This is a genomic window from Sediminicoccus sp. BL-A-41-H5 (assembly GCF_050632405.1).
GTDB lineage: Bacteria > Pseudomonadota > Alphaproteobacteria > Acetobacterales > Acetobacteraceae > Roseococcus.
The window spans coordinates 2,503,002-2,611,290 of record NZ_CP192601.1 but is presented as its reverse complement, the minus strand read 5'-3'; the positions used below and the strand labels follow the sequence as shown (position 1 = coordinate 2,611,290).

At 71.0% G+C, this 108,289-nt stretch carries 114 protein-coding genes and 1 tRNA gene (2 of these 115 only partly in view); 51 read left to right on the top strand and 64 right to left on the bottom strand.

Annotated features, from left to right (window positions below; genetic code table 11):
- Positions 1-830, top strand: the final stretch of a protein-coding gene (locus tag ACQ860_RS12850; RefSeq protein WP_431303745.1) for a Calx-beta domain-containing protein. The gene continues 3,598 nt to the left of window position 1, outside the view; only the last 830 of its 4,428 coding nucleotides appear in the window; its start codon lies beyond the left edge, outside the window; the stop codon is at positions 828-830.
- A 3-nt stretch (positions 831-833) separates the two neighbouring features.
- Here ACQ860_RS12850 and nusB read toward each other — a convergent pair whose 3' ends face one another.
- From nusB to glcF, 13 genes are all read right to left on the bottom strand, one after another.
- The gene (gene nusB / locus ACQ860_RS12845) at positions 834-1,316 is read right to left on the bottom strand and encodes a transcription antitermination factor NusB (protein ID WP_431303744.1); all 483 of its coding nucleotides are present in this window, start codon (positions 1,314-1,316) and stop codon (positions 834-836) included.
- On the bottom strand, positions 1,313-1,804 hold the full coding sequence (gene ribH / locus ACQ860_RS12840; RefSeq protein ID WP_431303743.1) for a 6,7-dimethyl-8-ribityllumazine synthase: 492 nt from the start codon (positions 1,802-1,804) through the stop codon (positions 1,313-1,315). Before ribH ends, nusB begins: the two co-directional genes overlap by 4 nt.
- Positions 1,804-2,925, bottom strand: a complete 1,122-nt coding sequence (ribB, locus tag ACQ860_RS12835; RefSeq protein ID WP_431303742.1) for a 3,4-dihydroxy-2-butanone-4-phosphate synthase — start codon at positions 2,923-2,925, stop codon at positions 1,804-1,806. Before ribB ends, ribH begins: the two co-directional genes overlap by 1 nt.
- Positions 2,922-3,524, bottom strand: a complete 603-nt coding sequence (locus tag ACQ860_RS12830; protein ID WP_431303741.1) for a riboflavin synthase — start codon at positions 3,522-3,524, stop codon at positions 2,922-2,924. Before ACQ860_RS12830 ends, ribB begins: the two co-directional genes overlap by 4 nt.
- Positions 3,525-3,528: 4 nt before the next feature.
- The gene (ribD, locus tag ACQ860_RS12825; RefSeq protein WP_431303740.1) at positions 3,529-4,626 is read right to left on the bottom strand and encodes a bifunctional diaminohydroxyphosphoribosylaminopyrimidine deaminase/5-amino-6-(5-phosphoribosylamino)uracil reductase RibD; all 1,098 of its coding nucleotides are present in this window, start codon (positions 4,624-4,626) and stop codon (positions 3,529-3,531) included.
- A complete protein-coding gene (gene nrdR, locus ACQ860_RS12820; RefSeq protein WP_431303739.1) occupies positions 4,626-5,078 on the bottom strand; it encodes a transcriptional regulator NrdR in 453 nt (150 codons plus the stop codon). The genes ribD and nrdR overlap by 1 nt, the downstream gene beginning before the upstream one ends.
- A gap of 149 nt (positions 5,079-5,227) precedes the next feature.
- Complete coding sequence (gene glyA, locus ACQ860_RS12815; protein ID WP_431303738.1) at positions 5,228-6,526, bottom strand: serine hydroxymethyltransferase; 1,299 nt, start codon at positions 6,524-6,526, stop codon at positions 5,228-5,230.
- 67 nt (positions 6,527-6,593) lie between these two features.
- A complete protein-coding gene (rpiB, locus tag ACQ860_RS12810; protein ID WP_431303737.1) occupies positions 6,594-7,031 on the bottom strand; it encodes a ribose 5-phosphate isomerase B in 438 nt (145 codons plus the stop codon).
- 49 nt (positions 7,032-7,080) lie between these two features.
- Entirely contained in the window at positions 7,081-7,914 is an 834-nt protein-coding gene (locus tag ACQ860_RS12805; protein WP_431303736.1) for a dienelactone hydrolase family protein, read from the bottom strand.
- Positions 7,911-8,969 (bottom strand): bifunctional transcriptional activator/DNA repair enzyme AdaA, encoded by a 1,059-nt coding sequence (locus tag ACQ860_RS12800; RefSeq protein WP_431303735.1) that lies wholly within the window; start codon positions 8,967-8,969, stop codon positions 7,911-7,913. The genes ACQ860_RS12805 and ACQ860_RS12800 overlap by 4 nt, the downstream gene beginning before the upstream one ends.
- A 49-nt stretch (positions 8,970-9,018) precedes the next feature.
- Positions 9,019-9,582, bottom strand: a complete 564-nt coding sequence (locus ACQ860_RS12795; protein WP_431303734.1) for a hypothetical protein — start codon at positions 9,580-9,582, stop codon at positions 9,019-9,021.
- A 50-nt stretch (positions 9,583-9,632) separates the two neighbouring features.
- Positions 9,633-10,613: a Bug family tripartite tricarboxylate transporter substrate binding protein gene (locus tag ACQ860_RS12790; protein ID WP_431303733.1), complete on the bottom strand. Its 981-nt coding sequence runs from the start codon at positions 10,611-10,613 to the stop codon at positions 9,633-9,635.
- Positions 10,610-11,926, bottom strand: a complete 1,317-nt coding sequence (glcF, locus tag ACQ860_RS12785; protein WP_431303732.1) for a glycolate oxidase subunit GlcF — start codon at positions 11,924-11,926, stop codon at positions 10,610-10,612. Before glcF ends, ACQ860_RS12790 begins: the two co-directional genes overlap by 4 nt.
- A 73-nt stretch (positions 11,927-11,999) precedes the next feature.
- Here glcF and ACQ860_RS12780 point away from each other — a divergent pair, with 73 nt between their 5' ends.
- On the top strand, positions 12,000-12,806 hold the full coding sequence (locus ACQ860_RS12780) for a hypothetical protein (protein WP_431303731.1): 807 nt from the start codon (positions 12,000-12,002) through the stop codon (positions 12,804-12,806).
- Between the two features lie 5 nt (positions 12,807-12,811).
- On the opposite strand, the gene ACQ860_RS12775 is transcribed toward ACQ860_RS12780, so the two are convergent.
- The 5 genes from ACQ860_RS12775 to cydD form a co-directional block, all read right to left on the bottom strand.
- Positions 12,812-13,798: a Bug family tripartite tricarboxylate transporter substrate binding protein gene (locus ACQ860_RS12775; RefSeq protein ID WP_431303730.1), complete on the bottom strand. Its 987-nt coding sequence runs from the start codon at positions 13,796-13,798 to the stop codon at positions 12,812-12,814.
- Positions 13,799-13,908: 110 nt separating this feature from the next.
- On the bottom strand, positions 13,909-15,717 hold the full coding sequence (recQ, locus tag ACQ860_RS12770) for a DNA helicase RecQ (protein ID WP_431303729.1): 1,809 nt from the start codon (positions 15,715-15,717) through the stop codon (positions 13,909-13,911).
- Positions 15,714-16,094 (bottom strand): OmpA family protein, encoded by a 381-nt coding sequence (locus tag ACQ860_RS12765; RefSeq protein ID WP_431303728.1) that lies wholly within the window; start codon positions 16,092-16,094, stop codon positions 15,714-15,716. Before ACQ860_RS12765 ends, recQ begins: the two co-directional genes overlap by 4 nt.
- Before the next feature lie 66 nt (positions 16,095-16,160).
- Positions 16,161-17,807, bottom strand: a complete 1,647-nt coding sequence (gene cydC, locus ACQ860_RS12760; protein WP_431303727.1) for a thiol reductant ABC exporter subunit CydC — start codon at positions 17,805-17,807, stop codon at positions 16,161-16,163.
- Positions 17,797-19,434 (bottom strand): thiol reductant ABC exporter subunit CydD, encoded by a 1,638-nt coding sequence (gene cydD, locus ACQ860_RS12755; protein ID WP_431303726.1) that lies wholly within the window; start codon positions 19,432-19,434, stop codon positions 17,797-17,799. The genes cydC and cydD overlap by 11 nt, the downstream gene beginning before the upstream one ends.
- Positions 19,435-19,581: 147 nt before the next feature.
- On the opposite strand from cydD, the gene ACQ860_RS12750 reads away from it, so the two are divergent.
- Both ACQ860_RS12750 and ACQ860_RS12745 read left to right on the top strand, forming a co-directional pair.
- Positions 19,582-20,469, top strand: a complete 888-nt coding sequence (locus ACQ860_RS12750) for a polysaccharide deacetylase family protein (protein ID WP_431303725.1) — start codon at positions 19,582-19,584, stop codon at positions 20,467-20,469.
- Positions 20,469-21,002, top strand: a complete 534-nt coding sequence (locus ACQ860_RS12745) for a lipocalin family protein (protein WP_431303724.1) — start codon at positions 20,469-20,471, stop codon at positions 21,000-21,002. The genes ACQ860_RS12750 and ACQ860_RS12745 overlap by 1 nt, the downstream gene beginning before the upstream one ends.
- A gap of 96 nt (positions 21,003-21,098) precedes the next feature.
- On the opposite strand, the gene ACQ860_RS12740 is transcribed toward ACQ860_RS12745, so the two are convergent.
- Positions 21,099-21,854: a TSUP family transporter gene (locus ACQ860_RS12740; RefSeq protein ID WP_431303723.1), complete on the bottom strand. Its 756-nt coding sequence runs from the start codon at positions 21,852-21,854 to the stop codon at positions 21,099-21,101.
- The gene (locus ACQ860_RS12735; protein WP_431303722.1) at positions 21,851-22,018 is read right to left on the bottom strand and encodes a DUF3553 domain-containing protein; all 168 of its coding nucleotides are present in this window, start codon (positions 22,016-22,018) and stop codon (positions 21,851-21,853) included. The genes ACQ860_RS12740 and ACQ860_RS12735 overlap by 4 nt, the downstream gene beginning before the upstream one ends.
- A gap of 204 nt (positions 22,019-22,222) precedes the next feature.
- Between ACQ860_RS12735 and ACQ860_RS12730 the strand changes: the two genes are divergently transcribed.
- The 7 genes from ACQ860_RS12730 (at position 22,223) to ACQ860_RS12700 (ending at position 29,716) form a co-directional block, all read left to right on the top strand.
- The gene (locus tag ACQ860_RS12730) at positions 22,223-22,825 is read left to right on the top strand and encodes a histidine phosphotransferase family protein (protein ID WP_431303721.1); all 603 of its coding nucleotides are present in this window, start codon (positions 22,223-22,225) and stop codon (positions 22,823-22,825) included.
- Between the two features lie 175 nt (positions 22,826-23,000).
- Positions 23,001-25,508 (top strand): chemotaxis protein CheW, encoded by a 2,508-nt coding sequence (locus ACQ860_RS12725; RefSeq protein ID WP_431303720.1) that lies wholly within the window; start codon positions 23,001-23,003, stop codon positions 25,506-25,508.
- 15 nt (positions 25,509-25,523) lie between these two features.
- Positions 25,524-26,012: a chemotaxis protein CheW gene (locus ACQ860_RS12720; RefSeq protein ID WP_431303719.1), complete on the top strand. Its 489-nt coding sequence runs from the start codon at positions 25,524-25,526 to the stop codon at positions 26,010-26,012.
- Positions 26,013-26,023: 11 nt separating this feature from the next.
- Positions 26,024-26,398, top strand: a complete 375-nt coding sequence (locus ACQ860_RS12715; RefSeq protein WP_431303718.1) for a response regulator — start codon at positions 26,024-26,026, stop codon at positions 26,396-26,398.
- Complete coding sequence (cheB, locus tag ACQ860_RS12710; RefSeq protein ID WP_431303717.1) at positions 26,395-27,492, top strand: chemotaxis-specific protein-glutamate methyltransferase CheB; 1,098 nt, start codon at positions 26,395-26,397, stop codon at positions 27,490-27,492. The genes ACQ860_RS12715 and cheB overlap by 4 nt, the downstream gene beginning before the upstream one ends.
- A complete protein-coding gene (locus ACQ860_RS12705; RefSeq protein ID WP_431303716.1) occupies positions 27,492-28,337 on the top strand; it encodes a CheR family methyltransferase in 846 nt (281 codons plus the stop codon). Before cheB ends, ACQ860_RS12705 begins: the two co-directional genes overlap by 1 nt.
- Before the next feature lie 38 nt (positions 28,338-28,375).
- Positions 28,376-29,716 carry an LLM class flavin-dependent oxidoreductase gene (locus ACQ860_RS12700; protein WP_431303715.1) on the top strand — a complete coding sequence of 447 codons (1,341 nt, stop codon included), beginning with the start codon at positions 28,376-28,378 and terminating at the stop codon, positions 29,714-29,716.
- A gap of 6 nt (positions 29,717-29,722) precedes the next feature.
- On the opposite strand, the gene ACQ860_RS12695 is transcribed toward ACQ860_RS12700, so the two are convergent.
- The 3 genes from ACQ860_RS12695 to ACQ860_RS12685 all read right to left on the bottom strand — a co-directional run bounded on the left by ACQ860_RS12695 (position 29,723) and on the right by ACQ860_RS12685 (position 31,957).
- Positions 29,723-30,577, bottom strand: a complete 855-nt coding sequence (locus ACQ860_RS12695) for a LysR substrate-binding domain-containing protein (RefSeq protein ID WP_431303714.1) — start codon at positions 30,575-30,577, stop codon at positions 29,723-29,725.
- Positions 30,578-30,713: 136 nt separating this feature from the next.
- Positions 30,714-31,445: a DUF2076 domain-containing protein gene (locus tag ACQ860_RS12690; protein WP_431303713.1), complete on the bottom strand. Its 732-nt coding sequence runs from the start codon at positions 31,443-31,445 to the stop codon at positions 30,714-30,716.
- A 95-nt stretch (positions 31,446-31,540) separates the two neighbouring features.
- A complete protein-coding gene (locus ACQ860_RS12685) occupies positions 31,541-31,957 on the bottom strand; it encodes a CoA-binding protein (RefSeq protein WP_431303712.1) in 417 nt (138 codons plus the stop codon).
- Positions 31,958-32,012: 55 nt separating this feature from the next.
- Between ACQ860_RS12685 and ACQ860_RS12680 the strand changes: the two genes are divergently transcribed.
- On the top strand, positions 32,013-32,831 hold the full coding sequence (locus ACQ860_RS12680; RefSeq protein WP_431303711.1) for a S49 family peptidase: 819 nt from the start codon (positions 32,013-32,015) through the stop codon (positions 32,829-32,831).
- A 63-nt stretch (positions 32,832-32,894) separates the two neighbouring features.
- Here the strand turns inward: ACQ860_RS12680 and ACQ860_RS12675 are convergent, their stop codons facing one another.
- The 5 genes from ACQ860_RS12675 to ACQ860_RS12655 all read right to left on the bottom strand — a co-directional run bounded on the left by ACQ860_RS12675 (position 32,895) and on the right by ACQ860_RS12655 (position 37,037).
- Positions 32,895-33,482, bottom strand: a complete 588-nt coding sequence (locus ACQ860_RS12675) for a c-type cytochrome (RefSeq protein ID WP_431303710.1) — start codon at positions 33,480-33,482, stop codon at positions 32,895-32,897.
- Entirely contained in the window at positions 33,479-34,705 is a 1,227-nt protein-coding gene (locus ACQ860_RS12670) for a PQQ-dependent sugar dehydrogenase (RefSeq protein ID WP_431303709.1), read from the bottom strand. Before ACQ860_RS12670 ends, ACQ860_RS12675 begins: the two co-directional genes overlap by 4 nt.
- A gap of 89 nt (positions 34,706-34,794) precedes the next feature.
- Positions 34,795-35,469 (bottom strand): amino acid ABC transporter permease, encoded by a 675-nt coding sequence (locus ACQ860_RS12665; RefSeq protein ID WP_431303708.1) that lies wholly within the window; start codon positions 35,467-35,469, stop codon positions 34,795-34,797.
- Between the two features lie 4 nt (positions 35,470-35,473).
- Entirely contained in the window at positions 35,474-36,154 is a 681-nt protein-coding gene (locus ACQ860_RS12660) for an amino acid ABC transporter permease (protein ID WP_431303707.1), read from the bottom strand.
- A 31-nt stretch (positions 36,155-36,185) separates the two neighbouring features.
- Positions 36,186-37,037: a transporter substrate-binding domain-containing protein gene (locus ACQ860_RS12655; protein WP_431303706.1), complete on the bottom strand. Its 852-nt coding sequence runs from the start codon at positions 37,035-37,037 to the stop codon at positions 36,186-36,188.
- A 158-nt stretch (positions 37,038-37,195) separates the two neighbouring features.
- Between ACQ860_RS12655 and ACQ860_RS12650 the strand changes: the two genes are divergently transcribed.
- Complete coding sequence (locus tag ACQ860_RS12650) at positions 37,196-37,399, top strand: hypothetical protein (protein ID WP_431303705.1); 204 nt, start codon at positions 37,196-37,198, stop codon at positions 37,397-37,399.
- A 3-nt stretch (positions 37,400-37,402) separates the two neighbouring features.
- On the opposite strand, the gene mtnA is transcribed toward ACQ860_RS12650, so the two are convergent.
- The 3 genes from mtnA to ACQ860_RS12635 all read right to left on the bottom strand — a co-directional run bounded on the left by mtnA (position 37,403) and on the right by ACQ860_RS12635 (position 39,453).
- Positions 37,403-38,482: an S-methyl-5-thioribose-1-phosphate isomerase gene (gene mtnA / locus ACQ860_RS12645; protein ID WP_431303704.1), complete on the bottom strand. Its 1,080-nt coding sequence runs from the start codon at positions 38,480-38,482 to the stop codon at positions 37,403-37,405.
- A gap of 68 nt (positions 38,483-38,550) precedes the next feature.
- The gene (locus ACQ860_RS12640) at positions 38,551-39,021 is read right to left on the bottom strand and encodes a UPF0262 family protein (RefSeq protein WP_431303703.1); all 471 of its coding nucleotides are present in this window, start codon (positions 39,019-39,021) and stop codon (positions 38,551-38,553) included.
- Positions 39,022-39,027: 6 nt separating this feature from the next.
- Positions 39,028-39,453 (bottom strand): DUF983 domain-containing protein, encoded by a 426-nt coding sequence (locus tag ACQ860_RS12635; protein ID WP_431303702.1) that lies wholly within the window; start codon positions 39,451-39,453, stop codon positions 39,028-39,030.
- A gap of 69 nt (positions 39,454-39,522) precedes the next feature.
- Between ACQ860_RS12635 and ACQ860_RS12630 the strand changes: the two genes are divergently transcribed.
- Genes ACQ860_RS12630 through ACQ860_RS12620 form a run of 3 tightly spaced genes read left to right on the top strand, consistent with a single transcriptional unit; the run spans position 39,523 to position 41,529 of the window.
- Complete coding sequence (locus ACQ860_RS12630; protein WP_431303701.1) at positions 39,523-40,194, top strand: aspartate/glutamate racemase family protein; 672 nt, start codon at positions 39,523-39,525, stop codon at positions 40,192-40,194.
- A complete protein-coding gene (locus ACQ860_RS12625; protein WP_431303700.1) occupies positions 40,191-40,589 on the top strand; it encodes a ketosteroid isomerase-related protein in 399 nt (132 codons plus the stop codon). Before ACQ860_RS12630 ends, ACQ860_RS12625 begins: the two co-directional genes overlap by 4 nt.
- Positions 40,590-40,596: 7 nt before the next feature.
- Positions 40,597-41,529, top strand: a complete 933-nt coding sequence (locus ACQ860_RS12620; RefSeq protein ID WP_431303699.1) for an alpha/beta fold hydrolase — start codon at positions 40,597-40,599, stop codon at positions 41,527-41,529.
- Between the two features lie 59 nt (positions 41,530-41,588).
- Here the strand turns inward: ACQ860_RS12620 and ACQ860_RS12615 are convergent, their stop codons facing one another.
- From ACQ860_RS12615 to ACQ860_RS12605, 3 genes are all read right to left on the bottom strand, one after another.
- Positions 41,589-41,990, bottom strand: coding sequence for a hypothetical protein (locus ACQ860_RS12615; protein WP_431303698.1), 402 nt, complete (start codon positions 41,988-41,990; stop codon positions 41,589-41,591).
- 111 nt (positions 41,991-42,101) lie between these two features.
- Entirely contained in the window at positions 42,102-43,343 is a 1,242-nt protein-coding gene (locus ACQ860_RS12610; protein ID WP_431303697.1) for an FAD-binding protein, read from the bottom strand.
- On the bottom strand, positions 43,340-44,779 hold the full coding sequence (locus tag ACQ860_RS12605; protein ID WP_431303696.1) for an FAD-linked oxidase C-terminal domain-containing protein: 1,440 nt from the start codon (positions 44,777-44,779) through the stop codon (positions 43,340-43,342). The genes ACQ860_RS12610 and ACQ860_RS12605 overlap by 4 nt, the downstream gene beginning before the upstream one ends.
- Positions 44,780-44,886: 107 nt before the next feature.
- Here ACQ860_RS12605 and ACQ860_RS12600 point away from each other — a divergent pair, with 107 nt between their 5' ends.
- The 3 genes from ACQ860_RS12600 to ACQ860_RS12590 all read left to right on the top strand — a co-directional run bounded on the left by ACQ860_RS12600 (position 44,887) and on the right by ACQ860_RS12590 (position 47,940).
- Entirely contained in the window at positions 44,887-45,699 is an 813-nt protein-coding gene (locus tag ACQ860_RS12600) for a phosphate/phosphite/phosphonate ABC transporter substrate-binding protein (protein ID WP_431303695.1), read from the top strand.
- A gap of 66 nt (positions 45,700-45,765) precedes the next feature.
- On the top strand, positions 45,766-46,806 hold the full coding sequence (locus tag ACQ860_RS12595; protein WP_431303694.1) for an amino acid ABC transporter substrate-binding protein: 1,041 nt from the start codon (positions 45,766-45,768) through the stop codon (positions 46,804-46,806).
- 105 nt (positions 46,807-46,911) lie between these two features.
- Positions 46,912-47,940: an amino acid ABC transporter substrate-binding protein gene (locus tag ACQ860_RS12590; protein ID WP_431303693.1), complete on the top strand. Its 1,029-nt coding sequence runs from the start codon at positions 46,912-46,914 to the stop codon at positions 47,938-47,940.
- 123 nt (positions 47,941-48,063) lie between these two features.
- Here the strand turns inward: ACQ860_RS12590 and ACQ860_RS12585 are convergent, their stop codons facing one another.
- The 3 genes from ACQ860_RS12585 to ACQ860_RS12575 form a co-directional block, all read right to left on the bottom strand.
- Positions 48,064-48,825: a maleate cis-trans isomerase family protein gene (locus tag ACQ860_RS12585; RefSeq protein WP_431303692.1), complete on the bottom strand. Its 762-nt coding sequence runs from the start codon at positions 48,823-48,825 to the stop codon at positions 48,064-48,066.
- Positions 48,826-48,930: 105 nt separating this feature from the next.
- Positions 48,931-53,220, bottom strand: a complete 4,290-nt coding sequence (locus ACQ860_RS12580; protein WP_431303691.1) for a CusA/CzcA family heavy metal efflux RND transporter — start codon at positions 53,218-53,220, stop codon at positions 48,931-48,933.
- 3 nt (positions 53,221-53,223) lie between these two features.
- Positions 53,224-54,324, bottom strand: coding sequence for an efflux RND transporter periplasmic adaptor subunit (locus ACQ860_RS12575; RefSeq protein ID WP_431303690.1), 1,101 nt, complete (start codon positions 54,322-54,324; stop codon positions 53,224-53,226).
- A 294-nt stretch (positions 54,325-54,618) separates the two neighbouring features.
- On the opposite strand from ACQ860_RS12575, the gene ACQ860_RS12570 reads away from it, so the two are divergent.
- The 9 genes from ACQ860_RS12570 to ACQ860_RS12530 all read left to right on the top strand — a co-directional run bounded on the left by ACQ860_RS12570 (position 54,619) and on the right by ACQ860_RS12530 (position 62,881).
- Entirely contained in the window at positions 54,619-55,368 is a 750-nt protein-coding gene (locus ACQ860_RS12570; protein WP_431303689.1) for an SDR family NAD(P)-dependent oxidoreductase, read from the top strand.
- Positions 55,365-56,612 (top strand): cytochrome P450, encoded by a 1,248-nt coding sequence (locus ACQ860_RS12565; protein WP_431303688.1) that lies wholly within the window; start codon positions 55,365-55,367, stop codon positions 56,610-56,612. The genes ACQ860_RS12570 and ACQ860_RS12565 overlap by 4 nt, the downstream gene beginning before the upstream one ends.
- A gap of 48 nt (positions 56,613-56,660) precedes the next feature.
- On the top strand, positions 56,661-57,662 hold the full coding sequence (locus tag ACQ860_RS12560) for an Ldh family oxidoreductase (protein ID WP_431303687.1): 1,002 nt from the start codon (positions 56,661-56,663) through the stop codon (positions 57,660-57,662).
- Entirely contained in the window at positions 57,655-58,431 is a 777-nt protein-coding gene (locus tag ACQ860_RS12555) for a TrmH family RNA methyltransferase (protein WP_431303686.1), read from the top strand. Before ACQ860_RS12560 ends, ACQ860_RS12555 begins: the two co-directional genes overlap by 8 nt.
- A 55-nt stretch (positions 58,432-58,486) precedes the next feature.
- On the top strand, positions 58,487-59,593 hold the full coding sequence (locus ACQ860_RS12550; RefSeq protein WP_431303685.1) for an ABC transporter permease: 1,107 nt from the start codon (positions 58,487-58,489) through the stop codon (positions 59,591-59,593).
- Positions 59,593-60,357 (top strand): ABC transporter ATP-binding protein, encoded by a 765-nt coding sequence (locus tag ACQ860_RS12545; protein ID WP_431303684.1) that lies wholly within the window; start codon positions 59,593-59,595, stop codon positions 60,355-60,357. The genes ACQ860_RS12550 and ACQ860_RS12545 overlap by 1 nt, the downstream gene beginning before the upstream one ends.
- Before the next feature lie 9 nt (positions 60,358-60,366).
- Positions 60,367-61,380, top strand: a complete 1,014-nt coding sequence (locus tag ACQ860_RS12540) for an MlaD family protein (protein ID WP_431303683.1) — start codon at positions 60,367-60,369, stop codon at positions 61,378-61,380.
- Positions 61,377-61,970, top strand: a complete 594-nt coding sequence (locus ACQ860_RS12535; protein WP_431303682.1) for an ABC-type transport auxiliary lipoprotein family protein — start codon at positions 61,377-61,379, stop codon at positions 61,968-61,970. Before ACQ860_RS12540 ends, ACQ860_RS12535 begins: the two co-directional genes overlap by 4 nt.
- A 116-nt stretch (positions 61,971-62,086) precedes the next feature.
- A complete protein-coding gene (locus ACQ860_RS12530) occupies positions 62,087-62,881 on the top strand; it encodes a DUF2939 domain-containing protein (RefSeq protein ID WP_431303681.1) in 795 nt (264 codons plus the stop codon).
- Positions 62,882-63,016: 135 nt separating this feature from the next.
- On the opposite strand, the gene ACQ860_RS12525 is transcribed toward ACQ860_RS12530, so the two are convergent.
- The 8 genes from ACQ860_RS12525 to ACQ860_RS12490 form a co-directional block, all read right to left on the bottom strand.
- Positions 63,017-63,787: an ABC transporter permease gene (locus ACQ860_RS12525; protein WP_431303680.1), complete on the bottom strand. Its 771-nt coding sequence runs from the start codon at positions 63,785-63,787 to the stop codon at positions 63,017-63,019.
- Positions 63,784-64,527 (bottom strand): ABC transporter ATP-binding protein, encoded by a 744-nt coding sequence (locus ACQ860_RS12520; protein WP_431303679.1) that lies wholly within the window; start codon positions 64,525-64,527, stop codon positions 63,784-63,786. The genes ACQ860_RS12525 and ACQ860_RS12520 overlap by 4 nt, the downstream gene beginning before the upstream one ends.
- Positions 64,528-64,576: 49 nt before the next feature.
- Positions 64,577-65,593, bottom strand: a complete 1,017-nt coding sequence (locus ACQ860_RS12515) for an ABC transporter substrate-binding protein (protein WP_431303678.1) — start codon at positions 65,591-65,593, stop codon at positions 64,577-64,579.
- A gap of 67 nt (positions 65,594-65,660) precedes the next feature.
- Positions 65,661-66,536: a 3-hydroxyisobutyrate dehydrogenase gene (gene mmsB / locus ACQ860_RS12510; RefSeq protein ID WP_431303677.1), complete on the bottom strand. Its 876-nt coding sequence runs from the start codon at positions 66,534-66,536 to the stop codon at positions 65,661-65,663.
- 39 nt (positions 66,537-66,575) lie between these two features.
- On the bottom strand, positions 66,576-68,129 hold the full coding sequence (locus ACQ860_RS12505; protein ID WP_431303676.1) for an alkaline phosphatase D family protein: 1,554 nt from the start codon (positions 68,127-68,129) through the stop codon (positions 66,576-66,578).
- Entirely contained in the window at positions 68,122-68,802 is a 681-nt protein-coding gene (locus ACQ860_RS12500; protein ID WP_431303675.1) for a DUF599 domain-containing protein, read from the bottom strand. Before ACQ860_RS12500 ends, ACQ860_RS12505 begins: the two co-directional genes overlap by 8 nt.
- Positions 68,799-69,392 (bottom strand): 2-hydroxychromene-2-carboxylate isomerase, encoded by a 594-nt coding sequence (locus tag ACQ860_RS12495; RefSeq protein ID WP_431303674.1) that lies wholly within the window; start codon positions 69,390-69,392, stop codon positions 68,799-68,801. Before ACQ860_RS12495 ends, ACQ860_RS12500 begins: the two co-directional genes overlap by 4 nt.
- 150 nt (positions 69,393-69,542) lie before the next feature.
- Positions 69,543-70,760: an NADP-dependent isocitrate dehydrogenase gene (locus tag ACQ860_RS12490; protein ID WP_431303673.1), complete on the bottom strand. Its 1,218-nt coding sequence runs from the start codon at positions 70,758-70,760 to the stop codon at positions 69,543-69,545.
- Between the two features lie 193 nt (positions 70,761-70,953).
- Here ACQ860_RS12490 and ACQ860_RS12485 point away from each other — a divergent pair, with 193 nt between their 5' ends.
- Positions 70,954-72,300, top strand: coding sequence for an Hpt domain-containing protein (locus tag ACQ860_RS12485; protein ID WP_431303672.1), 1,347 nt, complete (start codon positions 70,954-70,956; stop codon positions 72,298-72,300).
- Positions 72,301-72,376: 76 nt separating this feature from the next.
- Positions 72,377-73,549, top strand: coding sequence for an acetyl-CoA C-acetyltransferase (locus ACQ860_RS12480; RefSeq protein WP_431303671.1), 1,173 nt, complete (start codon positions 72,377-72,379; stop codon positions 73,547-73,549).
- Between the two features lie 81 nt (positions 73,550-73,630).
- On the opposite strand, the gene ACQ860_RS12475 is transcribed toward ACQ860_RS12480, so the two are convergent.
- The 3 genes from ACQ860_RS12475 to ACQ860_RS12465 form a co-directional block, all read right to left on the bottom strand.
- On the bottom strand, positions 73,631-73,915 hold the full coding sequence (locus ACQ860_RS12475; RefSeq protein WP_213612227.1) for a hypothetical protein: 285 nt from the start codon (positions 73,913-73,915) through the stop codon (positions 73,631-73,633).
- Positions 73,916-74,052: 137 nt separating this feature from the next.
- Positions 74,053-75,408, bottom strand: coding sequence for an ammonium transporter (locus ACQ860_RS12470; protein WP_431303670.1), 1,356 nt, complete (start codon positions 75,406-75,408; stop codon positions 74,053-74,055).
- A gap of 62 nt (positions 75,409-75,470) precedes the next feature.
- Positions 75,471-75,809, bottom strand: a complete 339-nt coding sequence (locus ACQ860_RS12465; protein ID WP_431303669.1) for a P-II family nitrogen regulator — start codon at positions 75,807-75,809, stop codon at positions 75,471-75,473.
- A 230-nt stretch (positions 75,810-76,039) separates the two neighbouring features.
- Here ACQ860_RS12465 and ACQ860_RS12460 point away from each other — a divergent pair, with 230 nt between their 5' ends.
- From ACQ860_RS12460 to ACQ860_RS12450, 3 genes are all read left to right on the top strand, one after another.
- The gene (locus ACQ860_RS12460) at positions 76,040-77,302 is read left to right on the top strand and encodes a UbiH/UbiF/VisC/COQ6 family ubiquinone biosynthesis hydroxylase (protein ID WP_431303668.1); all 1,263 of its coding nucleotides are present in this window, start codon (positions 76,040-76,042) and stop codon (positions 77,300-77,302) included.
- Between the two features lie 314 nt (positions 77,303-77,616).
- The gene (locus ACQ860_RS12455; protein WP_431303667.1) at positions 77,617-78,231 is read left to right on the top strand and encodes a hypothetical protein; all 615 of its coding nucleotides are present in this window, start codon (positions 77,617-77,619) and stop codon (positions 78,229-78,231) included.
- 80 nt (positions 78,232-78,311) lie between these two features.
- Positions 78,312-80,105: an IlvD/Edd family dehydratase gene (locus ACQ860_RS12450; protein ID WP_431303666.1), complete on the top strand. Its 1,794-nt coding sequence runs from the start codon at positions 78,312-78,314 to the stop codon at positions 80,103-80,105.
- A 24-nt stretch (positions 80,106-80,129) separates the two neighbouring features.
- On the opposite strand, the gene ACQ860_RS12445 is transcribed toward ACQ860_RS12450, so the two are convergent.
- Positions 80,130-80,205: transfer RNA gene (locus tag ACQ860_RS12445), tRNA-Ala, on the bottom strand.
- A 175-nt stretch (positions 80,206-80,380) separates the two neighbouring features.
- On the opposite strand from ACQ860_RS12445, the gene ACQ860_RS12440 reads away from it, so the two are divergent.
- The 6 genes from ACQ860_RS12440 to dut are packed head-to-tail and all read left to right on the top strand — an operon-like array spanning position 80,381 to position 84,314.
- Positions 80,381-80,692 (top strand): YggT family protein, encoded by a 312-nt coding sequence (locus ACQ860_RS12440; RefSeq protein ID WP_431303665.1) that lies wholly within the window; start codon positions 80,381-80,383, stop codon positions 80,690-80,692.
- A gap of 3 nt (positions 80,693-80,695) precedes the next feature.
- The gene (gene folD, locus ACQ860_RS12435; RefSeq protein WP_431303664.1) at positions 80,696-81,535 is read left to right on the top strand and encodes a bifunctional methylenetetrahydrofolate dehydrogenase/methenyltetrahydrofolate cyclohydrolase FolD; all 840 of its coding nucleotides are present in this window, start codon (positions 80,696-80,698) and stop codon (positions 81,533-81,535) included.
- Between the two features lie 10 nt (positions 81,536-81,545).
- On the top strand, positions 81,546-81,788 hold the full coding sequence (locus ACQ860_RS12430; RefSeq protein WP_431303663.1) for a hypothetical protein: 243 nt from the start codon (positions 81,546-81,548) through the stop codon (positions 81,786-81,788).
- Between the two features lie 6 nt (positions 81,789-81,794).
- Positions 81,795-82,649 (top strand): DMT family transporter, encoded by an 855-nt coding sequence (locus tag ACQ860_RS12425; RefSeq protein ID WP_431305752.1) that lies wholly within the window; start codon positions 81,795-81,797, stop codon positions 82,647-82,649.
- 49 nt (positions 82,650-82,698) lie between these two features.
- Entirely contained in the window at positions 82,699-83,880 is a 1,182-nt protein-coding gene (gene coaBC / locus ACQ860_RS12420) for a bifunctional phosphopantothenoylcysteine decarboxylase/phosphopantothenate--cysteine ligase CoaBC (protein WP_431303662.1), read from the top strand.
- Positions 83,877-84,314 (top strand): dUTP diphosphatase, encoded by a 438-nt coding sequence (gene dut, locus ACQ860_RS12415; RefSeq protein WP_431303661.1) that lies wholly within the window; start codon positions 83,877-83,879, stop codon positions 84,312-84,314. Before coaBC ends, dut begins: the two co-directional genes overlap by 4 nt.
- 5 nt (positions 84,315-84,319) lie before the next feature.
- On the opposite strand, the gene ACQ860_RS12410 is transcribed toward dut, so the two are convergent.
- Entirely contained in the window at positions 84,320-85,009 is a 690-nt protein-coding gene (locus tag ACQ860_RS12410) for a VIT1/CCC1 transporter family protein (RefSeq protein ID WP_431303660.1), read from the bottom strand.
- Complete coding sequence (locus tag ACQ860_RS12405; protein ID WP_431303659.1) at positions 85,009-85,530, bottom strand: cytochrome b; 522 nt, start codon at positions 85,528-85,530, stop codon at positions 85,009-85,011. The genes ACQ860_RS12410 and ACQ860_RS12405 overlap by 1 nt, the downstream gene beginning before the upstream one ends.
- A gap of 115 nt (positions 85,531-85,645) precedes the next feature.
- On the opposite strand from ACQ860_RS12405, the gene ACQ860_RS12400 reads away from it, so the two are divergent.
- The 7 genes from ACQ860_RS12400 to ACQ860_RS12370 all read left to right on the top strand — a co-directional run bounded on the left by ACQ860_RS12400 (position 85,646) and on the right by ACQ860_RS12370 (position 92,978).
- Entirely contained in the window at positions 85,646-86,824 is a 1,179-nt protein-coding gene (locus ACQ860_RS12400) for a cysteine desulfurase family protein (protein WP_431303658.1), read from the top strand.
- A gap of 9 nt (positions 86,825-86,833) precedes the next feature.
- The gene (locus ACQ860_RS12395; protein ID WP_213612180.1) at positions 86,834-87,160 is read left to right on the top strand and encodes a ferredoxin family 2Fe-2S iron-sulfur cluster binding protein; all 327 of its coding nucleotides are present in this window, start codon (positions 86,834-86,836) and stop codon (positions 87,158-87,160) included.
- A complete protein-coding gene (locus ACQ860_RS12390) occupies positions 87,150-87,860 on the top strand; it encodes a TenA family protein (protein ID WP_431303657.1) in 711 nt (236 codons plus the stop codon). Before ACQ860_RS12395 ends, ACQ860_RS12390 begins: the two co-directional genes overlap by 11 nt.
- A gap of 153 nt (positions 87,861-88,013) precedes the next feature.
- A complete protein-coding gene (mnmA, locus tag ACQ860_RS12385; RefSeq protein WP_431303656.1) occupies positions 88,014-89,078 on the top strand; it encodes a tRNA 2-thiouridine(34) synthase MnmA in 1,065 nt (354 codons plus the stop codon).
- Positions 89,079-89,198: 120 nt separating this feature from the next.
- A complete protein-coding gene (locus ACQ860_RS12380) occupies positions 89,199-89,591 on the top strand; it encodes a hypothetical protein (protein ID WP_431303655.1) in 393 nt (130 codons plus the stop codon).
- Positions 89,592-89,871: 280 nt separating this feature from the next.
- Entirely contained in the window at positions 89,872-91,614 is a 1,743-nt protein-coding gene (locus ACQ860_RS12375) for a type I secretion system permease/ATPase (RefSeq protein WP_431303654.1), read from the top strand.
- Positions 91,614-92,978 carry an HlyD family type I secretion periplasmic adaptor subunit gene (locus ACQ860_RS12370; RefSeq protein ID WP_431303653.1) on the top strand — a complete coding sequence of 455 codons (1,365 nt, stop codon included), beginning with the start codon at positions 91,614-91,616 and terminating at the stop codon, positions 92,976-92,978. The genes ACQ860_RS12375 and ACQ860_RS12370 overlap by 1 nt, the downstream gene beginning before the upstream one ends.
- Positions 92,979-93,027: 49 nt before the next feature.
- Here ACQ860_RS12370 and ACQ860_RS12365 read toward each other — a convergent pair whose 3' ends face one another.
- Entirely contained in the window at positions 93,028-93,480 is a 453-nt protein-coding gene (locus tag ACQ860_RS12365; protein ID WP_431305751.1) for a YbfB/YjiJ family MFS transporter, read from the bottom strand.
- A gap of 103 nt (positions 93,481-93,583) precedes the next feature.
- On the opposite strand from ACQ860_RS12365, the gene ACQ860_RS12360 reads away from it, so the two are divergent.
- Positions 93,584-94,542 (top strand): IS630 family transposase gene (locus tag ACQ860_RS12360; protein ID WP_431302838.1). Its coding sequence is split into 2 segments (ribosomal slippage): positions 93,584-93,935 and positions 93,935-94,542, totalling 960 coding nucleotides; the frame shifts between segments, so codons are not numbered across the junction.
- Positions 94,543-94,545: 3 nt separating this feature from the next.
- Here the strand turns inward: ACQ860_RS12360 and ACQ860_RS12355 are convergent.
- The 7 genes from ACQ860_RS12355 to ACQ860_RS12325 all read right to left on the bottom strand — a co-directional run bounded on the left by ACQ860_RS12355 (position 94,546) and on the right by ACQ860_RS12325 (position 100,920).
- The gene (locus ACQ860_RS12355; RefSeq protein WP_431303652.1) at positions 94,546-94,677 is read right to left on the bottom strand and encodes a hypothetical protein; all 132 of its coding nucleotides are present in this window, start codon (positions 94,675-94,677) and stop codon (positions 94,546-94,548) included.
- Positions 94,678-94,727: 50 nt separating this feature from the next.
- Positions 94,728-95,009 carry a hypothetical protein gene (locus ACQ860_RS12350; RefSeq protein ID WP_431303651.1) on the bottom strand — a complete coding sequence of 94 codons (282 nt, stop codon included), beginning with the start codon at positions 95,007-95,009 and terminating at the stop codon, positions 94,728-94,730.
- A gap of 72 nt (positions 95,010-95,081) precedes the next feature.
- A complete protein-coding gene (locus tag ACQ860_RS12345; RefSeq protein ID WP_431303650.1) occupies positions 95,082-96,542 on the bottom strand; it encodes an ATP-binding protein in 1,461 nt (486 codons plus the stop codon).
- Between the two features lie 15 nt (positions 96,543-96,557).
- Positions 96,558-97,238, bottom strand: coding sequence for a winged helix-turn-helix domain-containing protein (locus ACQ860_RS12340; RefSeq protein WP_213612322.1), 681 nt, complete (start codon positions 97,236-97,238; stop codon positions 96,558-96,560).
- A gap of 36 nt (positions 97,239-97,274) precedes the next feature.
- On the bottom strand, positions 97,275-98,354 hold the full coding sequence (locus tag ACQ860_RS12335) for a trypsin-like peptidase domain-containing protein (RefSeq protein ID WP_431303649.1): 1,080 nt from the start codon (positions 98,352-98,354) through the stop codon (positions 97,275-97,277).
- 215 nt (positions 98,355-98,569) lie between these two features.
- Positions 98,570-99,745 carry an enolase C-terminal domain-like protein gene (locus ACQ860_RS12330; protein ID WP_431303648.1) on the bottom strand — a complete coding sequence of 392 codons (1,176 nt, stop codon included), beginning with the start codon at positions 99,743-99,745 and terminating at the stop codon, positions 98,570-98,572.
- A 2-nt stretch (positions 99,746-99,747) separates the two neighbouring features.
- A complete protein-coding gene (locus ACQ860_RS12325; protein ID WP_431303647.1) occupies positions 99,748-100,920 on the bottom strand; it encodes a CaiB/BaiF CoA transferase family protein in 1,173 nt (390 codons plus the stop codon).
- A gap of 91 nt (positions 100,921-101,011) precedes the next feature.
- Here ACQ860_RS12325 and ACQ860_RS12320 point away from each other — a divergent pair, with 91 nt between their 5' ends.
- A complete protein-coding gene (locus ACQ860_RS12320) occupies positions 101,012-101,791 on the top strand; it encodes an enoyl-CoA hydratase (RefSeq protein WP_431303646.1) in 780 nt (259 codons plus the stop codon).
- A 34-nt stretch (positions 101,792-101,825) separates the two neighbouring features.
- On the opposite strand, the gene ACQ860_RS12315 is transcribed toward ACQ860_RS12320, so the two are convergent.
- The 5 genes from ACQ860_RS12315 to ACQ860_RS12295 all read right to left on the bottom strand — a co-directional run bounded on the left by ACQ860_RS12315 (position 101,826) and on the right by ACQ860_RS12295 (position 106,450).
- The gene (locus tag ACQ860_RS12315) at positions 101,826-102,755 is read right to left on the bottom strand and encodes a 3-keto-5-aminohexanoate cleavage protein (RefSeq protein ID WP_318649729.1); all 930 of its coding nucleotides are present in this window, start codon (positions 102,753-102,755) and stop codon (positions 101,826-101,828) included.
- A gap of 265 nt (positions 102,756-103,020) precedes the next feature.
- Positions 103,021-103,425, bottom strand: coding sequence for an alternative ribosome rescue aminoacyl-tRNA hydrolase ArfB (gene arfB, locus ACQ860_RS12310; RefSeq protein WP_431303645.1), 405 nt, complete (start codon positions 103,423-103,425; stop codon positions 103,021-103,023).
- On the bottom strand, positions 103,425-104,360 hold the full coding sequence (locus ACQ860_RS12305; protein WP_431303644.1) for a tripartite tricarboxylate transporter substrate binding protein: 936 nt from the start codon (positions 104,358-104,360) through the stop codon (positions 103,425-103,427). Before ACQ860_RS12305 ends, arfB begins: the two co-directional genes overlap by 1 nt.
- 33 nt (positions 104,361-104,393) lie before the next feature.
- Positions 104,394-105,092, bottom strand: a complete 699-nt coding sequence (gene eutC, locus ACQ860_RS12300; RefSeq protein WP_431303643.1) for an ethanolamine ammonia-lyase subunit EutC — start codon at positions 105,090-105,092, stop codon at positions 104,394-104,396.
- Positions 105,089-106,450 carry an ethanolamine ammonia-lyase subunit EutB gene (locus ACQ860_RS12295; RefSeq protein WP_431303642.1) on the bottom strand — a complete coding sequence of 454 codons (1,362 nt, stop codon included), beginning with the start codon at positions 106,448-106,450 and terminating at the stop codon, positions 105,089-105,091. Before ACQ860_RS12295 ends, eutC begins: the two co-directional genes overlap by 4 nt.
- 95 nt (positions 106,451-106,545) lie before the next feature.
- Between ACQ860_RS12295 and ACQ860_RS12290 the strand changes: the two genes are divergently transcribed.
- The 3 genes from ACQ860_RS12290 to ACQ860_RS12280 form a co-directional block, all read left to right on the top strand.
- A complete protein-coding gene (locus tag ACQ860_RS12290; protein ID WP_431303641.1) occupies positions 106,546-107,097 on the top strand; it encodes a phosphonopyruvate decarboxylase in 552 nt (183 codons plus the stop codon).
- Positions 107,098-107,102: 5 nt separating this feature from the next.
- Positions 107,103-107,708, top strand: coding sequence for a thiamine pyrophosphate-dependent enzyme (locus tag ACQ860_RS12285; RefSeq protein WP_431303640.1), 606 nt, complete (start codon positions 107,103-107,105; stop codon positions 107,706-107,708).
- Between the two features lie 133 nt (positions 107,709-107,841).
- Positions 107,842-108,289 carry the 5' portion of an NAD(P)-dependent oxidoreductase gene (locus tag ACQ860_RS12280; RefSeq protein ID WP_431303639.1) on the top strand. 527 nt of this gene lie beyond the right edge of the window, so 448 of the gene's 975 nt are visible here — the first part of the coding sequence; it begins with the start codon at positions 107,842-107,844; its stop codon lies beyond the right edge, outside the window.

Sequence of the window (108,289 nt, the reverse complement as noted above, 5' to 3'; positions counted from 1 at the left end):
ACAGCATCAATCCGGATCTCCAGGGCCTGTCCAACCTGCAGGTGCTGGACAGGATCGTGGATTACGCCGGCGATCTCGGCATGAAGATCATCCTCGACTGCCATCGCAGCAGCTCGGGCGCCGGGCCCAATGAGAACGGCCTCTGGTATGACCAGAACTTCTCCGAGGCGCAGTGGATCAGCGGCTGGCAGAGCCTGGTGCAGCGCTATGTGAATGACAGCACCGTGATCGGCGTGGATCTGCAGAACGAGCCGCATGGCGCCACCTGGACCGACTGGTCGGCGGCGGCCGAGCGCGCCGGGAACGCCATCCATGCGGTGAACCCGAACCTGCTCATCATCGTCGAGGGTGTCGGCAACTACCAGGGCGACTACTACTGGTGGGGCGGGCAGCTCGAGGGCGTGCGGGATGACCCGGTGGTGCTGCAGCAGGCCAACAAGCTGGTCTATTCGCCGCATGACTATCCGAACTCGATCTACCCCAACAGCTGGTTCGAGGGGCCGAACTTCAAGGACAACCTGCCCAACGTCTTCCGCGAGCATTGGGGCTTCATCTACGAGCAGGGGATCGCGCCGATCTTCCTCGGCGAATTCGGCAGCAAGCTGCTGGACAGCCGCGACATCGCATGGCTGGACGAGCTGACCCAGTACCTGAACGGCGATTTCGACACGGATGGCGTGCTCGACATCGCCGCCGGGCAGGAGAGGATGAGCTACGCTTGGTGGTCCTGGAACCCGAACTCCACGGATACGGGCGGCATCCTGAAGGATGACTGGATCAGCGTGCACCAGCACAAGCTGGACGCGCTGCAATCCGTCCTCATCGGCTGAAGCTCAGAACTCCTCGGCGCGGAGGGCGCGCGCCAGCGCGTCCAGCACGCCGTTGCAGAAGCGGGGTTCCTCGCCGCCGAAGAAGCCGTGCGCGACGTCCATGTATTCCTTGATGACGACGCGCGCGGGCGGGCCGCCCATGTCCCGCAGCTCGCCCGCCGCGGCGCGCAGGATGGCGCGCAGCACAGGGTCCAGGCGTCCCATCGCCCAGCCGGAGGCGAGGTGCGCCGCGATCAGCTGGTCCAGGTCATCGGTATGGGTCGCCGTACCGCGCATGATGCGGGCGAAGAGCGCCACATCGGCCTCCTCCACCCGGCCATCCTCGAAGCCCTGCTGGCCGGGTGCCGCGCCCAGGCGGTGGCGGATGAACTGGTCCAGCACGGTCTCGATGTTCTCGCCCGACTGCTCGGTCTGGAACAGCGCCTGGACGGCGGCGACGCGCGCACCCGTGCGCGGGCGGCCCGGGGCCTTGGCGGCGGCCTTCACGCCAGGCCCCAGCGGCGGCGCAGCGCCACCTGCATCAGCGCCGCCTGCGCCGCCTCGGCCCCCTTGTTGTGGCCGTCCTGCCGCGAGCGGGCGATGGCCTGCTCGATGGTGTGGACGGTGAGCAGCCCGAAGCCGATCGCGGCCCCCGTCTCGGTCGAGATGTTCATCACGCCCGAGCAGGCCTCGCGGCAGATATGGTCGTAATGGTCGGTCTCGCCGCGCACGACGCAGCCCAGCAGCACGAAACCGTCCCAGCGGGCCTCCTCGTCATCGGCGTCGAGCGCCATGCGGAGTGCGGCGGGCAGCTCGAAGGCGCCGGCCACGTCCACGATTTCGAGCAGGCCGCCGGCCTCCGCCACCACGCGCTCCACGCCCTGGCGCATGCCGCCCACGATCTCGTCGTAATAGGGCGCCTGGATCAGCAGGATGCGCACTGGCGCGCCCGGCACCTGGACCGTGTCGCGCTTCGGGCCGTCAACAGTACTCATCAGCTTTCTCCCACGACGGGCCGCGTGGCGATGACGCGCAGGCCCCAGCCCTCCAGCCCCACCAGCGGGCGCGGATGGTTGGAGAGGCGGATGATGTCGGTCAGGCCGAGATCGGCGAGGATCTGCGCGCCCACGCCATAGTCGCGCAGCTGCGGCGTCGCGTTGTTGTCGCGGCTGCGGCGCACATGGGTGCTGATGCCGTTGGTGCGGTAGTCGCGCAGGATGACGACGACGCCGCGCCCTTCGGCGGCGATGGCCTCCATCGCGCCGTGCAGCTCGCGCACGCCGCGGCCGCCCACCATGTCATGCATGAGGTTCGCCGCATGCATGCGCGTCAGCACCGGCTCGGGGCCCGAGATGTCGCCCTTGATGAGGGCCACATGCTCGCCGCCCTCCAGCGTCGAGTTATAGACGACGAGGCGCCAATCCCCGCCGACGGCATGGGAGATCTCGCCCTCCTCCACGCGCTGCACCAGGCGTTCGGTGCGGCGGCGATGGGCGATGAGGTCGGCGATGGTGCCGAGCTTGAGGCCATGCATCTGCGCGAAGGAAACCAGATCCGGCAGGCGCGCCATGGTGCCGTCATCATTCATGATCTCGCAGATCACGCCGGCCGGGTTGAGGCCGGCGAGGCGCGCGAAATCCACCGCCGCCTCGGTGTGGCCGGCGCGGATCAGCGTGCCGCCCTCGCGCGCCACCAGCGGGAAGACATGGCCGGGTGTGACGATATGCTCGCGCGAGAGCTCAGGGTTGATGGCGACGGCGACCGTGCGGGCGCGGTCGGCGGCCGAGATGCCGGTGGTCACACCATCACGCGCCTCGATGCTGACGGTGAAGGCCGTCTGATGCCGCGTGCCGTTGGACTGCGCCATGAGCGGCAGGGCCAGCTGCTCGACGCGCTGGCGCGTCATGGCGAGGCAGATCAGGCCGCGCGCGAAGCGGGCCATGAAGTTGATCGCATCCGGGGTCGCGAATTGCGCGGGGATGACGAGGTCGCCCTCGTTCTCGCGGTCCTCGTCATCCACCAGGATGAACATCCGGCCGCGCCGGGCTTCTTCCAGAAGCTCCTCGGTGGGCGTGATGAACTGGTGGTAGCTTGTGGTGGTGGTCTGGACGCTCACGCGCGAAACTCCATCAGCCGAGCGACGTAGCGCGCCAGGGTGTCGATCTCGATATTCACCGCATCGCCGGGCTGCAGCGTCCCGAAGCTGGTCACGGCGGCGGTGTGGGGGATGATGTTGACCCCGAAACCCTCCGCGTCAACCTCGTTCACGGTCAGCGAAACGCCGTCAATCGCGACGCTGCCCTTCACGGCAACATATTTCGCGATCTCGCGGGGGACGGCGAAGCGCCAGCGGACCGAGGCATTCTCCGGCGTGGCGGAGAGCACGCGGCCCACCCCGTCCACATGGCCGGAGACGAGGTGGCCTCCCAACTCGTCACCCAGCTTCAGGCTGCGCTCCAGGTTCACCCGGCCGCCGGTGCGCCATTGGCCCATGGTGGTGCGGGCGAGCGTCTCCGCGCTCGCATCCACGGCGAAGCTGTCGGCATTCAGCTCCACGGCGGTGAGGCAGATGCCGGAGCAGGCGATGGAACAGCCGAGCGTCGCACCCGCCAGGAATTCGGGCGCCACGCCGATGACGAGGCGCATGTCATGCCCCTGGCCGATGGGCTGCACCTCGCGCAGCGTGCCGAGTGCCGTGATGATTCCGGTGAACATGCGCCTACTCCTTCACGAACTCGCTCATCACATCCTCGCCCACCGCCTGGCTCGCCACGCGGCGGAAGCGCGGCATGGCGGACAGCGCCGCCACACCCAGCGGCCCCGCGCTCTGCCAGCCCTCGGCGCCCATCACGCCAGGGGCATGGAACCAGACGAGCCGGTCCACAAGCCCCGCCCGGAGCAACCCGGATGCGAGGCCCGCGCCGCCCTCGGCCAGCACGCGGGTCACGCCGCGGGCGGCCAGCGCCGCGAGCATGGGGCGTGGCAGCAGGCCCCCGCCGGGGGAGCGGCGTATGGTCACCACCTCCACCCCTGCGCCGATATAGGGCGAGAGCGCGGAAGGGCGATGCCCCGCGCCGGTCAAGAGCCAGGTGGGGTGGCGCCCCGCCTCGCGCACCAGCCGCGCGCCGGGCGGCGTGCGCAGCCGGGCGTCGGCGATGACGCGCAGCATGGGCACGGGGTCCATGCCGGGGATCCGGCAGGTCAGGTCCGGATCGTCGGCCAGCACCGTGCCGCTGCCCACCAGCACCGCGTCATGCCGGGCGCGCAGCGCATGCACGGCGCGGCGGGATTCGGCGCCCGTGATCCAGCGGCTTTCGCCCGTCTGCGTCGCGATGCGGCCATCCAGCGTGGCGGCGAGCTTCAGGGTCACCAGCGGCAGGCCCTGGGTGATGCGGCGGATGAAGCCGGCATTCAGCGCCGCCGCCTCCGCGCCCAGCAGCCCTTCCTCGACCGTGATGCCGGCCGCGCGGAGGCGTGCGAAGCCGCGCCCATCCACCCGCGCGTCGGGGTCGCGCAGCGCCACCACCACGCGTGACACGCCGGCGCGGATCAGCGCGTCGCAGCAGGGCGGCGTGCGGCCGTGATGCGAACAGGGCTCGAGCGTGACATAGGCGGTGGCGCCGCGCGCGGCTTCCCCCGCGCGGTCCAGCGCCTGGGTCTCGGCATGGGGGCGGCCGCCGGGCTGGGTCCAGCCGCGGCCCACCACCTGGCCCTCCTTCACCAGCACGCAGCCTACGGCGGGGTTGGGCCAGGTGTTGCCCAGGCCGCGCGCCGCGAGCAGCAAGGCCGCGCGCATATGGGCCGCGTCATCGGCCATCAGGGGGCGTCCAGGCCACCCAGAAAAGCCTGGAAATCCTTGGCTTCCGAAAAATTCTGGTAGACCGAGGCGAAGCGGACATAGGCCACCTGATCCACACCCTTCAGCGTGTCCATCACCATCTCGCCAATGCGGCGGGAGGGGATCTCGGCCTCCGTCTCCATTTCCAGGCGGCGCTGGATGCCGTTGAGGATGCGCTCGATCCGCTCGTCATCCACCGGGCGCTTGCGGCAGGCGATCTTGATGGACTTGCCGAGCTTGTCGCGGTCGAAGGGCACGCGGCGGCCATCGGATTTGAGGACGGTGAGCTCGCGCAGGGTGACGCGCTCGAAGGTCGTGAAGCGGTTGCCGCAGGCCGGACAGAAGCGCCGACGTCGGATCGCCGCCCCATCCTCGGAGGGGCGGCTGTCCTTCACCTGGGTTTCGTCATTCCCACAGTAAGGGCAGCGCATGTTCTTATGCCCTCAAGCGGCGGGCGCTCGCTTGCCTTGCGCGCCACAGACATGGGGCGCGGGTTGGGGAGGCGGTCGCCGCGCGCCGGCCGCTTTGCGGCCGGATTCTCGCAGGGCAGCGACGGTTCGGTCCGCGCGGCGCCATCTGCTCAATAAATCGGGAATTTGGCGCACAAGGCCTGCACGTCCTTGCTCACCGCCTGCTCCACCGCGCTGTTCGCCTCGGGCGCATTGGCCTGTGCCAGCCCGTCCAGCACGCGGACGATCAGGCGCCCCACCTCGCGGAACTCGGCCTCGGCGAAGCCGCGCGTGGTGCCGGCGGGCGTGCCCAGGCGCACGCCGCTGGTGACCATCGGCTTCTCGGGGTCGAAGGGGATGGCGTTCTTGTTGCAGGTCAGGTGGGCGCGGCCGAGCGCGGCCTCGGCGGCCTTGCCGGTCAGGCCCTTGGGGCGGAGGTCGACCAGCATCAGGTGGCTGTCCGTGCCGCCCGAGACGATGGCGAGCCCACCCTTCACCAGCTCATCCGCCAGCGCGCGGGCATTGGCCACCACCTGCTTCGCATAGGCGCGGAAATCCGGGCGCAGCGCCTCGCCGAAGGCCACCGCCTTGGCGGCGATGACATGCATCAGCGGGCCGCCCTGCAGGCCCGGGAACATGGCCGAGTTGATCTTCTTCGCGATCGCCTCGTCATTGGTGAGGATCAGGCCGCCGCGCGGGCCGCGCAGCGTCTTGTGCGTCGTCGTCGTCGTCACATGCGCGTGCGGCACGGGCGAGGGATAGGCGCCGGCCGCGACCAGGCCCGCGTAATGCGCCATGTCCACCATCAGGATCGCGCCGATCTCATCGGCCACGGCGCGGAAGCGGGCGAAGTCGATCTCGCGCGAATAGGCCGAGCCGCCGGCGATGATGAGCTTGGGCCGATGCTCGCGGGCCAGGCGCTCCATCGTCTCGTAGTCGAGCAGGCCGTCCTCGGCCTTCACACCGTAAGCAATGGGGCGGAACCACTTGCCGGAATAGTTCACAGGCGCGCCGTGGGTCAGGTGGCCGCCGGCCGCCAGGTCCATGGCGAGGAAGCTGTCGCCTGGCTGCAGCAGGGCGAAGAAGACGGCGATATTGGCCGAGGCGCCGCTATGCGGCTGCACATTGGCGAATTGCGCGCCGAAGAGCTGCTTCGCGCGCTCGATGGCGAGCGTCTCGGCCACGTCCACGAATTCGCAGCCGCCATAATAGCGCCGGCCCGGATAGCCCTCGGCGTACTTGTTCGTCATCACCGAGCCCTGCGCCTCCAGCACGGCACGGCTGACGATGTTCTCGGAGGCGATCAGCTCGATGCCGTCCTGCTGGCGCGTCAGCTCCTGCGCGATGGCGGCGGCCAGCTCGGGGTCGGCCTCCGCCACGCCGGCCTGGAAGAAGCGGGCCGGCAGGAAGCGGGCGGTGTTCTCGTTCATGGCGAAAGTCCTTGCGGGCAGGGAAGACGGCATATCACGGCCCGAGGGGACCGCGAAACGCCCCAGATCAGGTGAGCGCGGTCTCGATCTTGGCAATGCGGCGCTCATGCCGCCCGCCCTCGAAGGCGGTGCCGAGGAAGGTCGTCAGCGCGTCCAGCGCCACCTCCACCCCGGTGGTGCGGGCGCCGAAGCAGGCGATGTTCGCATCATTATGGGCGCGGGTCAGCCGGGCCTCGGTGCTGTTGTGCAGCACCACGGCGCGGATGGCGGGGTGGCGGTTGGCCGCGATGCTCATCCCGATGCCCGAGCCGCAGACCAGCACGCCGAATTCGGCCTCGCCGGCCGCGACCTTGGCGGCGACGGCATGGGCGAAATCCGGATAGTCCACGCTCGCCTCGTCATGCGTGCCGGCGTCGAGCACGGCATGCCCCTGGGCTTCCAGGGCGCTGAGGAGGGCCCGCTTGAGCGGCAGGCCTGCATGGTCGGAACCGAGGGCGATGATCATGGTGCAGCGCATTACCATGCCCGGCCGGGCGGCCGGAACCGCGCTCTGCTTATGGCGGACCGGCGTTGGCTGCGAGGAAGGCGGCCACCCGCGCCCGCGCATCCGCCCGCGCCGCGCCATCCGGGCCGAGCGAGACGCTGCGGCCATTGGGCAGGGTGCGGGTGCGGATTCCGCCCGTCAGCCCGTCGAAGCCATGATGCGCGCCGGGGTAGCTGACCGCCGTGATCACGCCGGGCGCGCGGGCGGCGATCTGTTCGCAGGGCTGGGGTGGCGTCCAATTATCCGCGGTGCCGAGCAGCATGAGCAGCGGCGCCGTGCCGGCTTGCCGCGACTCGCCCTGGCCGCAGCCGGGATAGAGGGCGATGGCGGCCCCCAGCGCGCCGGAGGGCGCGGTGGCCCAGGCGGCCAGCGTGGTCGAGCCGCCATGCGACCAGCCGATCAGGACCGGCGCCTGGCCGCGCCCCCAGGGCTGCGCCCGCGCCCAATCCGCCGCCGCCAGCGCATCCAGCCGCCGCAGGCCGAAGGGTCCGGCCGGAAAGCCGCGCACGCCGCAGGCCTCGCCCAGGCCGCGGCTGCCGAAGCTGTCGGGGAAGAGAACGGGGTGCCCGGCTTCGAGCAGCCGGATCGCCCAGTCGCGCTGATGCGGCGGCAGGCGGATGGGCCGCTCGGCCGCGCCGATTCCTGAGCAGGAATGCAGCGCCACCACCGCCGGGCGGCTCGGGTTGGGCGGCAGGTAGAGCAGGGCGCGCAGCGGCATGCCCTCGGCGCCGGGCACCGTCACCCGCTGTTCGGGGAAGGGCACCTCCCGCGCCGCCTCATCCGCCGTGACGCCGGAGGCGGCGCAGGCGGTGAGGAGCAACAGGGCGCCGAGCCAACGGATCACGTCGCTTCCTTCTCCCCGGCCAGCAGCCGCTTCTTGTTGGGCACGCCCCAGCGATAGCCCGTGAGGTCGCCGCTCGCGCCGATCACGCGGTGGCAGGGAACCGCGAGGCTGACCGGGTTCTGCGCGCAGGCGCGGGCCACGGCACGCACCGCCTCGGGCTTGCCCATTTCGGCGGCCAATCGGCCATAGGTCGTCGTCTGGCCGAGCGGGATGCCTTGCAAGGCCTCCCATACCCGCCGCTGGAAGGCGGTGCCGCGCAGGTCGAGCGGCAGGCGCAGGGCCGCATGCGGCTCGCGCAGGAAGGCCGCGACCTGCGCGACGGTCGCTTCCAGGGCCGGGTCCTCGCGCAGTTCGGCATGCGGGAAGCGGCGGCGGAGGTCGCCCTCCAGCGCCTCCATCGCCTCGCCAAAGCCGATGAAGCAGACGCCCTGCGTCGTGGCGCCGACCAGCAGCGGGCCCATCACGCTCTCGGCGCGGGCGATGCCGATGGTCTCGCCCTTGGCCCCCCGCCGGGCGGCGCCGGGCGTCATGCCCAGCGTCGCGCCGCGCCGTTCATAGACGCGGCTCTCGCTGCCGAATCCCGCCTCGGCCACCGCATCCGCCACGCGGGCGCCCTGGCTGAGCGCGGCCTGGAGGCGGCGGGCGCGCACGCCCTCGGCATAGGAGCGGGGCGTCACGCCGGTGATATCGCGGAACAGGCGGAGGAAATGGTGCCGCGCATAGCCGGCGCGCTTCGCCAGCGCCTCCAGGCTCGGGATGGTCTCGCTGGATTCGATCAACGCCACGGCCGCCGCGATGGCCTCGCGGTGCAGGGCCGCGCGCTCGCCCTTCGGGTCGCAGCGCTTGCAGGCGCGGAAGCCCGCCGCTTCGGCCGCCGGCGCATCGGCGAAGAAGACGGCGTTGCGCCGCAAGGGCGGGCGTGAGGGGCAGCCGGGCAGGCAGAAGACGCCTTGCGTCGTCACGCCATACAGGAAGGGGCCGCAGGCGGGCGCGGCCTCGCGCGCCAAGAGGGCGGTCCAGCGTTGTTCGTCGAGTGTGGGGAGGGTGTCGGGCATGGGGGGAATGTGACCGGGGGCGCTGATCGGGGCCATCCGCGCATTGCGCTCACATCTCCTCGCCCTCGGCGGCGCGGGTGAGTTCGCGCAGCCGCTCGGCCCCGCCGGTCAGGCGCGGGTGGATGGCCAGCGCCGCCTCGTAGCTGCGCAGCGCGCCGCGCGCATCGCCCGCCTCCTCCTGCAGCCGCGAGAGGCTGACCAGGGCGGCGAAATGGCGCGGCTCCAGGCGAAGGGATTCGCGCAGATCGGTCGCGGCCGCCACGCGGTCCCCCACCTGCTGATGCGCCTGGGCGCGCCAATGCCAGGCATCGGCGACGAGGGGGGCGAGGGTGATGGCGGCGTCGAAATCCTCCAGCGCATCACCCGGCTCGCCGGCGCGCAGGTTGCGGATGCCGCGGTTCAGCAGCAGCGCCACGGCGGCGCTGGCCTGGCGCGCCCAGATCTGGCGGATCGCCATCTCGGCCATATGGGCGCCGCGCTCGTCGGGCGCCTCGCGCAGCGCCTCGAAGGCGCGGTCCAGGTCGCGGCTGGCCTGGGACGGAGTGGGCGTCGGGGCCTGCGCGAAGGCGGGTGCGGCCAGCAGCAGCGCGAGGGCGAGGGGAATGAAGCGCATGCGCCGATGTTCGGGCGCGGCCGCCCGGGGCGCAAGCGAATCATGTGGCGTCACCCCCGGCCCAGGCGCAGCCCCGTCTCGCGCACGATGGCCTGGAACTTCGCGAGTTCCGCTGCCACGAAATCCCGCGTGCTGGCGGGCGTCGAGGGCTCGGCCGGGTCAATGCCGGCGAGCGTCAGGCGGCGGCGCAGCTCGGGCTCGGCCAGCGCCTCCATGGTCGCGCGGTTGAGGCGCTGCTGGATGGCGTCCGGCATGGCGCGCGGCCCCTGGATGACGTTCCAGGTGATGATTTCGAAGCCCGGCAGGCCGCATTCGATCAGCGTCGGCACCTCGGGCAGCTGCGGGTGGCGCGTGGGGCCGGTGACGGCGACCGGGCGGGAGGAGCCGTCGCGCAGATGCGGCAGGGCGGAGGCCATGACCTCGGCCGAGAAATCGATCTCGGATTTGCGCATCGCCTCCAGCACGGCCGAGCCGCCACGATAGGGCACGAATTCGCCCTGGAAGCCGAAGCGATGGGCGAAGAGGCTGCCCGTCAGGTGCCCGATGCCGCCCGAACCCGAGCTGCCCCAGAGCATGGGCGCGCGCGCCGCCTTCGCCGCCGCCACCAGCTCCGCCACGTTGCGGTGGGGGCTGCTGCCCGGCACCACGATCACCATGGGCCCGCCGCCCAGGATGGCGATGTGGGAGAAGTCGGCCACCGGATCGTAGCGCACCGTGTCCGGCAGGGCGGCCGGGTTGGTGGCATGGCTGGAGGCGGAATGCACGCCGAGCACATGCCCGTCCGGATTCTGCCGCGCCACATATTCCGCGCCGAGCGAGCCACCGGCGCCGGGCCGGTTCTCGATGATGATGCGCGCGTTCGGCCCGATGCGCGGCGCCATCCGGTCCGCCAGCAGCCGCGCGCCCGTGTCCACCGAGCCGCCGGGCAGGAAGCCGACGACGAAGGTGATGGGCCGGTCGGGGAAGTTCTGCTGCGCCTGCGCGGGCCAGGCGAGAAGCGCGGGCGCGGCGAGGAGGGCGCGGCGCTTCATGCGGAAACGCCCGTCGTGGCCAGCTTGGGCGGCTTCGGCCCGCCCGCCATCCAGTCCAGCAGCTCCACCGTGTGCACCACCGGCATGGCATCGCCGGCCAGCTGCGTCATGCAGCCGATATTGCCGGCGGCGATGAGGTCGGCGCGGGTGCGGTTCAGGTTCTCGAGCTTGCGGGCGCGCAGCTGCCCGGCGATCTCGGGCTGCAGGATGTTGTAGGTGCCGGCGCTGCCGCAGCAGATATGGCCCTCCGCCGGCTCCTTCACGGTGAAGCCCGCGCGGGTCAGCAATTGCTTGGGCAGCGCCGTGATCTTCTGCCCGTGCTGGAGCGAGCAGGCGGAGTGATAGGCGACGGTCAGGCCGGGCTTCTCCCGCGTGGCCGCATAGGCGAATTTCTCCAGCACCTCCGTGATGTCCATGGCGAGTGCCGAGACCTTCGCGGCGGCCTCGGCCTCCGGCTCCTCGCGGAACATGAAGCCGTAATCCTTCAGCGTGGTGCCGCAGCCCGAGGCATTCACCACGATGGCGTCCAGCCCCTCGCCGTTCATCTCGGCGCTCCAGGCGGCGATATTGGCGCGGGCGGCGGCCATGGCCGGGTCGTGGCTCCCCATGTGATGGGTCAGTGCGCCGCAGCAGCCCTGGCCGGGGGTGATCACCACCTCGACCCCCATGCGCGTCAGCAGGCGGATGGTCGCCTCATTGATCGTGGGGTTCAGCACCTTCTGCGCGCAGCCGGTCAGCAGGCCGACGCGGCCGCGCCGCACGCCCTCGGCCTTGTGGACCTGCGCCTCCTGCATCGGGCTGGGCGCGGGCAATTCCGCCGGGGCGAGGGCCAGCATGCCGCGCAGGCGCTGCGCCGTCATGGACTGGCCGGGGATCAGCTTGCCGAGCGGGCGGGCCAGTGCCGCTGCGCGCAGCGAGAGCCGGAACAGTGAGGGGTTGGGCAGCACCTTCGCCAGCATGGAGCGCAGCGCGCGCTCCGGCCACGGGCGGGTGTAGGTCTCCTCGATGTGGCGGCGCGCATGGTCCACCAGGTGCATGTAGTGCACGCCCGAGGGGCAGGTCGTCATGCAGGAGAGGCAGGAGAGGCAGCGATCCACATGCCGGACCTCCAGCTCGGAGGCCGGGCGGTCATTCTCCAGCATGTCCTTGATGAGGTAGATGCGCCCGCGCGGCGAATCCAGCTCATCCCCCAGCAACAGGAAGGTGGGGCAGGTGGCGGTGCACATCCCGCAATGCACGCAGGTGCGCAGGATCTTGTTGGCTTCCGCGGTGTCCGGGTCGCGCAACTGCTCGGCCGTGAAATGGGTCTGCATCTGGCGCCCTTCGTTGACTGATGCGAGGCTGTTCATGGCGGGAAATGGCCCGCAGGTGAAGGGTGGGGGCGCGATGGCGGCTTTGGAAGCGCTGGCGGCACAGGGGCTCGGCGTCTTCGCCCTGCTGATCTTCGCGAGCCTGCTGCTGGCCTATGGCATCGGCGTGGCGGTGGGCCGCTGGCACCAGGCCCGCACCGCCGAGACGGTGGAGGCGACCAGCTTCGTCACCAACGGGCTGCTCGGCCTGCTGGCCTTCACGCTCGGCCTCACCATCGCCATGGCGCAGGGGCGGTTCGAGACGCGGCGCGGCACCTCGCTCTCCGAGACCAACGCCATCGGCACCGCCTGGCTGCGCGCCAGCGCCTTCGACCACCCCCGCGCCGCCGAGATCGCCCGCCTCCTGGAGGACTACACCCGGCTGCGCCTGGAATTCGTCGAGGCCCCGATGCACCAGGTGGAGGTGGACCGGGTGAGCGCCGAGGCGAACCGGATGCAGGGCCTGATCTGGGGCCATGCCACCGCCCTGACGCGGGAGCGGGCGGACCCGCTGACGGCGGCGCTGCAGGCGGCGCTGAACGACGTGTTCGACCAGGGCGCCGCGCAACGCTGGGCCTTCGCGGCACCCATCCCGGCCGAGCTGATGCTCTTCCTCATGGGCATGGCGGTGCTGACCATCGGCACCATCGGCTATCAGTTCGGGTTGAAGCGGGTGGGGCATTCGGTGCTGGCGGTGCTGCTCGTCGCGGTCTGGACCGGGGCCATGGTCGTGGTGGTGGACCTCGCCACCGCGCGCTTCGGCGCGGTGCGGCCGGATGTGGCGCCCTATCTCTGGACCCTGCAGGGCTTTCGGGGCGGCGTGGTGATCCCGCCGCCGCCCTGAGGCCGTCATTCCGCCCGGATGTTTCCGGCGCGGACCACAGCGCCGAAACGCTCGAAATCCCGCTGGGTGAGGCTCGCCAGCTCCTCCGGCGTCGAGGGCACGGCGTCCACCGCGCCTTGCGCCAGCCGCTCCCGCACCGGCGGGGCCAGCATCACGGGGCGGTTGATCTCGGCCATGCGCAGGATGATCTCGCGCGGGGTGTTGCGCGGCGCATACATGGCGAACCAGCTTTCGAAATTCACGTCGGGGATGCCGATCTCACGCGTCGTCGGCACGTTGGGCTGGAGCGGCTGGCGCTCGCCCTTGGTGACGAAGAGGGCGCGCAGTCGCCCCGCATCCACATGCTGTCCGAGCAGCTGGATGCCATCCATGAAGATCGGCACGCGGTTGGCCAGCACATCCGGGATGGCCGCCGCCGTGCCGCGGAAATGCACGGGCTCGGCCTCCACGCCGATGGCGCGGCGCCAGGCCTCCGTCACCACATGGGTGATGCCGCCGGCGCCGGTGCTGGCATAGGTGAAGGGCGTCGTGGCGCGGCGCATCAGCGCCACCAGCTCCGCATGGCTTTGCGCCGGCACCTGGGCCGCGATGGTCATCAGGAAGTAGTTCGTCATCATCTTCGCGACCGGCGCCAATTCGCGCATCGGGTCGAAGGGCAGGTTCGCGTAGGTGTGCGGGTTGATCACCACCTGGCCGGAATTGGCGATGAGGAAGGTGTGGCCGTCGGTGGCGCGGATCACCGCCTCGGTGCCGAGATTGGCGGCGGCCCCCGGGCGGTTCTCCACCACCACAGGCTGGCCCAGCGCCTCCTGGAAGCCGGGGGCGGCGAGGCGCGCCAGCGTGTCGGTCGGCCCGCCCGCGGCGAAGCCCACGATGAAGCGCAGCGGCCGGTTGGGCCAGGGGGCCTGGGCGAGGGCGGGGGTGGCGAGCAGCGCAGCCCCGCCCAGCAGGGCACGGCGCGGCACGAGGCCGCGCTTCACGGATTCACGCATGGACATCTCCCTGTGACGCCGGCTGCGGGCGTCACGCCCCCGCTTGGCCGGCGCGATGGAAGATGACGATTATGTAAGAATTATACAACCAAAAGATGCGTCCGCAGGCATCAATCGGCCTCGGCCAGGGCGGCCAGCACCGCCTCCCCATAGCGGGCGAGCTTGCTTTCACCCACGCCCGGCACCTCGCGCAGCGTGTCCAGGCAGGTGGGGCGGCGGGCGGCGATCTCGGCCAGCGTCGCGTCGTGGAAGATGACATAGGCGGGCACCTGCTGCGCCTTGGCCTCGGTCTTGCGCCATTCGCGCAGGGCCGCGAAGCGCGGGTCATCCAGCGCGGGGCGGGGTGCGTCGGCCCTCGCACCCCGTGCGCCACGGCTGGCACGGGGGCGGATCACCTCCTCGCGCAGCATCACCCGCGTCTCCCCGCGCAGGATGGGGCGCGCGGCCTCGGTCGGCACCAGCTCGCCATGATTCTCGACGGCGATGTCGAGCGCGCCCTGCGAGACCAGTTGCCGCGCCACGCCGCGCCAGGCGGCCTCCGCCACGTCCCGCCCCACGCCGAAGGTGGGCAGCTTGTCATGGCCGAATTGCGCGACCTTGTCCGTCAGCTTGCCATGCAGCACGTCCACCAGATGGCCGAGGCCGAAGCGGCTGCCGGTGCGCAGCGCGGCCGAAAGCAGCTTCTGGGCCGCGATGGTGCCGTCCGTGAGCTTGGGCGGCGCGGCACAGACGTCGCAATGCCCGCAATCCTGCTCCAGATCCTCGCCGAAGCAGCGCAGCAGGACGCGGCGGCGGCAGGTGCCCGCTTCCGCGATGCCGACCATGGCATCCAGCCGCATGCGCTCGATGCGCTTCTGCTCGTCCGAGGCGGGGCTCGCCTGGATGCGCTGGCGGGCGAGCGCGATGTCGGCCGCGCCGTAGAGCAACAGGGCGCGGGCCGGCAGGCCATCGCGCCCCGCGCGGCCGATCTCCTGGTACCAGCCCTCCGGCCCCTGCGGCAGCGAGAGATGGGCGACGAAGCGCACATCGGGGCGGTCGATGCCCATGCCGAAGGCGATGGTGGCGCACATCACCACCGCATCGCCGCGCGCGAAGCGGCGGTGCAGGTCGCGCTTGTCCTCGCTCGCCATGCCGGCATGGAAGGGCGCGGCGTCATACCCGTCGGCGCGCAGCCAATCGGCCGTCTGTTCGGCGCGGGCGCGGGTGCCGCAATAGATGATGCCCGCACCGCGCCCATCGGACGCTTCGCGCAGGAAGGCGCGGATCTGCGCGCGCTCCTGCTCGCGCGGCTCGGCGGCGAGGTGGATGTTCGCGCGGTCGAAGGAGGCGCGGAACACGGGCGCCTCCTCCAGGCCCAATTGCGCGCGGATATCCTCCACCGTGCGCGCATCCGCCGTGGCGGTCAGCGCCAGGCGCGGCACCTCGGGGAAGTCGGAGCGGAGGAAGCTGAGCGCGCGGTATTCGGGGCGGAAGTGATGGCCCCATTGGCTGATGCAATGCGCCTCATCCACCGCGAAGAGGGCGATCCGCCGCTGCGCGAGGCGCTCCAGCATGCCGTCCATGCCGAGCCGCTCGGGGCTGATGTAGAGCAGCTTCAGCGAGCCATCATTGATCCCGCGCCAGACCTCGCGCCGGTCATTCTCTTCGAGCTCCGAGTGCAGCGCGGCGGCGGCCACACCCTGCTGGCGCAGCGCGGCCACCTGGTCCTCCATCAGCGCGATGAGGGGCGAGACGACGATGGCGAGGCCATCGCGGCACAGGGCCGGCACCTGGAAGCAGAGCGACTTGCCGCCGCCCGTGGGCATGAGGACGAGGCCGGAGCCGCCCTCCATGACGTGCTGGACGATCTCGCCCTGCCGGCCCCGGAAACCCGGATGGCCGAAGACCTCGCGCAGGACCTGATCGGGGTCGCGGCTCAAGGGGCGAACCGGATCTCGACGCGGCGCAGCTCGATCGGCGCCATCTCGGCCGGTGCGGGCGGGCGGGTGGCCACCGTGATCCGCTCGGCCGGGACGCCGGCCTGGCGCAGCAGCGCGGCCACATGGTTCGCGCGGGCCGTGGCCAGGGTGCGGTTGAAGCTGCCCCCTTGCGGGCCGCCATAGGCCAGGATGGTCACGGGCATGCGGCGCGCGGGCTCCGCCGCGGCCTGGACCACGGCGCGGGCGGGGGCGTCGAGCGTGGCGCTGTCGCCCTGGAAGAAGACGACGCGCGCGGGCTCGGACGCCGGCGGGGCGTCAAGGCCGGCGCAGGCGGCGAGGCCCATCAGGGCCAGCAGGGTCAGGCTTCGGCGTTGCATGGCGATTCTCCGCGCCCGATGGTGGTCGCGGATGGGGGGCGCGGGGTCAAGGGTGATCCGCGCGGGTCAGGCTGCCGCCGGAAGCAGGCGGCCACCGGCCAGGCGCAGCACGCGGTCCAGCGGTTCCGCGCCGGTCAGCTCATGGGTGATGATGAGCAGGCTGCGGCCTTCCGTCGCGGTGGCGAGCGTTGCCATGAAGGCGCGCTCCGCCTCGGCATCCAGGCCGACCGTGGGCTCGTCCAGGATGAGGATGGCGGCGGGCGGCAGCAGGGCGCGGGCGAGGGCGATGCGCCGCGCCTCGCCGCCGCTGAAGCGGGTGCCGCCCTCGCCGCAGCGGGTTTCCAGCCCCTCGGGCAGGCTGCGCACGAATTCCGCCACGCCCGCCTTGGCGAGCGCCCGCCAGAGCGCGGCATCCGGCGCGCCGGGGGCGGCGAGGCGAAGGTTCTCGGCGATGCTCACATCGAACAGGCGCGCATTCTGCGAGAGACAGACGATGCGCTGGCGCAGTTCGGCGCTGGAGAGGGCCTGGATGTCCATCCCGCCCAGGCGGATCACGCCGGATTGCGGGGCGGCGAATTTCAGCAGCAGCGCCGCGAGGCTGGACTTGCCCGCGCCCGAGGGGCCGAGGATGGCGACCCGCTCGCCCGTCTTCAGGGTGAGGTCCAGCCCGTCCAGCACCGGGGCGGTATCCGGCCGCCAGCCGAAGGTGACGCCGCTGAGCACGAGGTCGTTGCCGGCGGGCAGTGGCGCGGGGGTGGCGGGCTCTTCCACGGGCGGCCTGGTGTCGGCGGCTTCAAACAGGCGCCGGGCGCTGGCCGCGGCCCCGGCCATCAGCGCGCCCGCGCGGGGCATGAGGCCCAGCGCCTCGGCCGCCGCGATGGCGAGGAAGAGGGCGAGCACCGCCATGGCGGCCCCCGCGCTCCCGGTCAGCAGGCCCCAGCCGAGCGCGGCCAGCACCGCCGCCTGCGTCAGCAGCGTGCCCGCCGTGCCGGCGGCGGCCGAGCGCAGCGAGACCTCGCGCTGCGCCGCCATCAGCGTCGCGTCGGCCGCCTCCAGCCGGGCGAGCGCGCGCCCTTCCGCATTGGCGGCCAGCGTGTCCTCCAGCCCGGCCACGGGGTCCACCGCCGCGGCGCGCAGCCCGCCGCGCTCATCGGCCGCGCGCTGCGCCGCGCGGGCGGCGGCCGGGGCGAGGACGAGCGGCAGGATGAGGGCCAGGCCCAACGGCAGGACCAGCAGCAGCATGAGCAGCGGCTCCGCCCCCAGCAGCAGCGCGATGGCGACGACGACGGCCAGCGCGGCCGCCGCCGGCATGAGGCCGCCGAGATAAAGCCGGTCCAGCGCCTCGACATCCGAGATGACACGGCCCAGCAGGTCGCCCGAGCCGCGCAGGCCGATGCCGGCCGGCATGCGTTCCGCCAGGCGGCGGAAGAACCAGACGCGCGTATCGGCCAGGGCCTGGAAGGCGGCGGCGTGGGAGGACATGCGCTCCCACCAGCGCAGCAGCGGGCGGACCAGTACCACGGGCCGGAGCCAGATCAGCGCGGAGACGCCGACCAGCCCCACGCCGCCCGCGCCGGCCGCGACACCCTTGCCGGCAAGCGCCAGCAGCGCCACGCCGCTGAGCGCCGAGAGCATGCCGATGACGAGGCCCCAGGCCAGCGCCTTGCGGCGCGTGCCCCAGAGCCTGAGGACGCGGTTGAGATCAGCCCACATGCTGTTCCACGCGCCTTTGCCCGGCCAGTTCGATGACGCGGCCGGACAGCCCCATGAGCTGCGGCGAATGGGTCGCGATGATCGCCGTGCGCCCGGTGCAGAGGCGGGCGATGGCTTCCATCACCTCGGCCTCCGTCCCGGGGTCGAGCGAAGCGGTCGGCTCGTCCAGCAGCACCAGGGGCGAATCGCGCAGGAAGGCGCGGGCGAGGGCCACGCGCTGCGCCTGACCGCCCGAGAGGCCGAAGCCGCCCTCGCCCACCACGGTGTCGAGGCCCTGCGGCAGATGCGCGGCGAAGGCCATGACGCGGGCGGATTCGGCGGCGCGCTGCACCTCGGCATCGGTGGCGTCCGGCCGGGCGAGGCGGATATTCTCGCGGATCGTACCGCCAAACAGGTGGGCGCGCTGGCCGACATATGCGGAGAGGCGGCGCAGTTCGGCGGGCTTGAGGCGGGTCACATCCTCGCCATTGATGGCGATGCGGCCCGCGCTCGGCGCCACGAAGCCCATCAGCAGCCGCAGCACGGAGGATTTGCCCGCACCCGAGGGGCCGACCAGCATCAGCGTCTCGCCAGGCGCCAGCGCGAAGGTCAGGCGCGGCAGGGCGGGCCGGTCCATGCCGGGATAGCTCAGCTCCACCTTGTCGAAGACCAGTGCCACGCGGGGCGGCACCTCCTCCAGCAGCAGGCCGGCCGCGGCGGGCGCTTCCAGCAGGGGGGCGAGTTCGGCCGCCGCACCCCGCGCCGACATCGCCTCGTGATAGGCCTGGGAGAAGTTGCGCAGCGGCAGGAAGAAGACCGGAACGGCGAGGATGCAGAAAAGCGCGTGCGTCGGGTCCGTCACGGTCGGCGCCAGCAGCATTCCATGCCGCCAGGCGAGGTAGCCGAGCGTGAAGCCGGCCAGCAATTCCAGCGCGGCGGAGGAGAGGAAGGCCACGCGCAGCACGCGCAAGGTGCGCTGGCGGAACTCATCGGCGGCGGTGCCGAGCGCGCGCGCCTCATCCTCGGCGCGGTTGAACTGGACGAGGGTGGAGAGGCCGCGCAGCCGGTCCACGAAGCGGCCGGAGAGGCGGCCCAGCACGTCGAGCTGCTTGCGGCTTTCGACGGCCGCGCCGATGCCGGTCAGCGCCATGGCGACGGGAACGAGCAGGCCCATCACGGCCAGCACCAGCGCGCTGGTGCCGTCGAACTGCGCGACGATGAGGATGATCACGGCCGGGCCGAGGATGGCCAGCGCGGCGGCCGGCACCCAGCGGGAGAAGAAGCCGTCCAGCGCCTCCACCCGGTCCACCAGCAGGGTCGCCTTCTCGCCCACGCCGCGCGGGTCGCCGGGGCCCTGTTCCATCAGGCGGGTGAAGAGGGCGGCGCGGATGCTGGCCCGGGCGCGTTCGCCCGCCGCCTGCTGCGCCATCTCCTGCGACATGGAGAGGGCGGCACCCAGCAGGGCGAGCGCGCCGGCGGCGGCCAATTCGCCGAAGCCGCCGCCCAAGAGTCCGGTACCGGGAAAGCCCAGGATCGTGGCCAGCAGCCGCGCGATGAGGAAGACGAAGCCCACCTGGCACAGGATGCCGGCGAGGCCGAGCGCGACAGGCCAGGCCGCACGGCCACCCTGGGCGCGGACCTGCCGCATGAGCCAGGCCGAACCTTGGCGACCGTTACGAGGCGATTCCATCATCCCTGACACTAAAAGAGTTTACGGCCGAACGCCACGCCTCGCTCTCTTGCCCCTGGCGTGGCGCCGGGGCAGATGGGCGGCTTGCTCACGGATGGGTTTCGCATGCTTCCGCATCATGGCCGCTTCCCCTATTCCCCCTGGACCGCCCGCGCGCGCGAAAGCTGGCCCTCCGGCCGCAAGCTCGCCGTCTATCTCGGCGTGAACCTGGAGCACTTCGCCTTCGGCGAGGGGCTGGGCGCGGAACTCGCCCCGGGCGGGCCGCAGCCCGACGTGCTGAACTACGCCTGGCGGGAATACGGCAACCGGGTGGGCGGCTTCCGCCTGGTGCAGCTGCTGGACGAGCTGGACCTGCCGGCCACGGTCCTGCTCAACAGCGCCATGTATCACCACGCGCCGGAGCTGGTAGCCGCGCACCGCGCCCGTGGCGACGAGATGGCGGGGCATGGCCGCACCAACAGCGAGCGCCAGAGCACCCTGCCCGAGGCGGAGGAGGCGCGCCTCATCGCCGAAAGCACGGCCGAGATCGTGAAGCATGAGGGCCAGGCGCCGCGCGGCTGGCTCTCGCCCTGGATCGCCGAGAGCCGGGTCACGCCCGACCTGCTGGCCGAGGCCGGCTACACCTACAGCCTCAACTGGTGCATGGACGACCAGCCGGTGTGGAAGACGACGCGCGCGGGCCGGCTGCTCAGCATCCCCTATCCGCAGGAGGCGAACGACATTCCCGCCATCGCGGCGCGCAAGGATGGGGCGAAGCAGTTCGCGGAGCTGATCCTGGACGATTTCCATGAGCGGCTGCGCCAGACGCAGGATGGCGTGCCGCAGGTGATGGGCATCGCGCTGCACCCCTATATCGTGGGCCAGCCCTATCGGCTGCGGGCGCTGCGCGAGGCGCTGGCCGTCATCGCCGCGCGGCGGGACGAGGTCTGGATCACCACGGCGGGCGGCATCTACGACCACTGCCTCACCTGGCCGGAAGGGAGCATCGTCTGATGCGCGCGCTGATTCTCGCCGCCCTGCTGGGCCTTTCGGCCTGCGCCGCCACCCTGCCGGGGCCGGAGACGCCGCGCACGGTGGAGCGCGTGGACCTCGCCCGCTATGTCGGCCTCTGGCATGAGGTGGCGCGGCTGCCGCAGCGCTTCCAGGATAGTTCCTCGCTGCGCTGCGAGGAGACGACGGCGGAATACGCCTCGCTTCCGGACGGCCGGATCAGCGTCCGCAATTCCTGCGTGAACGCGCTGGACCCCGCGCGGCCACGCCGCGTCGCCACCGGCCAGGCCTATGTGGTGGAGGGCAGCAACAACACGCGGCTGCGCGTCAGCTTCTTCTGGCCCTTCTACGGCGACTACTGGGTGATCGGCCTGGATCCCGACTATCGCTGGGCGCTGGTGGGCTCGCCCTCGCGGCGGTCGATGTGGCTGCTCTCCCGCACGCCGGTGCTGCCGCCGGCGGAGATGGAGCGCGCGCTCGCCATCGCCCGCGCGCAGGGCTTCGATCTGGGGCCGCTGATCGTGAGCGGGCGGTAGAGCATGATGCGTTGAGGCGGAATCGCCGAAACGCTGAATCATCCCCTCCGCAAAGGCTGGACCGCGCGGAGTGAACGCATGTGAACGCAGCGTGGTCTAGGCCAGCAGCGCGATCCCGCCGGCCGTGACGAGCACGGCCAGCGCGAAGCGCTTGTAGAATTGCGGCGGGATGACGTGGAAGAGCCGCGCGCCCACCGGGACCGAGAGCAGCAGCACGGGCATCAGGATCAGCAGCTTCGCCAGCACCTCGGCCGTGATCATCCCGAACCAGAGCGGGCCGAGGATGGAGACGACGGCGATCAGCGCGAAGAAGAGGATCAGGTTGGCGCGGTGGCGCTTCGCTTCCTCCGGCCCGGCCAGCAGATACAGGATCACGGGCGGGCCGCTCATGCCCGTGGCGCCCTTGAGCAGCCCGGCGCTGGTGCCGACCAGCAGGTTCAGCCCGAGCGGCCGGCTCCCATGGTAGCGCCAGCCCGAGAGCAGCAGCATCCCGAAGACCAGCACGAAGGCGCCGATGCAGCGGCGCAGCACCTCCGGGTCCGCCGTCAGCAGCACCACGGCGCCGAGCGGCGTGGCCAGCGCGGCGGCACCCCCGATGGGCAGGATCACGCGCGTATCGGCATCCTTGAAGGCGCGCGGGAGGAGCTGGAGGGAGACGATCAGCTCCATCATCAGCATCACCGGCACGCCGGCGCGCGGGCCCCAGAGCACGGAGTAGATCGGGGCCAGGATCACCGCCGTGCCGAATCCGGCATAGCCTCGCATCAGCCCGGCGATGGCGGTGGCCAGCGCCGCCGCCCAGATCGGCCAATCCGTCAGCAGCGCGCCCGCGGCCGCCAGCAGCGCGCTCACCCCTCCACCTGTTCCAGCGTGACGATGGCGAGGTTCAGCAGCACCTTGCCCGCATGCTCAAAATTCACCGTGACGCGGTCGCCCACCACGGATTGCACCTGCCCCACGCCCCAATCCGGGCATCCCGGGTGCCGCACCCGCATCCCGGGTTCCATGCCGTGCATCTCAAGACCTCTCCTCGCGCGGGAAGCTTGCCGCGCATTTAAACCATCGGGCAACCAGGCTCGACTAAGCTTGGCCTCCCGAAGCCGCATGGCCGCCCGCTCCGTATCCCGGACGCGCCGTGAATTGGCGCGCATCTTGCGCTGCGATGCCTGAGTTGGTCACCCTGCGCCATCGTCAGCGCGGTAGATTTGAGAGAAATGCGAATGCTCCATCCCCACCGCCTCACCGAGCTGATGGCCGCGCGGATTTTCCACGACCTCGGCTCCCCCATGGCGAGCATCACGGCGATCCTGCCGCAGGCGACCGACCCCGCCGCCCACGCCATCCTGATGGAGACGGCGGGCGAGCTGCGCGCGCGCATGAAGCTCTTCGCGGCCGCCTTCGGCCATGGCGACGACCTGGGCTGGGCCGAGCTGGGCGGGCTGCTCCTGGGCGCGCCCATGGCCCACCGCGTCCGGTTCGAGCTGCCCGCCGCTGACGGCCTTCTCCCGGCGGGCCGCGTCCGGCTCATGCTCTCCCTCGCGCTCTTGAGCGCCGAGGCGCTGCCGCGCGGCGGCGTGGTGCGGGTCGCCGAGGACGCGGAAGGCTGGGTCAGCTTCCTGCCGGAAGGGCGCGACGCCGCCTGGTCCCCCACGCTGGCCGAGCTGATGGCCGGCGGCGCGCTCGATGCGGCGCTGGCCGATGGACCGCGCCGGGTGCTCGCCCCCTGGGTCCTGGCCCAGGCGGAGGCCGAGGGGATGGAACTGAGCTTCGCCCTGGGCGTGGGCCAGGCGCTGCCGCCGCTGTGCCTCGGCCCGGCGGGCTGAGCACCCTCGCCTGGCTTGCCCGCCGCTTCGGCTTGCGATGCAAAACGCAATGCAAGCCGAGGAATCCGGATCCGCGGATTCCCACGTCGCGTTTACGCTTTCTTCGCCAGCCCCGCGCCATCCTGTTCCCTGACGCCACCCCGCCTGTCGCGGGGCTTGCCGGAAGGGACGCCCGATGGACGATCTGCTCGCCGATTTCCTCACCGAGACCAATGAGGGTCTCGCCAGCCTCGATGCCGCGCTGCTGCAGCTGGAGCGCAACCCGGCCAACGGCGCCGTGCTCTCCGAGATCTTCCGCATCGTCCATACCATCAAGGGCACCTGCGGCTTCCTCGGCCTGCCGCGCCTGGAGGGCGTGGCCCATGCGGCCGAGAACGTGCTGGGCCTCTGGCGCGAGGGCACGCTGCCGGTCACGCCGGCCGGCATCACGCTGATCCTCTCCGCCGCCGATCGCTTCAAGCTGATCGTCGCGGGGCTGGAGGCCACGGGCAGCGAGCCCGCGGGCGACGACGCCGGGCTGAAGGCGGCGCTGGACGCCGCCGCCTCCGGCGAGGTCGGCGCCGAGGAGGTCGCCGCCGAGGCCGCCCTTCCGGTCGCCGAGGGCATCGCCGCCGAGGGCCCGATCGAGGCCGCGCCCGCGGCCGCCAATGCGCCGCAGACCATCCGCGTCGCGGTGGATGTGCTGGAGGATCTGATGGTCCTGGTGAGCGAGCTGGTGCTGACCCGCAACCAGCTCATGCAGCTCGCCCGCGCCGAGGAGAACGCGGCCTTCTCCGTGCCCTTGCAGCGCCTCTCGCAGATCACCTCGGACCTGCAGGACGGCGTGATGAAGACGCGCATGCAGCCCATCGGCAATGCCTGGTCCAAGCTGCCACGCCTGGTGCGCGACCTCAGCCATGACCTGGGCAAGCGGATCGAGCTGGAGATGCGCGGCGCCGACACCGAGCTCGATCGCCAGGTGATGGAGCTGATCAAGGACCCGCTGACCCACATGGTCCGCAACAGCGCCGACCATGGCCTCGAGACGCCCGAGCAGCGCCGCGCCGCCGGCAAGAAGGAGACGGGGCGCATCCTGCTCAACGCCTTCCACGAGGGCGGGCACATCGTGCTGCAGATCGGCGATGACGGGCGCGGCCTGAACACCGACCGCATCAAGGCCAAGTGCATCGCCCAGGGCCTCGCCAGCGAGGCCGAGCTCGCCTCGATGAGCGAGCGCGACATCCACCGCTTCATCTTCCGCGCCGGCTTCTCGACGGCGGCCGAAGTCACCTCCGTTTCGGGCCGTGGCGTCGGCATGGATGTGGTGAAGACCAACATCGAGCGCATCGGCGGCACGGTGGATCTCACCTCGCGCGAGCACAAGGGCACGACCTTCAGCATCAAGATCCCGCTCACGCTCGCCATCGCGGCGGCGCTCATCGTCGAGGCCGGCGGCGAGCGCTTCGCCATCCCGCAGGCCGGCGTGCTGGAACTGGTGCGCGTCGGCGGCGTGGACGGGCCGAAGGTGGAGCGCATCAAGGACAGCGCGGTGCTGCGCCTGCGCGGCCAGCTCCTGCCGCTCGTGCCGCTCAAGCAGGTGCTGCGCCTGGAGGCCGAGGCGGGCGTGGAGACGGACGGCTTCGTCGTCGTCACCCAGGTGGCCGGGCAGCTCTTTGGCATCGTGGTGGACCGCGTCTTCGACACGGAGGAGATCGTGGTGAAGCCGGTGGCGCCCATCCTGCGCCACATCACCATGTTCTCGGGCAACACCATCCTGGGCGATGGCAGCGTCATCATGATCCTTGACCCCAACGGCATCGCCCGCGCCTCGGGCCTCGGCCTCGAGGGCAGCACGGAGAGCGGCGCGCTGGAGGAGGCCGCGGCGCTCAGCCGCCGGAGCGACCGCCACACCGCCCTGCTGCTGTTCCGTGCCGGCCCCGGCGCGCCCAAGGCGGTGCCGCTCGGCCTCGTCGCGCGGCTGGAGAACCTGGATGCCGGGCGCATCGAGCGCACGGGCGACAGCCTGGTGGTGCAGTATCGGGGCACGCTCATGCCGCTCATCCCGCTCGACCACGGCATCATGCCGCCTGAGACGGGCGAGCAGCCGGTGCTGGTCTTCGGCGATGGCGACCGCGCCATGGGCCTGATGGTGGACGAGATCCTCGACGTGGTGGACGTGCCGCTCGAGATGGACACGGCCGGGCTGCGCCCGGGCTTCCTTGGCAGCTGCGTGGTGGACGGCAAGGTGACGGACCTGCTGGACACCGGCTACTGGCTGAAACAGGGCCAGTCCGACTGGTTCGAGCCCGCCATCGTCACCGGCGCCCGGCCGCGTATCCTGGTGGCCGAGGACAGCGACTTCTTCCGCAACCTCATCGTCCCCGCGATCATGGCGGCGGGCTATGACGTGACCACCGTCAGCAACGGCCGCGACGCGCTGCGCCTGCGCGAGGCGGGTGAGCGCTTCGACGTCATCGTCTCCGACATCCACATGCCCGAGCTGGATGGCATGGCGCTGGCCCGCGCGGTGCGAGAGGGCGGCGCCTGGGCCGAGCTGCCGATGATCGCGCTCTCCGGCTCCGCCTCGCCGCAGGATGTGGAGCGCGGCCGGGAGGCCGGCTTCAGCGACTACATCGCCAAGTTCGACCGTGACGCGCTGCTGGCCAGCCTGCAGCACTGCCTCCAGCCCATGCTGGCCCGCTGAACCGAGGAATTCGCCATGCAGACCGCCACCAATCCCCCGGCCGAACCACGCCCGCCCACCGGCGCGATCGCCTCCGATGCCGCCAGCATGATGCTGACGCTCACCGTCGCGGGGCAGCCCTGCGCCGTCCCCGTGCTCGCCGTGCGCGACGTGCTGGGAGCGCAGGCCATCACCCGCATCCCGCTCGCGCCCCGCGAGGTGGCCGGCAGCCTGAACCTGCGCGGCCGCATCGTCACCGCCGTGGATCTGCGCGGGCGCCTTGGCCTGCCGGCGCGCGCGCCCGGCGAGGTCGCGATGTCCGTCGTCGTCGAAGTCGGCGGCGAGCTTTACTCCCTGCTGGCCGACCAGGTGGGCGAGGTGCTGACGCTGAACCCCGAGGAACGCGCGCCCAATCCGCCGACGCTGGACCCCTCCTGGAAGGAATTCTCCCTCGGCGTGCATCGCCGGGAGGATCACCTGCTCGTGCTGCTCGATGTCGAGCAGCTGCTGGCGCTCGGCGTCTGAGGGAGTGTGCCATGAGCGGTGAATGCCTGGTGGTGGATGACAGCGCGGTCGTGCGCAAGGTCGCGCGGCGCATCCTGGAGCGGTACGGCTTCACCGTGCGCGAGGCGGAGGACGGGCAGAAGGCTCTGGACGCCTGCCGTGCGGCGATGCCGCGCGCGGTCCTGCTCGACCGCAACATGCCGGTGATGGACGGGATCGGCTTCCTGCGCGCCCTGCGCGCGGAATACGGGCCGGACGAGCCGGTGGTGGTGATGTGCACCACCGAGGCCGGCACGGAGAAGATCCTGGAGGGGCTGGAGGCCGGCGCCCAGGAATATGTGATGAAACCCTTCGACGAGGACATCCTGCGCGACAAGCTCGTGCAGGCCGGGCTGCTCGCCGAATGAGCCTTTCCGCGACGCACGCGCCGCCCAGGGTCTCCGCCGCCGGCAAGCTGCGCGTGATGCTCTGCGACGATAGCGCCACGGTCCGCTCGGCGCTGGCGCGCGTGCTGGAGGCCGACCCCGCCATTGCCGTGGTGGCCCGCGTGGGGGATGGCGCGCAGGCGCTCGCGGCCCTCGATGCCGCGCCGCCGGGCGAACGCGCGCAGGTCGTGCTGCTCGACCTCGAAATGCCGGTGATGGACGGGATGACGGCGCTGCCGCTCATCCTCAAGCGCGAACCCAAGCCCGTGGTGATCGTGGCCAGCGCGCTGACGCAGAAGGGCGCCAGCGCGACCATGGAGGCGATGCGCGCCGGCGCCTCCGACTACATCCCCAAGCCGGGCGCCGCGGGCGGTGGCCTCGCCGATCCGAATTTCCGCGCCGAGCTGCTGGCCAAGGTGAAGGGCTGGGCGCGGCTGCGCCAGCCCGCCGCGCGCGCGCCGGTGGCGCCGCTGCGCCCCGCGCCGGCGCGGACGGGCGAGCCGCCCAAGGTGATCTGCATCGGCAGCTCCACCGGCGGGCCCCAGGCGCTGGCCGCGCTGGTGCGGCGCCTGCCGCGCCGCATCACCCTGCCCATGGTGATCGTGCAGCACATGCCGGCCGGCTTCACCGCCATGCTGGCCAAGCACCTGGACGGGTTGGGCGGCCCGCCCGTCTCGGAGGCACGGCAGGGCGATGTGCTGGAGGCCGGGCGCATCCACCTCGCGCCGGGCGATCATCACCTGCTGGCGAAGGCCGAGGGCGGGCGCATCCTGCTGCACCTCTCCGACGCGCCGCCCGAGAATTTCTGCCGCCCCGCGGTGGACCCCACGCTGCGCAGCCTGATCGCCGTGCATGGCCGCGCGGTGCAGGCCGTGATCCTCACCGGCATGGGGCATGACGGCCTCGCCGGCTGCAAGGCCCTGGCCGCGGCCGGCGGCAGCGTCTGGGCGCAGGATGAAGCCTCCTCCGTCGTCTGGGGCATGCCGGGCGCGGTCTCGCGCGCCGGCCTGGCCACGGCGCAAGGAACCCCCGAATCGCTGGGCGATGCCCTGGCCCGAATCTGCGGAGCGCGCTGATGACGCCCACCACCTTCGCCTTCCTGACCGACATCGTGAAGACGCGCTCGGGCGGCATCATCGGGCCCGACCAGGGCTACATGCTGGAGACGCGCCTGGCGCCGCTGCTGAAGCGCGAGGCGCTGGCCGATCTCGACGCACTGGCGGCGCGGTTGAAGGCGCCGCGCGCCGATGCGCTGGCGCAGGAAATGACCGAGCTGCTGACCACGAACGAAAGCAGCTTTTTCCGCGACACCCGCCCCTTCGAGCATCTGCGGACCCTGCTGCCCGAGCTGCACAAGGCGCGCCCCGCCGGCCAACCGCTGCGCATCTGGTCCGCCGCCTGCTCGACCGGGCAGGAGGCCTATTCCATCGCGATCATCCTGGCCGAGCTGGGCGAGGCCGATCCGGCCTTCAAGGCGCGGCGCGTGGAGATCATCGGCACCGACATCACCACCGCCGTGCTGGCGCGCGCGCGGGCGGGCGTCTTCTCGCAATTCGAGGTGCAGCGCGGCCTGCCCATCCGCACGCTGATGAAGCGCTTCGTGCAGGAGGAGACGCGCTGGCGCATCCGCCCCGAGGTGGCCGCGCCCTGCCGCTTCGAGAATTTCAACCTGCTGGGTGATCCGCGCCGGCTGGGCAAGTTCGACGTGGTGTTCTGCCGCAATGTGCTGATCTATTTCGACGTGCCGACCAAGGCGCGCGTGTTGGGCGGCATCGCGCAGATCATGGCGCCCGACGGCGCGCTCTACCTGGGCGCGGCCGAGACGGCGATGGGCGTGACGACGGCGCTGGTGCCCAAGCCCGGCGAGCGCGGCGTCTATGGCCTGGCCGGCACGGCCGAGCCCGCGCGCCTGCGCGCCTGAATATTGCCCCGGGGCAGGCCGCGCCGCACACTCGCGGCATGCCCCGAGAGATTCGCCTGAACGCCTTCGACATGGCCTGCGTGGGCCACATCCAGCACGGCATGTGGACCCACCCGCGCGACACCAGCGCGAACTACAGCCGGCTGGAGCACTGGCTCGACCTCGCGCGCCTGCTGGAGCGTGGGCTGTTCGACGGGTTGTTCCTGGCCGATGTGCTGGGGGTCTATGACGTGCTGGATGGCAGCCCGGATGCGGCGCTGCGGGGGGCCGTGCAGGTGCCGCTGCTGGATCCCGCGATGATCGTGCCGGCGATGGCGGCCGTCACCTCGCAGCTCGGCTTCGGGATCACGGCCAATCTCTCCTATGAGGCGCCCTATCTGTTCGCGCGGCGGATGAGCACGCTGGATCATCTGACCAACGGGCGCATCGGCTGGAACATCGTCACCGGCTATCTGGACAGCGCGGCCCGCGCGATGGGCCTGAGCCGCCAGATGGCGCATGACCACCGCTACGACATGGCGGATGAATACATGGAGGTGGTCTATCGCCTCTGGGAGGAAAGCTGGGCCGATGACGCCGTGCGGCGCGACGCGGCGGCGGGCCTCTTCACCGACCCCGCGCGCGTCCGGCGCATCGCGCATGAGGGCAAGCAGTTCCGGCTGGATGCGCCGCATCTCTGCGAGCCCTCGCCGCAGCGCACGCCGGTGCTCTATCAGGCCGGCGCCTCCTCGCGCGGGATGGTGTTCGCCGCGAAGCACGCGGAATGCGTCTTCCTGAACGGCGGCCCTGCGCCGGATGTGGCGAAGCAGGTGGCCGCCCTCCGCGCGCTGGCCGAGCCGCGGCCCATCCGCGTCTTCGTCGGCGCCACGCTGGTGCTGGGGCGCACGCGGGCCGAAGCCGAGGAGAAGCTCGCCGAGTATCGCCGGCACTCCAGCGTGGAAGGCGCGCTGGCGCATGCCGCCGCGTCACTCGGCATTGATTTCGGCCGCTACGCGCTGGACGAGCCGATCGAGGCGGGGCCGGGCAATGCGATCCAGTCCAATGTCGCGGCGATGCAGCGCGCGATGGGGCCGCGCTTCACCAAGCGGGGCCTGATCGACCAGTTCATCCTCGGCAGCCGGCAGAAGCCGATGGTGGGCAGCGTGGCGGAGATCGCCGACCGTCTCGTCGCCTATGCGGAGGAGACGGGGGCGGATGGCTTCAACCTCTCGCGCACCGTCTTTCCGGAATGCCTGGTGGAGGTGGTGGAGCAGCTGGTGCCGGCGCTGCAGGAGCGCGGCGCCTACAAGACGGCCTACGCGCCGGGGCCCTATCGCGAGAAGCTGTTCGGAGCCCCGCGCCTTGCGCCGCCGCATCCTGCCGCGCTGCTGCGCGGTTGAGCCTGGTCAGAGCCCCGCGCCATCGCAGAGCGACTGGATGAGGAAATCCGCGAGGTAATGCGGCCCTGACGGGTTGGGCGCGGAAAACAGGCACATCTCGGCGGTGCCGAGGGGCGGGAGGTCGGGCAGTTCCACCAGCCCCTCCGGCAGCCCGGCGCGGCCCATCACGGTCAGCGCGAAGCCCGCCTGGGCGGCGGCCGCAATGCCCATCAGGCTGGGCGAGGTATAGACCACCTCGGCCGCGATCCCGGCGCGGGCGAGCGCCGTCAGCGCGCGATCGCGGAACATGCAGCCCTGCGGCAGCATCGCCAGCGGCAGGGGCCGCTCGGGCGTCAGCGCGAAATCCGTGGCGGCGACCCATACCACCGCCTCGGTGAAGATCACGCGGCCTTCCGTCTCGCCGTCGCGGCGCTTGCCGAGGACGAGATCCAGCTCCTCCCGCGCCAGGGCGGCGCGGAGTTCGTGGCTGCGGCCCACCTCCACCTCGATGCGCAATTCGGGCCAGGTGCGGGCGAAGCTGGCGAGCGCGGGGGCCAGATGGCGCGGGACGAAATGATCCGCCACGCCCAGGCGCAGCCGGCCGGCGATGGGCGGGGCGACGAAGCGGCGCACCGCCTCCTCGTTCAGGGCCAGCATGCGGCGGGCATAGGTGAGCAGTGTCTCGCCCTCGCGCGTGAGGGAGACCTGCTTGGCGCCGCGCGTGAAGACCGGCTTGCCGAGCAGTTCCTCCAGCCGCTTCACCTTCAGGCTGATGGCGGATTGCGTGAGGCCGAGCACCTGGCCGGCCGCGGTGAAGCCGCCGCGCTCGGCGACCGTCACGAAGCCGCGCAGCAGGTCGAGGTCGAGGTCGGGGACGCGCATGCGCCCTTATCGGCCGGGCGGGGCGCAAAAAAAAGGGCGGCCGGAGCCGCCCTTTCCGGGAGGTGCAGCGGGCGAGGACCCCCCGAACATCCCAAACCCATCCGGCCGCAACGCGGCCGGCGCCTGAGGGCGCAGACTAGATATCCTCGTCGTAGCCACCGCCGGCATCGTCATAGCTGCCCGACGCGTCGTCAAAGCCGCCATTGTCGTAGCCGCCGCCGGAGGCGTCATTGCCGCCCCAGCCGGAATTGGCCGCCGCCGCGCCCGGATCGGTCCAGGCGGAGGAGGCGGGCACCGCCTCCTGGCCGAAGGCGCCGCCCCCGGTGGCCGCCGCGGCCGAGCCGCCGCCCGTGAAGGCGTTCATCAGCATGTTGCCCAGCACCATGCCGCCGGCCACACCGGCCGCCGTCATCATGGCAGTGCCCAGGAAGCCGGGGCCCTGGCGCTGCGGCATCATGCCGCCCGGGGGCTGCATGGGCTGCGGGCGGGGCGGCATGGGCGCGGGGCGCGAGCCGCCGAAGCCCAGGAAACCGCGGTTGTTCGCGGCCTGCGCCTGGCGGTTGGCGTTCTCCAGCTCCCACTCCAGCTCCTGGATGCGGTTCTGCGCCTGGACCAGCGCGTGCTCCTGCACGAAGGCGGTCTGCGTCAGGCGGAAGCGCGCTTCCGGATATTTCTGGAAGAGCTCGGCGATATAGGCATCGGCGGCGGGCTCGATCGGCGGCAGGTTCGCGGCCGGCTGCGCGCCGGATTGTACGCCCGTTTGGGGCACGCGGCCGCCCCAGGGGCTGCTGGAGGCCTGGGCGGGCTGCTGCACGCCGGCCACACGCATCACGTAATCGCCGATGATCCGGCGTTCTTCGTCAGTCATGGGGTCCTTCCCTTCAGAAAGGGGCGATTCGGGCCGCCCTTGATGCCGGAGAGATGGCCCGGCGCCCAATGCATTTCAAGAAGTTTAGCAAACCGTCATGCGGTGGAAATACGCTCGGGCAGCCGCGCGGGCCCCCATTCGATCACGGGGCAGCGATCCATCACCACGGTCACGCCCTTGGCGCGCGCGCGGGCGGCCGCGGCCTCATCCACCACGCCCAATTGCAGCCAGACGGCGCGGGCGCCCAGCGCCACCGCCTCATCCATCACCGCGCCCGCCTCCTCGCTCCGGCGGAACACATCCACCAGGTCGAGCGGGCCGGCTTCAGCGAGGCGGGCCACGACGCGCTGACCATGGATCTCCTGCCCCGCCAGGCCGGGATTGACGGGCGTCACCGCATAGCCGCGGTCCAGCAGGAAGCGCATGACCCGGAAGGAGGCGCGATCCGGCTTGGGCGAGGCGCCGACAAGGGCGATCCGGCGGGTGGTGAGGAGCAGTTCGCGAATGTCCATGCGGCTCATATAGGCGCGGGCTTGCGCCAGTGCAGCGGGGGCGCACCTATGGGGCATGTGGAATCCCTTCGCGCCCCGCCCGCCCGTCGTCGCCCTTGTGCGCCTGGAGGGGCTGATCGCCGCCCGCACCGGCCCCTTCGGCGGGCTGAATGCCGCGGGCATCGAGCCCATCCTGGCCCGCGCCTTCGGCATGAAGCGGCTGGCGGCCGTGTTTCTCGCCATCAATTCGCCGGGCGGTTCGCCGGTGCAATCCTCGCTTATCGCCGGGCGAATCCGGCACTGGGCGGCGGAGAAGAAGGTCCCGGTCATCGCCTTCTGCGAGGATGCGGCGGCCTCGGGCGGCTACTGGATCGCCTGCGCGGCGGATGAGATCCATGCCGACCCGGCCTCGATCCTCGGCTCGATCGGCGTGATCTCCTCGGGCTTCGGCTTCCCGGAGACGATCCAGCGCCTGGGCATCGAGCGGCGCGTGCGCACGGCCGGCACCGACAAGTCGAGCAACGACCCCTTCCGCCCGCAAAGCGCCGAGGAGCTTGCGCGCCTCGACGGCCTGCTGGCCGAGCTGCATGCGGAGTTCAAGGACTGGGTGCGCGCGCGGCGCGGCGCCCGGCTGAAGGCGAGCGAGGAGGCGCTGTTCAACGGCCGGTACTGGATCGGCCGTCGCGCGCTGGAATTGGGCCTCTGCGACGGGCTGGCCACGCCGGAGGCCGAGGCGCGCCGCCGCTTCGGCGAGAAGGTGCGGATCATCCCCGTCGGCGCCCGCAAGCGGCGCTTTCCCCTCAGCTTGCTGTCTGGGAGCCTGCTGCCCGGCGCGGGCGCCGCGCTCGTCCAGGTGATGGAGGAACGCGCGGCCTGGGCGCGGCTCGGGCTGTAGATTTTGCCAGGAGACTGATTCACGCCTTTGGCGATTCCACCAAAGGCGATCAGGCTCCAGCCCTCAGTCCTTGTGCGACAGGTAGTGCGCGAGCGCGCTCAGGTCCGCGTCGGAAAGCCCCTGCACCGCGCCGTTCATCTGCGTGTCCGGGCCGGCGCGCAGCCCGTCGCGATACTGGGTCAGCGCATGCAGCAGGTAGTCCTCGCGCTGCGCCGCGACGCGCGGAATCTGCGCGCGGCCGCCATAGTCCGCGACATGGCAGGTGGCGCAATGGCGCGGGCCGCTCAGCGCCTGGCCAGCGGCGAAGAGCGCGCGGTCGAGCGGGCGGCGGTCATCCGGCGGGCCCGGCGGCAGCGTGGCGAAATAGGCGGCGATGTCCTGGATGTCCTGGTCGGACTTGCCGACGGCGAAGGGCTGCATGGCGGGCACGTTGCGCAGCCCTTCCCGCAGCAGGATCATCTGGATGGTGATGAAATCGGCCGGCTGGCCCGCAAGCGAGGGAATGTCGGGCAGCTGGCTGCGGCCATTGGTGCCGTGGCACTGGGCGCAGGGCTCGGCGAGGGTGGCACCGCGGCGGGCATCCTGTGCCATTGCCGCGGTCCCGGTCGCGGCGGCCAACAGGGCCGCCGCCAAGGTCAGTCGAAGGCTCATCGGCGATAGGTGATCCGGTAGATCGCGCCCATCTGCTCGCCCGAGACGAGCATCGAGCCGTCGCGCAGCACATGCACCTCGGCCGGGCGGTCGGCGAAGCGCTGGTTGGCGTCGTCCCGGAGGCCGGTCAGGAACTCCTCCACGCGGGTCACGTTGCCCTGGCCGTCCAGATGGGCGACCACCACGTCATAACCGCTGAGGCGCGCGCGGTTCCAGGACCCGCGGCGGGCGATGAAGATCTGGTTGCGATACTGCTCCGGGAACATGGTGCCGGTGTAGAAGCGCATGCCGAGCACGGCGGTGTGCGGGCCGAGCAGCGCCGCGGGCTGGGAGAACTCGCTGCAGGTGCGGCCGCGGTTGTATTGCGGGTCCGCCCAGCTGCCGACGCAGTAGGGGAAGCCGAAATCCTCGCCGGTACGGCGCACGCGCAGCAGCGTGTCCTGGGGATTGTCATCGCCCACCCAGTCGCGGCCATGGTTCGTGGCCCAGAGCTCGCGCGTCGTCGGGTGATGCGCGAAGCCCACCGAGTTGCGCACGCCGCGCGCCTCGATGCGGCGATCGCTGCCGTCCGGCCGGAAGGAGACGAGGAGGGCGAACTTGTCGCGGTCCGTGTCGCACACGTTGCAGTTCACGCCGACGTTTGTGTAGATCCGGCCATCGGGGCCGAGCGTCGCGTATTTCCAGTGGTGGTTGCCGCCATGCTCCTGCTCGGTCGGCAGGGCGAAGGCCGCGGTCAGGTCAACCGGCGCCGGCGGGTTGTCCAGGTTCGCCTCGACATTGTCATAGCGCAGCACGCGGTTGACCGCGAAGATGTAGAGGCTGTTGCCGATCATCACGAGGCCGTTCGGCTGCGCGAGACCCTGCGCGAAGATGCGCGTGCGCGTCGTGCCATCCGGGTTGCGCGTGATGGCATAGACGCGGCCGATGGCGCGCGTGCCGGCGAAGAGCGTGCCGCCCGGCGCTTCCGCGATGGCGCGCACGCCCGGGATGCCATGGGCGAAGACCTCGGCCTGGAAGCCCTGCGGCAGGCGGATGGAGGAGACGGGCACCTGGTCCAGCGGCGTCACCGTCAGGCGCGCCGCATGGGGCGCGAGCGTCGAGCCCTCGGGGCGGCCGACCGCCCAGCCGGGCACGGGGGCCGGCGTGGCGGCGGGGGCCTGGGCGAAGGCGGGGCCTGCCATCAGCAGCGCGGCCATGCCGAGCAAATTGCGTCGGATCGTCATTGGTTTTCTCCCTGCTCCCGGTTCGGGCGCCCTGTTGCGGGCGTTGCCAGGGCAGGGAAGGACGAAATCCCGCGCGTTGCAACCCCTTGTTACGCGCGCCGCGCGAGTTGCTTGTTCTCGAGCTTGGAAAGCAGCCGCACCACGGGCCAGAGCAGGATGAAATAGGCGATGGCGGCGGCCATGATCGGTGTCGCGTTGAAGGTCACGCTCTGCGCCTGGCGGGCCTGGAAGAGCAATTCCGGCATCGCGACCACGGCGGCGATGGAGGTGAGCTTCACCACCTCCAGCGTGTTGGAGATCAGGTCCGGCAGGACGTTGCGCACCGCCTGCGGCAGGACCACGAGGCGCATGGTCTGCCAGCGGCTGAGGCCCATGGAGCGCGCGGCCTCGCTCTGGCCGGGCGGCACGCTGGCGATGCCGGCGCGCAGGATCTCGCCGTAATAGGCGCCGGTGTTGAGGAAGAAGCCGATGGCCACCGCCGTGAAGGCATTCACCTCCAGCCCCGCGAAGGGCAGGCCGGCATAGACGAAGACCAGCAGCACGAGCGGCGGCAGGGCGCGGAAGATGTCCACCCAGGCCATGAGCGGCCAGCGCACCCAGGGGCTCTTCGCGGTGGAGAGCAGCGCCAGGATCATGCCCCCCAGCAGGCCGAGCGGGACGACGACGACGGAGAGCAGCAGCGTCTGACCCAGACCCTGCAGCAGGATGGGCCAGGCCTCCATGAGGATCTGGGTGTTGAAGAAGGCGTCGAGAAAATCCTGCATGGCGTCAGCGCGCCCGCTTGTAGCGCTGCTCGACCCAGCGGCCGCCGATCACGACGGGCAGGAAGAGGATCAGATAGGCCACGGCGCCCAGCGTGAGCGGCGTCGGGTTGAAGGAGAAGGAGACCCCGGCCTGCGCGGCGCCCAGGATCTCCGGCACCGCGACGACGGAGGCGAGCGCCGTGCCCTTGGTGATGGCGATGGTGCGGTTCACCAGTGGCGGGATCACCATCCGCACCGCCTGCGGCAGGATGATGAGCGCGAAGGTGACGAGGAAACCGAGGCCAAGGCTGCGCGAGGCCTCCCACTGGCCCTGCGGGATGGCGGTGATGCCGGCCCAGAAGATCTCCTCCGCGAAGGCCATGAGCACGAGCGAGAGCGCGAGCCAGGCCGCGACGAAGCCGGACATGGAGATGCCCGCCGCCGGCAGCCCGAAATAGAGCAGCACGATGATGACGAGCGGCGGCAGCGCGCGGAACAGGTCCACCGCGAAGATGATCAGCCAGTTCACCGGGCGCAGCCCCAAGGCGCGGATCACCGCCAGCAGCAGCCCCACGGCCACGCCGGTCACGATGATGCAGCCCGCCAGCGCCAGCGTCAGCCAAAGCCCTTCGATGATCTTCGGGGTGTATTCGGCGGCGACGCGGGCGTTGAGGAAGCTGTCGGCAAAACGGTCCCAACCGCTCATGGGCGAAGCCCATGAGCGGGCATGTCACGCATCAACCGCAAGTCGGGTTCTGCGGCGTCGGGTCGTAGCCGGGCAGGCCGGGAACGCCATAGCCGGGGAACTCCACGCGCTCCGCCTGGTCGGGGCCGGGGGCGTTGCCGAACCAGCGCTCGCTGAGGCGGGCGATGGTGCCGTCGCGCTTCATGCAGACGATCACATCCTCCACCTGGTTGCGCAGCGCGCCGCTGTCCTGGCGGAAGGGCGTGCCCCAATGCAGGCGCGTGCCGGGCAGCACGAAATCGGCGATGTATTGCGGCGTGCGGCTGGCCGAGAAGCGTACCACGGTGTTGCCGGAAAGGTTGGCATAGGCGCGGCCCTGGATCACCGCCTGCACCGCATCGGGCTGGGTGTCGAAGGCCAACAGCGTGAGGTTCAGGCGCTCCGCATTCCGCGTCACCCATTGCTCATAGGGCGTGCCCTTGTTCACGCTGATGGTCTTGCCGCGCAGATCCTCCTCCGAGCGGATGGGCGGCGTGCCGCGGCGGATGCCGAATTGCAGCTCGGTCCAGAGATAGCCCTCGGTGAAGAGCAGGCTGGCCGCGCGCTCCGGCGTGACGGTCGTCGGCGCGCAGAGGAAATCATATCGTCCGGCATTCATCGCCGGAATGAGGCCGGAGAAGGAGGCGCTGTCGATCACGATCTCGCGCCCCATGCGGCGCGCCACCTCGCGGAAGAGGTCGATCTGGAAGCCCTGCACGCCGCCTTGCAGCGAAGGGAAGGCGTGCGGCGCGAAGGTGCCGTCCACCGCGCAGCGCAGCGGCGGCTGGGCGGCGGGGGCCTGCGCGAGGGCAAGGCCCGGCAGGGCGGCGGCGGCGACGGCCGCGGCGAGGAGAAGGCGACGCATGATGGACCTCATCAGTTCCGGACGGCGCGAAGCTTCCACCCGTTTCGGCCGCGACGCAACTTGCACGCGGCCCAGGCAAAGCTGCCTCGAAATTGCCTCGCTTCGTCCCTTTTGCCGCCAGACCGCGCTGCCAAAACGAGGATCAGGAGATCATCGCCATGCAGCGCATCGGGTTCAGCTTCGTCCTTTTCGGCCTCGCCCTCATCCTGGCCGTCGTCGCCGTCCTGCTGACGGACGGGCTGGCGCCGGGCCGCGTGGCGCCGGGCTTCGCGGCGCTGGCGGCGGCACTGGGCGGCGTCTGCCTGGTGCTCGGCCTCTATGGCCTGGAGCGCGGGCGGGACACCACGCGCCAGATCGGCTGAGGCTCAGGCTTTCTCGGGATACATCGCCAGCAGCGCAGATTCGTTCGCGGCGCAGCGGCCGCGCTCGGTGATCAGGCCGGTGACGAGGCGCGCGGGCGTCACGTCGAAGGCCGGATTGGCCGCGGCACTGCCGCCGGCCACCACGCGCACCGTCTCGATGCGGCCATCGGCGGTGCGGCCGGTCATGTCGGTGACTTCCGCGCCGCTGCGTTCCTCGATGGGGATTTCCGCCACACCGTCGCGCACGCGCATGTCCAGCGTGGAATGCGGCAGGGCCACCCAGAAGGGCACGCCATTGTCATGCGCGGCCAGCGCCTTGAGGTAGGTGCCGATCTTGTTCGCCACATCGCCGGTGCGGGTCACGCGGTCGGTGCCGACGATGACGATGTCCACCTCGCCATGCTGCATGTAGTGGCCGCCGGCATTGTCGGCGATCACGGTGTGCTTCACGCCATGCGCGCCGAGCTCGAAGGCGGTGAGTGCGGCGCCCTGGTTGCGCGGGCGTGTCTCATCCACCCAGACATGGATATCCAGCCCCGCATCATGCGCCATGTAGATGGGGGCGAGCGCCGTGCCCCAGTCCACGGTGGCGAGCCAGCCGGCGTTGCAATGGGTCAGCACGTTCACCCGGCCCTTCCGGGCCGCGATCTCCTGCAGCAAAGGGAGGCCGTTCTCGCCGATGCGGCGGCAGGTTTCGGCATCGTCATCGGCGATGTGCACGGCCTCGGCATAGGCGGCGGCGGCGCGGGCTTCGGCCGGGAGGTTGTGCAGCTTTGCGCGCTGGCGATCCAGCGCCCAGCGCAGGTTGATGGCGGTGGGGCGCGTTTCGTTCAGGGCTTCCAGCACCGCGTCGAGATTGGTCGGGTCCGCGCGCATGGCGAGCGCCACGCCATAGGCGGCGACGGCGCCGATGAGCGGCGCGCCGCGCACCTGCATGGAGCGGATGGCGTGCGCGGCCTCCTGCCAGGTGGTGAGGCGGATCTGCTCGACGATCCAGGGCAGCTTCGTCTGGTCGAAGATGCGGACGGACCATTCATCCTTGTCCAGCCACACGCTGCGGTAGGAGATGCCATCAATCTTCATCGGAGGTCTCTACTGTCCGGAGGTGCAGGAACCTCAGGTTCCTGCTGGGGTGAAGGGGCAAAGCCCCTTCAGACTCGCTGATGCAACGCCGCGATCAGTGTGAACAACCTGCGCGCCGTCTCGAAATCCACCGCGATGCGGCCCTCGAGGCGTGTGGTGAGAAGCTCGGCCGCCTCGTTGTGCAGCCCGCGGCGGCCCATGTCGATGGCCTGGACGCGGGCATCCATCGCACCCGTGGTCACCGCCTCCTCGTGGTTTTCCACCAGCATCAGGTAGTCCTTGATGAGGCGGCGGAAGGGGCCGAGGACGAGGATGATGGCGCGCAGCGGCGCGTCCTCCTTGTCGCGGATGTCGAGGATGAGGCGACCCTCGCGCACCATCAGGTGCAGCGCGAAGGGGCCGGGGCCCAGGCCCTCGGGGTCGAAGCGGTTGCCGCGCAGCAGATCCTCGATGGCCTGGCGCCGGTCCGCCTCGGCATAGGCGGAGGGCGGCGGCGGCGCCTCGGGCAATTCGATGCGGATCAGATGGCGGTCAGGCACGGATGGTCAGCCGGTGGTCTCGTTGCCGAAGCCGAAGCGGCTCATCAGACCCACCGTCGCGCCCTTCACGGGCCGCAGCAGCAGGGTGGTGGCGATGGCGAAGAGCGGAATCCAGACGGCCATCTGGATCCACATCTCCGGCGCATAGGCCTTCTCGATCCAGAGCACGGGCGGGATCAGCAGATGGCCGACCAGGAAGATGGTGAAATAGGGCGGCGCGTCATCGGCGCGCAGCTTGCCGAGCGGCGCGTGGCAGACCTCGCATTCCTTGGCGACGCGGAGATAGCCCTGGAAGACATGCCCCTCGCCGCAGACCGGGCAGCGGTTGCGGGCGCCGCGCCAGAGCGAGACGCGCAACGGCGGCAATTCGGGGGCGGCCTCGGGCGCGGATCGGTCCGGTTGCCAGAGCGTGGTGGGGGCGGTTTCGGGCATGTTGCACTGCACAAATGACTGGTTCCGGTGAGTGTGGCAAGAAAAACCGGTTCCTGCCATGCTGGTCGCATGCATGGCAGAATCCTCATCATCAATCCCAACTCCAGCCAGGCCTGCACGGCCGGCATTCGCGAGGCCGTGGCGCCCTTCGCCGGGCCCGGCCTGCCGCGCATCGAGGTGACGCAGCTGGATGAGGGCCCGCCCGCCATCGTCACCTGGCGGGACTGGTTCGGCGTGGCCGAGCCGTTGTGCCGCCGCATCGAGGCCGAGCCGGCGGAAGCCTACGTCATCGGCTGCGTGAGCGATCCTGGGCTGGAGGCGGCGCGGGGCGTGACCGACAAGCCCGTGGTGGGAATGTTCCGCTCGGCGGTGGCGGCCGCGCTGACGCGGGCGGAGCGCTTCGGCATCATCGGCTTCACGGAGAAGTCGCTGCCGCGCCAGCGCCGCGCCCTGCAATCCATGGGGGTGGAGGGCAACATGGCGGGCTGGATCCCGCTGAACCTGCCCATGCATGTGCTGACCGACCCCGTGGCGCCGCAGGCGCGCATCGCCCAGGCGGCGCGGCAGCTCGCCGACCAGGGCGCGGAGGTGATCGTGCTCGGTTGCGCCGGGATGGCGGGCCATGTGGGCGTGACCATGGAAGCGAGCGGCCTGCCGGTGGTGGAACCCTGCCAGGCCGGGGCAGCGGCCGCGATGCTCGCCGTGGTGGGTGCGCGCATGCCGGCGCTGCTCTCCGCGTGAGCGCCGATCTGCTGCGGCGCTACTACGCCGCCTTCAATGCCGGCGACTGGGAGGGCATGCTGGCCTGCCTCACCGAGGATGTCGCGCATGACGTGAACCAGGGCGGGCGGGAAGTGGGCCGTGGCGCCTTCGCCGCCTTCCTCAAGCGCATGGAGCGCTGCTATCGCGAGCGGGTGGAGGAGCTGGTCGTGATGGTCAGCGCCGATGGCACGCGCGGGGCGGCGGAATTCGTCATCCACGGCACCTATCTGGTGGCGGATGAGGGGCTGCCGCCCGCGACGGGCCAGACCTATGTGCTGCCGGTCGGCGCCTTCTTCGAGATCAGGGGCGACCGGATCGCGCGGGTGACGAACTACTACAACCTGCAGGATTGGCTGCGGCAGGTGGGCGCCTGAGGCCGGGATGCTCCGCCGCGTGATGGTCTATGTCCTGGCGGCGCTGCCGCTGCTTCTGATCTTCGCCGTCTGGTGGCTCTACACGCCGGACAAGCCGCGTGCCGCGCTGGAGGCACGCTACGCCGCTGCCCCCTCGCAATTCCTGGAGCTGGACGGGCTGCGCCTGCATCTGCGCGACACCGGGCCGCGCGCGGCAGCCCCCATCCTGTTCCTGCACGGCTTCGGCTCCTCCCTGCACACCTGGGAGGAGGTGGCCGGCGCGCTGGACCGCGAGTTCCGCGTGATCCGGCTCGACCTGCCCGGCTTCGGCCTGACGGGACCGGACGCGACGGGCGACTACAGCGACGCGCGCAGCCATGCCGTGATCCTGGCGCTGATGGCGCGGCTGGGGCTGGAGCGGGTGGCGCTGGTCGGATCCTCCATGGGCGGGCGCATCGCCTGGAGCTTCGCCGCCGCGCATCCCGAACGCGTCAGGCGGCTGGTGCTGATGGCGCCGGATGGCTTCGCGAGCCCCGGCATCGGCTATGACCAGCCGCCCCGCGTGCCGGCGCTGATGCGTGTGCTGCCCTATACCCTGCCCGAAGGGATGCTCCGCGGTTCGCTGCGGCCGGCCTATGGCAATCCGGATGTGATGACGGAGGCGCTGTTCGAGCGCTACCGCGACATGATGCTGGCGCCGGGCGTGCGCCAGGCGATCCTGGACCGCATGGGCCAGCACGTGTTGCGCCCGCCCGAGCCGCTGCTGGCGCGCATCCCGGTGCCGGTGCTGCTGCTCTGGGGGGATCGCGATGCGATGGTGCCGGTCAGCAACGCGCAGGATTATCTGCGCGCATTGCCCGATGCGCGGTTGGTGACGCTGCCGGGCATCGGCCATGTGCCGATGGAAGAGACGCCCGCAGAGGTGGCGAGGGTGCTCCGAGACTTCCTCACGGCGCCCTGAGTTGTGAGGCTGATTCACGCCTTTGGTGATGCCACCAAAGGCGATCAGGCTCAGCCGGATCAGATTCGGAAATAGGCCGTCATCGCCAGCGCGAAGCCGACCAGCGCGGTCAGCACCGGCAGGACCAGGTTCGGCATCGGCTCATCCGGGTCGGCCAGCGCGACCAGGCCCGCCGCCCGGCCGCCGCCGGAGAAGGCGAGGCCCAGGCCCAGCACCGCCATCACGGCCGTGTTCAGGCGGGCATGCTCGGCGTCGAAGGCGATCAGCGCGTCGCGCGCGCCCTCGGCGGCGGCCAGCATGTCCACCGTCATGAAGAGCTGGCCGAGCAGCCAGAGCGCGGAGCCGGCGAAGACCAGCGGCAGGGCGATGCCCATGATCCCGCCCTGCCGGCCGGAGAGCTTGCGCGTCTCGGCCAGGACGAAGGAGGCGGCCAGCAGGCCGAGCGGTATCCAGATCGTCACGCTATTCTCCGAGTGGTGAAGTCGGGTGTTCGTCACCACACCGGGACGCTTTTGGCAAGCGTGCTCTTGGCAAGGTTTTGGTAAGCCCGCCCGTGGCAGGCGGGGCAGGGGTCAGGCCCGCATGCGCCCGGGATTGAGCAGCCCTTGCGGATCGAGCGTCGCCTTCACGCGCCGCGCGATGGCGGCGAGCGGCGGCGGCTCCTCCGGCAGGACGGGGACGGTGGCTGACAGCGAAGCTGGGGCACGAAACAGCGTGAAGCTGCCGCGCGCGCCGGCGGCGGCCTGCATCACCGCGCCATGCGCATGCTCGGTGGCGGGGCCCGCCACCCAGATCAGCCCGCCGCCCCAGTCGAGCAGGAGCTTCGCGTCGAAGGCGGCGCGCAGCGCGATGACGGCGCGCGGCGCGGCCGAGGGGGCGACGGAGAGGCGCCAGATCGCCTCATCGGGCGACGCACCCAGCGGTTCGGCATCGCGCACGGCGCGCCAGAGCGCGTGGGAGGGCTCCGTGTCAAGCAGCGTGGCCTCGCCGAGTGCGGCCAACTCCTCGCGCAGCTTGGCCATGCGGTAGGTCACGCTCTCGCGGAAATCCTCGATGCGGGCCAGGGCGACGGTCCCGGTGAGGCCCATCGTCGCATGCCCGTCCATCAGCAGGGCCGCGCCGCTGACCCCATAGGGCGAGCCGAGCGCCGCACTCAGCGCCGCCACGCCACGCGCCGCATCGGGCACGCGGATGGCGAGCGTGCCGGTGGCCTCGGCGCGGGGCAGGACCTTCAGCGTCACCTCGGTCAGCACGCCGAGTGTTCCATGCGCGCCGGTCAGCAGCTTACAGAGATCAAGCCCCGTCACGTTCTTCAGCACGCGCCCGCCGGAGCGGAAGACCTCGCCCTCGCCGGTGACGGCGCGGATGCCCAGCACATGGTCGCGCATGGCGCCCCACATGATGCGGCGCGGGCCCGAGAGGTTGGTGGAAACCACGCCGCCCAGCGTCGCGCCCTCGCTCGCGCCGAACAGCGCCGAGAGGTCGGGCGGTTCGGCGATGATCTGCTGGTTGTTCTCGGCCAGCGCGGCCTCGATCTCGGGGATGGGCGTACCGGCGCGGGCGCGGATCATCAGCTCGGTCGGGCGGTAGAGCGTGATGCCGGTGAGGTTGCGGGTGGAGAGGGTGCGCGCGGCCTGGACCGGACGCAGCATGGCGCGCTTGGTGCCGCGGCCCTCGATGCCCAGCGGCTCGCGCGCGGCGTGCGCGCGGGCGATCTCGGCGGCGAGCGCTTCCTCGGTGTCCGGGAGAAGGACCCCGCCAGTCCGATTCAGCTCTCCGCGCCCTTCGGCGCTCCGACCATCGGACTGCGTCATGCCGCGAGCTTCGGATTGCCGGTGAGCGGGAAGACCTTGGCGGTGTTCAGCAGCCAGTCGGCGTCGAAGGCGGTCTTGATGGCGCGCTGCAGGTCGAGCTCCCGCGTGGTGAATTGCGCGGTCATCAGGTCGCGCTTTTCCACGCCCACGCCGTGCTCGCCGGTCAGGCAGCCGCCCACCTCGACGCAGAGCTTCAGGATGTCGGCGCCGAATTCCTCCGCCTTGCGGAAGCTTATCGGGTCATTCGCGTCGAACATGATGAGGGGGTGCAGATTGCCGTCGCCCGCGTGGAAGACGTTGGCGACGCCCAGGCCATATTGCGTGCTCATCTCGCCGATGCGCTTGAGCACATGCGGCAGTTCGCCGGTCGGGATGGTGCCGTCCATGCAGAGATAGTCGGGGCTGATGCGCCCCACGGCACCGAAGGCGCCCTTGCGCCCCTTCCAGATGGCGAGCGACTGCTCGGCGCTTTCGGCGAGCTTCATGCTGATCGGGTTGAAGCGGGCGCAGATGTCGCGGATCTTGCCCAGCAGCATGTCCTGCTCGGCATTGCTGCCCTCGACCTCGATGATGAGCATGGCTTCCGCATCCAGCGGATAGCCGGCATGGGCGAAGGCCTCGCAGGCATGGATGCAGGGCTTGTCCATGAATTCCAGCGCGACCGGGATGATGCCCGAGCCGATGATGGCATCCACCGCCGCGCCCGCGACCTCCACGGAATCGAAGGCGGCCAGCATGGCGCGCGCCCCTTCCGGCCCGCGCAGGATGCGCACGGTCACGTCGGTGACCATGCCGAGCTGCCCCTCGCTGCCGGTGATGAGGCCGAGCCAGTCATAGCCCGCGGCATCCAGGTGATTCCCGCCGATCTCCAGCACCTCGCCCTCGATGGTGACGAAGGTGACGCCCAGCAGGTTGTTCGCCGTCACGCCGTATTTCAGGCAATGCGCGCCGCCCGAATTCATCATCACATTGCCGCCGATCATGCAGGCGAGCTGGCTCGACGGGTCGGGCGCATAGAAGAAGCCATCGCCCTCCACCGCCTTGGTGATGCCGATGTTCGTCACGCCGGCCTCGACCACCGCGTAGCGGTCCTCGAGGTTGATCTCCTTGATGCGGTTCATCCGCATCAGCCCCACCACCACCGCATCGGCCAGCGGCAGCGCGCCGCCGGCGAGCGAGGTGCCCGCCCCGCGCGGCACCACGCGGATGCCGTTCGCGTGGCAATAGCGCAGCACCTGCGCCACCTCCTGCGTCGTGCGCGGGAGCGTCACGGCGAGCGGCATCTGGCGATAGGCGGCGAGCCCGTCCGTCTCATAGGGCTTCATGCGGATCTCCTCGCCGATCACCGCATCGGCGGGGAGCAGGCGGCGGAGGTCGGCCAGGATCGTCTCGCGCCGGGCGAGGATCTCGGGCTTGGGGGCAGGAAGGCTGATCATGGGGCGCTGTCCGCGGGGTGACTCTGGCCCGCAACATGTCGTCGGGGGGGCTTTCCCGCAAGCGGTCCGCCGCCCATGCTTTCCGCCCCCTTCGCCCGGAGCCCCGCATGCACGCCTGGCGCGCCAGCCTGCCCATGTACAACCTGCCCGAGATGCGGGCCGAGAATGCCGCCTTCTGGGCCGCGCTGCGCGCCGAACTCGGCACCGATGGCATGACGAACCTGCCGGCCGAACTCAGCTTCGACCGCCCGCCCGTGCCCGGCGCGATCGAGGCCGAAAACCTCTTCACCCAGGTCTGCGGCTACCCGCTGCAGACCATCTTTTGCGGCCAGGCCAGGCTGCTCGGCGTGCCGACCTATGCCGTGGAGCATTGCGCGCCGGGGCGGCATGCGGCGGTCTTCATCGTGCATCGGGATGCCCCCTACCGGGATTTGGCCGACCTGAAGGGGGCGGATTTCGTCTTCAACAGCCCGCATTCCAATTCGGGGATGAACCTGCCGCGCCTCGCCTTGGCGCGCCTCGGCGCCCGCGCCCCCTTCTTTGGTTCGATCCGCGAGACGCACAGCCACCCCGCCAATGTGGAGCGCGTGGCGAAGGGCGAGGCGGACGCGACCTGCGTGGACAACGTCACCTATGCCTTCATGGCGCGGCATCGCCCCTGGGTGGGCGAGCGGACGCGCATCCTGGCGGCGACGCCTTCCACGCCCGCCATTCCCTTCGTCACCGCCGTCACAACGCCCGAGCCGGTGGTCGCCGCGTTGCAGGCGGCGCTGATGCGGGTGGGGCGCGAGGCGCGCTGGGCGGAAGCGCGGGCGGGGCTGATGATCACCGACATCCTGCCGCCCGAACACGCCGACTACCCCGAGCAGATCCGCTACGAGGGAGAGGCCGCCATGCTGGGCTATCCGGAATTTCGCTGAATTTATTGTTCCTTGACCGCAATGGCGACCGGGCGCAGCCTTGCCGAAAGGTTTGAGGAACAATCCATGCACCGCTTCCGCTCGCCCCTGCTGGCCCTCTGCGCCCTCCTCGGGCTCTCCGTTTCCGCTGCGGCGCAGACCGCGCCGCCCTCCGCCAACACGCTGGACCAGGTGCGCGCGCGGGGCACGCTGGCCTGTGGGGTGAACGCCAATACGCCGGGCTTCACCACGGTGGACAGCCGGGGCGAGTATCGCGGCATGGTGGCCGATCTCTGCCGTGGCCTGGCCGCCGCCATCTTCGGCGATGCGACCAAGGTGCGCTTCGTGCCGCTCTCCTTCGCCACGCGCTTCACCGCGCTGGGCGCGGGCGAGGTGGACCTGCTGTTCCTCACCAGCACGCAGACCGTGCTGCGGGACACCACGCTCGGCCTGCGTTTCGTGCAGCCCTATTTCTACGACGGCCACGGCTTCATGGTCCGGCGCGATGCGAACGTGACGGAGGTGCGGGGCCTCGCCGGCGCCACCATCTGCCTGCAGCCGGGCACGACGAACGAGCAGATCACGGCCGAGTATTTCCGCAGCCAGCGTCTCACCTTCCGCCCCGTGCTCTTCGAGCAGAATGAGCAGGTGCGCGCGGCCCTGGCCGCCGGCCGCTGCGACGCCTTCGGCTTCGACGCATCGGGCCTCGCCGCCATGCGCTCTTCCCTGCCGGACCCCAATGCCTGGGTCATCCTGCCGCAACTCTTCTCGAAGGAGCCCTACACCGCCGTCATCCGGCGCGGCGACGAGAGCTGGTTCGAACTGGTGCGCTGGTTCACCTTCGCCCTCTTCGAGGCGGAGGAGGCGGGCATCACCGCCGCCAATGCGGATGAGATGCGCCGGACCTCGCAGGATGCGAATGTCCGCCGCCTGCTCGGCGCCCTGCCCGAGGTGGGGCAGGCGCTGCGCGTGGACCCCGCCTGGGCGCTCAACGCCATCAAGGCCATCGGCAATTACGGCGAGCTTTATGCACGCCATCTCGGCCCCAACACGCCGCTCGCCATGCCGCGTGGCAGCAACGAACTCTGGACGCGCGGGGGATTGCATTACGCGCCGCCATTTCGCTGAAAAGGGGAATTACAATGCGGTCACGCCGGCCACAGATCGGTTGACTCGGGCTGCAATCCCGCCCGACCATCCCGCTCAGAAAAGCAAGGTTGAGGCAGGCAAAGCATGAAGTGGGATCGGACCATCCGAGCCGCGCTGGTCGCGGCATGTGCGGTGTTCATGGGCACGGCGGCGCAGGCCGGGCCGACCCTGGATCAGGTCCGCGCGCGCGGCACGCTGGTCTGCGGCATCCATACCGGCGTGGCGGGCTTCGCGTTGCCCGACAGCCGCGGCACCTGGCAGGGGCTGGATGTGGATCTCTGCCGCGGCCTGGCCGTCGCGATCTTCAATGACGCCTCCAAGGTGCGCTTCGTGCCGCTCTCCTCCTCCACGCGCTTCACCGCGCTGGGCTCGGGCGAGATCGACGTGCTTTTCCGCACCTCGACGCAGACCATGCTGCGCGACACCACGCTCGGCCTGCGGCACGTCGTCACCTATTTCTTCGACGGCCATGGCTTCCTGGTTCGCAACAGCCTGGGCGTGCGCCAGGTGCGCGAGATGAACGGCGCCACCATCTGCCTGATCCAGGGCACGACGAATGAGCAGGTGACGGCCGACTACTTCCGCAGCGTCAACGTGCCCTTCCGCCCCGTCGTCTTCGAGCGCACGGACCAGGCGGCCGCGGCCCTCCAGGCCGGCCGCTGCGACAGCTTCGGCTCGGATGCCTCGCAGCTCGCCGCCGTGCGCTCCACCATGCAGAACCCGCGCGAGTGGACCGTGCTTCCCGAGCGCTTCAGCAAGGAGCCCTACGGCGCCTATGTCCGCCGTGGCGACGACGAGTGGTTCGATCTGGTGCGCTGGTACACCACCGCCATCATCGAGGCGGAGGAGCAGGGCGTGACGGCGGCGAATGCCGAGCAGATGCGCCGCACCAGCACCAACCCAAACACGCGCCGCCTGCTGGGTGTGACGCCGGAGCTGGGGCAGTCCTTGAAGCTCGATCCGCTCTGGGCATATAATGTGATCCGCGCCATCGGGAACTACGGTGAGCTGTATGAGCGCACGATGGGAGAGAATACGCCCGTGGCATTGCCCCGTGGCCCGAACAACCTCTGGACCAATGGCGGGCTGATGTACCCCCTGCCGATGCGGTGACCAGGGTGACGAGATAAGGTCCGGCACCGACTCAGGGCCGGATCACTCACGGCGAAAGCCGGGACTGAGCCCCCTTCGGCCGCAAGGTCGGGGGGGTTTTTCGTGGGGCCGGCTCTTGCCGGCTCAGAGGCTGAACAGGCGGCCGTGCCGGGGCATGGCGTCGGCGATCCCGCGGCTTCTCAGCGCGCGCCAATAGCTCACCGGATTGCTCGCCAGCACGGGCTTGCCCAGCTCGCGCTCCGCCGCGCGCGCCACGCCGGCGAAGGGCAGGCCGGTGCCCACCTGGATGATGGCGTCCACCTCCGGGCCGTCCAGCTCCGCCACGGCCGCGCGCAGCCGGTCGAGCGAGACGCGGCCGATCGAGGCCGGGCTCGGCGCGCGCAGTCCGATCAGCCGCACCACCTCATGCCCGGCCTCCTCGAAGATGCGGCGCGCGGCAGCGTCGCCCACCGGCAGGAAGGGCGTGAGCAGGCCGATCCGCACGGGCCGGCCGAACAGCGCGTCCAGCGCCACGCGGATGGCCGAGGTATAGTCCGTGACGCCGCAGCCCAGCCGCTCGCCCACCTCGCGCACCAGGGCTTCGCCGGCCGCACCGCCACCCACGAAATTCTCCACCATGACGCCGAGGATGACGTGATCGGGGCGGCAGGGCGCCAGCGTCTCCACCGCGCCCATCAGCCCGCCCACCATGGCGGCGCGGACGGCGAGCGTATCGGCCGCCTCCGCCACGCGCTGCTCGGGGTTGGCGATGCGCGCATGGGCGTTGATCACGCCCTCCAGCCGGAGGTCGTCCATCTCGGCCTGAACGGCGGTGTTGGTGGCCGGCGCCACCACGCCCATCAGACAGCGGTGGCCCAGCGTGTCGCGCGGGTTGATCTCGGTCATGCGCCGGAGATTGTGGTCAACCAGGGTTGACCGCAATCCAGGTTGTGCCTGCCGAGAGGATGATTCACCGCTTCCGCGCAGCCGCCTCGGCGGATCATGCGCTGGCTATGGCACCACCCCCGCCGCCTGGTTCACGCGGGAGCGCGCGCGGCTGGCGGCGATGCTGGCCGCCCCTTCGTCATTCGCCGCCTCCAGCCGGAGCTGGCGGACGCGGAACAGGTCGAAGGTGCCGGTCTCGCCCGAGCGGAAGGCGCGCAGCGCGATGCCCTCCTGCTCCCGCGCCAGGGCGAGGCGCTGGCGGGCGATGACCAGCGCCGCCTCGGCCGCCCGCAGCTCGGCCTGGGCGCGGGCGGTGGCGGCCTGCACCAGGCGGCGCGCCTGGGTGAGTTCCGCGGTCGCGCGCGTCACGTCGCTCTCGGCCTCGGCGCGGCGTGGCGCGTTGCGCGCCTCGGTGGCGAGCGGGATGCGGACGCGCAGGCCGAGGCTCGTCGTGTCGCTCATCCCCGTGCCGCCCTCCTGCCGGCCGAAAAGGCCGATCTCGGGGTTGTCGATCGGCGTGGCGGCGACCAGGCGCTGGCGCGCCTCGGCATGGGCCAGCGCCGCCTCGGCCGAGACGAGCGCCGGGTGGCGCGCGGCCTGGCGCGGATTCTCCACCGGCAGGTTCGGATCGAGCCCGCCGGTCAGGGTGCGATAGGCCTGGACGGCCTGGGCCGCCGCCGCCTCGGCCTGCGCCAAAGCGAGTTCCGCGCTCAGCGTCTCGTTGCGGGCGAGCAGCGCCTCGGTGGGCGGGATGTCGCCCAGCTCGGCGCGGCGTGCCACGTCGCGGGCGATCTCGCGTGCCGTGCTCAGGCGCTCGCGCGCGAGCTGGGCGGAGCGGCGCGCCTCGGCCGCATCCCACCAGGCCTCGCGCAGCTGGCCGGCCACTTCGAGGCGGCGCAGCGCGATGCGGCCCTCGAACTCGGTCACCGCGCCCGCCACCGTGCCTTGCAGCGCGCCGCGCTGGCCGGGCAGCCAGAGGGGCGCCGCGATCTCCAGATCCGTCTCGCGCACCTGGCCCGGACCTTGCGTGCCCGAGCGGAAGGAGCCGCCCAGCGCCGGCGAGCCCGCGATGGGCGAGCGCGCCGTGATGCCGCGCGCGGCGGCCGCCTCGCGCTGCGCCTCCAGGCCACGGAAGCCGGCATCCAGTGCCAGCGCCGCCTCCAGGTGGCGCGAGAGCTGGCCCTGGCCGTTGCCATTCCCCTGGGCCTGCGCCGTGCCCACCGGCAGCATCAGCGCCGCCAGTACCGCCGCCACCGCCGCCGCCGTCTTCACCCGCGGCAGGGCGAAGCGCTCATAGAGGATGGGCAGCAGGATCAGCGTCAGGCTCGTCGCCGTCACCAGCCCGCCGATCACGACGATGGCGAGCGGCTTCTGGATCTCGCTGCCCGGACCCGTGGCAAACAGGAACGGCACGAGCGCGAGTGCGGCGATCATCGCCGTCAGCACCACCGGCGTCATGCGGCGCCTGGCACCCTCCCGCACCGCGTTTTCGAGGGAGAGCCCCTCCTCGGCGATGAGGCGGTTGATGTAGCTGATCAGCACCACGCCGTTCAGCACCGCGATGCCGATGAGCGTGAGGAAGCCGACGGAGGCGGGCACCGAGATGAACTCGCCCGAGGCCCAGAGCGCGATCACGCCGCCGATCAGCGCGAAGGGCACGTTGCAGAAGACCAGCGTCGCCTGCCGCGCGCTGCCGAAGGTGAGGTAGAGCAGCAGGAAGATGGCGCCGAGCGCGATGGGCACCACGATGGCGAGCCGCGCCTGCGCGCGCTGCTGGTTCTCGAACTGCCCGCCCCAGACCAGGCGATAGCCCTGCGGCAGCTGCACGCGCTGCGCCACCGCCGCCTGCGCCTCGGCCACGAAGCCGCCGATGTCGCGGCCGCGGACATTGCTCAGCACGGTGGCGAAGCGCTCGGCCTGTTCGCGGATCACCTGCACGGCGCCCTCCTCTTCGCGGATTTCCGCCACCTGGCTCAGCAGCACCGTGCCGCCGGCCGGAAGGGCGATCTGGACGCGGGCGAGATCGGCCGCGGAACGGCGCAGTCCCTCCTCGCCGCGCAGCAGCAGCGGGATGCGGCGGTCGCCCTCCAGCACCTGGCCGACATTGCGGCCATCCACCCAGACGCGCAGCGCCTCCTGCACGTCGCTCGCGTTCAGGCCGAGGCGACCGGCGGCGAGGCGATCCACGCGGACGGTGAGATACTTCATGCCCTCGTTGCGCAGCGCGAAGACATCGGCGCTGCCGGTGATGCCGCGCACCGCCTCGGCCACCTCGCGGCCGATGCGGTTCAGCTCGGGGATCTCGGGGCCGAAGACCTTGATCACCACGTCGCCACGCGCGCCGATGATCATCTCCTGCACGCGCATGTCGATGGGCTGGCTGAAAGAGAAGCTGGTGCCGGGGAAGCCCTCCAGCACCTGGCGCACCTGGTCGAGGATCCAGGGCGTGCCGCCCGCCTTCGCCTCGGCGCGCCATTGGTCGGGCGGCGCCATGGTGAAGAACATGTCCGTCTCGTTCAGGCCGACCGGATCAATGCCGAGTTCATCGGCGCCGGCGCGGGACATGATGCCGCGCACCTCGGGCACGCGGGCGATGATCTCGCGCGCGATGCGCTGGTCGGTCTCGGCGGCTTCCTCGACGCCGATGGTGGGGTGCTTGCGGACCGTGACCACGGGCGTTCCCTCATCCATGACGGGGATGAAGATGCTGCCGATCCGCGTGAAGGCGAGGCCGGCCAGCACCAGGCCGACGCCGGCCGTGGCCGCCACGCGGAAGGGGCGCGCCATGGCCCATTCCAGGAAGGGGTCATAGGCGGCGTGCAGCTTGCGGACGAGCCAGGGCTCCTGGTGGTGGCCGCCGCGCAGCAGGAAGGCGCACATCACCGGCACCACCGTCAGCGCCAGCGTGAGCGCGGCCACCAGCGCGAAGGCGATGGTGAGCGCCACCGGCCCGAAGAGCCGCCCTTCCAGGCCCTGCAGCGAGAGCAGGGGCACGAAGACCGCGATGATGATGATGACGCCCGAGACGAGCGGCACCATCACCTCGCGCGTCGCTTCCGCCGTGAAGCGGAGGCGCTGGGCCATGGAGAGCTTCGACAGCTTCTCCATGCCGAAGCGGTGCGCCGCGTTCTCCACCACCACCACGGCGCAGTCCACCAGCAGGCCGATGGCGATGGCGAGGCCGCCCAGCGACATGATGTTCGCGGACAGCCCGAAATAATGCATCAGCCCGAAGGTCACGAGCACGGCGAGCGGCAGGCTGAGCGAGACGACCAGTGCCGCGCGCCAGTTGCCGAGGAAGAGGATCAGCAGCACGACGACGAGCGCGATCGCCTCCAGCAGCACCTTCTGCACGGTCCAGACCGCCTTCCCGATCAGGTCGGCGCGGTCATAGAAGACGACGAGGTTCACGCCGTCCGGCAGGGCGTTCTGGATGGCCGGGAAACGCTCGCGCGCGCCCTCCACCACGCTGCGCGCATTGGCGCCGCGCAGGCCGAGCACGATGCCCCAGACCGCCTCGCCCTCGCCATCGCGCGTCACCACGCCGTTGCGCGGCAGGGCGCCGAAGCGCACATCGGCCACGTCGCCCACGCGGACCACGCCGGCATCGCGCGCCAGCAGCACGATGGCGCGCACATCCTCCAGCGTCTGGATGCGGCCTTCGGCGCGCACCAGCAGCGCCTCCTCGCCGTCGCGGATGCGGCCTGCGCCGTCATTGCGGTTGTTGCGCTCCAGCGCCTCCTCCAGCATGGCGGTCGAGATGCCGCGCGCGGCCATGGCGGCGGGGTCGGGCACCACCTCATAGGTGCGGACGAAGCCGCCCAGCACGTTCACGTCGGCCACGCCAGGCACGGCGCGCAGCTGCGGCCGCACGACCCAGTCCATCAGCGTCCGCGCCTCGGTGGGCGAGAGCTGCTCGCCCTCCAGCGTGAACATCAGCATCTCGGCCAGCGGCGTGATGATGGGGGCGAGGCCGCCCGAGACGCCCTCGGGCAGCTGGTCCTCCAGCTCGTTCAGGCGTTCGTTCACCTGGGCGCGCGCCCAGTAGATGTCGGTGCCCTCGGCGAATTCGAAGGTCATCAGCGTGACCGAGAAGCGCGTGACCGAGCGCATGAAGACGAGGTTCGGGATGCCGCGCATCGCGAGCTCGATCGGGTTGGTCACGCGGCGCTCCAGCTCCTCCGGCGTCAGGCCCGGCGCGCGCATGGAGACGAGCACCTGCGTCGGCGCCACGTCGGGGAAGGCGTCGATGGGCAGGGCGCGATAGGATTGGAAGCCCCAGACGGCGAGGCCGAGGGCGGCGATGAGCACCAGCAGCCGCTGGCGCAGCGCCGTATCAAGCAGCTTGGCGAGCATGGATCAGCCCCCATCCGCTTCGGACAGCTCGGCCAGCAGCGCGAGCAGGCCACGCGTGGCGATCTGGTCCGTCGGTGCCAAGCCGCCGCGGATCGAGGTGAATTGCGCCGTCTCGTTCAGCACCGTCACCGGGCGCGCGGTGAAGCCGGTCGGCGTGCGGATGAAGACCCAGCTGCGCTCGCGGTGGCGCACCACGCTGCCGGCGGGCACGCGGTATTGCGGCATGCCGTTGCCGCGCAATTGCAGCGCCACCGTCACCGCCTGGCCGGGGCGCAGCGCATCCGCGCCGCGATGCATCTCGGCCACGGCGGTGACGCTTTGCGTCGCGGCATCGGCGGTGCGGCCGATGCGCAGGACGAAGCCCTCGGCGCCCTGGGCGGGCACCAGCACGCGGGCATTGGCCTCCAGCGCCGGCGCGCGGGAGAGGGGGACCTGAATGTTGATCCAGAGCGTGGTGAGGTCGCCGATCGTCATCAGCGGCGCGGCCTGGGCCACGCGCTCGCCCGGTGTGGCGGCGCGGCCAAGGACGACGCCCGCGACCGGGCTCGTCACCGTCAGCCCCTGCTGGATGCGGCGGCTGCGGCGCAGTTCCGCGACTTCGGGATCGGTGAGGCCGAGCAGGTTGAGCAGCTGCGTGCGCTCATCCAGCGCGGCGGCGGCGGCCGTGGCCTCGGCGCGGGTGACGATGAGGCGGCGCTCGGCGATCACGCGTTCGCGGAAGAGTTCCTCGTCGCGGCGGAGCTTTTCCTGCGCGAGTTCGGCGCCGGTCGCGGCCTCCAGGAAGAGGCGCTGCGCCTCGACAAGTTCGGTGCTGCGCAGGCGGGCCACGGCCTGGCCCGCGCGCACGCGCTCATCCGGGGCGACGAAGAGGCTCTCGATCAGGCCCGCGGCTGGCGCGGCGATGACGCGCAGCTGCGTGGGCGGCACCACCACCTGGCCCGGGAGAAGGATCTCGGAAGGCCCGGTCTCGGGCTCGACGCGGCCCAGTTCGAAGCCGCCGGCCCGGAACTGCCGGTCATCCAGGCGGATCTGGATGTCGGGCGTGCCAGGTTGCGCGAGGGCGGGGCGTGCCACCGGGGGTTGCAGGGCGGCAAGCAGAAGCATTGGCGCGCACAAGCGGCGCGCGACGCGGACGGGCATCACGACTCTCCAAATACAGGTCTTCTGGAGAGCGCACGGCTCAGCGCTCAGGGTCCCGGAGCGATTCCGGAAGTCGGCTCAACAGGCCCCTTGGACGGTTGGGGCGTGCCGCATGCCTGCGATCTCCAGCGCCGGCCGACAAATGACATTTGGTTCATCTATCGGAAGGTTTCAAGTCCCGGCCGGCCGGGGCATTACAGGGGCCCGCCTTGATCCCGCCTGAACCAAGGCTTGCGTGAAACTGAACGGAGCCCTCGCATGATCATCCTCGTCACCGGCGCCACCGCCGGCTTTGGCCGCGTCATCGCCCAGCGTTTCGCGGGCACCGGCGCGCGCATCATCGCGGCCGGGCGGCGCGTGGAGCGGCTGGAGACATTGCGCGCGGAACTGGGCGCCGACCGCGTGCTGCCGCTGACGCTGGACGTGCGGAACCGCGAGGCGGTGGCCGCCGCCATCGCGGGCCTGCCGGCCGATTGGGCCGAAATTGACGTCTGCGTGAACAATGCGGGCCTCGCCCTCGGCCTTTCCGGCGCGCAGGAGGCGGATCTCGATGACTGGGACGCGATGGTGGACACCAACATCAAGGGCCTGATGTATGTGACGCGCGCCGTGCTGCCGGGGATGGTGTCGCGCAACCGCGGGCACATCATCAACCTGGGCTCGACGGCGGGCGAGTTCCCCTATCCCGGCGGCAATGTCTATGGCGCGAGCAAGGCCTTCGTCCGCCATTTCAGCCTGAACCTGCGCGCCGACCTCTGGGGCACCAAGGTGCGCGTGACCGACATCGAGCCTGGCCTGGTGGGCGGGACGGAGTTCAGCCATGTCCGCTTCCATGGCGATGACGCGAAGGCAGCCGGCGTCTATGCCGGCGCCGAGCCGCTGACGCCCGAGGATGTGGCGGAAGCCGTCCACTGGTGCGCGACGCTTCCCGCCCGCGTGAACATCAACACGCTGCAGATGATGCCGGTGGGCCAGGCCTTCGGCCCGCTGCGCGTCCACAAGGAATGAGCGGCGCGACACCGCCCTTTCCGCCCCGCCACCGTGGGGAAATCCCGGTCACTGATCTTCTCGCCCGCGCCTCCCGCAGCCTGCTGGAGGTCTGGGGCGAGGAGATGTTCCGCAGCTCCGGTACCCTGCTGGAGGCGCTTGGCCAGAAGCTGATCGTCTTCAACCGGCCCGGCGCCATCGAGGCGGTGCTGGTGACGCAGGCCGAGGTCTTCGCGGCCAAGCCGGCGCAGCTGACGAAACTGCTGGCGCCGCTCCTGGGGGAGGGGCTCTTCGTGGCCGAGGGCCGCGCCTGGGCGGGCCGCCGCGCGGCGGTGGAATCCGCCATGGCCGGCGCGCTGGAGGGGCCGCCGCCCGATTGGGCCGCCCGGCCGGAGGGCGCCACGCTAGACGTGGTCGCGGAGATGGAGCGCGTCTCGGCCTCGCTGCTGCTGCGCCTGCTCTTCGGGAGCGCGGCGGGCGATCCGGGGGAGATCATGCGCCTCGCCCGCGCCTATCGGGCCAAGATCAGCGGCGCGGGGCTGATCCCCCTCCTCGCCCTGCCCGAGCCGCTGGTCCGGCTGCGCCTCGGTGGCGACGCGAAGCGCATCCGTGCCCTGGTCGAGCCGCTGCTGGCGCAGGCGCGCAGGACGGGGCAAGGCATCGCCGCCGCGCTGCCGGCGACAGGCGCGCGGGACGAGGTGATCTCGCTCTTCGCGATCGGGCATGAGGCGCTGTCCGGCCTGCTCGCCGCCGCCTGGTTCCTGCTGGGCCAGGCGCCGGAGGTGGAGGCGGCGCTGCACGGGGAGCTGGATTCGGGCGTGGAGGACGGGCCCTGGGTGCGGGCCGTGCTGCGTGAGACGCTGCGGCTTTATCCGCCGCTGCCGCTCATCGCGCGGGTGGCGGGGCGGGCGACGCAGGTGGGGGTGCTGCCCGTGCCCAAGGGCAGCGTCGCCTTCGTCTCGCCCTGGCTGGTGCAGCGCCATGCCGACAATTGGGAGGCGCCGGATGAATTCCGCCCGGCGCGCTTCCTGCCCGAGGCCCCCCCGCCCCGGCCCTTCAGCTACCTCCCCTTCGGCCTCGGCCCCCGGCATTGCGTGGGCGAGGCCTTCACGATGCGGGCGGCGATGCGCGTCATGGCGCATCTGGCGCGGCGGTACCGGCTGCGCCCGCTGCCGGGGCCGCCCGTGGTGCCGCGCGCGGGGCTGACGCTCTCCCTGGCCGAGCGGCTGCCGATGCGGCTGGAGCGGCGCGATGGCCCCCTGTGATTGCCCCCTGTGATTGCTCTGGGGGCTGATCCGCGCTTCAACCCGGGCATGACGATCAGCCTCGACGAAGCCCGCGCCCTCGCCACCGCCGCCCTGACCGCCGCCGGGGCCAATCCCGGGATGGCGGCGCTGACGGCCGAGGCCCTGGTCGCCGCCGAGGCGGAGGGGCAGGGGGGCCACGGCCTCTCCCGCGTCGCGATGTATGCGGGCTTCCTGCGCGAGGGGCGGGCGGATGGCGCCGCCATCCCGCGCGTGACGCGCGAGCGCGGCGGTGCGGCGCTGGTGGATGCGGGGAACGGCCTGGCCTATCCCGCGCTGCGCCTGGCCGAGGCGGAGGCGGCGCGGCGCGCGGCCGAGCACGGCGTGTCCTTCATCACCATCACCAACAGCCATCACGCGGGCGCCATGGCGCTGCCGGTGCGGCGCCTGGCGCGGCAGGGGCTGGTGGCGCTGGCCTTCACCAATTCGCCCTATGCCATGCCGGTGCCGGGCGGGAGGCGGCCCCTGCTGGGCACCAACCCCGTCGCCGCCGCCTTCCCGCGCCGGGATGCGGCGCCGATGGTGGTGGACCTGGCCCTCTCGGAAGTGGCGCGCGGCAAGATCATGGTCGCCGCCAAGGAAGGCCGGCCCATCCCGGAAGGCTGGGCGCTGGATTCGGAAGGCCGCCCGACGACCGACGCGAAGGCCGCGCTGGATGGCGCCATGCTGGCCATGGGCGGGGCGAAGGGGGCGGCGCTGGCGCTGGTGGTGGAGGTGCTCTGCGTGGCGCTTGGCGGTGCGGCCTTCGGCTTCGAGGCGGACAGCTTCTTCGCCCCCTCGCCCAATCCGCCGCGCCTGGGCCATGCGATCCTCGCGGTGGATCCCGGCGCGCTGGCGGGGCGCGAGGCCTTCCTGGACCGGATGGAGGCGCTCGTGACCGCGATGCTGGGCGATGCGGGCGTCCGCCTGCCGGGCGCGCGGCGCGACGGGCTGACGGCCCGCGCCGAGGTCGGGGGCATCGCCGTGCCCGACGCGCTGCTGGCGCAGCTTCGGGCCATGGCGCATGTCTGAGTTCCGCGGCGGCTATGGGCCGTCCAACTACCCGCCGCCGCCCCGCCGGCCGGAGCCGCAGCGCATCTGCGGGGTGAATGCCGTGCGCGCGCTCTTCCTGCGCCGGCCCGAGGCGGTGCAGCGCCTGCACTACCTGGCCGAGCGCCGACCGGTGGCCGGGCCGCTCTGCCGTTACCTCGCGCGGCACAAGAAGGCCTATCGCGAGGTGCTGGAGGATGAGCTGGCGAAGATCGCCGGCACCGAGCACCATGGCGGCATCGTCGCCATCGCTGATCCGCGCAAGGCCCAGCCCATCCCGACGCCGCCGCCGCCCGTGCTCTTCGCCGCGCCCGTGCTGCTGGTGCTGGATGGCATCGGCAATCCGCACAATCTGGGCGCCATCGCCCGCGCCGCCGCCTTCTTCAACGCCAAGGCGCTGCTGCTCTCGGGCGATTCGCGCCAGGCGGACCTCTCGGATGCCGCCTTCCGCACCTCGGAGGGTGCCTTGGAGCATCTGGCGGTGTTCCGCGCGGAGGATCTGGGCAGCACGCTGCGCCGCTTCGCGGGGCAATGGCATGTGGTGGGCGCGGTCGCCTCGGGCGGGCTGCCGCCGGCGCGGATCGCGCGGAACAAGCCCATCGCCCTGGTGATGGGCGCGGAGGAGACGGGGCTTTCCCCCGACATCCTGGCCTGCTGCGCCGAGCGCGTGACGTTGCCCGGCTCGGGCCTCGTCGAGAGTCTCAATGTTGCGGCAGCCACCGCGGTGCTGCTGCACGCGCTGCAAGGCTGACATCCGGGGAAATCCCTTGAAGCTTCAGCGGGGGCACGTGCATGGTCCCGCACAGATGCCAAGCGCTCCCTTCCAGGCCGAGACCGAGGCCGGCCGTCTCGTCCTGCGCTTCAGCGGCGCGCTCGACACCGCCGTCGCCACGGCCGGCTGGGAAGCGGCGCATCGCGCGGTGAAGTCCGGGGGCGCGCTGACGCTGGATGCGGCGGGCGTCACGCAGCTCGATTCGGGCGGGGCCGCGCTGCTCGTCTCGCTCGCGCGGCAGGCGGGCGAGGCGGATTGGCGCGAGCCGGCGGCCGAGGCGCCGCGCGGCGCGCTGGAGCGCTTCCGCAAGGCCATCCCGCCCGACCCGCCGCCGCCCAAGCCCAGGCCCTTCCGCCCGCTGACCAACCTCGGCGCCTTCACGCTGGACAAGCTCCGGGCCGTGGCCGGCCGCATGGCCTTCCTGGGCGAGACGGTGCTGGCCACCATCCGGCTCATCCCGCGCCCCTGGCGGCTGCGCTGGGCCGAGGTGATGCGCCACCTGGACGAGGCGGGGACGCGCGCCTTCCCACTCTGCATCCTGCTGGGCACGCTGATCGGCGTGATCCTGGCCTTCCAATCCTCCGTGCCCATGCGGCAATTCGGCGCGGAGATCTTCATTCCGCAGCTCGTCGGCATCTCGCTGACGCGCGAACTCGGGCCGCTGCTGGCCTCCATCATCCTGGCCGGGCGCACCGGCTCGGCCTATGCGGCGGAACTCGGCACCATGCGGGTGAATGAGGAGGTGGACGCGCTGAAGATCATGGGGCTCGACCCCGTGGCCTGGCTGGTCGTGCCGCGGATCGTCGCCTCCACCCTCGTCATGCCGGCGCTCACCATGGTGATGAACGTCACCGGCATCCTCGGCATGATGATCGTGATGGGGGCGCTGGGCTTCCCGCCGGTGGCCGTGCTGAACCAGCTGGAGCAATGGCTTTCGCTGCAGGATCTGGCGGGCGGCCTGGGCAAGGCCGCGATCTTCGGTCTCGCCATCGGCTATATCGGCTGCCAGGCCGGGCTCTCCGCCGGGCGCGGGCCGCGCGCGGTGGGCGATGCGGCGACATCGGCCGTGGTGGGCGGCATCGTGGCGCTGGTGGTGCTGGACGGCATCTTCGCCATCCTCTTCTTCCGGCTGGGCTGGTGATGGTGGAGAGCCCGAACGCGCCGGCGGTGCTGACGGCCGAAGGCGTGGCGATGCGCTTCGGCGCGCGCACCATCTTCAAGAATGTGAGCTTCGAGGTCCGCCGCGGCGAGGTCTTCGTCATCCTGGGCGGCTCGGGCTGCGGGAAATCCACCCTGCTCAAGCTGCTGATCGGGCTGATGCCGCCCACCCACGGCGAAATCCGCGTGCTCGATGGCGACTGGACGGCGCTGGAGGGCGAGGCGCGGCGGGCGCTGCTCAGGCGCATCGGCGTGATGTGGCAATCGGGCGCGCTGCTGGGATCGTTGACGCTGGCCGAAAACGTGATGCTGCCGATCGAGGCGCATACCAAGCTGCCCCAGGCGGCGCGCGCGCTGGTGGCCAGCGCCAAGCTCGGCCTGGTGGGCCTGGGCGACGCGCAGGACCGGTTGCCGGCGGAGATCTCGGGCGGCATGCTGAAGCGCGCCGGCATCGCCCGCGCCATGGCGCTGGACCCCGAGATCCTGTTCCTGGACGAGCCGAGTGCGGGGCTCGATCCCATCACCTCGGCCGGGCTCGACGCGCTGATCCTGTCACTGGCGCGGGAGACGGGGACAACCTTCGTGGTGGTGACGCATGAGCTGCAATCCATCCTGGCCATCGGGGACCGCTGCATCATGCTGGACAAGGAGGCGCAGGGGATGATCGCCGAGGGCGACCCGAAGCGGCTGCGGGACGAGAGCGAGCACCCCACGGTGCGCGCCTTCTTCCGGCGGGAGGTGATGTAGATGGCGAGCATGCGCAAGATCCAGCTCTCGGTCGGGCTGATGGTGGTGGTGGGCCTGGCGCTGCTGGTGGGGGTGGTGCTCTTCCTGACGCAGAACCGGCTGGGCCGCAGCGACGTGATGTTCGAGACCTATATCCGCGAATCCGTGCAGGGGCTCGAGGTCGGCTCGCCCGTGCGGTATCGCGGCGTGGCGGTGGGGCGCGTGACGGAGATCGGGCTGGCCGCGGCCGAGTATCGCCGGCCGGAGGGTGAGGCCTTCGCCGCCGCCTTCCAGCTGGTGGTGGTGCGCTTCGCCGTCAGCCTGACGCGGGTGGGGGATGTGCCCTCGACCGATGACGCGGTGGCGGCCGGGCTCAGGGCGCGGCTGGCGAGCCAGGGCATCACGGGTGTGGCGTATATCGAGCTGGATTTCCTCGATGCCGAGCGCTACCCGATTCCGGCCCTGCCCTGGACGCCGCGCTTCGCCTGGATTCCGGCCGTGCCCTCCACCGTGGCGCAGGTGACGAGCGCGGCGGAGATGCTGCTGCGGCAGATCCAGGGCATTGATTTCGTGGGCATGGCGACGAACATCAACGACCTCTTCCTGGACCTCCGGCGGCAGACCGACACGGGCGAGCTGGCGGTGGCGCTGCGCGAGGCGGCGAGCCTGATGCAGGAGCTGCGCGGCATCGCCAGCCAGACGGATGTGCCGGGCGCGGTGGCCGAGCTGCGCTCCACGGCCGGCGCCATCAAGAGCCTGGCCCAGGGGCAGGAGGTGCGGGAGACGCTTTCCGCCATGGGGGCGGCCGCGCAGGATCTCCGGCGGGCCACGGCGCGGCTGCCTGGGACGATCGGGCAGCTGGATTCCAGCCTGCGGGCCGCGCGCAACGCCACCACCGATGTCCAGGCCGACCTGGCGCCGCTGCTGCGGGACCTGCGCGCGGCCACCGCCAATCTGCGCGAGACGACCGAGGCGCTGCGGCGCTCGCCCTCCCAGGCCTTGTGGGGCGCGCCGCCCCCGGCCCCGCCCGGAGCCACACGATGAACCGTCGCCTGCTTCTGGGCCTGCCGCTGCTGGCGGCGGGCTGCTCGGTCCTGCCGGACCGGCCCTTCATCGAATCGCAACGCTTCACCCTCTCTCCTCGGCGGGAGGGGCCGCCCGGCGCGCGGACGCGCCACGCCCTGCTGCTGCGGACCATGCGCGCCGCCCCGGGGATGGAGCAGCGCGGGTTGCGCCGGGTGCGGACGGAAGGCCGGGTGGATGTCGCGCCCTATGAGGAATGGCTGGCGCCGCCCACCGAACTGGCGGAGCTGGCGCTGCGGCAATGGCTGGTCGCCTCCGGGCGCTTCACCGCCGTGACGGCGCCTGGTTCACGTTTGGCGACATTTCTTGTTTTAGAGACGGAATTGATCGCCCTGGAGATGGGGGTGGATGGCGCCCGTGCATCCCTCTCGGCGCTGCTGCTGGGGCAGGCGGGCGGCTTGGGCGATGCCCGTGTGCTGGGGCAAACCATTGTGGAAGGCCGGTCTCCGGCTGCCCTGGAGGCGGATGCGCCGCAGCGGGCGGCGGCCATGCAGGCGGCCCTGGGCCAGGCCTTCGCGCGGCTCGAGTCTTGGATTGTCTCTCTCGTCTAAGTTTCGGAACGGTATTAACCAAGAATATACGATTTTCCCGACATATTCTCAAAATCAAGACTTTGCTCTGATTTGAGCTTCGGTCATTCTCGGCCTGGGGAATATGGGGGATTAAGATGAGTACCACGTGTATCAATACGTGGGACGAGGTCTGGGCGGAGTTCGACGCCCGCCAGGCCGCTCGTTCCGAAATGTCCAACCCGGCGGTGATGGTGGCGGGGGCCACCGCAGCCGCGCCGCGGAAGGACCCGGTCGGCCGGTTGCGTGGCCTGATCCAGGCGCGGCGGACCCGTGCGGATGCCATCCGGCGCTCCTTTCTCGAAGATTCCGTCGAGCGCTGGGGCAGCGAGGCCGAACGCCTGCGCGCGGCCCAGGCGCGGCGCCGCCAGGTAAAGCCCAAGCGTGGCCTCGGGCGCTTCAAGCGCGTCCTCGCCGTCATGGCCTGCACGGCGGTTGCGGTCTATGCCGGTTCGCCCGTCGCTTCGGCCGTGCAGGTCGCGGCCGCGATCCAGCGGGGCGATGCCACGGCCCTCGCCCACTACATCGACTGGAACACGCTGCGCCCGGCGCTGAACGCGGCGCTCACCGCCGAGACGCAACGCAATTCCACCGCACCCATGCCGGACTTCATCACCGGCATGGCGCAGGACATGACCGACCGTCTGGCCTCGCCCGCCGGCCTCGCGCTGCTGCTGAACGAGCGCCTTGCCGCCGCCGGCACCCAGCCCGCGCGGGACATGCTGAGCCGCGTGCGCATGGTCGAGGCCGGGCTCTGGGAGGTGACGCTGACCTCGGTCAACGTGCCCGACCGTTCGGCCACGCTGACCCTGGCCCTGACCGACCCGATGCGGTTGCGCTGGGAGGTCCAGGCCATCCAGCTCCCGGCGCAGCTGCCCGCGCGGCTGCGGTAGGGGCTGGGAGGCTGATTCACGCCTTTGGCGATGCCGCCAAAGCCGATCAGACTCCAGAGATCCCCCCCCGGGATGGCCGGGAGTGCGATGGACGGGCCTCTCCTGTCCATCGCCCTCCCGGCCCCAGAGGGGAGGCTACTTTCCTTCCTCGTGCCAGCGGCGCAGCAGGAGGTGCGAGACGAGGGTGAGGCTGAGAAAGATCAGGATTCCGAAGCCCGAGACCAGCACCAGCGCCGCGAACATGCGCGGGATCTGGAGCTGGTAGCCGGTCTCCAGGATGCGGGACGCCAGGCCCGAGGAGGAACCGCCCGTGCCGGCCACGAATTCCGCCACGATCGCGCCGATGAGCGACAAGCCGCCCGAAATCCGCAGCCCGGCCAGGAAATAGGGCAGTGCCGTCGGCAATTGCAGCCGGACCAGCACCTGCCAGCGGCTGGCGCGGTAGAGGCGGAACAGGTCGCGCAAATTCGGGTCCACGCTGTTCAGCCCGGTGGTGGTGTTGGCCAGGATCGGGAAGAAGGCGACGATCCAGGCGCAGATCAGCAGCGCGAGCCAGAGATTGTCGGCCCAGATGATGATGAGCGGCGCGATGGCGACGATGGGCGTCACCTGCAGGATCACCGCATAGGGGTAGAGCGACATCTCCACCACGCGCGACTGCGCGAAGATGATGGCGAGCGCCAGCCCCAGCGTGGCGGCGACGAAGAGCGCGGCGAAGGTGATCTGCGCCGTGATGACGAGCGAGGGCAGGAGCGAGGCCCAGTCCCGCACCAGGGTCTCGGCGATGAGCAGCGGTCCGGGCAGGATATAGGGCGGGATGCCGCGCGCGCGGACCAGCCATTCCCAGCCCAGCAGGAAGAGCAGGCCCACCAGCGTGGGCGCGGCGATGCGCCACGCCCGGCTCATGCCGCCATCGCCGCGGAGAGCGCGTGGGAGACGGCGCGGCAATGCGCGGCATAGGCGGAAGAGGTGCGGAATTCCGGCGCGGCGCGGTCCTCCGCCGGCACGTGCAGCTCGGCCGCGATGCGGCCGGGGCGGGGCGTCATCACCAGGATGCGCTCGGCGAGGAAGACGCTCTCGAAGGTGGAGTGGGTGACGAAGACGACGGTGAAGCGCTCATCCCGCCAGAGCCGCAGCAGGTCCTCGTTCAGGCGGTGGCGGGTGATTTCGTCCAGCGCGGCGAAGGGTTCGTCCATCAGCAGCAGGCGCGGGCGGGTGACGAGGGCGCGGGCGATGGAGACGCGCATCTTCATGCCCCCTGAGAGCATGCGGGGATAGGCGGTTTCGAAGCCCGCGAGGTCCACGCGGGCCAGCGCCTCGCGCGCGCGGCGCTCGGCTTCGGCGCGCGGCGTGCCGGCCAGTTCCAGCGGCAGGGCCACGTTCCGCAACGCCGTGGCCCAGGGCATCAGCGTGGGCTCCTGGAAGACGAAGCCGATCTGGCCGGTCATGTCGGCGCCCCAGGCGAGGTGGCCGGTGCTCGGTTCGATCAGGCCCGCGATCATCCGCAGCAGCGTGGATTTGCCGCAGCCGGAGGGGCCGAGCAGGGCCAGGAAATCGCCCTCGGCGATGTCGAGTGAAACGTCCGCGACGGCCGTCACGCCCGTCGGGAAACGCTTCCCGACGGCGTCCAGCCTCAAGAGAGACATTTCGCCCGGCCGATTCACGCCCTCGCTCCGCGAGGCCGATCGGACGGGGTCAGAGCCCCACCCGCTTGTTCACAAAGCGCAGGTCATAGCCGCGGCGGAAGTCGAGGCCGGCGGGATAGATCCCGGCATCGCGCATCGTGTTGTAGAAGCGCTCCCACCGCGCATCGGTCATCGCCCCCACGCCCATGGTGGTGGCGTCGCCCGAGATGACGATGCCCTGCTCGTTCATCACGCGGATGGCGTAGCTGATGCGCTCCTCGTTCATCTCCGGGTTGTCGCGGATGATGAGGCGGTTGGCGGCGGCGATGTCCTGGCCGCGCATGTACTGCGTCCAGCCCTCGATGCTCGCGTTGATGAAGCGCTGCACCACGTCGGGCCGCGCCTCCATCTGGCTGCGCATGATGTCCACCGTGGTCTGGTAGTTCTCATAGCCCGCATCGGCGATGAGGAAGACCTTGGGGCGCGCGCCGGCCTGGATGGCCGAGAGCGGCTCGGAGGAGAGAAAGCCCTGCTGGATGGCCATGCGGTCCAACAGCCAGGGCTGGATGTTGAAGGTGTAGGGGCGCACCTGCTCGTCCGTGAAGCCGAAGCGCGCCTTGAGGAAGGGCCAGTAGGTGACGCGCCCGCCGGAGCCCACCAGGATGGGCCGGCCGCGCATATCCTCGAAGCTGTTGATGCCGTTGCCCTCATGCGTCATCAGGACCTGCGGGTCCTTCTGCATCATGGCGGCGATGGTGAGCGCGGGCACGTTCTCCCGCACATAGGTCAGCGCCTGGAAGCCGTTGGACATGATCATGTCCACGCGCCCCGCGACGAGCAGGCGCACGGGGTCGAGGTTCGGGCCGCCCTGGCGGAGATCCACCTCCAGGCCCGCGCGGCGATAGAGGCCGGCGGCGACGGCCTGGTAGTAGCCGCCATGCTCGGCCTGGGCGCGCCAGTTCGTGTGGAAGGAGACGCGGTCGAGGCTCTGCGGGACCGCGACGCGCGCACCGGGCACGGCGGCGAGGGCGAAGGCGGCGCCACCGCCCAGCAGGGCGCGGCGTTGGATGCGGTAGCGGGTGCGCATGGCTCTCTCCTCCGGGGATGCGGCGATTATGTGATGCGGGAGCCGCGATGCGCCAGGGTTTCGCGAATCACCCCGCGCGTGAGGTGGCGCGCAGCATGTTGATGATGCCCGAGAAGTCCGCCCCCGCGCCGCCCTCGGCCGCGAAACGCTCATAGAGGGCCAGCGCCGCCGCACCAAGCGGAGTGGCCGCGCCCGCCGCCTCGGCCGCCTGCTGCGAGAGGCCGAGATCCTTCAGCATCAGCGCGGTGGCGAAGCCGGGCTTGTAGTCGCGGTTGGCCGGGCTGCCCGGCACCGGGCCGGGCACCGGGCAATAGGTGGTCAGCGACCAGCATTGGCCGGAGGATTTGCTCGCCACCTCGAACAGCGCCTCGTGGCTGAGGCCGAGCTTCTCGGCGAGCGTAAAGGCCTCGCTCGTGCCGATCATCGAGATGGCCAGCAGCATGTTGTTGCAGAGCTTGGCGGCCTGGCCGGCGCCCGCTTCGCCGCAATGCACGATGGTGCGGCCCATCTTCTCCAGGATCGGTTTCGCCTTGGCGAAGCTGGCCGCATCGCCGCCCACCATGAAGGTGAGCGTACCCGCCTCGGCGCCCATCGTGCCGCCGGAGACGGGGGCGTCGAGCATGGCTCGGCCCGCGGCGACGTCGCGCGCGGTTTCGACGTCGATGGTGGAGCAGTCGATCAGCACGGCATGCGGCTCGGCCACCGGCGCCATCTCGGCCCAGGCGGCGCGGACATGGGCGCCGGCGGGCAGCATGGTGATGACGATGTCGGCGCCGCGCGCCGCGTCGGGGGCGGATTGCGCGCGCTGGATGCCGCCCTCGGCGGCCGCATCCATGGCGGCGGCGCTGAGGTCATAGCCGCGCACCTCATGGCCCGCCTTGGCGAGGTTGCGCGCCATGGGCAGGCCCATATTGCCGAGACCGACGAAACCGATGCGTGCCATGAAGCGTCCTCCGTGTTTGCGGGAAGGCTAATCCAAGCCTCAGGCGCGCTCCACCCCGCCGCCGCGCAGGGGCGTGACGAAATGGCCGGCGGTGGTGAGTGGCGCGCCCGGCTGCTGCACGAAGGGGACGGCGCGATAGAGGGCGTGCAGCTGGTCGCGCCCGGCCACGTGCAGCGTATAGCCGCGCCGGTTGCTGTTGAATTTGAGGTGCGGGTTGGCCTCCATGATCGCGGGCGCCGTCGCCTGGATGTCGCTGCCATCGCCCTCGCTGGTGATGGAGGTGCCGACGAATTCCACCAGCGGGCCGACCTCATTGGCCCAGGCGCGATGCACATCGCCGGTCAACGCCACGCCGCCGGGGCGGCTGGCGAAGAGGTCGAGCAGGCGCTGACGGGCGGCGGGGTAGCCGTCCCAGCTGTCCATGCTGCGCGTGCCGCGCGGAAACAGGCGCGGGGCCAGGAAGATCTGCTGCGCCAGCACCTGCCAGGTGGCCGGGCTGTTCGTGACACCCGCGCGCAGCCAGGCCTCCTGCGCGGGGCCGAGCACCTGCGCGTCGGGGCGGTTCACCGCCTCGCAGGGGAGCACATTGCCGTCGCCGCAGGGCTGGTCGTCGCGGAAGCGGCGCGTGTCCAGCACATGCAGGTCGAGCCGCCGGCCGAAGCGCAGGCGGCGGAAGGCGGTGATTTCGGTGCCGCGCGGCCGCGCCTCGGGGCGGACGGGCATGTGCTCGTACCAGGCCTGGAAGGCGGCGGCGGCGCGCAGCGCGAAGACCTCGGGCGGGGTCGCCATCGGGAAGCGCGTGCCGCCATCGCGCTTGCTGAGCAGGCTGACCCAGTTGTCTTCGATTTCGTGGTCGTCGTAGCTGACGATGAAGGGATGCGCGGCATGGGCGGCGGCGAGGTCGGGGTCGCCGCGATATTGCGCGTAGCGGGCGCGGTAGTCGTCCAGCGTCAGCGTCTCGTCGCCGTGATGCGTGCGGACCACGGGGCCCCAGCCGCGGCTGCCCGGTTGGCGGCCGGCGAATTCGTAGATGTAGTCGCCATAGTGGAAGACGAAGTCGATGTTTTCCTCCGCCGCCGCGTGACGCCAGGCGGTGAAGTGGCCGTGCTCGTAGTTCTGGCAGCCGGCGTTGAGGAAGCGGATCTCGGCATCCGCGCCGGGCGCGGGCGCGGTGCGGGTGCGGCCGATCGGCGTCTCGAAGGGGCCGAAGCGGAAGCGGTAGAAATAGGTGCGCGCGGGCTGCAGCCCATCCAGAACGAGATGGACGGAATGCGCGTCCTCCGGCCGCGCGATCACCTCGCCGGAGCGGAGGATGCGGCGCATGCCCTCATCGGCGGCGAGGTCCCAGCGCAGCGTGACCGGCACGGGCGCCATGCCGCCGCCCGGCTCCAGCGGCGCGGGGGCGAGGCGCGTCCAGAGCACCACGCTCTCCGGCCAGGGATCGCCGGACGCCACGCCCAGCGTGAAGGGATTGCCCTGCGCCTGGGCCCGGGCGCGCGGCGGCTGTGCCACGGCCAGCGCGGCGAAGCCGGTGGCACCGCGCAGCAGGCCGCGCCGCGCGAGCGAGAGCATGTGCCGCGTGGCGCTATCCATCGGCCAGGGCGTCGCGCACCACGGATCGGAATTCCCGCCGGTGCAATTCGCGCAGCACCAGCAGCGAGGCGAGGATGAGCGCCACCGGATGGATGATCCAGGCGAGTGCCGCGAGGCCGAAGTAGTAGGCGCGCAGCCCGGTGTTGAAGTGCCGCGCGGCGCGGTTCGCCACCTTGGCCGCCATCTCGGCCTGGGGCGTGAAATCGGCGCCGAGGCCGATGCCGCCGATGACGATGGAGCAGTAGTTGAACTGGCGCAGCGCCCAGGTGAGCTCGAAGAAGGCGCGCACGAAGATCAGCACCAGCAGCGCGATCCGCATCTCCCAGGCGATGTCGCTCACCGGGGCTTCGGCAAAGGGCAGGGCGGCCAGCACGCGCCGGCCGAGATCGGGCGAGCCGAGGAGTGCCACGAGGCCCGCCAGGATGAAGATGGAGGTATTGGCGAGGAAGCCCGTGCTCTGCATCAGGTTGCCGATGATCGCCGTGTCGCTGATCCGGTTCTCGCGGTTCAGGAGGGCGATCATCCAGCGCCGGCGATGCTCGTCCATCGCCGCGATGACCGAGCGGCGCTGGATGCGCGGCACGCGGTCCACCACGGCGGTGTATCCCGCCCAGCAGGCGAAGAAGACCAAGAGAGCCGCGATATCCAGCGTGGAGAGCAGGCCGCCGATCATCCGCGGGCGAGCTTCCTCTCCACGAAGTCCAGCCGGTCCTGCCCCCAGAAGATTTCGCCCTCGATGACGAAGGAGGGCGCGCCGAAGACGCCGCGATCCAGCGCCGCCTGGCTGTCGGCCTGGCGCACGGCCGCCCATTTCGGGTCGGCCGCGAGTGCAAGAAGCGCGGTGCCATCCTGGCCGCATTCGGCGGCGAGGGATGCGAAATCGGCCACGGGGTCGCGATCCTCGGCCCAGAGGGCCTTCATGATGCGGTGCGCGAGGCGGATGGCCGGCGCATCGCCCTGCGTCTCGCGCAGCGCGATCACGGCTTGCGCGAGCGTGGCTTCGGGGAAGGGGAAGTTTCGGGGCTCCAGCGTCAGCGGCAGGCCGGTCGCCTCGCGCCAGCGGCGCAGCTCCATCATGCGATAGGCTTGGCGTTGCGGCGAGCGCTTGGGCAGCGGCAGCCCGCCCGAGGCCGGAAAGATCAGCCCGAAATCCACCGGCCAGAGCTTCAGCGTCGCCCCGTGCTTCGCGCAGAGCGCCTCGATCCGGGCCGAGCCCAGATAGGTCCAGGGGGAATTCAGGGAACCGTAGTAGTCCACATGCATGGCAAGCATCCTTCCAACGGATGCAGCCTGGGGCAATTTTCCGCCCCCCGGAACCCTCCCGTGGCTTGGCCACGGGAGGAAGAGCCGGAGCCCCGGAAGGTCAGAACCAGTCCGGGGCCCCCAGAAAGACGCGAAGCGTCTTTCTGGGGATCAGCGCATCGCCTTCTTCAGGTTCTCGTCCAGCGCGGCCAGGAAGGCCTGGGTGGAGAGATAGGGCTGGTCCTTGCCGATGAGGATGGCGAGGTCCTTGGTCATCTGCCCGCCCTCGACGGTCGAGATGCAGACCTTCTCCAGCGTCTCGGCGAAGTTCACCACGTCCGGCGTGGCGTCGAACTTGCCGCGATAGGCGAGGCCGCGCGTCCAGGCGAAGATCGAGGCGATCGGGTTGGTGCTGGTCTCGCGGCCCTTCTGGTGCTCGCGATAGTGGCGCGTCACCGTGCCGTGCGCGGCCTCGGACTCGACGGTGTTGCCATCCGGGGAGAGCAGCACCGAGGTCATGAGGCCGAGCGAGCCGAAGCCCTGCGCCACGATGTCCGACTGCACGTCGCCATCGTAGTTCTTGCAGGCCCAGACATAGCCGCCTTCCCACTTCAGCGCGCAGGCCACCATGTCGTCGATCAGGCGGTCCTCATAGACCAGGCCGGCGGCCTTGAACTTGTCGGCGAACTCGGCGTCGAACACCTTGCGGAAGATGTCCTTGAACTCGCCATCATAGGCCTTGAGGATGGTGTTCTTGTGGCTGAAGTACACGGAATAGCCGCGCGAGAGGCCGTAGTTCAGCGAGGCGCGGGCGAAGCCCTCGATGCTGGCGCGGGTGTTGTGCATGCCCATCAGCACGCCGCCGCCGGCCGGGAAGTTGGTCACTTCCAGCTCGACCGGCGCGCCGCCATCGGCGGGCGTCCAGGTCAGCGTGGCCTTGCCGGCGCCCGGGATCTTCGTCTCGGCGGCGCGGTAGATGTCGCCATAGGCGTGGCGGCCGACGACGATCGGCTTGGACCAGTGCGGCACCAGGCGCGGCACGTTCTTGCAGATGATGGGCTCGCGGAAGATCGTGCCGTCGAGGATGTTGCGGATGGTGCCGTTCGGGCTGCGCCACATCTTCTTCAGGCCGAACTCGGCCACGCGCGCCTCATCGGGGGTGATGGTCGCGCACTTCACGCCGACGCCGTACTGCTTGGTGGCGTTGGCGGCGTCCACCGTCACCTGGTCGTCGGTCTGGTCGCGATACTCGATGCCGAGGTCGTAATATTTCAGGTCGATGTCGAGGTACGGCAGGATCAGGCGGTCCTTGATGAACCCCCAGATGATGCGCGTCATCTCATCCCCGTCCATCTCGACGACGGGGGTTTTCACCTTGATCTTTGCCATGTCCTCAATCCCTTGTGCCGCCTTGGCGGCGCCCGGCGGGTGCCGGCCGGCTGGCGGTCGCCCTTGATGTTGCAGTGCGGCGCGCAACATCGCACCGCCGCCCTTTGCGGACAAGCCCGCCAGGGAATTCGCGGCTTGCGGCGCGGACTCGCTGTCTGTTTATTGGAACAAACACCCTGGGGGTTTCCCGGCCATGGCCCTGTCCGGCCGCGCGCTGATCCACGCCTTGCTGCACCGCACCTCCATCGCCTTCATGCTGCTGGTGACGACCCTGCTGGTCGCGAGCTGGCTGCTGATCGAGGACGGCACGCATGGGCTGCGTCAGGCGGCGCTGGCCCGGGCCACCCAGGCTTCGGCGCGTGCGGCGCTGGCGGTGAAGGATGAGCTGCAGGGGGCCGAGGCGCGGCTGCTCCAGGCGCAGCGCGAGGGCCGTGCGGGGCCGGGCGTGGCGCTCTCCCCGCTGCCGCCCGATGTGACGGCCACGGTCTCCGGCGCCGAGGCGGGGCAGCTCCGTTTCTGGCCGCTGCCGCGCGGCGGCGCCACGCCGCCCGAGGTGCTGGCCTTCCTCGTGCCGGCCCAGCCGGGCGCCCCCACGCCCATGCTGCGGATACCCGTGGCGACGCTGGAGGCCCTGCTGGCCCCGCCCGAGGGCACGGCGCTGCGGCTGGTGACCGGCCTCGGCACCGAATTGGCCGCCGCCGGGACGCCGGGCGACGTGCATGCCAGCCTCTGGGTGCGCGAAGCTGCGCTGCGGGTGGATGCGAGCGCCACGCCCGCCAGGATGTCGCTGGCGGTGCTGCTGATCCCCTTCTTCGGCCTCGGCACGCTGGGCTTCATCTTCCAGCGGCACCTGCAACGGACCGACCGGGTGGAGCTGAAGCTGGCGGCGCTGCGCGGCAGCCTGGCGCGCCATGCGGCGCAGCTCAGCGTGAACGAAGCGCGGATGCGCCTCTCGCAGAATGAGCGCCTGGCGGCGGAGCGGCGGGAGCAGGCGCTGGTCGAGGCCTGGCCGGTGCCGGTGGCGCTGCTCGACCCGGAGGGGAAGCTCTCCGCCTGGAATGCCGGTTTCGAGGCGCTGCTGCCGCCGGAGACCCTGCGGCGGGACCTGCCCTCGGGCATGCTGACCCGGCACCTGGATATCCGGGCGCCGGGCAAGGACAATGGCCGGCGGGGCCCGGGGAACCGGCCGCGCATGCGCTCCGTCACCATGGCCGATGGCAGCCGTCTGCTGGAGGCGCTGCCCGAGGCTCCCGCCAAGGGCCTCGACGAGGCGCGGCAGCTCTGCCGGGAGGAGATGCTGGCCCTCGCCCCGCAGCTGCGCGAGGCGGTGCGGCTCGGCGATGGCGCGGCGGCACGGCGGCAGGCGCATGCGATCCGGGGCCTGGCCGCCAATTTCGGGCTCACCGCGCTGGTGCCCGTGTTGCAGGCCCTGGAAGCCGCGGCCGCCGCACCCCAGATGGCGGGTCTGGGGGCGGCGCTGGACGCCTTCGAGCGCGAATTCGAGGCGGCGCTTCGGCAATTGGGAAGCGCGGCGGCCTGAGCCGCGCTTGTGCGGTTGCGCGGGCGGTAACGAAGCGCGAGACTGAGGCCAATCAACTCCCTGGAGGGCATTCGCCATGGATATCGTCATCGCCTCCGCCGCGCGCACGCCGGTGGGCAGCTTCAACGGGGCCTTCGCCACCCTCGCCGCCCATGACCTGGGCAAGGTCGCGATCGAGGCCGCGCTCTCCCGCGCGGGCGTCGCCGCGACCGATGTGGATGAGGTGATCCTGGGCCAGATCCTCGCGGCCGGCGCCGGGCAGAACCCGGCCCGCCAGGCGGCGGTGAACGCCGGCATCCCGGTCGAGCGGACGGCCTTCGGCATCAATCAGCTCTGTGGCTCCGGCCTGCGCGCCGTGGCGCTCGCGGCGCAGCAGATCGCGACGGGGGATGCCTCGATCGTGGTGGCCGGCGGCCAGGAGAGCATGACCCAGGCGCCGCATTGCGCGCAGATGCGCGCGGGCCAGAAGATGGGCAGCCTGGAGCTGGTGGACACCATGCTGCGCGACGGCCTGATGGACGCCTTCCACGGCTACCACATGGGCAACACGGCCGAGAATGTGGCGCAGAAATACCAGCTGACGCGCCAGGAGCAGGACGAGTTCGCCGCCGCCAGCCAGCGCAAGGCGGGCGAGGCGATGGCCGCCGGCCGCTTCAAGGACGAGATCGCGCCCGTCACGGTGAAGACCCGCAAGGGCGACGTCGTGGTGAGCCAGGACGAGTATCCGAAGCCGGAGACGACGGCCGAGGTGCTGGCCAAGCTGCGCCCGGCCTTCAACAAGGAGGGCACGGTCACGGCCGGCAATGCCTCGGGCATCAATGACGGTGCTGCGGCGGTGGTGGTCATGTCGGCCGAGGAGGCGCGGCGCCGGGGCATCACGCCGCTGGCGCGCATCGTGAGCTGGGCGACGGCGGGGGTGGACCCCTCTATCATGGGCACGGGGCCGATCCCGGCGAGCCGCAAGGCGCTGGCCAAGGCCGGCTGGACCGTGGGCGACCTCGACCTGATCGAGGCGAACGAGGCCTTCGCGGCGCAGGCCTGCGCGGTGAACAAGGACCTCGGCTGGGACACGGCCAAGGTGAACGTGAATGGTGGCGCCATCGCGCTGGGCCACCCCATCGGCGCCTCGGGCGCGCGCGTGCTGACCACGCTGCTCTATGAGATGCAGCGCCGGGACGCCAAGAAGGGCCTGGTGACGCTGTGCATTGGCGGCGGCATGGGCGTCGCCATGTGCCTGCAGCGCGACTGAGGCCGCAGGCCTCAGTCACAACTGGGGTCCGGGGCTTTTCGGCCCCGGCGGGTCCAGGGCAGCGCCCTGGACTTTTTTGTTTCAGATGAACTGCCCGCGCAGGAACCCGAGCGCGGGCAGCGGTGTCCACTTCCGCGGCAGGTCCGAGCGCCGGATGGGCGTCACGCTGTAATGCGGCAGGGGCTGCTTGGAGCGTTCCAGGAAATCGGCATAGGCCCGCACCTGCTGGGCCCGCCAGGCGCGGTCCTCCAGGGCCGCGGCCCGGCTGCGGAAGATCTCGGCCACGCGGTTGGCGCGGCCGACGGTGGCGACCACCGCCCACAAGGTATCCTCGTCGCCTCGCGGCAGCGATGTGATGTCCCGCATGGTCCCAGATAATGGAAGGCCGCGTGGGCGGGTCAAGCGGATCATGCGGCCCGGCGGCTGAAAAATCGGCCATGAAAAAGGCGCCGGAGGTTTCCCCCCGGCGCCCTTTCGAGTCCCCCGGATCGGGAGGTGCAGCCTTACCCCAGGCGCTCGCCATGCTGCGTGACGTCGAGGCCCTCGCGCTCCTCCTCCTCGGAGACGCGCAGGCCGACCATAGCATCCACGATCTTCAGCAGGATGAAGGTGCCCACGGCCGAGTAGGCGATGGTCACCAGCACCGACTTCACCTGGATCCAGAGCATGTCGGGGTTGCCATAGAGCAGGCCGGAATAGGCGATCGCGGCCTCGGCATCGTCCGTCTTGTAGAGCATGCCATAGGCGAAGACGCCGGTGAGGATGGCGCCCAGGATGCCGCCCACGCCGTGCACGCCGAAGGCGTCGAGGCTGTCGTCATAGCCCAGCGCCTTCTTCAGCGCCGTCGCGGCCCAGAAGCAGATCACGCCCGAGGCGCCGCCGATGATCAGCGCGGCACCCGGGAAGACCCAGCCCGAGGCCGGGGTGATGGCGACCAGGCCCGCGATGGCGCCCGAGATGGCGCCCAGCGCGGAAGGCTTGCCCTTGGTGGCCCACTCGGCGAAGACCCAGGTGAGCGTGCCGGCCGCGGCGGCGACCATGGTCACCAGCATGGCCATGCCCGCACGGCCATCGGCGGCGAGCGCGGAGCCGGCGTTGAAGCCGAACCAGCCCACCCAGAGCAGCGAGGCGCCGATCATGGCGAATGCCAGGTTGTAGGGCGACATGTTGTCATGCCCGTAGCCCACGCGCTTGCCCAGCACGAGCGCGGCGACGAGGCCGGCCACGCCCGCATTGATGTGCACCACCGTGCCGCCCGCGAAGTCCAGCGCGCCCCAGGCCCAGATGAGGCCCGAGGGGTGCCACACCGCATGCGCGATCGGCGAATAGATCAGCAGCGACCAGGGCACGATGAAGAGGCAGACGGCGCTGAACTTCATGCGGTCCGCCACCGCGCCGAAGATCAGCGCGGCCGTGATGATGGCGAAGGTCATCTGGAACATGACGAAGACGGTCTCGGGGATGGTCGTCGCCACCTCGCTCTCACCGCCCAGGCCCTTGCCCAGGATGAAGGGACCGTTCCACTCGATGCCTGAGAGCATGACCTTGGAGAAGTCGCCGAAATAGAGGCCGCCATTGCCGAAGGCGATGGAATAGCCCGCGACCATCCAGGTGACGGCGATGAGCGCGGCCACGAAGAAGGACTGCATCATGGTGGCCAGCACCGTCTTCTTGCGGACCATGCCAGCATAGAAGAGCGCGAGGCCCGGCAGCGTCATCATCAGCACGAGGCAGGTGGCGACGATCATCCAGGCAGTGTTGCCGGCATCGAGCTTCGGCTCGTCCGCCGCCAGGGCCGGCAGCGCGCCGAGCGCGAGGGCCGGGGCGGCCAGCAAGGCGGCGCGCATCCAGGGTTTCATGGTCAGGCTTCTCCCAAGGGAAAGGGCGCGAACCGGCGCCGTGTCAGATTGTGTGGTGAGGCTCACAGGGCCGCGCCGTCGGTTTCGCCGGTGCGGATGCGCAGCGCGCGATCCAGGTCGAGCACGAAGATCTTGCCGTCGCCGATCTTGCCGGTGCGCGCGGCGCCGGCGATGGCCTCCACCACCGCATCCGCGAGCTCCGCCGCCACGGCGACCTCGATCTTGAGCTTGGGCAGGAAGCTCACCTGGTATTCGGCGCCGCGGTAGATCTCGGTCTGGCCCTTCTGCCGCCCGAACCCCTTCACTTCCGTCACCGTCAGGCCCTGGACGCCGAGCGGGGTGAGCGCGTCGCGCACCTCGTCCAGCTTGAAGGGCTTGATGACCGCCATCACGAGCTTCATCCGCCTGCCTTTCATGCAAAAAATCGCCGGCCCGAGCCCGGCTCCCGACCTGCCATCCAAGAGTCATGCCAACAGCGAAACCCTTGTCGTTCCGGGCCTTGCAGGGGGCGTTGCCCAAATTGCGGGCAATTGTGCAGGCGCGAAGGCGAGTCTTTTGGCCCTCCGGGGTCCCCCGCTCTCTTGCGTCCCCCCGCTCTTGTATTGGCCGCGAATGGCCTAAGCTCTGGCCCATGAACCCGATCGCCGCGCCTGACCTGATTTCAACGCCCAGCCTCACGGTCGCCGTCGCGATCATCGGCGCGGGGCCGGTGGGGGCCACGCTGGCCGCCGCCCTGGCCGCGCGGGGCGTGCCGGTGGCGGTGGTGGATGCCGCCCCCCTGCCGCCCATGGAACTGGCCGGCTTCGACGGCCGGGCCTATGCCATCGCGCTCGCCTCCAAGCGGCTGCTGGAGGCGGCCGGCATCTGGGAGCGGCTGCCAGGCGCGCCCTGCCCGATCGAGGGCATCAAGGTGGCCGATGGCCGCGTGGGCGAGGCGCCCTCCTCCCTCGACCTCGATTTCGAGGCCGCCGAGGTGGCGGAAGAGCCCTTCGGCTGGATGGTGGAGGCCCGCGCGCTGCGCGTGGCGCTGAACGCCCGGCTGCCGCACCTGGCCCACCTCCAGGCCTTCGCGCCGATGACGGCGAAGGTGGCACGCGATTCCGAGGGCGCCACCGTGACGCTGGCGGACGGGCGGGTGATCCGCGCCGCCCTGGTGGTGGGTGCCGAAGGGCGGGGCAGCCCGCTCAGGCAGCAGGCCGGCATCGGCACCGCGCGGCATGATTACGGGCAGATCGGCCTCGTCGGCGCCTTCGCGCATGAGAAGCCGCATCACAACCGCGCGCTGGAGCTCTTCCTGCCGGCGGGGCCTTTCGCGCAGCTGCCGCTGGCCCATCTCGGCAGCTTCGGGACCAGCACGCTGCCGCATGCCTCCAGCTTCGTCTGGACCGAGCGGCGGAGTGTCGCGCAGCGCATGCTGGCTCTGTCGGACGCCGATTTCGCGCGGGAATTGCGGCGGCGGATCGGCGACCATCTGGGCGCCATCGAGCCCATCGGCCGGCGCTGGCACTACCCGCTGACCGCGATGCACGCGACGCGCTATGTGGCCGAGCGGCTCGCGCTGGTGGGGGATGCGGCGCATGGCATGCACCCCATCGCGGGGCAGGGGCTGAACATCGGCTTCCGCGACGTGGCTGCGCTGACCGACCTCGTGGCCGAGGCCCATGAGGCCGGCGAGGATGTGGGCGGTGCCGCGCTGCTGGCGCGCTACCAGGCGAAGCGGCGGCCGGATGCCCTGATGATGATCGGCGCCACGCATGTGCTGGAGAAGCTGTTCGGCAACGATATCGGCCCGGTGCGGTGGGCGCGGCGGCTGGGCATCGCGGCGGTGGACCGGATTCCGGGCCTCAAGCGCGCCTTCGCCCGGCAGGCGATGGGGCTGCCGCTCAGGGGGTGAGACCCCGATGCGTCACCCGCTTCCGCTGGCCTTTCCCGAGACTCCGGCCCTGCTGGAGGCCAAGGCGGCCACCACGGAGGGGGAGGTGCGCCGGCCTCACGGAGGCGCGTGCCAGCAAGGCCATGGAGGGGATGGACCGGATATGGTCGAATGCGCCGCGGACCGGCGCGCCGCGTGGGACGGGTGACGCATCTCCGGGCTGGGGTTTGCGGAATTCGGGCGGGTCAGCGGAAACAACAGCGGCATCAGGAATCTGGTAGGGACAGAATGGCGAAGCACCTCTTTCCAGGGGCGCGCAGCCGGTAAATGCAAGCGTGCTGGCCTTGGCCACGGCGATCGTCACGGGGGCCGTGGGCTATGTCTACGGTGTCGCCAACGATATCCGAAAAGCCAGGCTCGCCTTCGTGAATGCGCAGATCGAGCGCCTCTACGGGCCGCTTTATGCGGCGACACAAGCCAACGCCGCTGTCCGGGACGTCTTCATCCAGCAACATTGGCGGGATCAGGAGGCCGGCGACGACAGCCCTGCCTTTTTTGACGATCACAATCCGCCGACGGTCGAGCAGGTGCGTCGGTGGCGTCACTGGATGAGGACGGTCTTCCAGCCGCTGAATCTCAGGATGGAGGAGGCGATCATCGCCGCTTGGGGCCCCGACGACTTCGCGGATTGCGGACCAACGGCGCCCCGGACATCACGGAAAACGCCGTGCGCGGCGCTGACGGCGGTGCGGAACACGGCCGGCCTGAACCACCCGGAGGCCCTCGTTCGGTGCGTCGCGGACGACTATGTCAGCCTGAAGCGCCATCAGCAGAGCCTGCAGGGCGGCTTCCTCACCGCACTCTTCGCCGCGAATCCGACGCGCTCCGCCAGGAGCGGTCCGGGCTCGGAGGTCATCCGGAGAAACCCGCAAAGCCCGCCGCCCGGGTAGCCGCGGCGCGGCGCCGGCGATGATTGACAGGCGCGCTCCGCGCCGTGTCCCCTCGCGGCAGACCCGCGAGGAGGCGCCCGATGGACGATCACGACCAGACGAAGAAGCCCTTCAGGCTGCGCAGCCAGCGCTGGTTCGATGACCCGGGCGATCCGGGCATGACGGCGCTCTATTCCGAGCGCCAGCTCAATTTCGGCATGACCTTCGATGAGCTGCAGTCGGGCCGGCCCATCATCGGCATCAGCCAGACGGGCAGCGACATCGCGCCCTGCAACCGGCATCACACCATCCTCGCGCAGCGCATCAAGGAGGGCATCCGCGATGCCGGCGGCGTGCCGCTGGAATTCCCGGTGCATCCCATCCAGGAAACCCTGAAGCGGCCGACCGCCGCACTCGACCGCAACCTGCAATATCTCTCGCTGGTCGAGGTGCTGCACGGCTACCCGCTGGATGGCGTGGTGCTGACCATCGGCTGCGACAAGACGCCCGGCGCGGGGTTGATGGCGGCGGCCACGATGAACATCCCCGCACTCGCCTTCTCCGGCGGGCCGATGCTGGATGGCTGGCACAAGGGGCGGCTGGTCGGCTCCGGCACCGTGGTCTGGGAGGCGCGGCGCATGCTGGCGGCGGGCGAGATCGACTATCGGCAGTTCATGGAGATGGTGGCGGCCAGCAGCACCTCCTGGGGGCATTGCTCCACCATGGGCACGGCGCTTTCGATGAATTCGCTGGTGGAGGCGGTGGGGATGAGCCTGACGGGCTGCGCTGCCATTCCCGGCCCGCATCGCGAGCGCGCGCAGATGGCCTATTGGTCCGGCCGGCGCATCGTCGAGATGGTGCGCGAGAACCTCACGCCCTCGGCGATCATGACGCGAAAGGCCTTCGAGAATGCGGTGGCGGTGGCGAGCGCCATCGGCGCCAGCTCCAACTGCCCCCCGCACATGATCGCCATCGCGCGGCATATGGGGGTGGAGCACACGCTGGAGGACTGGCAGCGCGTGGGCGCCGACATCCCGCTGCTGGTGGATTGCCAGCCGGCCGGGCGCTTCCTGGGCGAGGCCTTCCACCGCGCCGGCGGCGTGCCGGCCGTGATGCGTGAATTGCTGGAGGCCGGGCGGCTGCATGGCGATGTGATGACGGCGACGGGCAAGACGGTGGCGGACAACCTGGCCGCGATTCCGCTCTCACCGGACCGCGAGGTGATCCGCGCCTATGCGAAGCCGATGAAGGAGCAGGCGGGCTACCTGGTCCTCACCGGCAACATCTTCGACAACGCGGTCATCAAGGTGAGCGTCATTGATGCCGAGTTCCGCCGGCGCTTCTTCTCCGAGGACCCCGATGTGTTCGAGGGCAAGGTGGCGGTCTTCGAGGGGCCGGAGGATTACCACGCCCGCATCGAGGACCCCGCGCTGGGCATTGACGAGAAGACCGTGCTGGTGATCCGCAATTGCGGGCCGGTGGGCTATCCCGGCTCGGCCGAGGTGGTGAACATGCAGCCGCCGGCCGCGCTGATCAAAGCCGGCATCCGGGCGCTGCCCACCATGGGCGATGGGCGGCAGAGCGGCACCTCGGGCTCGCCCTCCATCCTGAACGTCTCGCCCGAGGCGGCGGTGGGCGGGGGCCTGGCGCTGCTGCGCCATGGAGACCCGATCCGGATTGATCTCAAGACGCGGCGGGTGGATGTGCTGATCCCGGAGGCGGAGCTGGCCGCGCGCCGCGCCGCCTGGACGGCGCCCAGGCTGGTCCACAAGACGCCGTGGGAGGAGATCTACCGCAATTCCGTCGGCCAGCTCGGTAATGGCGCCTGCCTGGAGGCGGCGACGCTGTATCTCAACATCCTGGAGACGCGCGGCGAGAGCCGGCATAACCACTGATGAGCGATGGATTTGCTGGGGAAGTGGTGGAGCTGAGGGGAATCGAACCCCTGACCTCGTCATTGCGAACGACGCGCTCTACCAACTGAGCTACAGCCCCGCACCACATCACCGGCATTCACGCACCGGCTGCGGGGCGCGTCATGCGGGATTGGGGCCTGGGTGTCAATTGCCCCCCCTCGCTCCGGATGCGGCAACCGCCTTCCCCCTTGCCGGTTCAGCGACCTTCCGCGACAAGGAAGCCTTCACGCCGTCCCTTTCGGAGCGCCGCCGACATGATCCTCGACGCCTTGTTCTTCCTGATCCAGGCGGGGCTCACCCTGTTCTTCTGGGCCATCCTGATCGCCGCCGTGCTCTCGCTGCTCATCGGCTTCAACGTGCTCGACACGCGCAACCGCCTGGTCTGGACCATCTCGGACTTCTTCTACCGTGTGACCGAGCCCGCCATGCGTCCGGTGCGGAACAGGCTTCCGAATCTGGGTGGCATCGACATCTCGCCCCTCATCGTCATGCTGCTGGTCCAGGCCGCCATGCTGCTGGTCAGCGCGATCCAGGGCTACATGATCTCCTTCGGGCTGTATTTCTGAGCCATGACGCAGATCCTCGACGGCAAGGCGGTCGCTGAGCGGCTGCGCGGGCAGCTCGCCGCGCGGATCGCGGCGCTGGATTTCAAGCCGGGCCTGGTCGTGCTCCGTGTGGGCGAGGACCCGGCGAGCGGCGTCTATGTCCGCAACAAGGACAAGGCGGCGACGGCGGCGGGATTCGCCTCCCGCACGCGGCATCTGCCGGAAACCACCACGGAGGCCGAGCTGCTGGCCGAAATCGCGGCCCTGAACGCGGATCCCGCGGTGGATGGCATCCTGGTCCAGCTGCCGCTGCCCGCGCATATCCGCGCCGAGGCGGCGATCGCGGCGGTGGACCCGGCCAAGGATGTGGACGGCTTCCACCCGATCAATGCCGGACGGCTCGCCTCCGGCCTGCCCGGACTGGTCCCCTGCACGCCGCGCGGGGCGATGCACCTGCTGGCCGAGGCCAAGGCCACGCTCCGTGGCGCCCGGGCCGTGGTGGTGGGCCGCAGCCAGATCGTGGGCCGGCCCATGGCGCAGCTGCTGCTGGCGGCGGACTGCACCGTCACCATCGCCCATTCCCGCACGCGCGACCTGCCCGAGGAATGCCGGCGGGCCGACATCCTCATCGCCGCCGTCGGCCGGCCGGAGATGATCCGCGGCGACTGGGTGCGCGAGGGCGCGATCGTGATCGATGTGGGCATCAACCGCCTGCCCGATGGCAGGCTCGTGGGCGATGTCGCCTATGCCGAGGCATTGCCGCGCGCGTCCGCCATCACGCCGGTGCCGGGCGGCGTCGGTCCCATGACCATCGCCTGCCTGCTCGAGAATACGCTCGAAGCGGCCTTGGCCCGACGGTCATGACGGGGCGCGCATGATCCTGCATCGGGCCTTGCAGGTGTTCGGCGGCCTGGCCCTGCTGGCCTGCCTGCATCTCGCCTGGGGCGCCACGCCCTGGGGGGGCGAGGGCTGGTCCCGCGCGCGGATGCTCTATGCCGGGGCGGGGGGTGTTTCCTCCCTGGCGCTGATCGCCATCGGCGGGCTCGGCATCACGCTGCGCCGCCAGCAGGAGGCGCTGGCGCGGATCGAGGCGCTGCTGCGCGGGCGCCAAGGCTAGGCCCGCATCAACCTCCTTCTCGCCACGCTCTATGTGCTGATGTGGGGCTCCGCCTTCAACGCGGCGCGGCTCGTGGCGCTGGAATGGCCGCCGCTCTGGGCGCTGGCCATCCGCTTCGTGGCGGTGGTGCCGCTGCTCTGGCTGATCTGGTGGTGGCGGCGCGCCCCCTTCGCGCTGGGCGAGGATCGCTGGCGGCTGGCGCTGATGGGCGCCTTCGGGATGGGCGGCTATCTGGCCTGCGCCTGGGTCGCCTCGGCGCATGTGCCCTCGGGGCTGGTCGCGCTGCTCGCCGCCTGCACGCCGCTGTTCGTCGCCCTCGGTGAGGCCTGGCGCGGCCGCCGGCTGAGCCCCCTCGGCTGGGCGGGGCTCGGCCTCGGCTGGCTGGGCGTGGCCACACTTGGCCTGCTGCGCTCGGCCGATGGGCTGGCGGCGGCGGAGGCCTGGGGGCTCGGCCTCGCGCTGCTGGGCGCCTTCTCCCAGGCGCTGGGCGTGCTGGCCTATGCGCCGGCGCGAGGCCGGATGGACCCCTGGGCGGCCAATCTCGGCCAGACGGCGGTGGCGGGGCTGCTCCTGCTGCTGCTCGCCGGCGCGCTGGGCGGGTCGCCGCCGAGCAGCGCCAGCCCGGTCGTCCTCTGGACCATGATCTATTCCTGCCTGGTGGTCGGCATCCTGGGCTATGGGCTGTTCTTCGTGGTGATCGGCCGGTTCGGGGCGTCGAATGCCGCGGCGCTGCAGCTCATGGCGCCGCCGGTCGCGGCGATGCTGGGCTGGGCCTTCATGGGCGAGCGGCTGGCCTGGGGCGACCTGCTGGGCGGCGCCATCACGCTCACCGGGCTGCTGCTGATGTTCCGGGCGCGCTGACGCTGGGGGCGCGGTGACACCCGGCCGCGCCCGGCCTAACCTTGGCGTCATGCTTCACGGCCGCAAAATCCTCCTGATCGTCTCCGGCAGCGTCGCCGCCTTCAAGGCGCTGATGCTGGTGCGCCTGCTGCGGGCCGAGGGCGCCACGGTGCGCGCGGTGCTGACGGCTGGCGGCGCGCGCTTCGTCACCAAGGAATCGCTGGCCGCCATCACGGGCGAGGCGGTGCAGGACGATCTCTGGGCGGCGGAGGCCGAGATCGGCCATATCCGGCTGGCGCGCTGGGCCGATGCGGTGGTGGTGGCGCCCGCCTCGGCCAACCGGCTGGCGCAGATGGCGCACGGCCTGGCCGAGGATCTCGCCGGCTGCATCCTGCTCGCCACGCGCGCGCCCGTGCTGGTGGCGCCGGCGATGAACCCGGCCATGTGGGCGCACCCCGCCACGCGGGCCAATATCGCGACGCTCGCCGCGCAGGGCGTGCATTTCATCGGCCCGGAGGATGGCCCGATGGCGGAGCCGGAATCCGGCCCCGGCCGCCTCTCCGAGCCCGAGGCCATCGCCTATGCCATCCGCACCCTGCTGGCCTCGGGTCCGCTCACGGGCCGGCATGCGCTGGTGACCAGCGGGCCGACGCATGAGCCCATTGATCCCGTGCGCTACATCGCCAATCGCAGCAGCGGGAAGCAGGGCCATGCCATCGCGGCGGCGCTGGCGGGCCTCGGCGCGCGCGTCACGCTGGTGAGCGGGCCGGTGGCGCTGGCCGACCCGCCCGGCGTGGTGGTGCGCCGCGTGGAGACGGCGCGGGAGATGCTGGCCGCCTGCGAGGCCGCGCTGCCGGCCGACATCGCCATCTTCGCCGCCGCCGTGGCCGACTGGCGCGTGGCGCAGGAGGCCGGGCAGAAGCTGAAGAAGCAGCCGGGCGAGGCCGCGCCCACGCTCGGCATGGCGCTGAACCCGGACATCCTGGCCACGATCTCGCGCCATGCCGCGCGGCCGGGCCTCGTCATCGGCTTCGCGGCCGAGACCGAGAAGGTCGTCGAGCATGCGCGGGACAAGCTGGCGCGCAAGGGCTGCGACTGGATCGTGGCGAATGACGTCTCGGGCGATGTGATGGGGGGGGCGGAGAACGCCGTCCACCTCGTCACCGCCGCATCGGTGGAGGATTGGCCTAGGATGCCGAAGGAAAAGGTCGCGGCGCGGTTGGCCGCCCGCATCGCGGAGCAGCTCGCATGAAGGTGCTGGTGCAACGCCTGCCGCATGCCGAGGGCCTGCCGCTGCCGGCCTATGCCACATCCGGCGCGGCGGGGATGGACCTGCTGGCGGCGCGCGAGACGGTGATCCCGCCCGGAGGCCGCGCCCTGGTGCCCACGGGCCTCGCCATCGCCATCCCCGAGGGTTTCGAGATGCAGGTGCGGCCGCGCTCCGGCCTCGCGCTCAAGCATGGTGTCACGGTGCTGAACGCGCCCGGCACGGTGGACAGCGACTATCGCGGCGAGGTGGGCGTCATCCTGCTCAACACGGGGGCGGAGCCCTTCGCGATCGCGCGCGGCGAGCGCATCGCCCAGGCGGTTTTCGCGCCCGTCACGCGCGCCACCTGGGAAGAGGTGGTGGTGCTGCCCGAGACGCAGCGCGGCACGGGCGGCTTCGGCTCCACCGGGCGGGGCTGAACCGGCTACAGGCTCTGGCCCACCAGCGCGCCCACCCCCGCCGTGACGCCCATGGCGATCAGCCCCCAGAGCAGCACGCGCGCGATGGCGCGCCCGGCCGGCGCGCCGCCCGCCCAGGCGGCCAGCCAGCCGAGCAGCCCCAGCCCCAGCACCGTGGCGCCGCCCACCGCCGCCAGCACGACGCCCGGGGGCGCCAGCAGCGCGATCAGGATGGGCGGCAGCCCGCCCAGCGCGAAGGAGGCGGCCGAGGCCAGCGCCGCCTGCAGGGGCCGTGCCGTCGAGACCTCGGTGATGCCCAGCTCGTCGCGCAGATGGGCGCCCAGCGCGTCCTTCGCCATCAAGGCGCGCGCCACCTGTCCCGCCAGTTCGGGCGAGAGGCCGCGTGCGCGGTAGATCGCCGCCAGCTCGGCCAGTTCGGCCTCGGGCATGGTGGCCAGCTCGGCGCTTTCCCGGGCGATCTCGGCGGTTTCCAGATCGGCCTGGGAGCTGACGGAGACGAATTCGCCCGCCGCCATGGAGAGCGCGCCGGCGGTCAGCCCGGCGATGCCGGCCAGCAGAACCGCGCCGGGCGCGGGATTGGCGGCGGCGACGCCCACCACCAGGCTGGCGGTGGAGAGCAGCCCGTCATTCGCGCCCAGCACCGCCGCGCGCAGCCAGCCCGCGCGGTCGAGCCGGTGCGCTTCCACCTGGCTCATCAGGCCTTCCCGCCGGGCGTCATCCGCTCCAGCAGGTGGTCGCGCAGGATGTACTGGTGGAAGATCGCGGCCGCCGCATGCAGCAGGGCCAGCGCCACCAGCGCATTGGCCGCCAGCTCATGCGCCTCCTCCAGGAATTTCGCGAGGCCGCGGCTCGCGGTCATCGGCGAGGGCAGCGCCAGGAGCCCGAAGACGGAGATGCCCTGCCCACTGGCCCAGAGCGCCAGCAGCCCCAGCGCCGGGGCGGCCACCATCATCACATAGAGCGCGACATGGGCGTAATGCGCGACGCGCGCCATCAGCGCCGGCATGGGCACGGGGGCCGGATGCCGCGCGAAGCCGCGCCAGAGGATGCGCAGCAGGCTGAGCCCGAAGACCAGGAGGCCAAGCGAGCCGTGCAGGGTCATCGCCCAGGCGCGGCCGGGGCCGTCCTCCACCAGGCTGCTCGCGGCATAGGCGGCGACGATGAGCAGCGCGATCAGCCAGTGCAGGGCCAGGGTGACGGGATCATGGCGGGGCATGGGGAACTCTCCGGGCTTCGATCCCTCCTACACCCATCGCGCGCGGCGGCGCGTTGCGACGGCGCAAGGTGGACGGCTTGCCGAAGCGGCCCGGCCGGGCCACCTCTAGGGCACCATGCGCGCCAATCGCCCGATCTATCTCGACCACCACGCCACCACGCCGCTCGACCCGCGGGTGCTGGCCGCCATGCGCCCCTGGTGGGAAGAGAATTTCGCCAACCCGCACTCCGTCGAACACGCGTTGGGCCGCGCGGCGGAAGAGGCGGTGGAGGAGGCGCGCGCCCATGTGGCCGAGCTGATCGGCGCCGAGGCGCGGGAGATCGTCTTCACCTCCGGCGCCACCGAATCCAACAACATCGCGATCAAGGGCGCGGCGCGCTTCGCCCTGGGTGATGATGCCGCGCCGCGCCGCATCATCACGCTGGCCACCGAGCATAAATGCGTCCTCGAATCCGTGCGCGACCTGGCGCCCGAGGGCTTCGAGCCGGTGATCCTGCCGGTGCGGCCGGACGGGCTGCTCGACCTCGACGCGCTGCGGGACGCCTTGCAGACGCCGACCCTGCTCGTCTCCGTCATGGCGGTGAACAACGAGACGGGCGTGGTGCAGGACCTCGCCGCCATCGGCGCATTGGTGAAGGAGGCGGGCGCGCTGTTCCACACCGACGCCGCCCAGGCGGCCGGGCGCATCCCGCTCGACGTCGCCGAGATCCGGGCCGATCTGCTCTCGCTCTCCGGCCACAAGATGTATGGGCCGAAGGGCGTGGGCGCGCTCTATGTCCGCCGCCGGCCGCGCGTGCGCCTGGCCCCGCTCTTCAGCGGCGGCGGGCAGGAGCGCGGCCTGCGAAGCGGCACGCTGCCCGCGCCGTTGCTGGTCGGCCTGGGGGAGGCGGCGCGGATCGCCGCCGCCGAGGGCATGCTCGATTCCGGCCGCATCACCGGCCAGCGGCAGCGCCTGCTGGATGGGCTGCTGGCCGCCATCCCGGGCCTGCGGATCAATGGCACGATGGAGAGCCGCGTCGCCGGCAACCTCAACCTGACCTTCCCAGGCGTGGAAGCCCAGGCGCTGCTGGCCGCCCTGCCGGATCTCTGCCTCTCCACCGGCTCGGCCTGCTCCTCGGCCGAGATCGCGCCCTCCTATGTGCTGGGCGCGATGGGAATTCCCGATTCCGAGGCTCGGGCCACCTTGCGGATTGGGCTGGGGCGTTTTACCTCGCCCGCCGAGATGGACCGGGCGGCCGCCCTGATCGGCGCCGCCTGGCAACGCCTGACCTCAACCCAGCACGCCGCGGAGTAGTATCGAACCATGCCGAAGATGACCTTCATCGAGCGCGACGGCACGCGCCGCGAAGTCGAGGCGGCGCTTGGCCTCTCCGTGCTCGAGATCGCGCATCGCCATGGCGTGGACATCGAGGGCGCCTGCGAGGGCAGCCTCGCCTGCTCCACCTGCCATGTCATCGTGGACGCCGAATGGTTCGGCAAGCTGGCCGAGCCGACCGAGGATGAGGAAGACATGCTCGACCTCGCCTTCGACCTGCAGGAGACCTCGCGCCTCGGCTGCCAGCTCATCATGACCGAGGCGCTGGACGGGCTGGTGGTCAAGCTGCCCGCCGGCAGCCGCAATGCCGGCTGACCTCACCACGGCGGATCCGCTGGCGTTCGGCGCGGAGGGCGGGCTGTTCCGCCGACTGCGCGACGCCTCGGGCGCGGATTGGACGGGCTACACCTGGCACCCCTTCGTGCGGCAGCTCTCGGCCGGCACGCTGCCGCTGAAGGCCTTCCAGCACTACCTGATCCAGGACTATCTCTTCCTCATCCATTTCGCGCGCGCCAAGGCGCTGGCGGTGGTGAAGGGCGAGAGCCTGCAGGCGATGCGCGACAAGGCGGCGGCCGTGCTCGCCATCCTGGATGAGACGCTGCTGCACCTGAAATACTGCGCCGAATGGGGCCTTTCCGAGACGCAGGTGACGCAGATCCCGGAGACGCTGGAGACCGTGAGCTACACCCGCTGGGTGCTGGATCGCGGCCTGGCGGGCGACATCCTGGACCTCGAGATCGCACTCGTCCCCTGCACCGTGGGCTATGCCGAGGTGGCGCGGCGCATCATGGCGGATCCGAACCGGATGGTGGCGGGCAACCCCTACCAGTCCTGGATCGAGAGCTATGCCGGCGCGGGCTACCAGAGCATGGCGGAAGCCGCCGCACGGCGGATTGACGCGCTGGGCGTGAGCCATGGCGGGGAGGCGCGCTTCGCCAGCCTGCTGCGCGACTTCTCGATGGCGGCGCGGCTGGAGCAGGGGTTCTGGCAGCAGGGGCTGGATGCGGCCCGCTAGCGCCATCCGCCCCAAGACATCCGGCCGCAACGCGGCCGGCGCCGCCCAACTGCGCGCGGGCATCAGCGCAACCGTGGCGCGGCGAAGCCAAGCCGGCGGAGCCGGCGTGACGTGCCGAAGGCACGCCTCCGGCGTGACGCGCTTGAGGGCATCATGAAAATCCTCGTCGCCATGTCGGGGGGCGTCGACTCCTCCGTCGTGGCGGCCCTGCTCCATGAACAGGGGCATGAGGTCGTCGGCGCCACGCTCCAGCTCTATGACCACGGCGCCGCCGTTCAGAAGAAGGGCGCCTGCTGCGCGGGGCAGGACATCCATGACGCGCGGAACGTGGCCGAGCATCTCGGCATCCCGCATTACGTGCTGGACCGCGAGCAGCGCTTCCGCGACGCGGTGATCCAGGATTTCGCCGACAGCTACGCGCGCGGCGAGACGCCCATTCCCTGCATCCGCTGCAACCAGACGGTGAAGTTCCACGACCTGACGGAACTCGCCGCCGAGCTCGGCTGCGAGATGCTGGCGACCGGCCATTACGCGCGCCGGCTGGATGGCGCGGAGGGCGCGGAACTGCACCAGGCGGTGGATCCGGTGCGGGACCAGAGCTACTTCCTCGCCCATACCACCCGCGCGCAGCTGGAGCGCACGCTGTTTCCGCTGGGCGGCTTCGCCAGCAAGGCCGAGGTGCGGGCGCATGCCGCGCGGCTCGGCGTGGCGGTGGCCGAGAAGCCGGACAGCCAGGATATCTGCTTCGTCCCCACCGGCAGCTACGCCGATGTGGTCCAGAAATTCCGCCCCGAGGCGCTGGAGCCGGGCGAGATCGTGGACACGGAAGGCCGCGTGCTGGGCCAGCATCGCGGCCTCGCGCGCTATACGGTCGGGCAGGGGCGGGGCCTGGGCCTCTCGCGGCGCGAGGATGAGGAGGCGCTCTATGTCGCGCAGCTCGACGCGCCCCGCCGCCGCGTGGTGGTGGCGCACCGGCCCGCGCTGGCCCGTGCGCGGATCGCGGTGGGCGAGGTGAACTGGCTGATCGCGCCGCCGGACGGTGAATTCCGCTGCGAGGCGAAGCTGCGCGGGCGCGAGCAGCCCGCGCCGATGCGCGCCGAATGGGATGGTACCACGCTGACGCTGATGCCGGATGACCCGGCCATCGCGGCGCCGGGCCAGGCGGCGGTGCTCTACGACGGGGCGCGCGTGCTGGCGGGTGGCTTCATCCGCGGCTGAACGCCTTCATCCTTTCGCAACCAGCGCCTGCGCATTGTCGCGGCACGGGGGTCTGTCCCCCCGTGCTGGCGCGGGGTGTTCCTGGCCGGCTTCGCGGTTTGTCAGGAAAGGATTTCCGGCATGAACCTGGCCAATATGGCCGCCGGCCCCGCGCCCTGGATCGGTTCCGGGCCGCTGGCGACCGGCGCTGATCTGTCGCTCCAGCTCGGCTTCGCGCTGGCGGGGCCCGTGGAAGCCCCCGCCGCCGTGCCGGCCGCCTGGTCCTGGACGAACGAGCCCCGGGACAGTGCGCGCCATGGCGCCGAACTGGCGGCGCTGCTCGTCATCCTCCAGCCGGTCGAGAGCGACTTCCTGCCCCTGGAGGCCGAGACCGCGCCACCCCTCCTGGCGGAGATGCCCCTGCTTCCCAGCGCGCCGCCGCCCGCGCCCCCGTCCCATTCCTGGGCCGAGGCCGAAGCCTGGATGATCGCCCCGCCCACCCAGCAGCCCCCGCCCGAATGGCTGATGCTCTGAAGCCGCGCCGCGGCGCCGGATTCGCGGGTGTATTTCGGGGGATTTCCTGGACAGCCCACGCAGAAATTGTTTAATGGTTAAAGCGCTCTGCTCAAGCTCTAGGCAGTTTCGTGGACCCATTCTCCGGTTCCGGTCGGGCCTCGCGGTGGGGCGCGCCAGGGGTCCTGCCCGGCGGGCATCCGCAGTGACCATGCAGGGGCTTTCGGTTCCATACGGGTGAAGAAGGTTTCGTGGTGATGTCTCGTCTGCTTCCGAAGGCCATGCGGCGGGGCGCCACCGCATGAGCGGCGCCCAGGCCGCGCGCGGCCCCATCCCGCTGGCGGAGACGCCGCTCGGCAAGGCGCTGGCCGTCTGCCGCAGGCAGTTCTGGCTGGTCGCCGCCTTCTCGGGCGTGGTGAACCTGCTCCAGCTCACCGTCTCGATCTACATGATGCAGGTGTTCGACCGCGTGCTGGCCACGCGCAACACCGACACGCTGCTCTACCTCACCCTCGTTGCGATCTTCGCGCTGATGATCCTGGCCATGCTGGAAGCGGTGCGCAGCGTCATCATGCAGCGCATCGCCGCCTGGGTGGAGCACCGCGTGGCGCCGGAGGGCTTCATGCGTGCGGTGGAAGGCCAGCTGCGCGGCGGCAACTACCGCATGGAGGCGCTGCGGGACCTCGGCGTCTGCCGCAGCTTCCTGGGCTCGCCCGGCATGCTCGCGCTGTTCGACCTGCCCTGGGTGCCGGTCTATATCGGCCTCGTCTTCCTGCTGCACCCGATGCTGGGCTGGCTGGCGCTGGCCGGCGCCATCATCCTCTTCATCCTCACGCTGACGAATGAGGCCGTCACCGCCAAGGCGTTGCAGACCGCGGGCGTCGCCGCCATGCAGGGGCATCGCCGGGCCGAGGCCATCGCCCGCAACGCCGAGGTGATCGACAGCATGGGCATGATGCCCGCCGTGCTGCGGCGCTGGCGCGGCGTGCTGAGCAACGCCCAGGCCCCGCAGGAGACGGCGGCCGACCGCGCCGCCGTGATCCTGGCGCTCATCAAGTTCTTCCGCCTCGCGGTGCAGCTCGCGGTCCTCGGCCTCGGCGCCTGGCTGGTGCTGCAACAGGAACTCACCTCGGGCGCCTCCATCGCCGCCTCCATCGTCATGGGCCGCGCGCTGGCGCCGGTCGAGCAGGTGGTGGGCTCCTGGAAGCAGCTGGTGCAGGCGCGCGCCGCGCTGCGCCGCCTCAAGGTCTTCCTGACCATGCCCCGGCTGCGCCCGGCCGGGATGCCGCTGCCCGCCCCGCGCGGGGACCTCTCGGTGGAGCGCGTCAGCTACAATTTCCCCGGCCAGGCCGTCTCCATGATCAAGGGCGTCAGCTTCGGGCTGGCCGCGGGCGAGAGCCTCGCCATCATCGGCCCCTCGGCGGCGGGCAAGACGACGCTGGTGCGGATGCTGATCGGCACGCTGCCGCCCACCGCGGGCGCGGTGCGGCTGGACGGCGCCGATGTCTTCCTCTGGCAGCGCGAGGATTTCGGCCGGTACCTCGGCTACCTGCCGCAGGATGTGGAACTCTTCGAGGGCACCGTCTTCGACAACATCGCCCGCCTCTCCGAGGCCGAGCCCGAGGCGGTGTTCGAGGCCGCGAAGCTCGCCGGCTGCCATGAGATGATCCTGCGCCTGCCCGGCGGCTACGAGACCGAGATCGGCGATGCCGGCCAGCATCTCTCGGGCGGGCAGCGGCAGCTCGTCGGCCTCGCGCGCGCGCTCTACGGCTCGCCGCGCCTCGTCGTGCTGGACGAGCCCAACAGCAACCTGGATGGCGACAGCGAGGCGGCGCTGAGCCGTGCGCTGCAGCGCCTCAAGGCGCAGGGTGTGACCGTCGTCCTCGTCTCGCACCGGCCGGCCCTGGTGCAGGAGGTGGACAAGGTGCTGGTGATGAAGGACGGCGCGGCCGAGCTCTTCGGGCCCCGTGCCGAGGTGCTGAAGCGCCTCTCCGGCCCGCCGCGCCCGGTGCAGCTCGCCTCCGCCAATGGTGGGGGCGCCTGATGCTGGACACGACCGACCGCAGCGTCCCCGCGCCGCGCCCGACCGTCCTGCCCGAGCGGCTGCCGCCGGTGATCGAGAGCGAGGCGCCGCGCACGCGGGGCGTGGTGCTCTTCGGCCTGCTGGTGATGTTCGGCTTCTTCGGCGGCTTCATGGCCTGGGCCATGCTGGCCCCCCTCTCCGAGGCCGCGATCGCGCCCGGGATGATCAAGGTGGAGGGCACGCGCCGCACCTTGCAGCACCTGGAAGGCGGCATGGTGCGCGAGATCATGGTGCGCGACGGCGACCAGGTGCGCGAGGGCCAGGTGCTGATGCGGCTGGACGACGTGCAATCGGGCTCGGCGGTGGCCGGCCTCGTCGCGCAGCGCGACGCGCTGACGGCGCAGCAGGCACGGCTGACCGCCGAGCTGGAGCGCGCCGAGGCCATCACCTTCCCGCCCGAGCTGGTCGCCTCGCGCGATCCGCGCGCGGCCGAGGCCATGGCCGGCCAGCGCACCCTGTTCCAGGCGCGGCAGGCCAGCCTCGCCAGCCAGCTCAGCGTGCTGACCAACCGGCGTGACCAGGCGCGGGGGACCATCAGCTCGGCCGAGGGGCAGATCGAGGCGGCGCGGCGCCAGCTGACCTTGCTGGTGCAGGAGGAGGCGATGCGCCGGGGCCTGGTGCAGCAGGGCCTGGCCCGCCTGCCCGAACTGCTCGCGCTGCAACGTCAGCTCGCCGCCACCGAGGGCCTGATCGCCGACCTGACCGGCCAGATCCGCCGCGCCAATGCCGCGGTGGAGGAGGCGGAGAGCCAGACGCGCCAGACCATGGACCAGCGCCAGCAGGAGGTCGGCACAGAGATGCGCGAGGTGGTGGGGCGCCTCTCGGAGGTGGAGGAGCGGTTGCGTGCCGCGGCCGACATCTCGACGCGGCGCGACATCGTGGCACCCGAGGACGGTACCATCGTGAACCTGCGCGTCTTCAACCTGGGCGCCGTGCTCCGCCCCGGCGACCCGGCGATGGAGCTGGTCCCCGTGCGGGACCGGCTGATCGCCGAGGTGCAGGTGCAGCCCATGGATATCGACGTGGTCTTCACCGGGCTGCCGGCGGAAATCCGCCTGCCGGCCTTCAAGCAGCGCCTGGTGCCCTTCCTGCATGGCGAGGTGAGCTTCGTGGCGCCCGACATCACGGTGGACCCGCAGACGCGCGCCAGCCATTACCGCGCGCATATCCGCATCGACGCCGACCAGCTCGCGCGGCTGCCGGCCGTGTTCCTCACGCCCGGCATGCCGGTGGAGGCGCATATCCAGCTCGGCAGCCGCACCTTCTGGCGCTACATCACGCAGCCCGTGGTGGACAGCTTCCACCGCGCCTTCCAGGAGCCCTGAGCGCCTTTCAGAGCATGATGCGTTGAGGCGGAATCGCCGAAACGCTGAATCATCCTCTCAGCGGGCCCGGCGCCGCCTGCCCGCCAGGATCGGCCGGGAAGCGGGGCTGCGCGAAGGCCCAGAGCAGCGCGGTGAGCGCGGCGAGGCCGAGCCAGCCGGCACTCGGCCCCCAGGCCAGCAGGGGCGGCAGCAGCGCCGCCCCCAGCGCGATGCCGCCGCCCACCCCGCTGACCACGATGCCCGAGGCGGCGCCACGCCGCTCCGGCGGCACGGCGCGCTGGATGGCGGGGCCGGCGAGCGACATCAGCACGCCGCCCGCGAGCCCGGCCAGCAGGCGCCAGGGCAGCAGCCAGATCAGGCCGCCGGGCAGGGCGGATGCCAGCAGGGAGAGAAGCGCGCCGGCCATGCCCAGCGCCAGCGCCGGCCGCGTGCCGATGCACCGGCCCAGCGCCTGTGCGCCCATGGCGCCGCCGACATAGCCGGCCAGCGCCGCGGCCCCCAGCAGCCCGGCCTAGAGCGTCATCCGGTCTGACTGAATCGTGGGGATTCCCGGAACGGCTGTTTTCTGATTCACGCTGTCTTCCGGAGCGTGGAGGCCGGGCTGGATGTCGAAGGCGCTCTCACTGGATCTACGGCAGCGCACGCTGGCTGCGGTGTTGGAAGAAGGCCTCACGCACCGCCAGGCGGCCGAGCGGTTCAAGGTCAGCGCAGCCAGCGTCAGCCGCTGGCGTACCCTTGCCGCCGAGGGTGCGGTGCCGATGCACGGTCCGCTTGGTGGTGATCGGCGCAGCCATGTTGTGGAGGCCGAGGCTGAGACGATCCTCGAAGTGTTTCACGCGCAGCGCGACATGACGCTGCTGGAACTGCGCGTAGCCCTTGCCGAACGGGGCCTGCGCTTCGGCTACGGCACGCTTTGGCGCTTCTTCGACCGTCGCGGCTACACGCGCAAAAAAAGACCGCGCACGCAGCCGAGCAGCAACGCCCCGACGTCCTGAGCCGGCGCGAAGCCTGGTTCGAGGCGCAGCTCGACCTCGATCCTGAGCGCCTGATCTTCGTCGACGAGAGCTGGGCCAGCACCAACATGGCCCGACGCCATGGCCGCTGCCCGCGTGGCGAGCGCCTGCGCATGGCAATCCCCCACGGCCATTGGAAAACCACCACGCTGATCGCCGGGATGCGCAGCAGCGGCGTGGTCGCGCCCTTCGTGATCGACAGCCCAGTCAACCGGCTCATCTTCGAAGCCTGGGTGGAGCAAGCGCTCGTGCCGGAACTGCGGGCCGGCGACATCGTGGTGATGGACAACCTCAGCAGCCACAAAGGCCCGGCCGTGCGGGCCCTCATCGAGGCCAAGGGTGCGCATCTGCTCTACCTGCCGCCCTACAGCCCGGACTTCAATCCAATCGAGAACCTGTTCGCCAAGCTGAAGGCGCTGCTGCGCCGCGAGGCTGCGCGGACCATCGACACCCTGTGGAACGCCATCGGGCGCATTCTCGACCGCGTCACCCCGCGCGAGTGTCAGCGCATGTTCGCCGCAGCAGGGTATGATCCAGATGGATGGGATTAAGCTCTAAGCCCTCGTCACCCAGCCCGCCGGTACCAGCGCGGGAAAGAGCGGCACGAAGGCGAAGCGCGCGAGGCCGATGCCGACGCAGGTGGCCGCCGCGCCGGAGAGCGCGAGGGAGAGGAAGCGCGGGGTCACGCGGGCCGGGGAGGCGAGGCTTCGGCGTTTCGGCGATGCCGCCTCATCCCCTATTCGGCGCGCGCCTCGGCCCGGGAGGCGCGGAGCGCCCGGCGCAGCTTGGCGATGCCGGTGCGGACATGGCCGGAGGCGCAGAGGCGCTTGCCCTCCTCGCCCAGCTCGCGCGGCGCGGCGCTGACGGGCGTCGGGCTCGCGGCGAGGCGGGCGGCCAGCGCCTCGCAATACTCGGCATTGTCGGTCGTGGTGCGCGACGGGCCCTCATCGGCCCGGGCGGGGCCGGGCGCGGAACCGAGGAGCGGCAGGATCACGGCCAGGGCGGCGAGGCGGCACATGGTGCACAGATGCGCCGGGCCGCGTCTCGGGGCGATGGGCCGGCCGTGAAGCCTTGGTCATGGAGCCGGCGCTCACTCCCCCGGGCCCTCCCGCCCGGCCCCCGGCAGCAGCAGCGAGACCTTGAGGCCGGGCGGGCTGGCGCCGGGCATGGCGTCGCCCAGCATCACCTCGCCCGCATGAAGCTGCGCCACCGCACGGACCAGGGCGAGGCCGAGGCCCGAGCCCGGCAGGTTGCGCGAGGCATCGGCGCGGAAGAAGCGGTCCATGGCGCGCGCCCGGTCCTCGGGCGAGAGGCCGGGGCCGGAATCGCTCACCGCGATCTCGATCCCCTGCTCATCCTGCCGGGCGGTCAGGCGCACGACGCCGCCCGCGGGCGTGAACTTGATCGCATTGTCCAGCAGGTTGGCCACGGCCTGGAGCAGCAGGTCCCGGTCGCCCAGCAGGGGCAGCCGCTCGGGCATCCCGGTCTCGAGCGTCTGTTCGCGCGCCTCGGCCATCACCTCGTAGAATTCGGCCGCATCGCGCAGCACCTCGCAGAGATCTATGGGCGCGAAGGCGGCGCGGCGGGCGCCGGCCTCGGCCTCGGCGATGCGGAGCAGGGCCTGGAAGATGCGGGTGATGTTGTCGAGGTCGGCGATGCCTTCCTCCACCGCCGCGCGCAGCTCCTCCTCCGTCGCGGCCGTGGCGAGGCTGCCCTCCAGCTTGCCGCGGGCGCGGGCGATGGGGGTGCGCAGGTCATGCGCGATGGCGTCCGCCACGCCGCGCATGCCGGCCATCAGCGCCGCGATGCGGTCCAGCATGGCGTTCATGGTGGCGCCCAGCCGGTCGAACTCGTCGCCATATTCGAGGCCGTGCGGGGAGATCGGCACGCGCTGGGAGAAATCCCCCGCCGCGATCCCCTGGGCGGTGGCGACGACCGGGCGCATGCGGTTCTGAAGCGCGCGGCGGATGACGGCGGCACCCATCACGGCAAACAGCAGCACGGCGCCCAGCGACCACGCCACGCCCTCGGTCAGCAGCAGGCGGAGCTGCACGCGCTCGCTCTCGTCGCGGCCGACCAGCAGGCGCAGGCCCGGCAGGTCCCGCCTGTGGATGCGCGCCTCGGCGGTCGCGCCGTCATGCAGGATGCGGGTCCGGAACCAGACGCCCTCCTCGGCGATCGCGGCGGGCCAGGCGGTGAGGTTGCCGGCGAGCCTCACGCCCTGGGTGTTCACCAGCAGGTAGATGGTCTCGGCCTCGGCATCGAGGGCGAGGCGCTCCTCGATCGCGTCGATCAGGCCCTGCGCGCCGGCATCGCGGTAGCGTTCCACCAGGGCGGAGGCATCGGTGCGGATGGCGGCGATGGTCTGCCGGTCCAGCGCGCCGGCGGTCGCCCACCAGAGCACCGCCACCAGGAAGGCGGCGGCGACCGAGAAGATGCCGACGAAGAGCAGCGCGAAGCGGAAGCCCGCCGATTGCAGCAGGCGCGGCGGCTGCCCCGGGCGGGGGATCGGGCGCGTCATGGAGACGGGGCCGCGCGGCGGCGTGCTCATGGCCGCCGGCCTGGGTCAGGCCTCGGCCCGGATCATGTAGCCGGCGTTGCGGACGGTGTGGATCAGCGGCTTGTCGAAGCCCTTGTCCAGCTTCTGGCGCAGGCGGCTGACATGCACGTCGATCACGTTGGTCTGCGGGTCGAAATGGTAGTCCCACACCTTCTCGAGCAGCATGGTGCGCGTCACCACCTGGCCGGCATGGCGCATCAGGTGCTCCAGCAGGCGGAACTCACGCGGCTGCACGTCGATCTTGCGGCTGCCGCGCATCACGGTGCGGCTGAGCAGGTCGAGCTCGAGGTCGGCGACGCGGAGCTTGGTGACCGGCGCCTCGGAGGAGGGGCGGCGGCCCAGCGCCTCGACGCGGGCGAGCAGCTCGGCGAAGGCGAAGGGCTTCACCAGGTAGTCGTCGCCGCCGGCCTTCAGGCCCTTCACCCGCTCATCCACGCCCGACAGCGCCGAGAGGAAGAGAACGGGCGTGCGGTTGCCCTGCTGGCGCAGGGTTTCCACGAGGCGGACGCCGTCCACCCCGCCGGGGAGCATGCGGTCCAGCACCAGCATGTCGAAGGATTCGGAGGCCGCGAGGAAGAGGCCATCCCGCCCGTTCGCCGCGTGCTCGACGGTGTGGCCGGCCTCCTGCAGGCCCTTCTTCACGAAGCGGGCCACCTCGACGTCATCTTCCACGAGAAGGATGCGCATCATGTCTTCTTTTCCTTCATGAGCGCCCGGGCTTCCTCATCCCGGGCCGGGGGGGCGGCGCCCCACTTGCAAAGTGACATCCTGCGTGCGGCCATCGCGCAGGACCGTCAAGCGGACATTCTGCCCGGGCGGCACGGCGGCGACGCTGCGGATCAGCCCGCGGGAGGTCTCGGTGCGCTCGCCATTGATGGCCAGCACCACATCGCCCACGCGCAGCCCTCCGCGCCCGGCGGGGCCGGTGCGCTCCACGCCCGCGATGAGCACGGCGCGGCGGCTGGCGCGCGGGTCATCGGCCACCAGATCCTGCACGGAGACGCCGAGCCAGCCGCGTTCGACCCGCCCCTCGCGGCGCAGCGTCTCGATCACCGGGCGCGCAAGGTCGGAGGGGGTGGCGAAGCCGATGCCGGCGCTGGCGCCCGAGGGTGAATAAATGGCCGTGTTGATGCCGATCACCTCGCCCGCCATGTTGAAGAGCGGGCCGCCGGAATTGCCCGGGTTGATGGCGGCGTCGGTCTGGATGAAGTCGTCGAAGGGGCCGGCGCCTATGTCCCGCCCGCGGGCGGAGACGATGCCGGAGGTGACGCTGCCGCCGAGGCCGAAGGGATTGCCGGCCGCCAGCACCCATTGGCCGATCCGCAGCGACGCGCTGCTGCCGAAGGAAACGGCCACCAGCGGCGTGCGGCTCTCCACGCGCAGGAGAGCAAGGTCGGTCAGCTCGTCGCCGCCCATGACCCGGGCGGGCAATTCCTGGCCGCCCTGCACGCCGACCATGACGCGCTGCGCCTGGCCGACCACGTGGTTGTTGGTGACGACGAGGCCGGAAGGGTCAATGACGAAGCCCGAGCCCGCGCCCTGCACGCGCTCCCGCCGGCCGCGGAAATAGCGCTCGAAGGGCGTGCCGCGGAATTCGGGCGGTGGCTGGACGGATTGCTCGCCGCTGACGGCGATGTTGACCACGGCGGGCAGCACGCGCTCGGCGAGGTCGGCGAAGTCAGGCAGCAGGCCGCGTTGCGCCACGGCCGGCCCACTGCCGCAGCCTGCCAGCGTGGGGGGCAGCAGCAGCGCGCCCAGCACGGCCCGGCGGCGGCTCAGGAAGGGGGTGGACAGCGGCGGCATCGGCGGGTCCGGCGGTTCCTTGGCCAGAGGCCGCCCGCGAATCGGGGCGGGCGGCACGATTACAGTCGTCATCATCTGGCCAGAGCGGGGCCGGATGCAAGCCGGGCCTTGGCCGGGCGGGGGTTGGAGCGTGATCCGCCGAAGCCGGATGACGCTCCAGCCCCTTTGAGAGGATGATTCACCGCTTCGGCGGTCCCGCCTCAGCGGACCGTGCTCTACAGATCCTTCAGCACCGCCCAGAGGTCGTTCTTCACCTCGAAGCCGATGCCGGGCACGTCAGGCATGGCGACGCGGCTGTCCACCACCGGTACGCCGCTGGCGAAGCCGCCGAAGGGCGCGAAGACCTCCGGATAGCTCTCATTGCCGCCGAGGCCGAGGCCGGTCGCGATGTTCAGCGCGAACTGGTGGCCGCCATGCGGCACGCAGCGGCGCGGTGACCAGCCGTGCTCGCGCAGCATCGTCAGCGTGCGGAGATACTCGACCAGGCCGTAGGAGAGGGCGGGGTCGAATTGCAGGATATCGCGGTCGGGGCGCAGGCCGCCATGGCGGATCAGGTTGCGCGCATCCAGCATGCTGAACAGGTTCTCGCCGGTGGCGAGCGGCGGCTGGTAATGCTCGGCCAGCGTCGCGTGGGTGGAGTAATCCAGCGGGTCCAGCGGCTCCTCGTACCAGCGCAGGCCGAAGCCCTGGATGGCGGCGCCGTAGCTCAGCGCCGCATGCAGCCCGAAGCGGCCATTCACGTCCACACAGAGGCGCGAGCCGTCGCCATCCAGCAGCTTCAGCACCGCCTCGATGCGGCTGAGATCAAGCAGCAGCGCCTCGCGCAGCGGCATGCCGGGCGAGCCGCCGATCTTCATCTTCACGACGCTGTAGCCCATGCCGAGGTAGCGCTTCATCTCCTCGACCAGGCCATCCACATCCTTGCCGGGGTGGTAGTAGCCGCCGGCCGCATAGACCCAGGCGGTGGCGTCGTGGCGGCCGCCATTGAAGCGGTTGGAGAGCAGCTTCCAGAGCGGCACACCGGCCAGCTTGGCCGCCGCATCCCAGAGCGCCATGTCGAGCACGCCGACGGCGACGGAACGGTCGCCATGGCCGCCGGGCTTCTCGTTCTTCATCATGGCCGTCCAGGCGGGGACGGGATCGAAGCCGCCATCCTCATGGGCGGGGAGTTCGCCGGCTTCTTCCAGGCGGGGGATGAAGCGCTCGGCCAGCAGGCCGGGCTGGGCGTAGCGGCCATTGCTGTTGAAGCCATAGCCGGTGGCCTTGCGGCCATCGCCGGATTCGACGGTGACGGCGACCACGCTCGCCGTCATCTTCGAGAAGTCGATATAGGCATTGGCGATGGCGCTCATGATCGGCACCACGCCCTGCCGGACGGAAGTGATCTTCACCCTCAGACGGCCTTCTGCGCGCGCAGCGCGGCGATCTCATCGGCCGAGAAGCCGAATTCCGCCAGCACCTCCTCCGTGTGCTCGCCGCGCTCGGGCGTGGGGCGGCGGGCACATTGCACGCCCTCGATCTGCATGGGGGCGCGCACCGTGTTGATGGTGCCGAGCACGGGGTGCTCGACGGGCATCTCCATGCCGAGATGCTGCACCTGGCGGTCGGCGAAGACCTGGTCCATCGAATAGACCGGGCCGCAGGGCACGCCCGCCTCGTTGAAGCGGCTGACCCAGTATTCGCTGGTGTTGGTGCCGATCACGGCCTGCAGCATGGCGTTGGTCTTGGCGCGGTTCTTCGTGCGCAGCTTGTCATTCGCCACATCGGGGTCCTTCGCCGCTTCCTCGATGCCGAGGACGGCGACGATGCGCTCCCACATGTTCTGGCCGCCGCCGGCGAGATTCACCACGCCGTCGGTGGTCTGGAACAGGCCGGTGGGGGTGGTGGTGGGGTGGTCATTGCCGGCCTGCTTCGGCACCTCGCCCTTCATGGTCCAGCGGGTGGCCTGGAAGTCCATCATGCCGATCATGGCTTCCAGCAGGCTGACATGGACCCAGCGGCCCTTGCCCGTCTGCTCGCGCTCCAGCAGCGCGACCATGATGCCGAGCGCGCAATAGAGGCCGGAGGTGAGGTCCGCCACCGGGATGCCGACGCGCACCGGGCCCTGGCCGGGCAGGCCAGTGACCGACATCAGCCCGCCCATGCCCTGGGCGATCTGGTCGAAGCCCGGCCGCTTGGCGTAGGGGCCGGTCTGGCCGAAGCCGGAGATGGAGCCGAGCACGATGCGCGGGTTGATCTTCGAGAGCGTCTCGTAATCGAGGCCGAGGCGCGTCTTCACGTCGGGGCGGTAGTTCTCCACCACCACATCGGCCTTCTCCACCATCCGGTGCAGGACGGCGCGGCCCTCGGCGGATTTCAGGTTCAGCGTCATGCCGCGCTTGTTGCGATGGACCAGCTGGAAATCGGGGCCGTGGCGCTCGCCACCCATGCCCTTGCTGGTGTCCACCTCGTCCGTCGCCTCGATCTTGATGACGTTGGCGCCCCAATCGGCCAGCTGCCGGACGCAGGTGGGGCCGGAGCGGACGCGGGTGAGGTCGAGGACGGTGAAGCGGGACAAGGGCATCATGACGGGGGCCTCCAGATTTTCGCCGGGCATCTTCCACCGGAGGGCTTTCGCTGCAACCCTCCCTCCCACAGGAACTTGAGGGGAACCCGCCATGTCCGATGAATTGCTGATCGAGCGCCGCGACGGCATCGTCTTCGTCACGCTCAACCGGCCGCAGGCGCGCAATGCGCTGACCTTCCCGATGTATGAGGGGCTGGCCAGGCTCGCCACCGAGGCCAACACGGATGACAGCGTGAAGGTCATCGTCATCACCGGCGCGGGGGAGAAGGCCTTCGCGGCCGGCACCGACATCAGCCAGTTCACCAATTTCCGCACGGCCGCGGATGCGCTGGCCTATGAGGAAAAGATCGACCGGATCATGACTGCGCTCGAGACCTGCGTGAAGCCGACCATCGCGGCCATCGCGGGGGCCTGCACGGGGGGTGGGGCGGGCATCGCCTCGGTGTGTGACCTGCGGATCGGCGCGGCCAATGCGCGCTTCGGCTTCCCCATCGCGAAGACGCTGGGCAATTGCCTCTCCATGGCGAATTACGCGCGGCTGGCGACGATGATGGGGCCGACGCGGGTGATGGATTTGGTCTATACCGCGCGCCTCCTGGACGCCGAGGAGATGAAGGCGGTGGGGCTGCTCAGCGAGATCCTGCCGGACCATGCGGCGCTCCAGGCCCGCGCGGCCGAGCTGGCGGAGACGCTGACGCGCCACGCGCCGCTGACCATGCGCGCGACCAAGGAGGCGATGCGCCGCCTGCGCGCGCCGCTGCGCGAGATCCATGGCGATGACCTGGTGGAGATGTGCTTCACCAGCGCCGATTTCGCGGAAGGCGTGTCGAGCTTCCTGGCGAAACGCCCCGCGGAGTGGAAGGGGAAGTAATGGGGAGGGGGCGCGCTGAACGCCCCCGCCCGATTCAGAAGGCGACCTGGTCGCCTCCCTTGAGTTGGAGCATTTCGCGCGCCTCATCGGGGCTCGCGATCTCCAGGCCCAGGCCTTCGATGATCTGGCGCACCAGGCGCACCTGCTCGGCATTGCTGGTGGCCAGACGGCCCGGCCCGGCCCAGAGGCTGTCCTCCAGGCCCACGCGGACATTGCCCCCCATCGCCGCCGCCATGGCGGCGATCTTGAGCTGGTTGGCGCCCGCACCCAGCACGGACCACTGGTAGTTGTCGCCGAAGAGGCGATCCGCCGTGCGCTTCATGTGCATCACATCATCCGGATGCGCGCCGATGCCGCCCTGCAGGCCGAAGACGGTCTGGATGAAGAGCGGCGCCTTCACCAGGCCCTGATCGAAGAAATACTTCAGGTTGTAGAGGTGCGAGGTGTCGTAGCACTCGAACTCGAAGCGCGTGTTGTTCCCGGCGCAGGTGGTCAGGATGTACTCGATGTCCTGGAAGGAATTGCGGAAGATGATGTCCTTGTTCGCGAGGTAGGCGGGCTCCCAGTCATGCTTGAACTCCTTGAAGCGGTTCAGCATGCCGAAGAGGCCGAAATTCATCGAACCCAGGTTGAGCGAGGCCACTTCCGGCTTGTGCAGGGCGGCGGGGCGCACGCGCTCCTCTATCGTCATGGTGGGCGCGCCGCCGGTGGTGATGTTCACCACGCAATTGCTGGCCTGCTTGATGATGCCGAGGAAGGGCGCGAAGGCCTCGGGCGACTGGTCGGGGCGGCCATCCTCGGGGTTGCGGGCGTGCAGGTGGACGATGGCGGCGCCGGCTTCCGCGGCGCCGATCGCGGCCTCGGCGATCTCGGCCGCGGTGATGGGCAGGTGCGGCGACATGCTGGGCGTGTGGATGGCGCCGGTGACGGCGCAGGTGATGATGACGCGGCGCGGCTTGGCCATGATGCGTTTCCTCTCTTTCTGTGGCGCGAGTGTGCGGGATGCGCGAGCGGCTGCAAAGCCTCGGCAACGGCCCCAAGGGCGTCGCGCGAAAAGCGCGCCCCCGCCTATGCGGCGAAGCCAAGCCGTGCGGACGCGCGGCGCGTCGTGCGGACAGCACGCCTCCGGCGTGACGTGCGGACAGCACGCCTCCGGCGTGACGTGCGGACAGCACGCCTCCGGCGTGACGCGTCTGAGGGCTGCGGCGGCGCAGCCGTCGTGCCGTCCATCAATCCTGAATAGGCCCGGAGCGCAGTTTCTTCGTCGTGCCCCGCTTGGTCTTGCTGTCCATGCGGCGGATCTGCGAGCCCTTGGTGGGCTTGGTCTTGCGGCGCTTGGGGGGTGGCGGCTTCGCGGCCTCGTCCAGGAGTTCCTGCATGCGGGCCAGCGCATCCTCGCGGTTGCGCTCGCGCGTGCGGTGGGCCTGGGCCGCGATGATGACCACGCCCTCCTTCGTCATTCGCCGCCCGGCGAGCGTCCTCAGGCGGGCGAAGACGCGCTCATCCAGGCCCGCCTCGGCGGCGCGCCAGCGGAGCTGGACGGCCGTCTCCAGCTTGTTCACGTTCTGCCCGCCCGGGCCCGAGGCGCGGAGGAAATCCTCCTCCAGCAGCAGGGGATCGAGCGTGCGCGGCATTACTGGCGCTGGATGCCGAGATCGGCCAGCAGCGCGCGGTTCACCTGGGATTCCGCGATGAACCGGGCGCGGAATTCGGCGCCCGTCTGGAAGCTCGGCACGGCGTTCAGCCGCTCGGCGATGGTGCGGAAGCCCTCGCTGGTGACGGCGGTGCGGCAGGCGCGCTCGATGGTCTCGGCGATGGCATCCGGCAGGCCGGCGGGGGCGATCAGCCCGCCATAAGTGGTGCCGGCCATGGGGTAGCCGAGCTCGCCCGTGCTGGGCACCTCCGGCAGCGCCGCCATGCGCCGCGTGCCCAGCACCGCCAGCACCGGCAGGCCGGTGGAGGCGGGGATGGAGGCGGCCTCGACGAAGGCCATGATCTGGCCGGCGAGTGCGGCCTGGGACATGGGGCCGGCGCCGGTGAAGGGCACGTTCAGCCCGTCCACGCCGGCCGCGCGCAGCAGCTGCGCGATGAGGATGTGCTGCGTGCTGCCCACGCCGGGCGAGCCGAAGACCAGCGCCTCCCGCCCTGTGCGCGCATGGGCGATCATGCCGGCGAAGTCGCGGAAGGGCGCGTTGCGGCCGAGGATGAGCACCTGCGGGTTGTCATAGACCAGGCAGAGATAGCGGAAGCTTTCCGGCGTATAGGTCACGTTCTGCAGGAAGGGCTGCGTCGTGATGGCGTTGTTCGGCGAGATGCCGATGGTGTAGCCATCGGGGCGCGCGCGGGCGAGTTCCGCATTGCCGATGGCGCCGGCGGCCCCGCCGCGATTGACGGCCACCACCTGCTGGCCGAGCGCCTTGGAGAGCTCCTGTTGCAGCGCGCGGGCCATGAGGTCCGTGTTGCCGCCGGGCGGGAAGGGGATCATGAGCTGCACGGCGCGGCTGGGGAAGTCTTGCGCCGCCGCGGGCAAGGCCAGCAGCGCCGCCAGCATGAGGGTGATCCAGCGCATTCTTGCCTCCCATTCGTTTCGTTGCGGGCGAGGCTAGCCCAGGAGCGGCGTGCTCGTCATGTCATCCTTGAGCGCCACGCCGGTGGCGCCCAGCGCGCGGGCGCCGCGCAGCAGCCAATGCACCTTGGCCGCGGCATCCTGCACGCTGATGCCGCCGGGGCGGACATTGCTGATGCAGTTGCGCTCGGCGTCGGTGCGGCCGCGGCGCGGCTGCCAGGTGAGGTAGATGCCCATGCTGTCCTGCGCGGAGAGGCCCGGCCGCTCGCCGATCAGCACCACCACGGCCTCCGCGCCCATCGCCTCGCCGATGTCATCGCCGATGGCGACGCGGGCCTGCTCCACGATCACCACCGGCCAGTCCGCGCCGAGCGCACGCACCATGGCGGCGGCCTGGCGCTGCACGCCGGAGGCGCAGAGGCCATCCGCCACCACGATCACCGTTCCGCCGGTCCTGGGCAGGGAATCGCGATCGACCGCGCGGAGGCGGCGGCCGAGATCGGGGCGGAGGAGGTAGGTCTTCCGGTCCGCGGCCTCGCTGTGCAGCACGGGCACGGGCCCGAGTTCGGCACGCAGCGCCTCGGTGTCCAACGCGGACCAGACGGCGTCGCGCGCGGCCGCATGTGCCTCCTGGAAGTCGAGATGCGCGCCCGTGGGCACCGCATTGCCCGAGCGGCCAAGGCCGACGCGGGCCTGGGTGAAGCGGCGCAGATCGCTCCAGCGCGTGATGCTCATGACAAGCCGATCAGCGCGGGGGACATGCTGGCGGGAATGGAATCCGCTGCACCGATTCCCATGCGCTCCAGCCAGGCGGCGAATTCCGGGGCGGGCGTCTTGCCGAGTGCCGCGCGGGCATAGAGCCCGTCATGGAAGGAGGTGGACTGGTAGGCCAGCATCACGTCATCAGCCCCTGGCACGCCCATGATGTAGGTGACGCCTGCCACGCCCAGGCTGGTCAGCAGCGTGTCCATGTCATCCTGGTCGGCCTCGGCGTGGTTGGTGTAGCAGATGTCCACGCCCATCGGCAGGCCGAGCAGCTTGCCGCAGAAATGGTCCTCCAGCCCGGCGCGGATGATCTGCTTGCCGTCGAAGAGGTATTCGGGGCCGATGAAGCCGACGACCGAATTCACCAGCAGCGGCGCATAGGCGCGCGCCACGCCATAGGCCCGCGCCTCGATGGTCTGCTGGTCCACGCCGTGATGCGCCTCCGCGGAGAGGGCGCTTCCCTGGCCGGTCTCGAAATACATCACATCCTGGCCGAGCGTGCCGCGCCTGAGGGAGAGCGCCGCCTCCTCGGCTTCGCGCAGCAAGGCGAGCGTCACGCCGAAGCTTTCATTCACGCCCTGCGTGCCGCCGATGGATTGGAACACCAGATCCACCGGCGCGCCGCGCTCGATGGCCAGCAGCGCGGTCGTCACATGGCAGAGGACGCAGCTTTGCGTCGGGATGTCGAAGCGCGTGCGGACCTCGTCCAGCATGGTCAGCAGGCCCAGCACCTGCTCGATATTGTCGGTGGCGGGGTTCACGCCGATCACGGCATCGCCCGCGCCCATCAGCAGGCCGTCCAGGGTGCTGGCGGCGACGCCGCGGAGGTCATCCGTCGGGTGGTTGGGCTGCAGGCGGATGGAGAGCGTCCCTGGAAGCCCGATGGTGTTGCGGAAGCGCGTCACCACCCGGCATTTCTGGGCGACGGCGATCAGGTCGCTGATGCGCATGATCTTGCTGACGGCGGCCACCATCTCGGGCGTCAGGCCGCGGCGCAGCGGCACCAGCGCCTCGGGCTCGGCGGCCAGCAGCCAGTCGCGGAAACCGCCGACCGTGAGGTGCGAAACGGGCGCGAAGGCGGCGGCGTCGTGGCTGTCCTGGATCAGGCGCGTCACGTCATCCGTCTCGTAGGGGATGACCGTCTCGGTTAGGAAGTGCGTGAGTGGCAGGTCGGCCAGGGCGCGCTGGGCCGCCACGCGCTCGGCCGCGCTGGTGGCGGCCACGCCCGCCAGCGCATCGCCCGAGCGGAAGGGGGTGGCGCGGGCCAGCAGCGTCCTGAGGTCCGCGAAGACATGGGTCGTGCCGGCGATGGCGTGACGGAAGGGCATGCGCCTCTCAATCACGGGGAATGCGCCGAAATCAAGGGTGGATGTCTTGTCAGCCGCCCGCATGCGGCGGAAACTTGCCGCAACGGAGGAACTTCATGGCTCAGCACCAAGTGGAAAGCGCGCCCGATGCGGCGGCCGATTGGCCGGATCGCATCTATGACCTGCTCAAGCAGTACAATGTGCGCCAGGTGGCGCTGGTGCCCGATGCGGGGCATTCGCGCCTCATCAAGCGCTGCCTCGCCGACAACAATCTGCGCGTCGTGACGCTGACGACGGAGGAGGAGGGCATCGCCCTCATGCAGGGCGCCTGGCTGGGGGGCGACCGCTCCATCCTGCTCATGCAGTCCTCGGGCGTGGGCAATTGCATCAACATGCTGTCGCTCTCGGGCATTCATCGCACGCCGATGCCGATGATCATCACGATGCGCGGCGACTATGGCGAGTTCAATCCGGCGCAGATCCCGATGGGCCAGGCGACCCAGGCGGTGCTGGAGGCGATGGGCACCATCGTCCATCGCGCCGACGCGGCCGAGGACGTGGCCTCCACCGTGGAAGCCACGCTCAAGCTCGCCTTCAACACGTTCCGGCCGACGGCGACGCTGCTCGGCCAGCGCCTGCTCGGCGCCAAGACCTTCGGGAAGGATTGATCGCCATGGTGGGTGTGGGCGCTTCCGGGAAGATCGACCGGCGGGATCTGGCGCGCGTGCTGCTGGAGGATCGCGGCGGCATGCTGGTGGTGGCGGGCCTTGGGGCCCCCGCCTGGGACATCACGGCGGTGGGCGATGGGCCGCAGAATTTCCCGCTCTGGGGCGGCATGGGGGGCGCGGCCATGATCGGCCTCGGCCTCGCGCTCGCGCAGCCGGAGCGGCAGGTGCTGGTGCTGACCGGCGATGGCGAGATGCTGATGGGCATCGGCAGCCTCGCCACCGTCGCGCATCAAGCGCCGAAGAACCTCGCCATCGTCGTGCAGGACAATGAGCATTACGGCGAGACCGGCATGCAGGAGACGGCGACGCGCCATGGCACGGATCTGGTGAAGATGGCCGAGGGTGCCGGCATCAAGCGCACCATGCTGGTGACGGAGCCGGCGCAGGTGGCCGCACTCAAGGCCGCGACCCGCAAGGCGGAGGGGCCGTTCTTTGCGGTGGTGAAGATCGACCCGGCCAGCAAGCCGCTGGTGCTGCCGCCGCGCGAGGGTGCGATCCTGCAGGCGCGGATGCGCGAGCATCTGATGGGGCCGGCGGCGCATCTGGCTTGAGTGGCGAGGGGCTTGGCCCCTCGCGCTCCCCAGCAGGGAACTCGTTCCCTGCACCCATATTTGTCGGAGATGCAAGAACCTGAGGTTCTTGCCGGGGTGAAGGGGCGGAGCCCCTTCAAGGAAGGAAACCAAAATGCCTCACGTCGTCCTGCTGCGCTCCCTCCATCCCGACGCCGAAGCGGCGTTGAAGGCCGAGCCCGGCTTCACCGTCGAGACGGTGCATGACACCAGCCGCGACAACCTGGTGAAGGCCATGGAGCGCGGCGAGGCGATCATCGTCCGCGCCACGCCGATCAACGCGGATTTCCTGAGCTTCTCGCCCAAGCTCGCCATCGTGGCGCGGCACGGCGTGGGCTATGATCAGGTGGATGTGCCGGAGCTGACCAAGCGCGGCATTCCGCTGACCGTCACGGCCGATGCGAATGCGCTGAGTGTCGCCGAACACGCGATGATGCTGATGCTGACCATCGCGCGCCAGGTGCAGACCTATGACGCCAACACCCGCGCCTTCAAATGGAGCAGCGTGGATGCGCCGGTGACCTTCGACCTCGCGGGGATGACGCTGCTGGTGGTGGGCTTCG

Excerpts from the sequence above, each read along its gene's own strand:
- ACQ860_RS12690 (WP_431303713.1), bottom strand. The coding sequence starts at position 31,445 with ATGACTGACGAAGAACGCCGGATCATCGGCGATTACGTGATGCGTGTG.
- ACQ860_RS12590 (WP_431303693.1), top strand. The coding sequence starts at position 46,912 with ATGAAGTGGGATCGGACCATCCGAGCCGCGCTGGTCGCGGCATGTGCG.
- ACQ860_RS12680 (WP_431303711.1), top strand. The coding sequence starts at position 32,013 with ATGTGGAATCCCTTCGCGCCCCGCCCGCCCGTCGTCGCCCTTGTGCGC.
- ACQ860_RS12610 (WP_431303697.1), bottom strand. The coding sequence starts at position 43,343 with ATGACGCAGTCCGATGGTCGGAGCGCCGAAGGGCGCGGAGAGCTGAAT.
- ACQ860_RS12745 (WP_431303724.1), top strand. The coding sequence starts at position 20,469 with ATGCGCGCGCTGATTCTCGCCGCCCTGCTGGGCCTTTCGGCCTGCGCC.
- ACQ860_RS12475 (WP_213612227.1), bottom strand. The coding sequence starts at position 73,915 with ATGCGGGACATCACATCGCTGCCGCGAGGCGACGAGGATACCTTGTGG.
- ACQ860_RS12580 (WP_431303691.1), bottom strand. The coding sequence starts at position 53,220 with ATGCTCGCCAAGCTGCTTGATACGGCGCTGCGCCAGCGGCTGCTGGTG.
- ACQ860_RS12500 (WP_431303675.1), bottom strand. The coding sequence starts at position 68,802 with ATGATCGGCGGCCTGCTCTCCACGCTGGATATCGCGGCTCTCTTGGTC.
- eutC (WP_431303643.1), bottom strand. The coding sequence starts at position 105,092 with ATGAGCATCACGCGCTGGAGCGATCTGCGCCGCTTCACCCAGGCCCGC.
- mtnA (WP_431303704.1), bottom strand. The coding sequence starts at position 38,482 with ATGAAGATTGATGGCATCTCCTACCGCAGCGTGTGGCTGGACAAGGAT.
- ACQ860_RS12450 (WP_431303666.1), top strand. The coding sequence starts at position 78,312 with ATGGACGATCACGACCAGACGAAGAAGCCCTTCAGGCTGCGCAGCCAG.
- ACQ860_RS12485 (WP_431303672.1), top strand. The coding sequence starts at position 70,954 with ATGGCCCTGTCCGGCCGCGCGCTGATCCACGCCTTGCTGCACCGCACC.
- ACQ860_RS12525 (WP_431303680.1), bottom strand. The coding sequence starts at position 63,787 with ATGAGCCGGGCGTGGCGCATCGCCGCGCCCACGCTGGTGGGCCTGCTC.
- ACQ860_RS12720 (WP_431303719.1), top strand. The coding sequence starts at position 25,524 with ATGCAGACCGCCACCAATCCCCCGGCCGAACCACGCCCGCCCACCGGC.
- ACQ860_RS12400 (WP_431303658.1), top strand. The coding sequence starts at position 85,646 with ATGCGCGCCAATCGCCCGATCTATCTCGACCACCACGCCACCACGCCG.
- cydD (WP_431303726.1), bottom strand. The coding sequence starts at position 19,434 with ATGCGGCAGGTCCGCGCCCAGGGTGGCCGTGCGGCCTGGCCTGTCGCG.
- ACQ860_RS12735 (WP_431303722.1), bottom strand. The coding sequence starts at position 22,018 with ATGCACGGCATGGAACCCGGGATGCGGGTGCGGCACCCGGGATGCCCG.
- ACQ860_RS12440 (WP_431303665.1), top strand. The coding sequence starts at position 80,381 with ATGATCCTCGACGCCTTGTTCTTCCTGATCCAGGCGGGGCTCACCCTG.
- ACQ860_RS12830 (WP_431303741.1), bottom strand. The coding sequence starts at position 3,524 with ATGTTCACCGGAATCATCACGGCACTCGGCACGCTGCGCGAGGTGCAG.
- ACQ860_RS12410 (WP_431303660.1), bottom strand. The coding sequence starts at position 85,009 with ATGAGCCAGGTGGAAGCGCACCGGCTCGACCGCGCGGGCTGGCTGCGC.
- ACQ860_RS12700 (WP_431303715.1), top strand. The coding sequence starts at position 28,376 with ATGCCCCGAGAGATTCGCCTGAACGCCTTCGACATGGCCTGCGTGGGC.
- ACQ860_RS12695 (WP_431303714.1), bottom strand. The coding sequence starts at position 30,577 with ATGCGCGTCCCCGACCTCGACCTCGACCTGCTGCGCGGCTTCGTGACG.
- ACQ860_RS12595 (WP_431303694.1), top strand. The coding sequence starts at position 45,766 with ATGCACCGCTTCCGCTCGCCCCTGCTGGCCCTCTGCGCCCTCCTCGGG.
- ACQ860_RS12630 (WP_431303701.1), top strand. The coding sequence starts at position 39,523 with ATGCATGGCAGAATCCTCATCATCAATCCCAACTCCAGCCAGGCCTGC.
- ACQ860_RS12790 (WP_431303733.1), bottom strand. The coding sequence starts at position 10,613 with ATGAAGCGCCGCGCCCTCCTCGCCGCGCCCGCGCTTCTCGCCTGGCCC.
- ACQ860_RS12780 (WP_431303731.1), top strand. The coding sequence starts at position 12,000 with ATGGCGGCTTTGGAAGCGCTGGCGGCACAGGGGCTCGGCGTCTTCGCC.
- ACQ860_RS12655 (WP_431303706.1), bottom strand. The coding sequence starts at position 37,037 with ATGCGTCGCCTTCTCCTCGCCGCGGCCGTCGCCGCCGCCGCCCTGCCG.
- ACQ860_RS12350 (WP_431303651.1), bottom strand. The coding sequence starts at position 95,009 with ATGTGCCGCCTCGCCGCCCTGGCCGTGATCCTGCCGCTCCTCGGTTCC.
- ACQ860_RS12650 (WP_431303705.1), top strand. The coding sequence starts at position 37,196 with ATGCAGCGCATCGGGTTCAGCTTCGTCCTTTTCGGCCTCGCCCTCATC.
- ACQ860_RS12370 (WP_431303653.1), top strand. The coding sequence starts at position 91,614 with ATGCTGGACACGACCGACCGCAGCGTCCCCGCGCCGCGCCCGACCGTC.
- ACQ860_RS12565 (WP_431303688.1), top strand. The coding sequence starts at position 55,365 with ATGAGCGGCGCGACACCGCCCTTTCCGCCCCGCCACCGTGGGGAAATC.
- ACQ860_RS12725 (WP_431303720.1), top strand. The coding sequence starts at position 23,001 with ATGGACGATCTGCTCGCCGATTTCCTCACCGAGACCAATGAGGGTCTC.
- mmsB (WP_431303677.1), bottom strand. The coding sequence starts at position 66,536 with ATGGCACGCATCGGTTTCGTCGGTCTCGGCAATATGGGCCTGCCCATG.
- rpiB (WP_431303737.1), bottom strand. The coding sequence starts at position 7,031 with ATGATCATCGCCCTCGGTTCCGACCATGCAGGCCTGCCGCTCAAGCGG.
- ACQ860_RS12600 (WP_431303695.1), top strand. The coding sequence starts at position 44,887 with ATGCACGCCTGGCGCGCCAGCCTGCCCATGTACAACCTGCCCGAGATG.
- ACQ860_RS12395 (WP_213612180.1), top strand. The coding sequence starts at position 86,834 with ATGCCGAAGATGACCTTCATCGAGCGCGACGGCACGCGCCGCGAAGTC.
- ACQ860_RS12380 (WP_431303655.1), top strand. The coding sequence starts at position 89,199 with ATGAACCTGGCCAATATGGCCGCCGGCCCCGCGCCCTGGATCGGTTCC.
- ACQ860_RS12320 (WP_431303646.1), top strand. The coding sequence starts at position 101,012 with ATGTCCGATGAATTGCTGATCGAGCGCCGCGACGGCATCGTCTTCGTC.
- ACQ860_RS12315 (WP_318649729.1), bottom strand. The coding sequence starts at position 102,755 with ATGGCCAAGCCGCGCCGCGTCATCATCACCTGCGCCGTCACCGGCGCC.
- ACQ860_RS12405 (WP_431303659.1), bottom strand. The coding sequence starts at position 85,530 with ATGCCCCGCCATGATCCCGTCACCCTGGCCCTGCACTGGCTGATCGCG.
- ACQ860_RS12775 (WP_431303730.1), bottom strand. The coding sequence starts at position 13,798 with ATGCGTGAATCCGTGAAGCGCGGCCTCGTGCCGCGCCGTGCCCTGCTG.
- ACQ860_RS12800 (WP_431303735.1), bottom strand. The coding sequence starts at position 8,969 with ATGCCCGACACCCTCCCCACACTCGACGAACAACGCTGGACCGCCCTC.
- ACQ860_RS12665 (WP_431303708.1), bottom strand. The coding sequence starts at position 35,469 with ATGCAGGATTTTCTCGACGCCTTCTTCAACACCCAGATCCTCATGGAG.
- ACQ860_RS12335 (WP_431303649.1), bottom strand. The coding sequence starts at position 98,354 with ATGCCGCCGCTGTCCACCCCCTTCCTGAGCCGCCGCCGGGCCGTGCTG.
- ACQ860_RS12620 (WP_431303699.1), top strand. The coding sequence starts at position 40,597 with ATGCTCCGCCGCGTGATGGTCTATGTCCTGGCGGCGCTGCCGCTGCTT.
- ACQ860_RS12480 (WP_431303671.1), top strand. The coding sequence starts at position 72,377 with ATGGATATCGTCATCGCCTCCGCCGCGCGCACGCCGGTGGGCAGCTTC.
- ACQ860_RS12345 (WP_431303650.1), bottom strand. The coding sequence starts at position 96,542 with ATGAGCACGCCGCCGCGCGGCCCCGTCTCCATGACGCGCCCGATCCCC.
- ACQ860_RS12460 (WP_431303668.1), top strand. The coding sequence starts at position 76,040 with ATGAACCCGATCGCCGCGCCTGACCTGATTTCAACGCCCAGCCTCACG.
- ACQ860_RS12520 (WP_431303679.1), bottom strand. The coding sequence starts at position 64,527 with ATGTCTCTCTTGAGGCTGGACGCCGTCGGGAAGCGTTTCCCGACGGGC.
- ACQ860_RS12430 (WP_431303663.1), top strand. The coding sequence starts at position 81,546 with ATGATCCTGCATCGGGCCTTGCAGGTGTTCGGCGGCCTGGCCCTGCTG.
- ACQ860_RS12675 (WP_431303710.1), bottom strand. The coding sequence starts at position 33,482 with ATGAGCCTTCGACTGACCTTGGCGGCGGCCCTGTTGGCCGCCGCGACC.
- ACQ860_RS12340 (WP_213612322.1), bottom strand. The coding sequence starts at position 97,238 with ATGCGCATCCTTCTCGTGGAAGATGACGTCGAGGTGGCCCGCTTCGTG.
- ACQ860_RS12570 (WP_431303689.1), top strand. The coding sequence starts at position 54,619 with ATGATCATCCTCGTCACCGGCGCCACCGCCGGCTTTGGCCGCGTCATC.
- ACQ860_RS12635 (WP_431303702.1), bottom strand. The coding sequence starts at position 39,453 with ATGCCCGAAACCGCCCCCACCACGCTCTGGCAACCGGACCGATCCGCG.
- ACQ860_RS12550 (WP_431303685.1), top strand. The coding sequence starts at position 58,487 with ATGCCAAGCGCTCCCTTCCAGGCCGAGACCGAGGCCGGCCGTCTCGTC.
- ACQ860_RS12325 (WP_431303647.1), bottom strand. The coding sequence starts at position 100,920 with ATGATGCCCTTGTCCCGCTTCACCGTCCTCGACCTCACCCGCGTCCGC.
- ACQ860_RS12560 (WP_431303687.1), top strand. The coding sequence starts at position 56,661 with ATGACGATCAGCCTCGACGAAGCCCGCGCCCTCGCCACCGCCGCCCTG.
- ACQ860_RS12670 (WP_431303709.1), bottom strand. The coding sequence starts at position 34,705 with ATGACGATCCGACGCAATTTGCTCGGCATGGCCGCGCTGCTGATGGCA.
- ACQ860_RS12575 (WP_431303690.1), bottom strand. The coding sequence starts at position 54,324 with ATGCTTCTGCTTGCCGCCCTGCAACCCCCGGTGGCACGCCCCGCCCTC.
- ACQ860_RS12290 (WP_431303641.1), top strand. The coding sequence starts at position 106,546 with ATGGCTCAGCACCAAGTGGAAAGCGCGCCCGATGCGGCGGCCGATTGG.
- dut (WP_431303661.1), top strand. The coding sequence starts at position 83,877 with ATGAAGGTGCTGGTGCAACGCCTGCCGCATGCCGAGGGCCTGCCGCTG.
- ACQ860_RS12660 (WP_431303707.1), bottom strand. The coding sequence starts at position 36,154 with ATGAGCGGTTGGGACCGTTTTGCCGACAGCTTCCTCAACGCCCGCGTC.
- nrdR (WP_431303739.1), bottom strand. The coding sequence starts at position 5,078 with ATGCGCTGCCCTTACTGTGGGAATGACGAAACCCAGGTGAAGGACAGC.
- cydC (WP_431303727.1), bottom strand. The coding sequence starts at position 17,807 with ATGTGGGCTGATCTCAACCGCGTCCTCAGGCTCTGGGGCACGCGCCGC.
- ACQ860_RS12535 (WP_431303682.1), top strand. The coding sequence starts at position 61,377 with ATGAACCGTCGCCTGCTTCTGGGCCTGCCGCTGCTGGCGGCGGGCTGC.
- ACQ860_RS12470 (WP_431303670.1), bottom strand. The coding sequence starts at position 75,408 with ATGAAACCCTGGATGCGCGCCGCCTTGCTGGCCGCCCCGGCCCTCGCG.
- ACQ860_RS12685 (WP_431303712.1), bottom strand. The coding sequence starts at position 31,957 with ATGGACATTCGCGAACTGCTCCTCACCACCCGCCGGATCGCCCTTGTC.
- ACQ860_RS12750 (WP_431303725.1), top strand. The coding sequence starts at position 19,582 with ATGCTTCCGCATCATGGCCGCTTCCCCTATTCCCCCTGGACCGCCCGC.
- ACQ860_RS12390 (WP_431303657.1), top strand. The coding sequence starts at position 87,150 with ATGCCGGCTGACCTCACCACGGCGGATCCGCTGGCGTTCGGCGCGGAG.
- ACQ860_RS12605 (WP_431303696.1), bottom strand. The coding sequence starts at position 44,779 with ATGATCAGCCTTCCTGCCCCCAAGCCCGAGATCCTCGCCCGGCGCGAG.
- ACQ860_RS12515 (WP_431303678.1), bottom strand. The coding sequence starts at position 65,593 with ATGCGCACCCGCTACCGCATCCAACGCCGCGCCCTGCTGGGCGGTGGC.
- ACQ860_RS12505 (WP_431303676.1), bottom strand. The coding sequence starts at position 68,129 with ATGGATAGCGCCACGCGGCACATGCTCTCGCTCGCGCGGCGCGGCCTG.
- folD (WP_431303664.1), top strand. The coding sequence starts at position 80,696 with ATGACGCAGATCCTCGACGGCAAGGCGGTCGCTGAGCGGCTGCGCGGG.
- ribH (WP_431303743.1), bottom strand. The coding sequence starts at position 1,804 with ATGAGTACTGTTGACGGCCCGAAGCGCGACACGGTCCAGGTGCCGGGC.
- ACQ860_RS12585 (WP_431303692.1), bottom strand. The coding sequence starts at position 48,825 with ATGACCGAGATCAACCCGCGCGACACGCTGGGCCACCGCTGTCTGATG.
- ACQ860_RS12765 (WP_431303728.1), bottom strand. The coding sequence starts at position 16,094 with ATGCAACGCCGAAGCCTGACCCTGCTGGCCCTGATGGGCCTCGCCGCC.
- ACQ860_RS12295 (WP_431303642.1), bottom strand. The coding sequence starts at position 106,450 with ATGCCCTTCCGTCACGCCATCGCCGGCACGACCCATGTCTTCGCGGAC.
- ACQ860_RS12495 (WP_431303674.1), bottom strand. The coding sequence starts at position 69,392 with ATGCATGTGGACTACTACGGTTCCCTGAATTCCCCCTGGACCTATCTG.
- ACQ860_RS12375 (WP_431303654.1), top strand. The coding sequence starts at position 89,872 with ATGAGCGGCGCCCAGGCCGCGCGCGGCCCCATCCCGCTGGCGGAGACG.
- arfB (WP_431303645.1), bottom strand. The coding sequence starts at position 103,425 with ATGCCGCGCACGCTCGATCCCCTGCTGCTGGAGGAGGATTTCCTCCGC.
- ACQ860_RS12705 (WP_431303716.1), top strand. The coding sequence starts at position 27,492 with ATGACGCCCACCACCTTCGCCTTCCTGACCGACATCGTGAAGACGCGC.
- glcF (WP_431303732.1), bottom strand. The coding sequence starts at position 11,926 with ATGCAGACCCATTTCACGGCCGAGCAGTTGCGCGACCCGGACACCGCG.
- ACQ860_RS12530 (WP_431303681.1), top strand. The coding sequence starts at position 62,087 with ATGAGTACCACGTGTATCAATACGTGGGACGAGGTCTGGGCGGAGTTC.
- coaBC (WP_431303662.1), top strand. The coding sequence starts at position 82,699 with ATGCTTCACGGCCGCAAAATCCTCCTGATCGTCTCCGGCAGCGTCGCC.
- ACQ860_RS12730 (WP_431303721.1), top strand. The coding sequence starts at position 22,223 with ATGCTCCATCCCCACCGCCTCACCGAGCTGATGGCCGCGCGGATTTTC.
- cheB (WP_431303717.1), top strand. The coding sequence starts at position 26,395 with ATGAGCCTTTCCGCGACGCACGCGCCGCCCAGGGTCTCCGCCGCCGGC.
- ACQ860_RS12465 (WP_431303669.1), bottom strand. The coding sequence starts at position 75,809 with ATGAAGCTCGTGATGGCGGTCATCAAGCCCTTCAAGCTGGACGAGGTG.
- ACQ860_RS12540 (WP_431303683.1), top strand. The coding sequence starts at position 60,367 with ATGCGCAAGATCCAGCTCTCGGTCGGGCTGATGGTGGTGGTGGGCCTG.
- ACQ860_RS12555 (WP_431303686.1), top strand. The coding sequence starts at position 57,655 with ATGTCTGAGTTCCGCGGCGGCTATGGGCCGTCCAACTACCCGCCGCCG.
- ACQ860_RS12490 (WP_431303673.1), bottom strand. The coding sequence starts at position 70,760 with ATGGCAAAGATCAAGGTGAAAACCCCCGTCGTCGAGATGGACGGGGAT.
- ACQ860_RS12305 (WP_431303644.1), bottom strand. The coding sequence starts at position 104,360 with ATGCGCTGGATCACCCTCATGCTGGCGGCGCTGCTGGCCTTGCCCGCG.
- glyA (WP_431303738.1), bottom strand. The coding sequence starts at position 6,526 with ATGAACGAGAACACCGCCCGCTTCCTGCCGGCCCGCTTCTTCCAGGCC.
- ACQ860_RS12715 (WP_431303718.1), top strand. The coding sequence starts at position 26,024 with ATGAGCGGTGAATGCCTGGTGGTGGATGACAGCGCGGTCGTGCGCAAG.
- ACQ860_RS12545 (WP_431303684.1), top strand. The coding sequence starts at position 59,593 with ATGGTGGAGAGCCCGAACGCGCCGGCGGTGCTGACGGCCGAAGGCGTG.
- mnmA (WP_431303656.1), top strand. The coding sequence starts at position 88,014 with ATGAAAATCCTCGTCGCCATGTCGGGGGGCGTCGACTCCTCCGTCGTG.
- ACQ860_RS12285 (WP_431303640.1), top strand. The coding sequence starts at position 107,103 with ATGGTGGGTGTGGGCGCTTCCGGGAAGATCGACCGGCGGGATCTGGCG.
- ACQ860_RS12795 (WP_431303734.1), bottom strand. The coding sequence starts at position 9,582 with ATGCGCTTCATTCCCCTCGCCCTCGCGCTGCTGCTGGCCGCACCCGCC.
- ribD (WP_431303740.1), bottom strand. The coding sequence starts at position 4,626 with ATGGCCGATGACGCGGCCCATATGCGCGCGGCCTTGCTGCTCGCGGCG.